The following is a 105,556-nucleotide window of genomic DNA, read 5'->3' as shown; positions in this document are numbered from 1 at the left end:
CGTTTAGTCCTCTGGATGCGGTAGTTGCGCGTGCAACTACCGCATCCAGAGGACTAAACGCGCGGCGGGGAGAACTCGAAGCCGCCTGGACGGCCGTTCCGGTCGGCGAGCAGACCGGCGAGGGTCGCGATGGCGATCTCGGGCGGCGTACGCGAGCCGATGTTCAGGCCGACCGGGCGATGCACACGCGCGATCCGGTCTTCCGGCACGTCCAGCGCCTTGAGGGCGGACACATGCGGACCGGCGTGGCGCGGATTGCCCAGCACCCCGACCCAGCGGGCCGGGCGGTCGAGGACGGCCTTGAGCACCTCGCCGAGTTCGGGCCGGTCATGGTCGGTGACGACCACGTCGGTATCCGCGCCGAGTTCCGGCACCGCCGAGACGGCTTCGAAGCCGTTCTCGACGTCGGTCGCCCGCGCGCCGTCCGGCTCCAGCAACACCGTCGTGTACCCGAGATCCTTGGCGTAGCGCAGGAGGAACGACGCCACCGGCGTCGCGAACACCGCCACCAGTACCCGCTGTTCGTCAGTCACGCGCCCATCCTCCCGCATTTCGTCCTCTGGATGCGGTAGTTGCACACGCAAGTACCGCATCCAGAGGACGAAATGCGGGAGGGGTCAGAGGTCGGGTTCGGCGATTTCGAAGTATTCCGGGAGCCGGGCGGTGCCGGCGAGGCCGAAGTACCGGACCTTGCGGCGCCGCCGCAGATGCAGCGTGTCCCGGACGGCGTCGTTGTGCACCCGTCGCGCGATGACGACGCGGTGCTCGGCGTCGGTCAGTTCCTCGGCCAGCGGCGGCGGCAACGTCGTCCGGTCGACGTCCCCCAGCCGCAGCGTCAGTTCGCTTTCCTCGGCTTCGCGTTCCGAGCGGTCGGCGTGCTCGGCCCGTTCGGCCAGGGCGCGCAGTTCCTCGTCGCCCAGGATCACGGCGGCCGCCCTAGCGACGACGGCGCGCCGCGCGAGGGCCGCGTCGAGCGCCGCCCAACCCGCGTCCGTCCGGACATGCAGCCGGTCCAGCCGGTTCGCCGTCGCGAGCAGGAACAACCCGCCGAGCACCACGATCACGGCCACCAGACCGCCGATCCACAACCACGTCGTCACCGGCTGAACTCGCGTTCGCCCGCGCCGACCCGCCGGGGATCGGCGGCGATCGCCGTCTCGTACACCCGCAGGACCTGCGTGGTGACCACGGACCAGTCGAACATCGCGACCCGCTCCCCCGCGGCCGCCGCCAGCGACGCCCGTCGCGCCGGGTCCCCGAGCAGCTCACGCAACCCGTCGGCCAGCGCGGCCGCGTCACCGGTTTCGGTCAGCATCCCGGCCTTGCCGTCATCGAGTACCCGGCGGAACGAGTCCAGCCCGCTCGCCAGCACCGGCGTCCCCGCCGCCATCGCCTCGGTGAGGATCATCCCGAAACTCTCCCCACCCGTGTTCGGCGCGCAGTAGACGTCGACGCTGCGCAGCGCCCGCGCCTTCGTCTCGTCGTCGACCTGGCCCAGCAGGTCGATATGCGACGCGAGTTCCGGACCGGCCTCGCGCCGGAGCTGCTCCTCGTCGCCACGGCCGACCACCAGCATCCGCAGGTCCTCGAACTCCGGCAGCAGCATGCGCAACGCCTCCAGCAGCACACTCATCCCCTTGCGAGGTTCGGTGTACCGCCCGACGAAGCCGACCGTGCCGCCCGCCCGCGGGTAACCGTCCAGCGGGAGCGCGCGGGAGAAGAAGTCGACATCGACGCCGTTGGGCACCTCGACCGCGTCGCCACCGGCGTGCTCGACCTGGACCCGGCGGGCCAGCGCCGACACCGCGATCCGCGCGGTGATCTTCTCCAGCAGCGGTCGCAGCACCGGCTGGAACGCGGCCAGGGTGCGCGACCGGGTCGTCGCGGTGTGGAAGGTCGCCACGATCGGGCCGTCCGCGACCTTCAGCGCCAGCAGGGACAGACTCGGCGCGGCGGGTTCGTGCAGATGCAGGACGTCGAACTCGCCATCTCGGATCCATCGCCGCACCCTGGCGTAGGACACCGGGCCGAACTGCAGCCGCGCGACCGAGCCGTTGTACGGGATGCCGAGCGCCTTTCCCGCGGGGACGACGAAATCCGGGACGTCGGAGTCCTCGTCCGCCGGCGCGAGCACCGAGACCTCGTGCCCGCGCGCGAGAAGCGCCTTCGCGAGATCGATGACATGGCCCTGCACCCCACCCGGAACGTCGAACGAGTAGGGGCAGACGATCCCGATCTTCAAGACCCGCGGCTGAGCCATCGGCTCAGCTCGCTTCGCCGAGGTCGGCCTGTTCGCCGGCTTCGAAATCGGAGAGCCAGAACTTCTGCATCATGTGCCAGTCGGCGGGATGCGCGGCGATGTCCCCGGCGAAGATGTCCGCCAGCGCCTGGGTGGCCGCCGGGACCTCGGAGCGGTTGGTGACCCGGATCCTCGGGTGCAGCCGGATCTGCCAGCCGTCCTCGGTGAACCAGCAACCCGCCGGGATCAGCGCGGCGCCGGTGGTCGCGGCCAGCCTGGCCGGCCCGCCGGGCATCCGGGTCTGCTCGCCGAAGAACTTGACCGGCACCCCCGAATTCGTCAGGTCCCTGTCCCCCACCAGGCAGATCGCTTTGTTCTCCCGAAGCCGTTTGAGCAGCACGCGCATCGCGGAACTATCGCCGGTCAGCGGCACGATCTCGAAACCGAGCGATTCACGATAAGACACGAACCGCTGGTACAGCGACTCGGGTTTCAGCCGCTCCGCGACCGTGGTGAAGCCGCCGAGGTAGTCCGCGAGCCAGACGCCCGCCGCGTCCCAGTTCCCGCTGTGCGGCAGTGCCATCACCGCGCCGTTGCCCTCGGCCAGCGCGGCGTCGAGGTTCTCGACCCCGGTGATCGACTGGGCGACCTTGCGGCTGACCTCCTTGTGGTCCATCGAGGGCAGCCGGAACATCTCGTGCCAGTAGCGCGCGTAGGACCGCATCGCGCGGCGGGTCAGTTCGTCGAGTTCGACCTCGTCGGCCTGCGGCACGACCCTGGCGAGGTTGCTCCGCAGCTGGCGCACCCCGCCGCCGTCCCGCCGGACGGCGAGATCCGCGCCCAGCCCGAAGGTCACCGCGCCGACCTGCTCGGGCAGCCAGCGCGCGAGCCGCCAGCCCGCCGCGTAGCCGAAGTCGCCCAGACGCTGGGAGAACCCGCTCATGACCCGCCTTCCGTGGCGGGTGGCCCTGCCGCCTTGGCGGCCCTCGCCGCCTTGGCCACCGCGGCCGTCCGCTGCAGCAGGGTGATCACCGAAAGCACCGCGAGCAGCCAGAGGGTGATGTCCACGGTGTACGGAACGCCCAGACCGTGCAGTCCGGTTCCCACGAGGGCGATGATCAGCCGTTCCGCGCGTTCGACGAGCCCGCCGTCCGCTTCCAGTCCGGAGGCCTCGGCGCGGGCCTTGACGTAGGAGATGACCTGCGCGAGCACGAGGCAGATCAACGCGGCGGCCGCGGCCGGGCGGTTGTCGTCGTGGACGAAGCACCACCACGCGATCGCGGCGAACAAGGCGCCGTCGACCAGCCTGTCGCAGGTCGCGTCGAGAACGGCCCCGAACGCCGTGCCGTACCCGCGGGCGCGGGCCATCGCGCCGTCGAGCAGGTCCAGCATCGCGAAGCCCCACACGGTGAAGGTGCCCCACAGCAGCATGTCGTTGGGGAAGAACGCGAGCGCGCACAGGACCGCGCCGGCCGTGCCGATGACGGTCATCGCGTTCGGGGTCAGACCGGCGCGGACGAGCACCTTCCCCATCGGGTCGGTGACGCGGGAAACGGAGGCGCGCGCGAAAATGTTGAGCATCGGTTCTTCAGGTGCACCTAAGCAGCAGGGTCGGATGGGCGTCCGAAGCCTATCCACCCGCACCGACGCCCGCCGTCGTGCCCGCCCCGGACCGGCTTCCGCTCAGTCCGCTTTGGCCAGTTCGGGTACCTCGCGGACGTCGCCGGAGGCCACACCGGACTCTTCCCGCAGGGCCAGTTCCGCCTCGGCGGCGGCGCATTTCGGCGTCAGCCGACCCAGCACGGCGGCGCTGATCTCCCCGAGCGCCTTCACCTGTTCCGGGGTCAGCGGATCGAAAAGACTCTCGCGGACGGCCTCGACGTGCCCGGGCGCGGCCTTCTCCAGCGCGGCGAAACCCTCGGCGGTGAGCACCGCCCAGGAACCGCGTTTGTCGGTGGGACACGACTCACGGCGCACCCAGCCGTTCGCCTCGAGCCGCGCGACAGCGTGCGAAAGCCTGCTGCGCGACGCCTTGCGCGCGTCGGCGAGCTCGCTCATCCGCAGCTGACGGCCCGGCGCCTCGGACAGGGCGACGAGCACTTCGTAGTAGGTGTGGGGCATGCCCGCCTCATGCTGGAGCTGGCCCTCCAGGTGCGCCTGCAGCATCCGCGTCGCCGCGGAGAAGTCGCGCCAGATCTTCTGCTCCTCGTCGGAGAGCCATCGGGGTTCGGACATGTGGCTCATTCTACCCCTGGTTGAGCGCTCAACCAAACTGCGCTACAGTATTTGTTGAGCGCTCAACAAGCTGAGGGCTCCCCTGGACAGACCACAGACTTTTGGAGATCGACTTCATGACCACCACCGAAATCCCGGGCTACGTCACGGGCAAGTGGACGATCGACACCGCTCACTCCGACATCGCCTACACCGTGAAGCACCTCGGCCTGGCGAAGTCCCGGGGCAACTTCACCGCCTTCACCGGCGAGGTCGTGACCGCCGACAACATCCTCGACTCCTCGGTCACCGTCGAGATCGACGCCTCGTCGGTCGCCAGCGGTGTCGACGGGCGTGACACGCACCTCAAGTCCGAGGACTTCTTCCACGTCGACGAGCACCCGGTCATCACCTTCCGCTCGACCGGCATCCGCGAGGACGGTGGCGACTACGTCATCGACGGCGAGCTCACCTGGCGCGGCAAGACCGTCCCGGTCTCGCTCGAGGCGGAGTTCAACGGCATCGGCACCAACCCGGCCAACGACAACGCCACCACGCTCGGCGTCTCGGCCACCGCCACGGTGAACCGCCGCGACTTCGGCATCGGCCCGGAGGGCAACGCCTTCCTGTCCGAGAAGGTCAAGATCGACATCGAGCTGCAGGCCGCGCTCAACTCCTGAGGCTTGGCTTCACGTGTTCCCCGGTCGTCGTCGACAGGTCGGTGAATTCGGCCGTTCGGCAGACACGCCTGCCCGTTTCATGATTGATTGTGCGCGCACGCGTTTCACAAGAGAACTGGGGCTCTACAAGTGAAGAAGAAGATCGCGGCAGCGGCCGCCGTCATGGGCGCGCTGGCGTCAACGGTCGCGTTCGCGCAGCCTGCCAGCGCGGGCGTCGACACGAGGTACTACTACGAGTCCAGCTGGTCGTCGGAGGGCGACTGCCAGATCAACGGCTACTTCGGCCAGCAGAACGGCCGGTGGTCGGCCTACTTCTGCTCCGCGTCGACCTGGTCCTGGGACCTCTACATCAAGCGGTAGTCACTCACCTCAGCCCGAAGTCCGCGAAGGCCTCTTTCCCTGCTCTCAGGGCAGGGAAAGAGGCCTTCGCGGACTTGAGAACATGGGCACCGCCGACGTAAGCAGGCGGCAGGCCTACCAGGCGTCGGCCAGCAGCTGCCGGGTCTCCCCCAGCAGCTGCGGCAGCACCTTCGTATGCCCGATCACCGGCATGAAGTTCGCGTCGCCACCCCACCGCGGCACGACGTGCTGGTGCAGATGCGCGGCGATGCCCGCGCCCGCGATCACGCCCTGGTTCATCCCGATGTTGAACCCGTGCGCCGACGACACCTCGCGGATGACCCGCATCGCGCGCTGGGTGAACTCCGCGACCTCGACCGTCTCCTCCGCCGTCAGGTCCGTGTAGTCCGCGACATGGCGGTACGGCACGGCCATCAGGTGCCCGGGGTTGTACGGGTACAGGTTCAGCACCGCGTACACCGTCTTCCCGCGCGCGAGGATCAGCGCGTCCTCGTCGCTCTTCTCAGGAAGATGACAGAACGGGCAGCCCTCGTCGGGCCGCTTCGCCCCCTGCACGTAGGCGAGCCGGTGCGGGGTCCACAGGCGCTGCAACGCGTCCGGAACCCCCACACCGTCCTGTCCGACGACTTCAGGGCCATCGGGGCCCGTCACCGGAGGACCGCCTCCAAGCCCGCCACCGTCGGCGAGGAGTTCTCGCGCCGCTGGACCCAGCCGGCGATCGCCTCGACCGCGTCGGCCACCGGGACCCCGTTGATCTGGCCGCCGTCACGGAACCGGAACGAGACCGCGCCCGCCTCGACGTCCTTCGCGCCCGCCAGGAGCATGAACGGGACCTTCTGCGTGGTGTGGGTGCGGATCTTCTTCTGCATCCGGTCGTCGCTCGCGTCGACGTTGGCCCGGATCCCCTTGGCCCGCAGCGCCTTCTCGACCCCGCGCAGGTGCTCGACCTGGTCCTCGGTGATCGGGATGCCGACCACCTGGACCGGCGACAGCCACGCCGGGAACGCGCCCGCGTAGTGCTCGGTCAGCACGCCGAAGAACCGCTCGATCGAGCCGAACAGCGCGCGGTGGATCATCACCGGACGCTGACGGCTGCCGTCACCGGCGGTGTACTCCAGTTCGAACTTCTCCGGCAGCATGAAGTCCAGCTGGATGGTCGACATCTGCCAGGTGCGGCCCAGCGCGTCCTTGGCCTGCACGGAGATCTTCGGCCCGTAGAACGCCGCGCCGCCCGGGTCCGGCACCAGTTCGAGGCCGGATTCGACGGCCGCGGTGCGCAGCACCTCGGTCGCCTCGGCCCAGACCTCTTCGGAGCCGATGTACTTCTCTTCGTTCCGAGTGGACAGTTCGAGGTAGAAATCGTCGAGACCGTAGTCGCGCAAAAGGTTCAGCACGAAGTCCAAAAGGGACTTCAGCTCACCGGGGACCTGCTCCAGGGTGCAGAAGATGTGCGCGTCGTCCTGCGTCATGCCCCGGACGCGGGTGAGGCCGTGGATCACGCCGGACTTCTCGTAGCGGTACACCGAACCGAACTCGAACATCCGCAGCGGCAGTTCCCGGTAGGAACGCCCGCGCGAGCGGAAGATCAGGTCGTGGAACGGGCAGTTCATCGGCTTGAGGTAGTAGTCCTGGCCGGGCTTGCGGACCGAACCGTCCTCGTTGTGCTCGGCGTCGAGATGCATCGCCGGGTACATGCCGTCGCGGTACCAGTCGAGGTGCCCGGAGGTCTCGAACAGCGCGCCCTTGGTGATGTGCGGCGAATACACGAAGTCGTAGCCCGCCTCCACATGCCGCTGGCGCGAGTAGTTCTCCATCTCCTGCCGGATGATCCCGCCCTTGGGATGGAACACAGGCAGGCCCGAGCCGATCTCGTCCGGGAACGAGAACAAGTCCAGCTCGACACCCAGCTTGCGGTGGTCGCGGCGTTCCGCCTCGGCCAGCCGCTCCAGGTAGACCTCCTGCGCCTCGGCGGATTCCCAAGCGGTGCCGTAGATCCGCTGCAGCTGCGGGTTCTTGTCGTCACCGCGCCAGTACGCGGCGGCGACGCGGGTGAGCTTGAACGCCGGGATGAACTTGGTGGTCGGCACGTGCGGGCCGCGGCAGAGGTCGCTCCACACGCGCTCTTTGGTGCGCGGGTCGAGGTTGTCGTAGATCGTCAGCTCGCCGCCGCCGACCTCCATCACCTCGGAGGTGTCCACAGTGGAGTCTTCGGACTTGAGGTCGACCAGTTCGAGCTTGAACGGCTCGTCGGCCAGTTCCTTCTTGGCCTCGTCCACCGAATCGAAGACACGGCGGGAGAACTGCTGCGCGCCCTTCACGATCTGCTTCATGCGCTTTTCCAGCGCCTGCAGGTCTTCCGGGGTGAACGGGGTGTCGACGGCGAAGTCGTAGTAGAAGCCGTCCTTGACCGGCGGGCCGATGCCGAGCTTGGCCTGCGGGAACTGCTGCTGCACCGCCTGGGCGAGCACGTGGGCGGCCGAGTGGCGGATGACGCTGCGGCCGTCCTCGGTGTTCGCGGCGACGGCCTCGACCTCGACCTCGGACTCGGGCGCCCAGGCGAGATCGCGGAGGTTCCCCTCGACGTCGCGCACGACGACGATGGTGTCCGGTCCCTTGGTCGGCAGCCCGGCTTCGCGGACCGCGGAGCCCGCCGTAGTGCCCGCCGGTACCACCACGCGCGGGGCGGTTGCGGCTGCTACTGACGACGGCTGGGACACGATGGACTCCTCGCGGTTAAAGCGGATGGTTCCCGTGATGTTAGTCGTCAGGTGCGGCGCCGCTCACGCGCATTACCCCTAACACCGCGAAGGCCTCCTTCCCGTTGGAAGAAGGCCTTCGCGTATTGAGGGACGAGGTCAGACGGTCTCGACGACCTCGTCGAAGTCCAGCCGCGGCAGGCGGTCGAACCAGGGGTTCTCGCCCGGCTTGCCGACGTTGATCACGACGAGGGACTTCCACGGCTTGTCCGCGAAGAACTCCTTGTCGATGCCTTCGCCGTCGAAGCCGGTCATCGGGCCGGCGGCCAGCCCGGCGGCCCGGACGCCGATGATGAAGTAACCGACCTGCAGCAGCGCGTTGAGCTTGGCGGTCTCGACGCGGGCCGTCTCGTCGGCGAACAGGTCCTTGGCACCCGGGAAGTGCGGGAAGGTGCGCGGCAGGTTCTCGTGGAACTCGGTGTCGGCGGCCAGCACGACGGTCACCGGCGCGGCCTCGGTCTTGGCGCGGTTGCCCTCGGACATCAGCGGCGCGAGGCGCTTCTTGCCCTCTTCGGTGCGGATGACCAGCGCGCGCAGCGGCTGGTTGTTCATCGACGTCGGAGCCCATTTGACCAGCTCGTAGATCGCGCGGATCTGCTCGTCGGTCACCGGCTCGTCGCTGAAGTTGTTCGCGGTACGAGCCTCGCGGAACAACAGGTCCTGAACGTCCCGCGGGAGGCTCAAGGCTTCGGTCGGCTCAACGCTGGTGGTCATGGGTGGTTCTTCCTTCCGTACGCGTCCTGTACCCGTCCCAACCTAGTTGAGCGCTGAACTATTTCTCGTTCAACTACCCCTGCGTGTGTGCTCGATCACAAGAACGGCCGCCGTCCCCGGAGGAACGGCGGCCGGTGAGGCGAGGCGAAGCCGGGTCAGTAAGCCCCGCGTCCCTGAACCACGGCACGGAAGGTCTTCCAGAGGATCACCAGATCGAGGGCGAGGGACCAGTCCTCGACGTAGCGCAGGTCGAGACGGATGCTCTCGGCCCAGCTGAGGTCGCTGCGGCCACTGACCTGCCAGAGCCCGGTCAGCCCCGGCTTCACCAGCAGACGGCGGCGCGCGTCGGGGGCGTACTTCGCGGTCTCCTCCGGCAACGGCGGGCGCGGGCCGACGAGGGACATACGCCCGCTCACGACGTTGAACAACTGCGGCAGCTCGTCGAGCGAGTACCGGCGAAGCAGTGCGCCGACCCGCGTGACCCGCGGGTCCTTGCGCATCTTGAACAGCGGCCCCGCGCCTTCGTTCTCCGCCTGGAGATCCTGCTTGAGCTTGTCGGCGTCGGTGACCATCGTGCGGAACTTCAGCATGGTGAAGGTGTGCCCGTCGCGGCCGACCCGGCGCTGCCGGTAGATGACCGGGCCGCGGTCGTCGACCTTGATCGCGATCGCGATCGCCAGCAGCAGCGGGGAAACGAGGGTGAGGAGCACGGTCGAACCGAACCGGTCGAGGACTTCCTTGACCAGACGGCGGCCGCCGGTGAACGCCGGCGCACTGACCCGCAGGAGCGGCATGCCGAGCACCCCGGAGACGTTCAGCCGGGGACCGGCCACCTCCATCAGCATCGGGGCGACCACCATCTCGGCGGAGGTCCCTTCCAGGTCCCAGGCCAGCCGCTGCAGCCTTTTCGGGTTCCAGTGCTGATCCGCGGTCACGGCGACCACGCGGTAGCCGCCACGGCGGACGTGGCCCGCGAGTTCGTCGAGCTTCCCGACGACCGGGACGCCTTCGACCTCACCACTCCCCCGCTCCGCGCCGGCGCCGGTGTAGGTGCAGACGGCCTCGACCCGCCAGCCGACATGGGGATCGGCCTTCGTGCGGGCGATGAGATCGGCGACCGTGTCGGGGCTCCCCGCGGCGAGGACCGGCAGCAGGCATTCACCGAGCCGTCTGCGCCGGTGCAGCACCTGTCTCAGCGCGTACCGCTGCAGGAACATGAAGACCGAGATCATCGGGACGACGATGAAGACCCACGGCTGCACGGCGAGCGCGCCGAAGAGCAGGCCGCCCAGCGCGACGAGGACCGCGGTGGCCACCAGGCCCCGGCCGAGCGTGCGGTACTCCTCCGCGCCTTCCCCCAGCACACGGGGGCTCCAGGCGCGGCAGACCGACAATCCGAACAGGAAGGCCGCGGCGGTCCCGACCGCGTGCATGTCGTGCGGATCGGAGCGATCGATCAAGAAGGCGCTCATCATGATGAGCACGAAGGCGGTGAAAACGTCACTACCGATGACCCAGGCGCGGTAGCGCGATTCCCAAGCCGCGTACGGCGGCCGCGCCGACGTGTTGTCGACCGCGGCGGCGACGCCCGCACCCCTTTGCGGGGGAAGCGGGATCGACTGAAGGTCGATGTGCTGCGGCGTCCCTTTGACGGTGGACGACGGCCGCACCGACTCTTCCATCAGACCTCCCGGAGTGGGAATTCCCGAACGCCGGATCAACACGCTGAGTCAATGAGAGCGATTTCGAAGAGTGATCGATTCTCAAGATCCTTCAGCGGCCGATGGGGCGACACACGCCAAGGTATCGGCCACTCTCCGACCATCGTTACAAGGATTTCCAGCCACATCCTGCGCGGGCTTCCGGCAAATGAATGCCGTGTTGATAACAAGATGATGACGATGCGTAATAGACCGTATCCCCCGAACAACTACGCAAAGTAGTCACCAATTCCCGCTTTCCCGGCCACTTGGAGCACCGCGCGCCCGAACGGCCGAACAGCCCGGAAAACTCCACAGTGGACGGTCCGGCTGAATCGATCTCCGGCCGGTCCACTGTGGATTTCACGCCCCCGGAGCCCCACGGCCCGCGCCCCGCGCCGACGGCTGGGCGACCTACCTTGTCAATCGGTCACCGGGGTGGCGTTTCGTCACATCACGTCAGCATCACGGCGACCCCGGCTCCGGAGCCGTGCGGGTGAGGCGCTACTCCGTGCCCCGCATCACTTCCGCCGTGGTCTGAACCTCTCAAGAGGGCCCACAGTGCCGAGGATCACAATGTCGTCTCGATGACTGCCTTTTGCTACTTGTTCGACACGCGAAACAAGGTTTCCGGCGAATGTCCACACCGGCCGAACCGGGACCCGACGGCGATCTTCGAACCGGCGGACTCCCGGCCATCGCCGTCGCAGCGGCGAAGTGGGCCCCGCTCCCGGCCCATTCCGCGACGGCAGAAGTACCGACCCCGGATAACCCGCGTCCGACCTGGGGATCGAATGCGTCCAGACGGCCGCCGGTCGACACCGTCCGAGAATGAATCAAGGCCCCGGACCGACGGTCCAGGGCCTTCATCCGGTGGGCGATACTGGGATCGAACCAGTGACCTCTTCGGTGTGAACGAAGCGCTCTCCCGCTGAGCTAATCGCCCGCTCGCGGTGTCCGGCAGACTCTACCTCACGACTTTAGGGCGCCTGCAAACGGGTGGTTCACAACGACCACACTCCGCTCACCAGCAAATACGGAGCGAACAACCGCGAGCTAGCCGGGGTTGTCGGGGCCGGGGGCCGCCCGCGACGCGTTTCGACATTCGTGCGACGGTGCTATCGCGTGACGACTAAACCGCGCAGTATGTACATGTGGACTGCCTGCAGGGCGCATGGATGGCTGCGCGTCGCGCGGGTGATGATGGGGTGACGGAGCATGGACCCGGGGTCCGATGACCCCGTCCGGGTGATCTGCGGCAAAACCGCGTTCCGATCGGCCGGCCGAAACGTCACATCATCGCCACTCGGTTCGACCGGGCCGGGAAGGAGACGAAGGGTAGGACGATGCGCAACGATCACGTGACGCTCCGCTCGACGGCGGTGTTCGACCTCCTGGCGCCGCGGACACCCGCGGTCCCCGTGAAGGTGGAACTGCGATACGACACACGCGACCCCTATGCGGTCGTCGCCGCCTTCCGCACCGGCCGCGCCGGCTGGGTCGAGTGGGTCTACGCGCGCGACCTCCTCGCGGACGGCCTCCTCGCCGACGCGGGCGACGGCGACGTACGCATCCGCCCGTCCGTGGAAGACCCCGAGTCCGTCCTCATCGAACTGAACTCGCCGTCCGGGCACGCCATGTTCGAGGCGTCCGCTCAGGAGCTGGCCGACTTCCTCGACCGGACCTACGACGTCGTGCTGCCCGGCAACGAGCATCTGTGGGTCGACGTCGACGACGCCCTGACCCACCTCATTCCCAACGATATGGCCTGATGACGGGCTTGCGAACAGCAAGTGGCACCCCGGTTGCAAGGCCGTTTTCGGGGTCCGATAGTGTTCACACACACCACGGCGACGGGGTGAGGGACAGAACCGCGAGGTACTGACCTCCCATCCCGACCGAGGATGTGCGGATGTAGCGCAGCTGGTAGCGCATCACCTTGCCAAGGTGAGGGTCGCGGGTTCGAATCCCGTCATCCGCTCGGAAGGCCCTCTCGGGCCTGACACGGTGGAGTGGCCGAGAGGCGAGGCAACGGCCTGCAAAGCCGTGTACACGGGTTCGAATCCCGTCTCCACCTCGCGCGATTAGCTCAGCGGGAGAGCGCTTCCCTGACACGGAAGAGGTCACTGGTTCAATCCCAGTATCGCGCACCATCTGTTTTCGCAGGTCAGAAGCCCTGCTCCTCCTCGGAGGGGCGGGGCTTCAGTCGTAAAAAGGCGATGAAAAGGCGATGGCCTTCGGGGCCGTCTCCAACTGCCCGTCACGGAATGTGGCGTGCAGGTGCGGGAACCACTCTCCCAGCTTCGTGCGCTCACTCGGGGTGAGCGCGACCAACGAGCCGATCCACCGGGTCTCCAGCGCTTGCAAGATCTGACGACGCATCAGCGGAGTCACATGGTCGTAGACCCTCGCGATCCCCTTCATCTTCTGACCCAGCCGCGCCCGACGGGCAACCTCGGGGATACCGTCCTCGGCCAGCCAGGTGCTGTGACTGTGCCGCCCCTCGTGGAAGGTGAAGGTCGGCAGAATCGGCTGCACCACTTCCGCCGACCGCGTGTGTTCAGCGTCACTGCCGTCCCAAACCGGGCGCCAGTACCGGTTGCGGAAGTTGGACCGCCGCAGCGGCGCGCCTTCGGCGCTGCAGAGCACGAACGGGAAGCTGTGGCTGTCCATCAGTTCCTCATAGAAGACCGCGATACTCGGCGGCAGCTCAACGCTTCGCGTACCAGCCGGGGTCTTGGTCCGGCCCTTCTTCGTGCGGCCGCCCTGTCGTCGCGGTGTCACCGGGCGAGTCGGCCGCGGCCCGAGATCGGCCAGCCGTGAGGTGTCGACCCGGCGGCCACCCTTGAACAGACGTCCGCCGATCTCCTTCAACGGCTCACGGACCTGAATCGCCCGCGCTTCGTTGTCGTACTCGTGCCGCTGCTGACCGACCAACTCTCCCCAGCGGGACCCGGTGTAAAAGTCGAGCAGCCCGAGCACGAAGCCGGCGAGCCCGAGCCCGCTCTCGTAGAGGCGCATCGACGCCCGCAGCGCCTGCACCGGCGTGGCGACAAGGTTCTCTATCTCGAACTCACCCGAGGTGACCCGGATCCCAGCGCATGGGTTCGCCGGGATCTTCCTCGCCTTGACCGCGGCACCGAGGATGGTGGAGAACAGCGAGAAGATCGACGCCACCGATGAGTCGGCGTAGTCCTCGTGCAGTTCCGAGAGCCACTTCTCGATTTCGACGTAGCTGTTGAAGATTCCGGCCAGCGGCCATGACGACCACTGTGGGAGCAGGTGGTTGTCCAGAAAGGACCGGTACTTGGCCGATGTCGTCGGCTCCAGCCGCGGACCGACCGCATCCATGAACTCCTCGGCGAACACACCGAACAACATCTCCGCCTCACGCGGGTCCAACCACAGGTTGCGCCGGATCAGCGCCTCCTGCTCCACACCCCACGCCTCAGCGGCCTTCTCTGAGTTGAACCCGGCTCGGCTCCCCCACGTCCCATCAGGACGTTTGAACCGAGCACGCCACCCTGGCGTACTACCGCCAGTCGGTTGCGCATAGGCCATGTCGAACACACTCTCTTCCTAGGGTGACTCCCGAATCAGCCGGGACTGAACAGAACGGCCGACGCTCACGCCGCACGCCAACCACCGCGGTACGGACGCACCTCGCTCTTCGTCAACTGCACGATCTCCGCGACGTCCTCCCGGCTGAACCGGTAGTGCTTGCCGAACCGGCGATGCGGGAACAGCCCGGCCGCGGCCCGGTCCTTCAATGTCCTCGGAGACAAGCCGAGCAACGCACCAACGTCCTCTGCCGTCAGCAGTGCAGCGGGATCGCGCGGCGTGTGCTCCGCCAACGCGCGAACCGCGCTGGCGAGCTCCCGGATCGACGCCGCCAGTGCCGCAGCACCATCGACGGAATCCCGTGCGGAAGTGCTCGCGTGCGGACTGTCGTCTGTCACAACAGTTCACCTCCTCCAGTGACATGGACAGCACGGTTCCGCCCTGCCAGGTCGCGGCACCGGATGGGTCTGACGGCCGCGGACGTGAAGGGCTCGTGCAACGGATCAGCTGATGAGACGCGGTAGCGTCGGCCAGTCGCCAGCTGTACCAGCTGAAACAGCTGGCGCACAAGGCAATCCTGAGCGGATCGGACGACCTGCCCGATCGCGTGAACTACCGGTCCGCTCGGATCTCCCACCGCGTCCGCCGGATCCCGTCGACACCGCGCGACTCGCGCGGTCGCGACACAGTGGACCAACCCGGCCGCGGCCGGAGATCGGCGACCGGACGGAAACCGGCCGCGCGCAGACTCGCGCCGCTCTCACCGTCCTGCGTGTAGGTGATCAGTCGCCGAAAGCCGAGTGTTCGAGCGACGCGCCACGAGACTCCGTACAGCTTGGAGTTGGCGTTCCGGGCCCCGGTCGTGCAGGTGCGAGTCACCTCGACGCTCACCCCGTCATCGAGGTGACGGGCAACCGGGCGCCCGACGATCGCCACACCGACGAGCTCGGTCTCGTGAGCGACACCCACGGCGAACTTCATCCCGCGCGGCGGCCGATGATGCCGGTGATGCGCAGCGATGAAATCGCACGCCTGGCGAAAGGTGACCGGAACGATACTCAAACCCACTGCGGCACCTCCGATCCGTCGCGGCCGACAGAACTAGACGGATCACAGTGGACGGAGCAGGCACCGTCTCGGCCGGGTCCGAGTCCGGCCTCACCGCGGCTGGACATGTCCCCAGTGGACGATCTCTCGCTCCGATACTTGGAAGAGCCACCGAGCATCATGAGCACCCCTACGCCGCGTTCGACAGAACACGTGCCTTATCACCCAGCCGCGCCAGCCCACGGCGAGCGAGTAGTGGCGGAACTGGAAGCGCAGTCACTCGGCTCCCGGCTTCAGGATCGGCGCGAAACACCAGTGCGGTGTGGTGCGCGGGCACTGCGATGGGGTGACCGAGAGCGCGTTCCGCGTGAGCCACGGCGCGGCGCTCGGCAGCCGTGGCGTGCGTGCGGACCCGGTGCTGGCGAACGTCAGCGGTCAGCACAACACTGCGCGCCACCGGTGCGAGCCCGACGGCGGCGCCGATGGCCGCGATCTGGCTGGGAACGTCGAGCAGTTCGTGCCCGGCCGGATGCCGCTCGGGTGCACAAGTGACGACGACATACCCGCCTGGGCGCACCAGGTGCCGGTACTGCGTCAGCAGGGTGTGCAGCCGCTCAAGCGCCGCCTTGAGATCGCCGGCCGGGCCGCGGCGCAGGGTGGTCAGCAGGAGGTCGATGCGGCCACTCAGTCCCGCCGTTGCCGCGGCGGTAGCCGTGCCGGGGCGTCTGTCGAGGACGAGAACCATCCCGTCGACGAACACGCCGCGAGCCTTTGTGGCGGTCACGTTCGCGCGGGCCAGGCGCCAGCATCGGCGTTGTCCGGTGAGCCCGATCGCGTGCCGCCCGCAACGCAGTGCTTCGACGATGGTCGTCCCGGATCCGCAGTCCGGATCGAGCACCACCCCACCGGGCGGGGTGAAGACTTCGATGGCGTGCCGGGCGATGTCCGGGGCCATCAACGCGGTGTCAGTACCGGTGGCGTCGTGGTAGCCGCCCTCGTCCAGTTGGGTCGCCACACTGGCCGTCCCGGTCGGCCAGACCGACGTCAGAACCGGGCTGCCTGGCTGGTCAAACATTCGCAACCTCCGTCCGGTCGGCCGTGTCCGCCAGTCGTCCAAAGAGCACGAGGTCGTGGTGGGCTCTGCGCGACGGCAGCACACCGCGGACCGGCTTGGCGACGGTGGCGGCTTCCGGAGTGACCGGTGCGGTGAGCACGGCGATAGCGTCGAGACAACGCAACCCGCGCTTACCCAGCGTGTCCACGATTTGCGACTGAGGATCCAGCAGGCGCCCGCCACGAGTTTCACTGTGTGTGATGACGGCGGCCAGCCCTCGCGGAGCGAGGAGCACGCCCAAATCGGTGTGACCGAGCCATTCGGTGGAGAGCGGATCGACGGCGGTGATGATGAGGTCGAATCGACCCCGCGGTCGGTGCACGGTCCGCCGGCGCAGGCGCGGCGAGTCGGTGTCCGGTTCGGTGACCGGGCCGAGCTCCGGCCGCCTGAGTCCGGGTCGCGACTCGGACTCCGTTCGGTCAGACGGGGCCGGACCATTGTCATCGCCGAGGTGCCCGTGTTCCGGCGCGGCGGTCGCGGTGTCGACACCGCGACCGAGCCGGGTGACAGTCCAGACCGCTTCGTCGAGTCCGGCGTAGACGGTGGTGCCGCGGCCCCGGTCGGAGACGAACCGCGATGCGCGCATCGCGGCCGGCGGAGTCTGAAGGAGCACGCGGTCGCCGGGACGGGTGTAGGTCCTGACGAGAGTGAGGATCGTGCGCCCAAGCCAGCCGGCGAGCAGCGCGGTTCCGGGCAACTGCTCGGCGCCGGCGAAGGGCCAGACAGTGGTCAGACGCGTCGCGCGACCGCGTCCGACAGCGGGCGGACGGAGGCGAACCCTGCGCCGATGGCTTCTGCCGTGCACCGGTGTCGGCGTTCGCCGTTGGGGCGGTCGGTGCCAACCTCGCCTCGGCTCATCGTGAGGTGTCGATGCCATGGGTTACCCCTCCTCGTGGCGTGGTCTGCCAGGTCACTCCAAGAGGCGGGTTTCGAGCCCGTTTTTCGACACCGAAATCGACACTCCTTCAAAACTAGTAGACAGCATTCCAGCTGAACCAATCGACCAATCCAGCTCCAGGGTTTCTCAGATCTGCCGAACCAGAAGTTGTTTACATCCCCGGCCAGAAGTGCGCCTGCGATCAAACTAAGAAGAACTTAAAATCCCAGGTCAACAACCACGTAGGCATTACGAATGTGGTACTCCGCCAGCGCTCGTGCTCGCCAGCCTGAATCCTTTCAGCAGCGATCTTTTAGTAGCTTTTCTTGTTCTTTTCTTGTCGCCACTCCGGCTTCCTGACGGGGCAATTCCGCTACCGGACAGGAGCAGGCGATGACAAGAGAATGGTTGCCCTTGGACACGGCACGCGATGCCTTCGGTTGGCTGGTGACCGGGCCGGAACCGATGGCGCTGCACGGCTCGAAGTTCGCCGGGCTGCCGCGGCGGCCGGTGCCGTTGGACGAGCTGCGGGACCGGGTGATGAGCAAGCAGTGCCCGCCCCGCACCCGCGACGACGTCTGGGCGCATCTGGTGCTGCAGTCGCGTGCCCGAGGCGGCGCGTGGACGGTGGCGTGCGTCGGGATGGCACTACCGTCACTGGCCTCGAGCGCACGTTGGCTGGCGGCGCGGTATCGCGGTGATCGCGCGGACGTGCACGCGGCAGTTCTCGCCGGGTTCATCCAAGCGCTTACGACGGTGGATCTGACCGATCCGGGCATCGCGGTCCGGCTGCATTTCGCGGCCCGCCGCGCCGGGCAGGCGGCGTTGGAAGAGTCTCTCGACGCTCCGCTGCCCGCTGGCTCGGGCTATCGCTCCACCGCGCCGCGTCCGCCCTACGGGCACCCGGACTTGGTGCTCGCGCGGGCAGTCGGTGAAGGGATTCTCACCCCCGCCGAAGCGGAGCTGATCTCAGCAACGCGGCTCGGCGAAGACTCGATGACCGAGTGGGCACAGCGCCGCGGGACAGCGCTCAAGACCGCGTTCAAGGCCCGCGACCGGGCCGAGGACCGACTCGTCGCGTGGCTGCGCGATCAGGTGACGGCCCCCAACTCCGAGGACCCGGTCGCGGACGCGGCGCTGACCGCATTGGCCTCCGATGTCTGCGGTGTTCTGGTTGATGCCCCAGCACAGGCATCACGCACTGTGAGCGGACGTCTGCGCAACGGCAGGCAGCCGTCCCGGAAGAAAACTTCACGCTCGGTGTCGAAAAACGACCCGAAATCCGGCCTCTTGGGGCGCGGGGAGACCACACCCGGCTCTCCGCGTACCGCCGAACACGAGCCGACTTCGGAGGTGCGCCGATGCGCATGACACCCCCGCCACCCTTCCACCACACACCACGTTCGAGCACGCGCCCGGTGGCGCTGCCGATGATCCGCGGCGCGCTCGTGACAGTGAGCGCGGTCCTGCTGTGTGGCGCAACCGTGGATCCAGCGCAGGCCGCCACACACGTTGTCGCGCTCGCGACCACCGTCGATCAGGTCTTCACCAACATCCGCAACTGGTTGATCGGGATCTTGGCGGGCCTGGCGACGGTGTTCCTGACCGTCGGCGGTGTCCGGTACTTGCTGGCCGGTGGCGACCCGGGTGAAACGGAGAAGGCGAAGTCGGCTTTCCGGAACGCTGCGTGGGGCTACGGCCTGGCGGCGCTGGCACCGCTTGCCGTGGAGATCCTGCGCGGGATTGTCGGGGCCTGAGGTCATGACCAAGTCCCGGCGCGCCCCCGCGCTCGCACCCGACCACGGCGAGGCCGACACGCGCGTGACGGTCCGCGGACGCATCCTGCTCAGCCCGTCCGGCTCGGACGGGACCGGCCGTCCGCGACGTCGCCTGCTGCGGCTGCTTCCGCTCGGCGTGGCCGTGGTGCTCGGCTGTCTTCTCGCGGTCGGCGCGTGGGCCTCGCCGGAGCCTTCGTCGCCTCCTGGCGGGTCGCAGGCCGCGGTGGCGCAGCAGCAACCCGAGCTTCCCCTGCCTCTCCCGACCGTCGCACCGGGCGACACGTGTGCGCCGGGTTCGCCTGACCCGACATGTCATTTCCCGACCGGGTCGCCACGGCCGTCGGTCCCCGCGACTCCGCTGCCGCCGATCACCGAACTGCCGGCACCGGAGAGCTGTTTCCCCGGCCAGATCGGCTGCGCACCCGGCGAACCGGGCCCGGCTCCGACCACCAGCTCCGGTAGTCCCTGTGTCGGTGAAGGGTGCATCCCGCAACCCAGCTCCCCCGCGCCGTCCACGCCTCCGGGGCCGACCGGGCCGGGCGCCGACGGTGACGACCCGGACTGCGGGATCACCAACATCGAAGGCTGCATCAACAAGGCCATCAACGCGGTGTTCCGCGAGCTGGTCAAGTCCGCGCTCGACCCTCTGCTGAAACTGCTGGGCGACACCGCGTTCAGCACGCCGACGCTGGATTCGCTGCCCGGCGTGACGAACCTGTGGAACAACTCCTGGCTGATCGTGCTGGCCTGCTACAGCGGGCTGATCATGATCGGCGGGATCATCGTGATGTCGCACGAGTCGGTCCAGAGCCGCTATTCGATCAAGGAGATCGCGCCCCGTCTCGTCATCTCCTTCATCGCCTCGATGCTGTCGCTGTTCGTCATCGACAAGGCGATCCGGCTCGCGAACGCATTGTCGACCGCGGTCCTGTCCGGCGGGGCCGATCCGCCCAAGCTCGGCGACAACCTCACCCAGTCGATCAACGGCACGTACTCCGCAATGGCCTCCGGCGGGCTGTTCGTCATCCTGCTGCAAGTCGTCCTGGTCATCGCCGTCATCGCGCTGCTGCTGGTCTACGTGGTGCGGGTGATCATCACGCTGCTGCTGACCGTGTCCGCCCCGCTGTGGGTCGCCTGCCACGCCCTGCCCCATACCGACAGCATCGCCCGCTGGGGCTGGCGGGCGACCGGAGCGACGCTTGGTATCCAGGTTGCCCAATCGCTCACGCTGATCGTCGCGGTCAACACCTTCCTCAACGGCAGCACGAAGTTGTTCAGCTCGGTCGGTGGCGGTCTGATGATGCTCTTCGCCGTCCTCGGACTGCTCTACATCCTGATCAAGATCCCGTCCTGGTTCCTCTCCGCCACGAAGCTCGGCGGAGGCGGCCGCTCGTTCCTCGGCGGCTTGGTCAAAGCCGTGATCGCCGCGAAAACCTTCGGCGCCATCGCCGGACGCTCCGGCGGATTTGGCGGGTCCCGCGCAGCCGGCGTCGCCACGACATCTTCCAGCCGCGGCGGGACTGGGCGTGCCCGTGTCGCCGACCCGCCCTGGCCGCCGCAACCGCGGCTGGCCCCGACTCCGGAAGCGGTGAACAAGCGCATGCAACAGCACTACGACGCCGAGCGGCTGCACGCCGCCCAGCAGCCGCGCGTCCCCTCGCAAGAACCGAAGTTCCTGCAACCAGGGCCGCAGACCACGACGCGCGACCCCGCCGTCCATCCCGCTCCGTCAGGACCTCCGCCGAAGCCGGAGTTCAGTTCGGCGCCCCGGCCCGCCGTTCCCCTCCCGCCGTCCCGCGGTGGTGGGCGGCGCGTGGCGAACCCGCGATTCCAGACGGCGAATCCGTCACGCCGCCCAGGGAACGGGCAGGCGCCCGCGCGGCCGGTCGGTGTCGCGGCGGTCCCGCCGCACTTGCGTTTCAAGCCCGCAGCGCCGGAACCGCGCCACCTCTCGCGCCCAGTCACGCCCGCGACCGCGACGCCGTCGGCACCGGTGTTCCGGACCCCGCACCCCGAACCGCGCCCCGCAGACGCCCGGCCGCGCACTCCGGCCGCTCCCCCGGTCGCGTTCCGTGCACCGACTCCGCCACCGCTTGCGCCCGCGCCGAAGCCCTCGTCCCGTGGAGGTACGAAGTCATGACCCAGCCCGTACGCATACCGTCCGACGTCGACCGCGAGGACCGCGTCCTCGCCAATCTCACTGCGCGGCAGCTGGCGATCCTCGCGGTGACCGGGGTCGTTCTCTACGGCGGATGGTCCCTGGCCCGCGGCGCGGTGCCGCTGCCGTTGTACCTGATCATCGCGGTCCCGGCCGGAGTCGCGGCCGCTGTGCTGGCGCTGGGTCAGCGCGATGGCATGAGCCTCGACCGGCTCCTGTTCGCGGCCATCCGCCAGCGCATGCAACCCCGGCATCGGGTCGCCGCGCCCGAAGGAGTCCGTCCCGCGCCCGACTGGCTGACCAGCCACGTCGCGGCGAGCGATGCCACCGGCGCGGCGGACGGTGCCCAGGTGTCTCCGGCCGCGCTGCGACTGCCCGCGGAAGGCGTCACCGAAGCCGGTGTCATCGACCTCGGGTCCGACGGCGTGGCCATGGTCGCGGTTGCCAGCACCGTGAACTTCGCGCTCCGCACCCCAGGCGAACAGGAAGCTTTGGTCGCGTCGTTCGGCCGGTACCTGCACTCGATCTCCGCGCCCGTGCAGATCCTCGTCCGCGCCGAGCGGCTCGACCTGAGCCACCAGATCGACGACTTGCGAGAGGCCGCTCCCGGGCTGCCGCATCCGATGCTCGAAGCGGCCGCGCGAGAGCACGCGACCTACCTCGACCAACTCTGCCGCTCGACCGATCTGCTGCGCCGTCAAGTGCTGATCGTCCTGCGTGAACCGGTGCGCGCGGCCGGTCCGACCGACGGGCTCGGCGGCGCGTCACCGCTGGCTGTCCTGCGGGCACGCCGCCACGCCAACCGCAGCGACACGGTCACCGAGAGCGCGCTGCGGTCCGCGGAAACCCGGCTCGTGCGGCGCCTGGGCGAAGCCATCGAACTGCTCTTCCCCGCCGGGATCACGATCACCCCGCTGGACGCCGGGCAGGCCACCGCCGTCCTCGCCACCGCCTGCAATCCCGACACCCTCATCCCGCCTTCGGCCGGGCTCGCCGGCGCAGACGAGGTGATCACCACCGCCGCCGAACCCGAGGACGAACCACCCCTCCGAACCCCAAGGAGCCTCGGGGAGCCCACCCGCCGCGCGGCACCGGAGGCAACAGCACTCGACGACTGGGAGGGCGACGACCTATGAACAGGAAAACCAGCCACACTCGAGGACGCGCCCGGCGAACCGCGGCGACACCGGCGGGCGGGGCGAGCGCGTTCACTCCGGACTCGCTCTCGGTCGCGCCGCGGCATCTGGAGATCGGCGGCGAGTGGGTGTCGTCGTTCGCGATCTCCGGCTACCCGCGCGAAGTGCACGCGGGATGGCTTCAACCGCTGCTGTCCTATCCCGGACGGGTCGTTGTCTCGCTGCACATCGAGCCGATCGACCCGGTCACCGCCGCCAACCGGCTCAAGCGCCAGCTGTCCAAACTGGAATCCGGGCGACGGCACAACAACGAAAAGGGGCGGCTGCTGGACCCTATGGTCGAGGCCGCCACCGAAGACGCCTACGACCTGTCCGCCCGCGTCGCCCGCGGCGAAGGAAAACTCTACCGGTTCGGCCTGTATCTGACCGTGCACGCCACCAGCGAACCCGATCTCGCCGAGCACGTCGCCGCCGTCCGGTCCCTCGCAGCATCTCTGCTGATGAACGCCCAGCCCACCACCTACCGGTCACTGCAAGGCTGGGTCTCAACCCTGCCGCTCGCACTGGACCTCATCGGCATGCGCCGCACCTTCGACACCAGCGCGCTGGCCGCCGCGTTCCCGTTCACCTCACCGGACCTTCCGCCCGCCGACCCGACCAGCGTCGCCGCACCGGACGGCGTGCTCTACGGGTTCAACATCGGCAGCCAGGGCCTGGTGCACTGGAACAGGTTCGCCGCGGACAACTACAACAGCGTCGTCCTCGGCCGGTCCGGCGCAGGGAAAAGCTACCTCGTCAAACTCGAAGCGCTCCGCTCGCTCTACCGGGGAATCGAAGTCGCGATCATCGACCCGGAAGACGAATACCGCCGGCTGTGCGATGCGATCGGCGGCACCTACATCCGCCTCGGCGACCCGGGAGTCCGCATCAACCCCTTCGACCTGCCGATCGCGACCCGCCCCGACGGACGCCGCACCGCACCGAAGGACGCGCTGACACTACGCATCCTGTTCCTGCACACCGTGATCGGCGTCCTGCTCGGTACAGAACTGTCCGCGCACCAGCGCGCCGTGCTCGACCGCGCGATCCTGGCCACCTACCAGCAAGCCGGGATCAGCAGCGATCCCCGGACCTGGGGCCGACAGGCACCGCTGCTGGCCGACATGTCCGCGACCCTGACCGGCACCGGTGATCCGGTCGCGGCCGATCTCGCGTCCCGGCTCCATCCGTTCGTCGACGGCGCATCCTCTGCGATGTTCGCCGGACACACCACCACCAGGCCCGAGGGCCACCTGACCGTCTTCAGCCTCCGCGACCTGCCGGACGAACTGCGTGCGATCGGGACCCTGCTCACCTTGGACACGATCTGGCGGCGGGTCTCCAACCCGGCCATCCGGCGACCGCGGCTGATCACTGTCGAGGAAGCGTGGCTGCTGATGCAGGACCCCGCGGGGGCGCGTTTCCTGCACCGCATGGCCAAAGCCGCCCGGAAACACTGGGCAGGCCTGACCATCGCCACACAGGATGTCGGCGACGTCCTCGGCACCGAGCTGGGCAAGGCGATCATCGCCAACGCCGCCACGCAGATTCTGCTCCGCCAAGCCACCCAAGCGATCGACGAGATCGTGGCGACGTTCAACCTGTCCGACGGGGAGAAACAATTCCTCGTCTCCGCCGACAAAGGACAAGGCCTGCTCAGCACCGGGACACAGCGAGTCGCGTTCCAAGCCCTGGCCTCGCCCCAGGAGAACGCGCTTGTCACCACCGATCCGGCCGAGCTTGCTGCGTATGCCGAATCCGGTGTCGAGGCCGGCGACAGCGTGTTCGTTGACCTTGACGGCATCGATACCGAGCCGGCGTTCGACGAGGACGCCGATCGTCACATCGACCTCGATCCCGCCGCCTGACGCTAGGGCCTCCTTAGCCGCTTCCTTTTCCTTGCTCTGCCCGTCTTTGTGTGAGGTGCCGTATGTCTTTACCCATCACGAAACCCGCTAGTACCAGCCGGCCCGCGCGGCTGCTGACGCAGAACCGGGCGATGCGCGCCATCGGCGTCTGGAACTGGACACTGCCCGCGCTCGCGGCTCGGCTGCCCGACGGACGAACACAGGTGACGTGTCCCGCGGCCTCGGCATGCGCGCAGATCTGCTACGCCCGCTCTGCGCGGGAATTGCCGGGGCGCCGCACTCCCGGTATCGGAGAATTACTTCCGTATCAAATACGCGCGATTTGACTTCCGAGCGGGCTGCAGTCAGCCTAGAGAAATAGGTGACCATCGCCACACGTCGGAGCTGCCGTACTCTGCAATTAGTAGTAACGAAGCTGAACGACCATGTCGATCAATATGACACTAAGCAGTGGCACACATTGACACTTCGGTCACTGTTGTTAGAAACTGACCATCAGCTTCTTCCAGTGGTTGACATTCGCAGTCTTTCGCAAGCAGGTCATCCGTAGTAAATTGCGGGTCGTAGGACGGATCGCCCGATCTGGTTCCGGGAAGCTTTCATATCTGGGCCCGAATCTGCAGGAGAATGGGGTCTCCGATGACACATGAAGCCCGAGAGCGCCTGTACCTGGCTCCCCACGATCATGAACGAGTGATCGTTGTACTGTCCGACAAGGCCCGCTCGTCGGCTTTCATGCTGACCTCGTCAGACTCGGCTGTGCTCTCACCCGACGCCGCCGACATCCTCTATCGCGAATTCATGATCGAGGAGGACGCTGCGAACGCCGGTGGCGGCGCATGGCGCGACCGATATGACAGCGACTGGGGACAGGCCGTCGTTGACGAGCAGGTCCTGCGCAATGTCGACGCACAACCGGAGCGCGGGCATGTCAGCGTCTCGGAGGTGGGCCCGGGCCAGATAATAGCTCCGAACCCGACCGAAGGGGCAGACGACATCACCGTCGAGGTGGCCGGCACCGTTACCCGACGGCTGATCAACCGCACCGAACTGTACTGGTTCGAAGCTGACACCGACTTGGCCGCGACCTACGGCTATGCCGTACCACGGCAGGCAGCTGGCGCGATCGCCCGTGGGGACATGTTCAACACAAAGCTGATGGCCCGCCGGGTGGGGGGTGGTCTTGGCGTCAGCTGCGCCGGGTGCGCAGTATGCGCAGTGTGCGGCGGTTGCGCTGGCTGCGCGATCTGCGGCCCAAGCCCGGCTGCCGCCCTAGGGCTGGTCGGAGTAGACACAACACTCGGCATCGTCGGCGTCGCCGGCAGTTCCCTTGCGGCTGAAGCACTCAGAGATCATTGAGGGGTTCCCTGTGTCGACCGACGGCAAATATCCCGTCCCGCAGCCCGGCTACGAGCTCCATCTGACAAATGGCGAATGCACCCTTATGCACATCATCCGTGCCTCAGGCCTGCCACGGTCCCGGCTCGGGATGGCGGCATACGATCAATGGCAGCTCCCAACCTTATCCGCGCGGGTCCTGTCACTCTGCGACGGTACGAGAACACTCGCCGAGGTCACAACTGCCACGGGCCTGCCTTCCTTGGCCATCATGAGTAGGATCACCGACGATCTCGCAGCCATCGGCGCGATTGCCCTGGAGGATTACCCCGACAGGACAACGCCAACATTCGTTACCGGCAACTTGTCGTCCCAGGCACCGATGCACATGAGCGTGGAGATCACCGATCATTGCAACTTCACCTGCGACCACTGTTACGTGTCCGCGTCTCCGCAGCGGAAGGCACGGCGCGCCCAGGACGACCTGATCAGTCTGTTCGACACGATGTGGGCCAACGGCGTGAAGGTCGTCGAGCTCACCGGCGGCGAGTGCACCACGCACCCGCAGTTCTGCGAGATTCTTAGATATGCCGCCGAGACCTTCCACCTCGTCGCGATCGTCAGCAACGGCTACCTGTTGGGCAAGCGACCGAGCCTGTGCGCGCACGTAGCGTCCCTCGAAAACGTCTCCGTGCAAATCAGCATCGACGGAGACCGCGAGTTCCACGATACCTTCCGCAAGAAGAAGGGTGCTCACGACGCCGCGTGGACAGCGATCCGCGCCCTCAAACAGGCAGGAGTGATTGTTCGGGTCGGCATGAGCGTGACCGCCGACAACGTGCAGTACATCAGTAGCGTTTTCGACGCTGCCAAAGCAGCTGGTGTGGACTCGCTGGCCGTGACTCCTGTCGCTGCGTTCGGCCGGGCCGGGGAACTCGGCCTGTGCTCGTCGGGCTCGGACGAGCAGGTCCAACTCGGCATCGCCGAAGCGCTGGCGGGCCATGCGGACGACCCGATCTTCGACGCAGGCCGGATCGGCTCGGAGATGATGGCAGAGCGGGGGCACACGAACTGTGGCGCGGGCTGGCGCTCTTTCGGCATCAACGGGGCCACCGGTGAAGTTCGATCGTGCCTCTATCTGACAGACAGTAAGAAGTTTGGCAGTGTAGACGAGGTGGACTACGCTACCTTGTTCGCAAGCCCTGAGATGTCGATGTTCCGAGACGCGCCCTCACCATCACCCCACCTTGAGACCTGTCATGGTTGCGCCTACATTGGCGAGTGCGTCGGGTGCTTCGCGAAAGCGTTCCGGGTATCAGAGTCAGAGTACCCGGAGTGTCCGTGGCGTGCGAAATATTTTCCCGGAATGAAGCTCGACATGCCCGGGCACGCTGCCAACCACAGCACGTTCATCCCGTTGACCGCTCTTCGGTCCAGCCTCTCGTCGGCAAACTGACTACTCGTCCCGCGGATCGAGGGGCCCGCCTTTGAGCCTCGGTTCTGACCAGGAATCTCGACGTCGGTTCTCCGGCAACGGCGACGGCTTTCATGCCGAGCGACCCGTGCTCGCGAACGCCGACGTCACTGCTGTCACGAGCCTCAGTTGCCGGGTCCACTCATCCTAGCTCTTCCTCCGATTACGAAGCTGCTGCTCCAGATGGAGGGCCCGCAGCACAGTGAGGACGAACGGCCTAGCCTAAGACCGAGCAGCGGCGACAATCGGCGCTCAGACGGGCCAGGTGCCGTCAGCATTCGCAGACATAGCCAGGGGGCGTCTGACGCGCTAAGTGACGCAGAGTCACTCTGCCCTGGCCTGGGCTCGAAGGTCCGCTCACTCCCATTGGCCGCCACGGACGACACCAACTCACCACGCGAAATCTAACTAACGCTGCCACCGTCATGAACCCGCCGAACCACCACCACGACGCAATGCCCTAGAACTCCGCAAGTTCTGACATCCGGGGTTGCCAGTACAACGGAACCTATCGCTTTCCTGCCGTGAAAGCCCGCCACCAAGCCAATCTCGCCTTCGTCCTTGACGATCTTCCCGGCTGGGAATCGACCATGATCCGCGAACTCTCAGCCCCACGATTCACCGGGAAATTCATCCGCGTCCACGACGCCGGAGACTTCTTCGACGACCCCTACACCCTGGCATGGTGCCGTGTCATGCACGCCTGCCCGGACGTAACTTTTTACGCCTATACCAAGGAAGTCCTTCGGTTCAAGCGGCTGATCGAGCCGGATCCGCCCGGCAACTTCCTGTGGGTCTACAGCTACGGCGGCAAGGAAGACGCCCACATCGACCCCAGCCGGGACCGGATCGCCGACGTGTTCCCCGACACCGACGCCATCACCGCGGCCGGATGGTCCTCGCAGGAAGCATCCGACCTGTTGGCCGTACTCGGCCCTCGGCTCGTCGGAGTTCCTGCGAACAACATCCCGCACTTTCTCAAGCGGATGGACGGGCGGCGGCCGTCGGAATGGCAGGCCGAAATCGACGCGAACCGTGCCCGCAAACGACGTCGACACCTCCGGCTCGTACCCGGCACAGGCCCGGCAGCGCCGTCGCCGCAGAGCCGTCCGCGCCCGACGAACGCCGATCGCCACGCAGCCTGAGTCCCTCTGATTTACCCAGTGCAGAACGGAGTTCTGATGCCTACTGCCCTATCCGTGGCCGCTTATGCGGAGGCGTTTACCTCGCCGTTGCAGGACTACCTCCGTGATCCCGGTGGCGCGGTGCACGCGGTATTCCCCGCGTTGCGAGACGTCGTCGTGTCGTGGGGACCGGTCGCCGGTCCCGTGCTAGCTCTGGCCTGGACCGGCGCCGTCTTCGGGCGCCGGTGGTGGATGCGACGGTGCCATGACCGGATTGCCGCTGGAGCCAGGCTGGTCACGGTGCTGGCTCCGCCCACCGTGGACCCGGACGGTGCCGAGGCGCTGTTCTCCAACCTGGTTGGGCTCTTGCGTCCCGGCTGGAAACGCCGGTTCCACGGCCAGCCGCACATCGTGTGGGAGTACGTGTTCTCCCGTGCCGGTGTCGCCGTGCGCGTGTGGCTGCCGGGGATCGTCCCGCCCGGCATGGCCGAACGGGCGATCGAGGCGGCATGGCCTGGAGCCCACACCCGGACCACCCCGGCCAAACCACCGATCCCGGAATCCGCACCTGCGGGGAAAGTCGTTGAGGCTGTCGGTGGGGAGATACGCCTGGCTCGCAGCGAAGCGCTGCCGATCCGCTCCGACTTCCCCGCCGATCCGGTCCGCGCCCTGCTCGGCGCACCGGCAGGGCTGGGCGCCCATGAACGCGCGGTCGTCCAGATCCTCGCGCGACCGGTCACCGGTGCGCGTGTCCGCAAGGCCCGCCGAGCCGCCCGCCACGTCCGCACCGGAAGCTCCGCGAAACTGGCCGGTCGCCTCCTGGACCTGATCACCCCGCACACGAAGGGACGCAAACCCCGAACCAGCGCAACGAAGCCGGTCACCGATCGCCAGACCGTCCTGGAGACCTCGTCCCTAGACCGGGTCATCGTGGCCAAACAGCGCGGACCCCAGTACGAAACCTGCGTCCGCTACGCCGTCGCCACCCTCGTCGGCAAAGATCTGACTGGCACTGACCATTCGCCGGTGCGGGAGCACCTGGCCGGACGCGGCCACGCCATCGCCAGCGCGTTCGCGGCTTTCAGCGAGCACAACTACTACCGCCGCGTCCGACTCGCCCGTCCGATCCAGGCCGTCGCTGAGCGCCGCCTCGCCGACGGCGACCTGCTCTCCATCACCGAGCTGGCCGCGCTCGCGCACCTCCCGACAGACGACGCCATACCCGGCCTGCAGCGTGCCGGAGCACGAGCGGTCCCGCCGCCACCGGGCATCGCCACCGGTGGCATGGGAGTGAAACCGATCGGGGTCAGCGACTCCGGACATTCCCGGCCGGTCGGACTGCGCATCGCGGACGCGCGCCATCACCTGCACCTGCTCGGGGCCACCGGCAGCGGTAAGAGCGAGCTGATGGCGCGGATGATTCTCGACGATGCCGACGCCGGCCGCGGCCTAGTGGTCATTGACCCGAAGGGCGACCTCATAACCGACGTTCTGATGCGGCTTCCATTGCGCCTCGGAGAGAGAGTCGTGCTCTTCGACGCCGACAGCCGGTGGCGGCCTCCGGTGATCAACCCGCTCGAGGGCGCCGATACCGCCCGGACAGTGGATGACTTGGTGTCGATCTTCTCCCACGTGTACTCCTCCAGCTGGGGACCGCGCACCGAGGACATCCTGCGATCCGGACTACTAACTCTGCGAGAGCTCCCCAAGACTCCGGTGTTGACGGACCTGCCGAAACTGCTGACGGTGCCGAGTTTCCGGCATCGCGCCCTCGAAAAGGTCACCGATGACGTCCTGCAAGGATTCTGGAGCTGGTACGACGACTTGTCCGACGCCAGCAAGGCCCAAGTCGTCGCGCCGTTGATGAACAAGCTCCGCGGCCTGCTTCTGCGCCCGTTCGTCCGGGCCTCCCTGGCAGGCGGCGCATCCACCTTCCACATGGACACAGTCCTCGACGGCGGGATCTGCCTGGTCCGGCTGAGCAAAAACTCGCTCGGGATCGACACTGCGCGGCTGATCGGCTCGATCGTGGTCGCCCGAACCTGGCAAGCCGCCACTCGACGAGTGCGAATTCCCCAGCACGAGAGGCTCGACAGCTCGCTCTACATCGACGAATGCCACAACTTCCTGTCCCTCGCATACCCCATCGAAGACATGCTCGCAGAATCCCGCGGCTACCGGATGTCGATCATCCTGGCACACCAGTACCTGCGCCAGCTCACCCCTGAGCTGCAGGAAGGCATCAGCGCCAACGCCCGCTCGAAGGCCATCTTCTCAGCGTCGCCCGAAGACGCACGCATCCTCGCCCGGCACACTGCCCCGCAGCTCTCCGAGCACGACCTCGCCAACTTGGGCCGCTACCACATCGCCGCGCGACTGGTACTCAATAGCGAGGAAGCACCCTCCTTCACCGCAGTCACCGAGAAGCTCCCGCCGGCCATTCCCGGACGCGCTAAGGAGATCCGCAAACTCGCACGGACCAACGCTAAGGCTCCGAGCACACCGCGCCCTGCCGAACATGCACGCCCCGCGGAGTTCGATCCCCGGCGTGCCGCCTGACTCCGGCGCTCGCCATCCCCTCATTGGAACCAAGGCCGCGCGTTGGCGCGTTTGGAGGTCACCAGATGAAGATCAGCAACCCCACCCCGCAACGGCAACTGCGAGCACACCGGCCGGAACGTCCCGCGCCACGGGTGCTGAACAGCGCCGAGCACCATGCCTGGCTCGCCCGGCATCTCACCGACCGCGACCGCTGGCTGTGCCGGATGTTGTTCGAGCACCACGTCCTTACCAGCACGCAGATCGTAGACATCGCCTTCCCCGGACGTCGTGCCGCGAACCTGCGCCTGCACAACCTCTATCGGTGGGGCGTCGTGCACCGATTCCAGCCACACCGGTCCCTTGGCTCGTACCCGATGCACTACGTCCTCGATACCGCCGGAGCCGTCGCGCTCGCCCACGAAGACGGCCTTCAGATCAAAGACCTCGGCTACAGCCGCGAACGCGAGGTGGGCCGCGCTTTCTCCCTCCAACTCGCCCACACCGTTGGCTGTAACGCGCTCTTCACCACCCTGATCCGCGCGGCCCGCCAACCCGAGGCCGCCGGAAAGCTCACCACCTGGTGGTCGGCGGCCCGGTGCGGACGACATTGGGGCGACATCGTCACCCCGGATGGCTACGGCAGGTGGCGTGAAGCCGGACGGGAGATCGAATGGTTCGTCGAGTTCGACTTCGGGACAGAGACCCTGCCCCGTCTGGCGAGCAAGTTGGTCCGCTACGAGCGCCTCGCCGACGCCACGGGTATCGCCACACCCGTTCTGGTCTGGGTTCCCACCGCCGCCAGAGAAGCCAACGCGCGCCGCGTACTGGCCGAAGTCCTGCGAGGTCTCGATAGCCCCGCGCGAGTGCCAGTGGCGACGACGAGCGGCGAGTCCTCCGCTGATCCACTCGACATGACCGCATCCCGGTGGCTCCGGGTCGATGACTCCGGTGCCCTTGGACGGGTGGCTCTGGCCGAGCTTCCGAAGCTTTGGCCGCATTCATCTGTATCCCCGCCGTCGAGCGGTGGGCGCAACCTCGATGCCGCGCGACCGGGACTGGAGCCTCCCACGCCGATGCCGCCAGCCGTTTCCTCACGCCTTAACAGCTAAGGGGGTTCCTTAAGCGATGGCTAAGCTCGCTCTAGCCGGCATCGCGTTCTTCGTCGTGCTGCTCCTTCTCATCGGCGGAAGTGCGATCGCCGTCGTCCAAGCAGTGTTCGGCAGCTCCGCACAACGCACGAGTTGTATCCCCGTCGGCGCAACCGGCACACCGACAGCCGGATACGGCTCCGAAGAAATAGGCCACGCGGCGACGATCGTCGCCGTCGGCAAGCAGATGAACGTTCCCGAAAAGGGCTGGGTGATCGCGATCACGACCGCGATCACCGAGTCCCGACTGCGCAACCTCACCTACGGCGACCGCGACAGCGTCGGACTCTTCCAGCAACGCCCCTCGCAAGGCTGGGGCTCCGTCGACCAAATCATGAACCCCAACTACAGCAGCGAGCAGTTCTACTGGCACCTCCTAGCGCTACCGAACTGGCAGAGCATGACCGTCGCCGAAGCAGCACAAACCGTACAGCGGTCCGGCTTTTCCGATCGCTACGCGCAGTTCGAACCAGTCGCTCGCCAGATCGTCGCAGCAGTCCACGGCGCTGCCTGCACAACCAGCGGAACAGGCGACTGCGACGCAATCCAGGCGCCCACCCCCGCCGCGACGGCCGCGATCACCTACGCATGCAGTCAACGTGGTCTTCCCTACGTCTGGGGCGGCGATGGTCCGGACGGCGGGCATGACGGTTTCGACTGCTCCGGACTTACCAAGGCCGCCTACGGGGCAGCAGGAGTACCGCTTCCTCGCACCGCACACACTCAGTACAAAGCTGGCCCCCAGGTCCCGCTCAACGAGCCACTGCTACCCGGCGATCTCGTTTTCTACGGGACGCCAGCTAGAATTCACCACGTCGGCCTCTACATCGGAAACGGCAAGATGATCAATGCCCCCACGTTCGGCCATCCGGTTCAGATAGACGACTACCGCTCACCAGGGGACGACTACGCGGGAGCGACTCGCCCAAGCTTTTCAGAATAATTGTAGTTTTCGGCGGAAACATGACATGTTCCGCGCCTAAATGATACGTTTCTGGTCTTCTGATCAGATGCCATGGAAAGTTTTCCAGGCCACCTCGCTGCAGTGCGTGTTCCAGTACGCCGTGTAGTCGAAGGGTCGTGCCCGTTGTCTGCGTTTCAGCCGAAGTCTCCGGAAGTCAAGGAGGTGGTAGTGGAGTCGGTTCGGTCGAGCGATGTAGTGAATCTGTTGCCGTGGCGTAGTTTCCGGTCGTAGACGCCTACCCTTAGAGGCTCGTTAACGCGTCTTCATATTAGCCCACCACGCCTCAGTCGCCGCCGCTCCAAGGACTGCTTCATGCAGGCTGCAATAATGGAGGTTAGGGCAATAATAGAAGCCATCAGGGCGACCCGATCTGAAGGTTCTGGAACTAGAACCAAGTAAATCAAGGGAACTCCAGCCGTAAGGCTCGCCATCGCGGCGTCGCCCCACTGCCCTCGGCTATAGAAAGCCAATATCTCAGGGTCCATTTCCCGATGTGATTTAGGTAGAATCCTGAGCCCGAGGAGTATCGCAGCTGTGGCTGCCGCGCCAAATGAGGAGAAGCTAATTAGCCACCACCGTATCGAGTCGTGCGCATTAGTCCTTATGAGGGACGCGAACAGTCCGCATTGCGCGAGAAAGGAGGCGATCAACGCCGCGGCGTGCACGAAGTCGATCTCGTTGGGTATCACCTTCGAACCGGTCAACGTGGATAAATACACGAGCACTACAGCAAAGACTCCAGTTGTCCAAAATAGCCAAATGCTGATTAGAAGATCTCCTGATGCGGGAGTCGACATTAGAGTTGGTAACGCAGATGCGGCGGCACCCAACGCGACGCCAGTAAGAATAGTGAGAAGTAGGCGAAAACCGGCGATATTGTCTTGAGTTTCACTTCGGATTGGTCCGTCTTCGGCCATCGATGCCAAGACTGACGACATCTCACGGATATTTTCTGCGCGTTTATTTCGGCGTTCTCGCTGACCGACCAATGCTGCCGCCACCAGAAGTGAGGCGATAAAGAGCTTCAAGGTTAGACTATGGTCATGCTTTCGAACGCGCGCCATGCTTTTCTCCACGAACCCTAGCGAGCCGACATCGTGACCTATAACGCGCGGACGTCTAAGATCGTTACACAGATAAGTCCTTGCTCTGGATTTGATTGTCCTTGCTCACCCATTTGGTTCAATCTTCGAGGTGTCGACCTATAGGGCCGAGATGGATTTAAGGCTGCAGTCATGCCGGCTGGTCTCGACGTCAAACCGACAATCCATGAGAAGACACGTGCAGAGGGCCACGGGCGCAGGCTCGCCCGCGAGCACAGCCGTTACAGCCAGCGCGACACGCACTCCTCCATGTGTCCGAACGGTCGCGTCTGCGCGCGGCGATCGATCAAGTGGTGCAGACGCTAGCTGCCTACGGAGCGGTCACGTTGCACGGAAACACCAGGCCATACGATCAAATTTGGTCGTGTTGCACGGTATGTACAATAATAGAAAATTTACTTTCCGTATCTAAATTTCGAAACTCGAACCGCTCGATTCTGCCCGCCGATGCGGCTCCGAACACGGACCGTGCATCCAGTTACCAGGGACATCCGCTACAGTTTACACAGGCCAGACCAGGGCGACCCGGCCTGATACCCAATGCTCCGAATGCGTGGCGAGGCGATGTATGAACTGAGCAGGGCTCGACTGTTCCAGGTTGGCCCCCGTGGCGCGTGGTTTGACGACGTCACTGTCGACTTCAGGGACGGCGCCGCCACGTCTGATTCGGCCCGAGCCCCGGCCCCGGCGGTAGTGCTAGTCGGCGAGACCGGTGCGGGCAAAACCGTCCTACTCAATCTTGTAGAATCGGTCCTCACACCTCAAGACCCCAGAGCTTCCCGCGATCAACTCTCCTTCGCGCGCCCAGGCCGTTTATCGCACGTGATCGTGGAGTACCAGAGTCGAGCGGGAAGTCAGGTGGTGGTCGGCATGGTCATGACCGCCGAAGTGGAGTCGCCGCATATTCCGGACTCGGTACGTCGGAGCTGGTATGCTTTCGCACCCACCGAACAGCTGAGCCTGGACGCGCCCCCAGTCAACGCCGCGGACATGTCGTTCGACGATGTCGCCAGTCGAGTACGCGCAACGCCGGTCGAGGAGTCCGGGCCGAACTGGTTTTCGTCTCATGACGACCTCCACACGCACTTGTACGACTTAGGCTTTCCCATCGACCTCTATAACTCTCGCGGGGGAACCAGAAACCTGTGGCGCTGCGCAGAAAGAGGCTTTGGCCGCATTGACCGAGAGCTCCTCCGCGAGGTGATACCAGCCGGAATAGTTGATCGACTCGCCCGCCGCGTAGAAGCGTGTCACAACGTACCCTCAGATGCGCTGGATGCCTTGCGGGCCGACCTGTTCGCAGTGGCCCAAGAGGTGCTTTCCGCCTTTCAAACCGTTGGGCAACTGGCTGCATTTTCAAGCTCCAACACCGACGGTCCGATCGTCGAAATCCACATCGACTCCGTCTCGATCAGTCACCCGCCTGACGCTCTCGTCGACCATTTGACCCGCCTCGGCGGCCATTTGACCTCCAGTGCGCGTTACCCGCATGATGTCGAGGACCTCGTGCTCGATGCCCTAGAGCAGATGTTCGGTGGCGATATCGAGTTCGGCCTCTCCCGCCACTCCACTACTTACAGATCTTCCTCCGTCAGGATGCTCTCCGGCCATGAATCATTCTTGGCCACCTGGGCCTATTTCCTCGTTATGGCATTGATCAAGAGCGGGCAGCCAGCGCAACGAGACGGCGACGTTGTCGGCACACTCTTTCTGGACGAGCACATTTGGCCGCACGATGATCCAATATGGCTATCCCGAGCATTCAACATTAGTCGCGCCATGGGCTTTCAGGTGGTACTGACGGCCTCTGACCTCAATCTGGGATTGGCCGCCGTCGATGTAGTTATCGGTGTTAGGACAGAATCCGCCAACCAGGTTCGGAAGGCCGCGGTCGCCACGCACACTCGCACTGGGATTTGGGGCAGTCACCCCCAAATTGGGAATGATCCCGGCGAAGAAGTCATGGAGCACGTCCCACTTACCGATGTGTTCAGGTTCGTATCACCGAACGACCATCCAATCGGAGAATCCGCGCTTGGCGTAGGCGACATCGCGCTATCGACGTTCGTCACTCCCTTAGCGTTCGGACCAGTCGTCCGGGAAGACCGGATTATGACCGACGCTCTCGTCGTCCTTCGCCCCGTCCGCGAGTTAGACCAACGCGAGAGACTATTCTATCGCCGCTACTTCAACAGCGAAGCTTTCACTGCACGCTTCGTCGGCTCTGACGGGATCGCCTGGCTGCGACCGTGGAACCTCAGCGGCCTGCGCATCCCGCGTCCGGACAAGGCCACCTTGCACGCGCTGTCCGAACTCACCAGCGCCGCGCGGCAATTCTCGCTGTGGAGTCACGAAGCGGAGCACGCTGTACACAGCTACTTCAAGTGGGACAACGTGGCGGTCGCACGCTCTCACATGATCGACGCCGGCCGGCTCACCAGGCAGCGCAGGGAAGCTGGCAGCCTAATCGACGCACGCGATTCACGCCTACGAACTACGCTGCCTTTCCCCCTCGCCACCAGGTGGCGTGCTGTCCAGGCCGCCCCGTACGACCATAGCGCGTACACCCTCGTCCTGGAGTGCGCGGAGGCCGTGCTTGCCTACTGCGCAGTGCTCGGCCTAGTGCTGGCCCGCGCAGACGGTCTCCCCCTCGGACCACTGCGTCAACAGGCCAACCGATTCGCGAAGGGCGGCAGCGGACCCACGTTCGGCACCTGGGGAACCATCGTCAGCTACTTCGCCACGGCAAAGCCGTTCCGCGGACTACCAGCTGATTCGCCACTGGTGCACTTCGCCGGACTAGCAAGACCAGAGGTCAGCGAAGCAATTGCCGCGAACAAGCGCCGCCGCGACCACAATGCGCATCGCAGGCGCCCTAGTCCGCACGAGACGCGGTCCGCAGTCGAGGACGCCAAGAACGACCTGTTGATCCTGCTGGAGGCAGTCGAATGGCTCGTGGACTTCCCGCTGCGTCATATCGAGCGCTCCCGCTGGGACACCTTTGAGAAGCTGTCACACTTGTCCTTCCGCGAGCTTATGGGGGACCACAACGTGGTCCCCCTCCACGATGGCACCGTCGACCACATCATCGAGGCCGACAGTCCGTACGCGGTCGACCAGTTCGGCCGGTATCACCTTCTCCGACCGTTCTTTGTGTCTCTGCCTTGTGACAAGTGTGGCCAGCTGACCGTATTCGTCATCGACGCGTGGGACCCGACCACGGAAACGGCCACCTACTTGGCGCTGGACCACGCTCACACGATCGAATTGGCCAACCAGCGTGGCACACTAGAACAAGTCGGCCTGCTACCGCCCCCGACTGTGCCCTGATGCGGTATCGATCGTTGCTCTCTGGAGTCGACTGCTCAAGATCGGGTCCAGCGGCGGATGCGCGGATCCCAGGTTGCGGTGTTGTAGAGACGGTTGAGGTCGGGAAGGCTGGGATCCGCTTCTTGCATCCAGCCGAACTCGATACATTCAAGCATCCCGGACATCAGGCCTGTCCACACGTCCTGGGGACAACGGCAAGACGGGCCATGACCATTGCGCTGTAGACCGGTGGTCAAGCAGCGGGCGACCTCGCAGCGGCATACGTGCACTTGTCCGATCTCGACGTGACACGCGGGGCACGTCTCTTCCGGAGGGATGGAAGCTGGGTCGAGGCTGGTGGATCGTGCAGTCATGGGCTTCTCCAAGTTCCTTGTTGCGGGTTCGAACGGCCCGCACTCCGTCCGCTTGCTCTCACGGGACGGCGAAGCGACATAGGGCAAGGACTTCAAGGGGGCCGAGGGCCTCCGTAAATGGCAGCCGGCGCTGTCGGTAAGGAAGGGGCCAGGTTTGGTGGAACGACTGTGCTGCCGATGGTCTGCGAGGGCATGAGGTCGGCGCGGGGTCGCCTCATCGCGTTCCCGCGCCGACCGTCACCAACCGAAGTCCCAGGTTCAGCTCGTCGTTCTCTCCTTGAGGCTCTTCAGCACGGAGCGAAGTGAAGCCGCAGGGAACTTGCTCGCGCCGTACTTCTCCGCCGCCCAGTCGAAGGCCCGTTGGACTACCGCGAGTGCCTCTAGCGGAGGGTGCGGCACGACGATGCTCCCGGTGCCGAAATGCCAGCCGTCCAGCAGGGCCGTGGGAACGGCGTGGCGTATGGCGTCCTGTTGGCGCGCCGTTACCGGTACGAGCGGCATCGTTCCTGTGATAGGTACTTCGCGTGGCTCCACCCGGATCCCGACGTCTCGCGCCCAGCAGTCGCTGGGGCGGCCGTTCGTGTCCCAGCGGACGTGAACCTCGGCCAGCTCCCGGTGCGGCTCGCGGCGATCTGGCCGGACGACGTGGAGGAATACAGCGCCACGCCCGTACGGGCCTGCGACCTTCACCGGCGAACCTGTTTCCAGTTCCTGTCCAGTGACTCGGTGAACGGCGACGTAGATGGTTCTCGTCTTCTGCTGCATGGGCCTTCCTCCTGAGTTGCTAGTCCTCGATGAGCACGGTGACGCTGGTGTTCGGCGGGCCGGTGACCTGGGCTGAGCGGTCCGGCCGGACGGTCACCACGATGGGGAGGTAGTTGAGGGCGAAGTCTCCGGCGCAGGATTCGTGGAAGCCGTAGAGCTCGTCCTCGTTCGGACGCCGCGCAAGCACTGCCTGCTGCTGCCGATTGAAGGCGTTGCTGCACCAGCGGCAGCGGTAGACACCGGCGTTCGTGGCGTCCTCGACCCCGTGGACGACCATGGGGCCGAGTTTCGCCGAGCACTAAGGGCGCCTTAGGTGTACTTAGCTGGCCACAGGGAGCGCTTAGCGGCCGCTAAGCGTCGTTCCCCATCTCAAGCAACGGCCAGTTGGTCCATAGTGGACAGTCATGCGCGCAGGACAGCACGGCGGCCAGCAAGCCGCCCCGCGGCCAGTGGCTGGCGGGGCGGAAGAATACTTCGGATGTCGGGAAGCCCTGGGATGCGAACGCAACCATCGCGCCCAACGTCACCGCCGAATCCAAACAGACGGAAGCCGACCACCCACCCGACAGACTGTTCAGATGCCTGCTGGCACCGAAGTTGGGAGGCACAGAGGAAAGGGGGCCGACGTACCTGTGCTGCGACAAGCACGTTCCCTGCCCCTTCCGCTCTAGCCGGTCCCCGGAGAGGAAGGCGGAAAGGAAGCTGGAGAAGTAGGCGGACAAGCTCTTGCCACCTTGATGGAGCGCCGACTTCTCACTGGGGAGTACTGCTGCCAAGTGAGACAGCGGCCCGCTCCCCCGGAGCCTCACCCAGCATCGCCCCGGGTCCCAGGCGAAGCCACGTGAGCACGTCATCCTGGTAGCGCCGCAGTACGTCCGCGAAGCTCGAACGTAGCTGGTCGCATGTCTTGCCTCGGCCGGGTTGTCGATCGCCGGCTCCGAGATCTCCTCGGACGGTGTGCTGGCATTGATTCCCAGCTGTGCGTTGACCCACCGGATGAACTCAAGTGGGGTTCCCGGCGTCGAGTAGTTGCCCTTCGAGCGCAGTGCGCCCGGCGATGATGGTCGCACCGAAGTTGGACGCGCGCGGGACGGCGACAGCTCGCTCAGTCGTGTCAGCTAGCTTGCCTGTCCGGGAAGGCGTTCCTCGGTTGCTGAAGTGCGGCGGCGAGGGTGACGGTGTCTCGGGCAGGATGCTCTCCGAGTTCGGAGAGCATCGTGGCGAGGAGCCGCAGCGTGCGCGGGACGCTGTCGTACTGGCCGAGACGGGCTTGGGTGCGCATGAGGTCCCGGTAGATCGCTTCGTTGTAGGGATCGAGCTGCCAGGCTTGTTCCAGCAGGGCGAGAGAGTGTTCGGGCGCGTCGCGACGAGTTGCGCGGATCAGGGTGCTGAACGCATCGAGGACGTCGCGGCGGAGCGCTTCGCGGGGTCCGTCGATCCAGTCGGCGGTGATGCCTTCGGCGAGGTCTCCGCGGTAGAGCGCGATCGCGGCGTTCAGCGCCTCGGTGGCCTCAGCCGGTGTGCTGGTTCGGCTGGCGGTGAGCGCATCGTGCAGCTGCCAGAGGTCGACGGTCACGAGCTGTTCGTTGAGGGCGTAGTGGCCGTCCTGGGTGGTGATGATGTCGAGGGCGTCATTCTCCGTGGCGCGGCGGAGGCTTCGGCGGAGCTGGGACAGCGTTGCGTGGAAGGTGTTGTAGGGGCGATCGGCCGGTGCGTCAGGCCAGAGCGCGGCGCTGAGGGTTTCGCGGCGGCAGCCTTCGCGGTGCAATGCCAGGTAGACGAGGATCTCCCGTTGTCGCGGCGCGAGCGCTTCGACAAGGTCGTACGGTTCGGGGCCGGTGCGGTTCAGGCGGAGACGGCCGACTACCTGCAACCGCAGCGACCGATCCGGGGATCGGTCCGCGGTGCGGGTCTCTACCGGCCCAATGTCCCGTTGCGTAGTTGGCGGAGCCGCTTCAGGCTCGTGTTCGGGACTGGCTTTACTGAATTCGTAGTCGGAGGTGGTCATGGCCACGCTATCGACGCATGCGGAGCGCTGTGACGGTTCGGCGCGGTCGGGCTCGGCGGCGTGGAGCAGTGCGAGCAGGTCGCGGGCGTCGGCGTCTGGGAGCGTGAAGAGCCGCGCGCCGGCGAGGTTGCCGGTGAGTGCCGGGGAAGCCGTGTCGACGATGCCGTCACCGGTCACGCGCACGGTGCCGCCGGGACGCCATGGGCCGAGGAGCAACCCTGTGAGGCCGAGGTGGGCTCCGGTCTCGAGGATGGCGTGCAGGCGCCGGTCTGCGTCCGCGCTGGGCGCGGCCACGATGAGAAAGGGCCCGGGGCGACTCGACGGGCGAGGTGTCTGGGTATCCGGGTCATTCCCGGCGAGGCTCTGGCCGTGCGTGCGGGCGAGCAGTTCGGCTTCCAGAGCGTCGAGAGCCGCGGGCAGGTCGTCGACGATTCTCAGCCGTTGCGGTACGTGGTCCGGGATGGTGTCCCCGAACAGGGAGCGGGCGACTGGGCGTGGGATGACGATCGTGGCGTCGAGTCCGTCGCTGGCGGCTTGCGCGAGCAGGGTGACGATGAGGGCCAGCGTGGAGGATCGGGCGCCGGGCCCGACGAGCCCGAGGCCTTGTGCCTGGGCGAGGTCGAGCGCGATGGTGTGTCCGTCCCGGATGCCGACCGTGGTCCCGGGTGTCTTCGGGTGTGCGGCGCGGACGACGGCCTTAGCTCGGTCGCGGGTGTCCAGCTCGACCTGCCGGGTGTGTCGGGAGTTCGTCGGTTCGGTCGCCGGAGTCTCCTGGTCGGCCGGAGGTTGCGTGGCGACGTCGTGAGCGATGCGCAGAGCGCGCACGACCGGCGATCCCGCAGGATCGCCGTCGGTTCGGACACCAGGCCGGTACCAGCGGCGACGTCGCATTCGGACCGTGACCGTCGCCAAGGTGATCAGAGCGGCCAGTCCGAGGCCGACGAACGCCCCGCCCGGCAGCGACACACCGCCGTCTCCGGACGCGGCGGGCTTCTGCAGTTCGTACCCGGGTGTGGGCGGGGGTGTTTGGCCGGTGGGGGATGGATCGTCCGGGAGTTCGGATGCAGGCACGCTCGGCGGTGGTTCCTGCGTTTCTGCCGGTGGTGCGGTTGGCGCGATGGCGGGTAGGGCGAGCGTCCAGCCGGGTAGGAGCTGGTCGGGGTGGCGCAGGGCACGGCCATCGGGCTGGGGCCGCCCGGCGTTGAGGGCGAAGAGCACGCGCCAGGCGTCCGGGTCGCCGAGGTGGCGCTCGGCGATGCCGGTGAGGGTGTCCGCGGGCTGCACGGTGACGGTCCGTCCGGTCTGCGAGGTGGTGGCGTGGCGCGGGGGAAGACCGGCGGCGTCTGGCGGGAGCAGCAGGGTCCAGGCGGGTACGAGGTCGTCCGGGTTGCCGGCGAGCAGGCCGGGGTTGAGCCGCACGATCTCGTGGTACCGCCTGCCGTCGCCAAGATGGCGTTCGGCGAGGTCCCACAGGGTGTCGCCGTGCACCACCGTGTACGGGATCGCGCCGTGCGTGGTTGTCGTCGCCGTGCCCGCGGCGGAATCGCGGGTCGCGCTGGCCGGGTTCGGGTGAGGCCGTGGTGGCGCGGTGGCCGCGGTCGGCGTGGCGGGGAGTCCGGACGCTGCCGCGGTGCCCGCGGACGTGGCGATCAGGACGGCGGCGACGAGCCCGGCGATCCACCGGCCGGTCGGGATCCGCCGCAGCGGGCTGCGGGCGGCTCGGCCGGTCTGGCGGATCACTTCGACGATCACGGATACGGTGAGGGCCAGCCAGCCCGTCCATGCCACGGCGACGATCAGCCAGATCACCAGGTCGCCGGTGATCCACGCCCAGCGCAGCGTGGCCCAGATCTGCTCGGGCCACTGGGTGATCTGTACCGGGTCTGGCCAGCGGTCGGGAATCAGGCGGGCGGGATCGGCGCCAAGGGCCAGCAGCCCGCTCGGGATACCGGCGACGAAGGCGAGCAGAGCCAGCGCGGCGAGCGTGCCGCGGACGCGCTGTACCGCCGGGGAGGTCATGGCAGTCCGCCGTCGCGGGTCCCGACACCGAGTTCGGCCACCGCGGTACCGGTGGCCTGCACACTACGGCCGAGCAGTCCGATGGGCGCGGGCTCGGTGACCGTGACCGTCACCCGGACCGTGCGGGTACCGGTAATGCTGACCTGGCCGGGGTGCCCGGTACGAGCGAGGTAGTCGCCCGCAGTCCGGGCGGCCGTGGCGGTGTCGATGCCGACCTGCGCGCTGCGGGTGTCCACGGCCGTGTTGGCGGCGCGGGCGGCTTCGGTGGCCAGGGCGTCGGCGCGGGCGATGGTCCGCAGCCGGGCGGAGCCGTCGACGACCAAGGCGAGCACGAACAGCAACGCGGGCACCAGGACCGCGATCATCACGCTGAGCGACCCGGCATCCCGTGGCCGTGCCACGGTGATCATGGCCGTCCCCGGTACGGATCGGCAGGGCTGGTAAACGAACTGGTGATCAGGCGAGTACCGCCGGGAACGGGGAGGGCGAGGTCGCTGAGCGCGACACGGCACGTCACACTGGCCCTCACCAAGCCTGCGCGGCCGACGGCGATCTGGCTGGCGTCGACCGACACACTGGTCTCCTGGCAGGTAATGCCCTCACGCCCGAGACGCTCACGAGCCACAGCCGCTCCGGCCTGCTGTGCCGAGTGAGGGCTGCGGGCGATCGACGCGGCGCGTGCAGCCGCTGTGGCGGCGTTGTCGACGGCTTGCTCCGCGGAGCTGACACGGGCACCCGCGATGATCAGCAGCCCGACGATGATCACGGCGGGCACGAGCACCGCGGCTTCGACGCTGACGGAACCCGTATCTGTCCGCAACCGACCGAGACGAAGCGCACGTGCATGGCGAGTCACGAGCCGCCCCCGGTCATCGACGTGGTGAAGCGCTCCTTGACCGCTCGCGCGCTCACTTCGACCCCGATATCAAGGCCGGGGATCGGCAGCAGCCGGACCGTCGTGCCGGACACCGCGACCTGGACAGTGTCGGCGGTCATGGTGGCACGAACCTCGGGTGAGGTCAGGACACCGGGGCCTGCGCGGTCGGCGAACGACCGTGCGGCGGCGGCCGCGACGGGTTGCGTGGCGCCGACAGGACGCCCGACATCCACACCGGCCTGTGCCGCGTGAGCGGCCACGGAGTGCGCGTGCCACCACAAGCCGCCTTGCACCACAGCGAGAATCAGCAGCAACACCAACGGAAACAGCACGGCCAAGCCGACGGACTCCACTCCCCTGTCGTCGTGAAGCCGTGCCCGCACGAATACCCGACACCGTGTCCATAGTGGCCGGTCGTCGTGACGGAGAGGGAATGTTGATGTCGTCACGACGCTACCGCCGGGAGAGGAACGGTGCCGCTGCGCGCGAGTGGAATGTCCTGCGCGGCGGCGACGTTGGTGTGCGCTGGCTGGGGTGAAGCGGCCGGCTTCCGGGCTTGGGTGGTCTTCGCAGGATTCGTTCCGGTGGACTTCTTCCGCTTGGCGCGTCCGGGTTTGGCGTTGTTAAGCCAGCGGGCGAGCTCGGTTGCGGGGACGTCGGTAAAGGCGGCCAGCTCGTCGATCTCGATCACGTCGCCGGACTCGGCCAGCACCTCACCCAGCTCGCGTTCGATGCCGCCGAGTTGCTCGGCCAGCTCGGCGTGGCGATCTGCCAAGTCACCGACGCGCCGTGCCGCGGCGGACCTCCTCTCACTCCGAGCAGTGTCTGCTATTTCGACACGTCGTTCGATCTCCTCAGCGGTCGGCATTGTGTGGTCTCCTTTGCAGTTAAGGGCTTCCTGGCACATACAGGTTCACTTGATCTGGCCTTGGTAAGTCTGGACAGCGGCACGGATGGCGAAGCCAAGCCCGATGGCCACGGCGAGGCCGATCGCGACGAGGACCGCCTTTTCCACGGACTCGGATCCGCGGTCTCCCGATGCACGGGCCCGCGTCCACTGGTCTTCTGCAGTGACGACGAAGCTGAGCACCCACACGGTGAGGAACAGCCCGAGCCGGGCGCCGCGTCGCCGGACTGTGGTCGCGCAGCGCTTGAGATGGTTAAGCATGAGTCTCGTTCTCCTTTCACGATTAAGTCGTTGGCCTATAAGGCTTACTAGTCGAATACTTGGACACGGCTGCCTCCTCGCGGTTAGCCATGTTGCTGATTCGCCCGACCGGAAGGCAACCTGCGCCGGGCCACTCGGACGGAGGTTGCTCCCACGGGAATGCCCCGGAATGCGTGATATCTCGTGCCGCGGTGACGTGAGCGAACACGTTTCGCGGCAACGCGTCGGAGTCCCGCGACAACCTGGTGAGGTGGTCTCGCCCCGGGATGGTGGCCAGCGTGTGACTGACGCGGGCAGCGAGATCGCGTCGCCGGAGTTTCTGTTCCCATGCACGACAGAGCACGACGCACCCTCGCACATGCCGCGCTACCTCCCGCAGGCTCGAATCGACGTCGTCGACCGCTCGCCGCGTCGCGGCGACCAGGTCATCGGTCGTGTCGAGCTCGGCAGCGACCTCCTGAGCAAGAGCACGGGCCTCGCGGCTGTGGTCGAGACAGCACAAAGTCCGCCACACCACTGTGTGGATCTCACCCGGCAATGCGGGATCGAGCCAGGCGAGCGCCGGGCTCCGGTACAGCTCCTTTACTCCCGAAAGCAACTCGGCTACCAGTTGGCGGGAATCTGCACCCAGGTCATCGAAATCGCGGCGCCGGTGGAACTCCCCTCGCCGAAGCCGGAGCCGCGGCACTCCTTCATACTCGAACGAGTTCTCTGTGGCTGGGCGGCTAAAGACACGCATGACACCGAGCACCAGTATTAGGGCCACCAAGCCGATGCCGAATTTCTCGCCGAAGCCGTGACCGGCGCTGGATACCTGTATGGCCAGCCCCGCGGCGAGAAGTCCTTTGAGGATGGTCAGAGGCCGGACGAGACCGAGGGCTTGCCTGCGCCGCCACTGCCACCTGGTGATCGCAGGATTGAGCAGCACGGTGGCATAGCCGTCGGGGAGCACGCAGTCAAGCACCGGCGGCACCTTTGCAGGCGATTCCTGGTGGCGCATCGTGCTTCTCCTTCAGCCGGGGTCGATTCGTTCTCTGGAAGGGGAAAGTGGAGGTAGCGACGACAGGGTGTCGTCGCTGGTTTCGGCTAGCCACCGCCTGCGGCAAGCCGGATCATGGCGGGGTACATGACCAGGAGCAGGAACGCGACCAGCAACAGGGCTACGGGGAGCGCGAGGCGTTGGGAGCGGGCGTTGGCGTCGGTTTTGTCGGCGGCCAGCGCGGCGGCGCGCAGCGAGTTCGATTTGGCGATCAGGGTGGTGTAGATGGCGGCGCCGTCGGCTGCGGTGGCGAGGATGTCGGCCAGGTCGCTGAGTTCGACGACTCCCATGCGTTTCCCCAGCCGGGCGAGGGCTTCCCATGGGGTATGACCGGTTCGTGTCGCGCGGCCGAGTGTGCGGCTGATCCGAGCGAAGACCCACGAGTCCCCGACTGCGGCGGCTTCGCTCAGCGCCTGGCTGGGTGCTCGGCCGGTGGCGCGTTCCTGTGCGACGAGGTCGAGGTAGGCGGCGGTGGCGCGACGGAATTCCTCCCGCGCCCGGGCGGCGTCCTCCTGCACAGCCAGGACCGGCACCATCGATCCGGCCGCCGCGCCGGCGATCACGGCCAGGACCACCACCGTGGTGGACAAACCGATTCCGCCGAACCAGCCCAGCCCGGCCACCGCGAGCACGGTTCCGGCAGCGCCCACGGCCCACCCCAGACGGCGGGCAAGGTAGCGGTCGGCGGTCTGATCGAGCACGTCGAGGTCGGTAGCGGGGATGCCCCACCAGCGGTTCGACGACCGTCCGGAGACCCCGGCCACGCGCTCGATCGGGGTGGACCAGCGGCTGCGTGGCGGTGCCCCGTCAGCACGGCGGGCGGCACGGTCGTCCAGCTCGGCGACCGCGGCGGCGACGTTGACCGGTGCCGGGCGCAGCAGCGCCAGCAATACGCAGACCAGCGCCAGTCCGCCCAGCGCGCCGAGCAACGCAGCGGTGATTCCGGGGTTCATCGTGGCACCTCTGCCTCGAGGCGGGCGGCAGTACTGGGTGTGCGCCTCGGTTTCGGTGTCCCGGGCGGGATCCTCGAGGTGACGCCGAGCAGGCGGGCGGGGCGGCGGGTTCGGGTGAGCAGGTGCATCCACCACCCGGCCGCAGCCAGCAGGCCGCCGATTCCGGCCATCACGAGCTGACCGAGCAGGCCGGTGAACGGCGACAGGAACTCGCCCGCGAACAGGACCAGCCCGGTGAGCAGGAGCGCGGTGATGCCGAGGATGGCGCGGACATCGGTGCGGGGTTTCGCGCGGTCGGCTTCGATGTCGCGGCGGGCGACGACCTCGCGTTCCAGGGCGGTGGCCTTGCTGTCGAGAATGTCGACCAGTCCGCGGCCGCCCGCGCGGGCGCGCAGGATCAGCGCGAGCACGACTTCGTCGGTGGCTTCGTCGCCCACGTCTTCGGCGAAGGCGCGGAGCGCTGCCTCCAGACCGCGGGTCCGCAGTCGGACCGCGAGGGTTTCGATCTCGCCGGCCAGTGCTTCGGGTGCGGTGCGGGCGGAGGTGGTGATCGCTTGCTCCAGTCCGCCGGCTCCGGAGGCCAGGACATCGGCGAGACGCCGGACCCAGCTCGCGAGGGCGTCCAACCGCGCGATCACCCGGCGGGCGTCGTGTCCGTGGGCCAGAGTCGGCACGTTCAGCACCGCGGCGACGGTCACGATGATGGCGACCGGCCAGCCGGTGCCCCACCACACGACCCCGCCCGCGGCCACCGCGACGACCACCCGCCGCCGCGGTATCCGCGCCGTGAACGTCCTCCAGCTCGCGTCACGCGCCTTACCCGGTGTTATCGACCGCGCGGCGGGTGGGTGGAAGGCGGCGACAGCGCAGGCGATCGCCGCCACCGCGGCGACGCCGAGCACGCCCGCCCACACGCCCGTCATCGCCTGCCTCCGCCCGGCAGCTCAGTGGTAGACCAGCTGTCGGTACCGGCGGTGTCGAACAGGGTGCGATCGAACCCGTGCCGGGCCAGGCGCTCCAGCAGGTCACGGGTCGGCGGGTAGGCCGGGGCAGCGCGGCCGTCGGCTGGCCGCGGGGCGAAGATTCTGGTGGTGTCCGGTCGGCCGGAATCCCCGACCGGACCGACCTCGATGATCTCGGTGACGAACCGCTCCCTGCGCCGCCCACCAGGTGTGTCGTGGTCGGCGCGCGCGACGTGCACGACGAGGTCGATCGCCGAAGCGGTCCACTGGTGAGCCGCCTCGATCGCCAGCGGTGGATCGGCGAGCTGCCCGAGCGCACCGATCCGGTCGAACACCGCCGAAGCGCTCGTGGCGTGCAACGTGCACATGCCTCCGGTGGCGCCGTTCCCGAGAGCGCGCAGCATTGCGGTGACTTCCCCTGCCCGAACTTCCCCGACGATCACCCGGCTCGGCGAGTGCCGCAGCGTCTGCTTCAGCAGATCGTCCAAGGAGATCTCCCCGACCCCCTCCGAGTTCGCCGGACGGGCCTCCAAGGGTGTGACCAAGGGACGGGCGCCGATGTGCAACCCGAGTTCGTACTCCTCCTCGACCGTGACAACGTGCTCGTAGTCCGGGATCTCCGCGCACAACGCGCGCAGCAACGTCGTCTTGCCCGCCGCCGGGCCGCCGGACACGATCATGTTGCAGCCCGCGCGCACCGCCGAGCGCAGGAACGCCGCGAGCAGCGGATCGAGCGTGCCGTTGGCCACGAGATCGTTCAGGCCGACGGCGACCAGGCGGTGGCGGCGAATCGCCACCCGCGGCCGGTCGGAGACCTCCATCACCGCGGCCACCCGAGCGCCCAGCGGGCCGCCCGCGCGGATCCGGAGGTTTCCCAGCGGGCGACCGGCGTTGAACTCCCGGGAGGTCTGGCCTTGGCGGGCGAACATCGCTGCCAACATCTCCACCAGCTCGGCGTCAGTGTCGGCGATCGGGTGCGGCCACTGCTCGACCGTGCCGTCCGCCAGCTCCAGCAGGATCCGGTCACAACCGTGCACGTGAATGTTCTCCACATCGTCGCGCTCCAACAGCTCCTCCAAGGCACCCAGCCCGGACAATGCGGCGACGACCGCGCGGGCCAGCCGGCGTTCTTCGGTAGCCGGTAAGGGTGCGTGTCCGGCGGTTGCGCGACGTTGCACCCAGCCGGCGACCTCGTCGGCCACGTAGGCACGCATCCGCGCCTGCTGCTCCCCGCCCGTGAGCGGTGTGTCCACATGGGACTCACCCACCGCCACGCGTTCCAACCGGGCAGCGACCACTTCCCGGATCTCCCGGACGACCGCGGAATCGACATACCCGGCCTCCACAGTGTTCCGCGGCTGGACCGGAATGCGCGGGAGCGCTGTCGCCGATCCCGCCGGGCTACTGCGCGGAGGCCGCGACATCGCCAGTTGCTGCGGGAACACCGAATCACCTGAGGGACGAAACCCGTTACGCGGCAACGTCATCGCGCACCTCCGGAAAGCAAGTGGGCCGAAGTCGACACAGCCGGAATGCGCGGTCCGCTCGGCGCGTAGGTGTGATAGGTGCCGTGCAGGCGACGCGCGACGCGGCGTGCGCTGCGCAGCAGCGGCGACCGGTGAGGAAGGGCTCCTCCGTCGATGCCGTCGGAGAACACCGCCGCCGTCCGCGCGGCCATCGGGATTTCCGCCGCGGCCTCCCGCCCCAGCGCCACGCGGACTTCGCGGGTGCCTGCGGGCGTAGTCGCGCAGACGGCCAGCGCGAGCCGCTGCGGCAGAATCCGCTCGGCGAGCTCGGCCAGGACGGGGCGCGCGGCCAGCACATGCCGCTGCGTGGGGCGCACCGCGACCAGGACGAGATCCGCCGCGAGCAGCACCGGCCACGGCGTCGCCGAGCTGAAACGTCCCAGGTCGACCAGCGCGTCGGCCGGATGCCCGGCCGTGGTCTTGAACGCGGCCAACGCCACGATCAGGCGGGTCCATCCGGCCGTGCCGATCGCGGTGTGCTGGCTCTGTGTGCTCAGCCCGGCCAGCAGGCCGACGTGCCGTGCCGGAGGCACCGCCTGCACATGCGCATTTAGCGTCGCCGGGTCTCCTGCGGTCGCGTGCCGGGTCGCGATGGCATGCGACAACAGGCCTCGATCGGTCCGAAGGAATCCGTTCACGACCCAATGCCCCAGCCAGCCCGGCGCCAGGTCGCCCCCGGCGGGGTCGCAGTCGGCCAGCAGCACCGGCGCTGGCCAGGCCGCCGCCAGTGCGGCCAGCGTCGTGGTCCCGCCGGGTGATCCCTTGCCCGACACGATCGTGATCATCGCCATTTCCCTCACCACTCCCTTCCACAGCCGGTCTCTTTCACGCGCCCGGTCCGAGCTGGACCAGGACGACCTGCCCAGCTGATGCGCTGGTCGCGGCGGCCGCGTCGTCAGCGCCGACGACGACATCGACCGTCACCGCGCCGGCGGAATCCGGCGGGCCGACCCCGAGCACCCGCGCACGAAACGGACCCGACATGTTCACCGGGGCCTGCCCGACGTCGGGCCCGTTCCCGGCAGCGACCTGGGTGACCTGCACCAGATCCCCAGCCGACAAGCCGCGGGCAGGCAGGTGACCCGGCCTAACGGGCAGCCCCACTAGCCGCTCCCCTGGCCCCGGAATCGGCTGTCCGGCCAGCTGGCCGGGCGCCAGCACCGTCCCCGCGGGAAGGACCGATCGCGCGACCTGGCCCACGACCCTGTCCCTGTCACCGGCCGGGATGAAGGCCAGCGGCTGGTCCGGGACGGCCTTGACCACACCGAGGTCGCTCGCCTCGATCCTTTGCCCCCAGTCCACGTCGCGGGTGAGCGTGAGGACATCGACACGGTTGTCCTGACCTGTGATCAGGGCGTAGTTGCCAAGCGCGACGACCGCAGCCAGCACCACCGCGACCCCCAGCAGCCACCAGCGCCGTCGCCGCGGCACCCGTGGTGCCTCGTCGTCCTCGGGTTCGGTGTAGGGCGAGTCGCTGCCGTGAGCTTTCGGTTGCCGGGAAAAAGACAAAGCGGTACCCATAGCGGTATTCCTCCACGATTCCGAATTACGGCTTCGGTGCGCCTAAGAATGTGTTAATTGCACTTTCGGCAGAGTGTGGTGCTAGTTCGCGCGCAGGGCCTGCACTTCGGCGACGGCGAACGTCGCTCTCGCCCGCGACTGCATCAGCGGGAAATCGCCGCCGACGGAGCCGGTACCGTCCGAGCCGATCCAGCTCACCGACCACTGGATCGCCCACTCCGCGGTGGTCTGATCGTTCGGCTGCCCTACCGAACTGCGGGTGTACACGAAACCGCAATCAGGGCTGTCGGCGTGCAGCCCATGGGACCGGTCGTACGGTGTTCCCGGCCCCGAACAGGACGTCGACCCGCCGGAGCCCGAGTTGAACGTCATCCCGGTCGGTGTCGCGGTCACCTCGGCCCACACCGGACCGGCCTGTACCCGCTCGACCGCCGGTTTCCACACACTGCGATCGGTCCAGATCCAGGTGTTCTCCCCGACGATCGTGGCGGCCCGGCCGTCGGGCAACCGCACGTCCGGCGAATGCCGGGGCACCGGCAACGGTAACCGCAGCTGCTCGAACGCGCGCGCGGCAAGCTCCGCCGGCGTCGGCAGCGGCGGAGCTGCCGGTCCACCTGAAGCCGCGAGTTCGTCGACAGCCGGTGAAGGAAGGCAGCGGATCCCGAACGCACTGCCGCCCGGCCGACCTACGCCAGGTGAGCCACCAACACCGAAACCGCCGAGCGAACAGCCGGCAGGAAGCCCGTCCGACGGCTCCAGTGCTCCGTTGCCAGTTGCCGCCCGCCGATCCTGACTCGAGGACTTCCTTCCCGGTCCGCCTGGCCGGACAGGAGCCTGCCCCCGCTGCCGCAGCGCCTCCATGTCGACCGTCGGAGGAGCGACCAACCCCGACGAATCCCCCGGCACCACGATGACCTGACCATCATCGGCGGTCGGTGGCACCGTAGCGTGCGCCTGGGGCGTGACGAGGACGACCGCTCCTCCGATCAGGCAGACGAGGCCGATCGAAGTAGCCCGCATGCTGGGTGGCCGGAACATCAGCATGTCCCACCGGGGAACGCGACCTTGGCGACTCGCCACCGACCGTCCGTGCTGTCCCGCCTGAGGTCAGCGCTCACCGGGTTCCTCGACACCCCGACAGTTTTCGGATCACCGGTCGCCGCATCCGCCTGTCCCGTGCGCGACGCGTCCTGGCAATCACTCACCATGGCGGATGCGCCGTCGATCCGAACGGACTGAATCCGCGCGGTGACGTCGCCGTAGACGTTGATCCCCGCTTGCTTCTGCCTACGCATCGCGTTCAGCGTCGTGGTGAGCTGGGGATCGACCGCCACCGCCGCCATCGCGGCACGCCACGTCTCCTCCGGCTCGTCGTCGGTCCGAAGTGTCCGCGACCAGAACGCGGAGTAAGCCGATTCGACCGCTGCCCGTTCATCCTGGCCTGAAGAACTCGCTGACTGTGGTGGCGCGGATGGCGCGGACAGATTCGGTGACGACGGCGAAACCTGCCCCGTGTCCGCACTGCAGCTCACCATCAGCAGCACCACTGTCGATCCGGCCAGGACAGCCGGCAGCGCCCGCCGAGTACTGACTTTGTTCATGATTCCTCCCCAATGCTGACCCCGGTCCGTGCCCAACCACGCCGTCCCGCGCTCAACGATCTGTCTATGCCACGACGACGCTCGCCAACGCTCCGCCGAGCAGTGACGGGCCGGCAGCGAAAGTGGCATGTTTGCTCTTGGACGACACCGCGACCACGAGGGCGATCACCGCGGTAAGTCCGCTGGCGAATAGCAGGCCACGCAGTAAGCCATCCCATCCGAACCAACCGAGAAACAACGCGAGTGCGCCGTACAGCGCCGTATCGCCTCCTCCGGTGTGGTTCGGCGCGCAGATCTGAACCAGAGACACGAGACCGAAAATGACCACGGCAGCCGCGCAGGCGAAGCCGAACCTCGACCAGGCCCTGTCCATGAGTGCGATGTCGAAGAAAAGAATGGCGCAACCGCCCGCCAGCGCCGTCACCATTGGAAACGGAAGCCGTCGGCATCGGAGATCCGTGAGCGCGAGACCAATTCCCAACGCGCAGGCCCAGCACCACACCGGCCAGCTCGGCGTCGTGCCCAGCCGAAGCCAGCCGATCCAGCTCGCCGCCACCGTCGCGGCCGACATCGTGGCCGCGACCGCGACCTGTGCCCACAGTCCAGTCACCAGCGCCGTGCCCGTCGTGCGCTTCGCGGCCGCGAGCAGTGCAGGGCCCGCGACAAGGCTTCCCGTGCCCACCGCGACCACCATGGTCGAAACCACTAAAACCTCCCAACCGAACAGGACAGCGAAGTCGGTAGTCACTTCGTTCCAGCACGTGTCCTCCCACGTTCTCACTGCTTATGCCGGCGTTCACGGCACCGGCCCCAGGGCCTACCGGAGCGAGGACGTCCCTGTGAGGACGATGCTGATGAACGGCGGCCAACTGAATGAGCGAGCCCGAAAACGCGTTGCTCCCGCTGGCTCGCCACACCCAGTCGACCGACCGCGCTCCCCTTGCGTCACCAGGCAGTCCATTTCCTGGCTGAGATCAACCCGTACACCCACGGGCCCGACTGAGTGCAAGGTAAGTACCCGGGTGAGTGTGGGCTCAGTGGGCCACCTTTCACCCGTTTGGGGTAGGTGACCGACCGAGCCGAGGTTTCCCGCATGCCGTGCCGCCGAGTCGTGTTAGCTGACGGTATGGGTGGGGAGAACGTCTCGTATCAGCAGAGGGTGAATGATGCCGTCTCGATTCTCCGCGGGCAGTGGACGATCTCCGTCCTCGCCGCGCTCGCGCTAGGGGAGCTGCCGTACAAGGAACTGTTGACGGCGGTCAACACAGCCGAACATCGTCCCGGTGGACGTGCCCCGCTGTCAGATCGCGTATTCACCGACACGTTGAAGCGAGCACAGGGACACAGCTTGATCGATAAACGCACGGACCCGCAGCGCTCCGGCGTCTCTGTCTACGAGCTGACGCCCAAGGGTCGAGCCCTCCTTCGGGCAGTTCGTCCGCTCGTCGAGTGGGCTCAGGAGTACGAGGATCAGGACGACCACGACGCCGTCCGGGTCGATTGACGTCAGCGGCGGTCAGCCTGAGGAACCCGCGGTTGTGCCGGTGCGCCCTTGACCACGCAAACGCGGTCGCGCCCCGACTGCTTGGCGGCGAACATCGCGTTGTCCGCGGCGAGAAGTAACTCTTCGAGGTCCTGTCCAACGCCGGGATACTGTGCGGCGCCGATCGACACACTGACTCGAAGTTCGGCAAGCTGCTCGCCTTCTTCGCCGAAGCGGAGCGCTCGAACGGCCGCGCAGATCCGCTCGGCAACGCTGACGGCGTCGTCGACCGCTGCGTCTGGCAGGAGAATGACGAACTCTTCGCCGCCGAAGCGTCCGGTCAGGTCGTACGCGCGGACCTGACGCCGAACGGTGTCAGCAACGGTTTGGAGCACCCGGTCGCCGACAAGGTGACCGTGGGTGTCGTTGATGCGTTTGAAGTTGTCGAGGTCGAGCATCAGGAGCGCTACGGACGTTCGGTAGCGCTTGGCTTTGCCGAACGCACGTTCAGAGAGGCTTCGCCAACTGGTCGCGTTGAGGAGGCCGGTCTTCCGATCCGTGGTCGCTGCTTGCTCGAGGTGCTTGACGAGGACGCTGCGGTGCAGCACGTAGACGGTGGGCAACACGAACGCGATCAGCCATGGCCGCCAGATCATCAACGCCGCAGTCAGAACGCCGATGCACAGTGTGACGATTTCTAAGGCGTTGTCGCTCCAGCTCCCCAGCAGCCGCGCGCAGGATCGTTCGCCGTCCTCGAGCGCGATCACCGCCCCGACGAGCACGGAGTTCATCGCCCAGAATGTCGCGATGACCAGCACCGGCCCGATCAGGTCCTGGGGCCCGACGATGTCCAGGATTTGGCCATGTGGAACCGCGTGAACGACGATCCACGCCGCATAGACCGACAAGATCATCACACTGGCGTTGAACACCGCTCGGTAGATCGGGACGCCGGAAGTCCAGCGCCACGTCCTCCACCACAAATGCAGGTATAGGAGGACAACTGTCGCCGCGCCGAGAGCCGGACCGGCCAACATGGTCACGGCCAAGATCGAAACCGAGCTCATGTTGACATGCGGCGTATCCGATAGCTGTCTGCGGATGCGTTCGATGTACCGCGTCGCTTCCGCGACGGCCAGCCCCGCGCCGAGCAGTACCGCGAATTCGATCCAGCCTGTCGCGCTGACCGAGCTGTTCACCGCCACCACGACCGTTGTGACAGTCGCAGCTGTCACGACGCCAACGACGAAAGCGACCACGCGCGGGCGCAAGGCGAAGAGCCTCCCCCTCGTCGCTCTTCGGTTGCGCCTGAATACGCTGCGCGTCCGGCCGCTCGTCCTGTGATCCTCACCCTTCATACTGGCTGCGCTTGCGTCCCCGGACGGTCCAGCCGCGGTTGGCGTTGCTCCCGCCTCCGCCGGCGAGCCGTCCGTGCAGTCCGTTTCCTGGGAGGAGGTGCTCGTCGTGGCCGGAAAGGAATGGTGAGGTGAATCCGCAACGCGTTCGGACCGGTTCCCGCGCCTTCGCCGGGAGCCGGTCCAGTTCCAGATACCGAGGAGCGCCAACGCCAGAACAGCAGCGATCAGCCCTGCACCCGCGACCGCACGGAACGAGCCGAACGATTCAGCAGCAAGCCCACCGAGAACCACGGCGACACCTTGCGAGCAGTACATACAGGTGGCCATCCGGCCCATCACCCGACCGAGGTGCCGGTCAGGAACGATCCGGACGACCATCGTCTGCGTCTGAATGAGATACGCGGTGGAAAGGGCGCCGGAGAGTCCCCAGAGCGCTACGGATATCGGCAGCCCGGGACCGAGACCGCAGACCACGAGGACGAGTCCGGCCGCGGCCGCGAGCACGAGAGCGGCAAGCGGTGAAGTCGGAATCCGTATGCGAGTCGTGAGCCACGCACCGATCGCGCTTCCAGCAGGATCGGCCGCTAGGAGAAGACCCACACTCCAAGCGGCGACACCCAGCTCGTCGGCATACGGCACAGCAAGCCCCTCCGGCACGATGTACAGGCCAAGGAGGCACGCCAACCCAAAAAGGACGGCGAGCTGGCCACGGTGACCAAGGTCGCCGACACGATGTTCATGGGCTACCGATTGACATCGAGCGGCCGGTCGCGCACGAACTCCGGCAAGAATCAGGACCGCGCTGCACAGGAAGGTCGCCGAGTTCACCAGCATGCCGACGTGGGGTTCAACGACGACTAGCAGCAACCCGCCGCCAGCGAAACCAGCGAGCTGAGCAGCCTGGGCGGTGAACTGCCGAAGGGCGACACCCACTGCGTATTCGTCATCGCGCTCGAGGATCTGCGGGATCAGCGACATGTGAGCGGCTTTGAAGGGGCCCGCCACGACGCTCAGCAACCCCACGCATACCCACAACGCGGGCAGCGGCATAGCTGGAATCGCCATCATCGAAGCCAGGACCGCGCGCACGATATCTGCGATAACGATCACTGTCCGCCGCGGAAAACGATCGGCCAGACCGGAGAGGAGAAACCCGCCCAGCACCGAAGGCACAAAAGTCAGGCCGTACGTCAGCGCGGTCAGAACCGCGGACGACGTCTGAGCGAACACCACCAGCGACAGCGCCACACGAGCGACCTGGTCACCGGCGATCGAGACCAGTTCGGCCATCCACAGCGAGCGAAACTCGCGCACGCGTAGCGGCACTGAAAAGCCAGCCTTGCCCTGCTCAGCCATTCCCTCCCCCGCACCCTCACAGCAGCGGCCCCCATACCGCCACCACAGCGAGCATCCCGACAGCTACGGTAGGTGGGAACCGGAAAGAGGTCGCTCTTCGCAGGTCAGGTTCACTCAGAAGTATCAGACTGACTACAGATGGTTACGTAGGCGATCGCAGGCCGCTAGCCAACATTTCTAGTTCCAGGCGCCCGCTGCCAGCTGCAGACCCGGAAGCTCATCAAGCGATCACACAGTGCACCGCAATCATCATGGAATGCAGCTAGGGTCGGAGGGTTTACGTACACCTCGCGAGTGGCGTCACGACTGGCGGCGTGGTGCTGGTCGTCATAGCGAGCCATTCAGCCACGAAGAGCCAGGTGCGCCCCTGGATGATCACCTGGCTGCGTTCGGGGTTCATCAGCTTGACGTGCAGCGACGCGGGCGCGTCCGGGCCGGTGAGCGCAAGCAGATGCGGCTGGCTCTCGAACATCTTTCTTGAACCGTTCGAAGGCCTCCCCAGTTGCTGCGGCGCCCCGCAGCACCCCTCTGGCTCGTCGACCCTTCTGCGGACGCTCGTCCTGGACCTATGCCATCACCCATGTCGATGACTGGAGTCGCATCGGTAGCTGCTCCACCTACGCGACACTCGACCGGCGAGCTGATGACCACGCTCCAACTAGGTCATGCTTGCCAATTCTTGACTTGGGGAGTTGCCGTGGAAGTCGTCGGCAGGCCAGACTTTTCCATGTGCGACATGATCCCGAACGCCGAGCACTGGCGGGTTTCCGTGCACGAGGCACAGGAACTGCAGCACGCGATCATGGGGTATCTGCCGGGTTACGCGACGCCGCGGATCGTCTGCGACGTCCCCTACGTCGGGAAGCGCTGGGTGCACCAGCTCGCCGAATACGACCGCGAACTCGGGATCTCCTACTGGACCAAGAACTACCTGACCAGCGTAGACAGGGAAAACGTGGCCAACGCCGACGAGGCGCTGCAGCAGCGCTACCCCTACTACGACCCGATCTCCACCCTGCCCGAAGCCGGCCAGCGCTGGTGGCGCGACCAGCCCCCGCAGCCCTAACCGGCCAACCCGCCAGGTAGGTCCCCGAGGGGGCGTTCAGGCTCATGTCCGAGCTTTGAACGCCCCCTCCGCCGTGCGGGCTGTTTGTGCTGATCAGGACCGGTTGCTACCGGTTGCGACCGGACCGCAAAAGGCCCAGAAAAGGCCCAGCAGATCCACAATGGACAGTCAGGCGGCCTGGAGGTCGCACCAGGTTGAGTCACTCGACGGCATGCCGCCCAGGCATATCCGACCCGTTTCTCGGCGCGTTCATCACCCGAGGCCATAAGGCGCATCGAAGGGTTTCCGCGACTCGGCGCCACGAATTCTGCTCATGAAGGAAAGTGTGTGGTTCTAATGCGGATATTGCATTGACCGCCATATTCGCTTTATCGAGGAAAAGTGTATGGTGCTAATGTGGTTCTCGCGTCGACAGCCGCACTTACCGTCGATTACTGACAGTAGTGTCATGCTGGGCTGGCAGGGCCATGGACCTGCAGTGAGAGTCCCGTCGCCGGCGCGCACTGGCAGGGCGGCGTGGGTGATACCGGCGGGTATCCCCCACATTTTGTGGTGACCGCGAATCGGATCGTCAGTGCGCTGCGCTCGCAGATGTGAAACAGGGGTTCGTGCGGTCGATGAAACCGGGTTAATGGCATTCTGGAGTGGTGTCCAGGTCTTCGCGTTCCGAGATGGAACTTCGCCCGTCGATGCTGCGTCGGTACTCCGACAAGACGCTCAGCTGCTACCGCGCGCGCCTCGCGCACTACCAGCACTGGTGCCACCTTCGCGGCTACCAGACCGGCACGAACGCGATCACGGCCGCCAAGGTCCTCGAGTACGTCGACGACCAGATCGCCCGCTGGGACGACACGACCGACCAGGACACCGACACATACCCCAAGTACCGGCCCGACACCATCCGCCAGACCATCAACGCGCTGGTCTACTGGGCCGAACGCAGCACGGGCCAGGCGCCCGACGATCGCGCCGCCAAACAAGCCCTCCGCGGCTTCGCCGACACCTTCAACCGAACCCACCCGCCGGCCTGGCGCGTCACCGGACGACGATCACCACGACCACGCCGCGCCACGATCCCGCGCCCACACGACGTCGGCAGCGAGCGGCCATGACCACACGCGAACAGGATCTCGCACTTGCCCAGCGAGTTCAGCGCCTCGCGGCCGATCCACGCGTGACGGGTGCACTTTTCGGCACCGGCGCGGCGATCGCCACGATCCTCGACGGCGGCATGCACGACCAAGTGACACTGGGAGCCATCCAGGACCTGGCGCTCGGACCACAGCGCACGTCAGGCGGCCCGGTGACAGCGCCTGGAAGGAGCGACCAGGACTTGACCGCCTGGTACGCCGAGCGACGCCTCGACCCGATCCGGGAGCTACTACGCAAGGACATCCGCCGCTACCAACCCCCAGCCGCCAAGCGAGTCTGCCAGGCGCCGATGCCCCGGAAAGGACGATGCGATCGCAGCTCAAGCCGAAGCACCCTGCTCACCGACTGGACAACCGGCCAACGGCAGTGGTGCGAGGCCTGCACACGTCACACCGACTGGTGGACGACATACATTGCGGAACACGCGCGCGGCAGACCCGAGATCGTGCCCCAGCCCTACGCGAACACCGGCGGCGCACTCGCCCGCCACTTCCCCGAGATCGACTGGCCCCGGCTCTGGCATGAACTCGACCCCCACTGGGAGCCCAGGCCCGAACGCGAACCTGCCGAAAGCAGCCCGCCGACCCTGCAAGTCATCACCAGCGAACCTGCCCCGCCATCGAAACACTCCCACACCCGACAGCCATCATCACGCAGCAGAGCGCGCCTGATCCTCGTCCTCGACCTCTCCGAGCCGTGACGAGCGCAGAACTCGGCGGCACGAACGCCGAGGCCGCGCATCCGCATGTGCGAGAGCCGGAGCCGACTCGACGAAGACCTGCACGCGATCGTGTCGAATCAGCCGTCGGCGCGGCCGCACCGGGCGATCGCCGAACTGCGGGCCCATGACTCGATCAAGATCGCCACTCAGAAGACATTTTCCTGAACGTGCATGAAGCCGTAGCTGCGCGCCATCGCCACCAACACCGACCGGATCAGGCGACGCCGCGAATCCGGATTCAGCCCCGGCGCCGAGGGCACCGAGACGAACAGCTCGGTCAACTGGTCACGGCGATCACTGTGCCCCAAAGGGTCCAGGTCGAGGACGTCGGCCAGCAGCAGTTGCCGACCAGGCTCGTGGCTATGCGGCGACTCGGCGCTGATCGACAGTTCCATCCGCGGGACCCCGCCCCAGAAGCTTGGAGTCATCAGCTCGGGTCCAACAGCTTCGATCAGCTGGGGCAGCATCTCGGCCGCAGTGACCCAGGCCGCCCCCATGAACTCGACGAGCTCGTCCACCGACCAGCGCAGATCCGTCACCGGATCATTCAAGGCCTTGGACCAAGCATCGAAGTTCTCGACGCGGACCTCGGCGCACGTGATGACCGCGGATCCGTGCGACTCCAGCGGCAGCGTCATCATCACTTCGGCGGACAACGCGGGCTCCCCGTCCGGGGCAGTGATCGAGCTGATCTGGCTCAGCCGGTCGCTGGCGTTGCCGTGGGCACCCGGGACCCATGCGCTCGGGGCCAAGTTCCCGCCGCGGCGGGACGACAGCATCGTGGTGAACCTCCCCAGTGCGCTGGACGGCATCAGCGGCAGCGTCTCGTCCAGGGCGCTCGGGGTGAGCTTGGCGTCGCCAGCGTCGGCGAAGGGCAGGATCGCCAGTACCCGCGCCCGCAGCTGCGGCGGATTCAGCGAACCGGTCCAGGAACGCGTCGCAGCCGACGTCATCGCGCTGGGCGTCGGGTGAGGTTCCCACCGCCAGTCACGCCCACGTGGGTCGGGCCAGCGCAGCAGCCGACCGCGGCCCCAGCGACCGCCGGACAACCGCACCGTCTGAGCATCCCGACCCACGATGCGCACGAACGCCGAAACTCCTGACGGAAACCCGAGCGCACCCAGCGCGTCGCTGTCCGGAGCACCGCTTCCCTGCTCACGCAACGCCTGCCAGATCTCCTCGGCGACCGCAACCGGCCGGTACCGGGGTTGAGCGCACAAAACCCAACCGGCTTGCTGTCCTGGCTCTCGGAAGTGCTGCGCCACGCCCGGGCCGATCGAGTCGGCATCGGAGATGGGATCGCCCAGCACAAAACGCATCTCGGCGAGGTCGCTGACGGCCTTCCGGAGCACTCCGCTCCAGCGGGGGTCGGTGCCACCGACTACGTACTTCGGCTGCTCGTCGCGCGGAGCTTGGATGGCCGCGAGAAGGGCTGCCAGCTTGTCGTCCCCGTCGCCGGAATTGGCGTAGCCCAGACCGATGAAGTGCCGGATTTCGTGCGGTCGCAGCCAGCGAGTCCCGTCGCCGTCCCGCACCGGGACGGCGACGGCGATCTTGCCCACCTCAGCCGTTCCCGCCGGAGCGGGAACGGCGAACAGCTGGCTCGAGCGCGGCTGGGCCGGAATGTCGATGACCAGAACACCGGCGTCGTTGCCGCAGTCAATCCACTCGACCGTCACATCACGCAGGGCGGGCAGCACACGAGCGGCGATGACCTGGCGGTACTGATCGAAATTGACGAGCCTGCGAGGAACCGGGTTGAGAACCTCGATGATCTCCTCGCCGTGTTCCTTTCGGGCGGCGAAGCCCACCACCAGCAGGCCGCCATGCGGGGTATTCGCGAATGCCGTCACGTCCTTGGCCAGCTCGTCGGCCCCTTTGGGCTGGTCCAGACGGTAGACACCGTCCTTCACATCGAGCCACGCACATTCCCGCTCGCCGAGCAAAGCATCGACGTCACCCCGACGCAGAGCCTGCCGTGCCCGTTCCAGGCCGGAAACCGTCATGCCCCATCTTCCCGTGTGGCGGGAGACGGCCGGGACGTTGGGTGCCCACCACCGTGTCGGCCGAGGTAGAGCGTCTGCCGTGCCGGCAGCCGACCGCCGCAGATCGGGCAGAGCGTTTGAGCATCGGCTTTGCAGACGATCAGCGACACTGGTGCCGTGCCCAAGGGAACGATGGTGAGGTGCGGACACGCTGGAATCAGTCAAGGGAAGTCGGGCAAAGGGGCATCGCGGTCGCACTCCACGGAGTCGCTGTCCAGAGGCTTGTCGTCACTGCGGACGCCGAGACGGGCGCCACGACCGGATCGTGGCTTCGGGGCTGACGGAGCGTTCACCCGATTCGAGCGCCTGGCGACAGGATCTCTTGGAACTGCTGCGTGCCGTAACTGCGGTCGCGATCTCGCAGCAGGGCCAGTAGATGCGCCCGCAACTGTGGTCTCTGCTCGGACCGACTCAACGCCCGCAATGGTGCGCGTGCCTCCGCGTAGTTCCACTCCGCAGCGGCCTCGGTGATCACCTCGGCGACGGTCTCATCGAGCCGTTCGCACAACTGGACGAGAGTGCGCACATCTCTGGGAGCTCCCAAAGCGCATAAATGCAGCAGAGCGTTGCGCAGCCCGCGTCGCCATAGCTCTTTTTGGATGCCGAAGAAGGTGCCCCCGGCCAACTCCTTGAAGTAGTCGAGCAGGCGCCGCCGGGCGAGGTCCGGTTCGCGCACAGCGAGCCGTGCCAGGTAGTCGCAGATGATCGCGAAGTTGGGGCCGTCGACGTGCACTCCGGGCTGGTCGAGCTGATGGAGCCCAAGAGTGCGGATCACAGGCCAGTGCTCGGCCCACGGCGACTCACTCCGGATGAGCAGGTGGACCATCGCCGTTGCAGCGGCTCCCGCGACGGCGGTGTCCACGTCGCCACTGCGCGGCTTAACCACCGGTGTCTCAGCACCTGGTCTGACCTCGACGAATCGACTGAGCCAGTCGAGCCGATCGGTGACATCCCCGATCGGAGTCTGGTGCCACAACGAGGTGATGAGCTCGGCGAGCAACACGGGCTCGTGCACCTGGTCGAGAATGCCGCGTAGCTCGGGCCACGGTGTGCCGAAGTCGATGTACAGCATGAGATCGGCGAGGAACCGTACACCTACGGCCTGTTGTTCATCGCTGCCGGCCATGAACGTGCGGAAGTGCCGTAGCAGTTCGGAGGTGTGGCGGCGGACCTGTTCCTTGTGTCGCCCGTACGATCGCACCGTCTTCGTTACGTCTTCGATCCGGCCGGACGCGAGCGCGATGGTGAAGACCGCGTCAAAGACGGCGTCGGTCTTCACCATGTGCACGGCACGCGTGGAGAAGAACGTGTCAAGTTCCTCGGCCGACAGTGTCCGCTCTCCCCTGCGTATCTGTTCAACAAACCGTTGCGCCGTTGGATGGCCGTGGTCAGCGGCGAGCGGCGCGAGGCGTAGCAGCAGGTCGTGGCTGTCCCAGGCGGGGACGCGCAACGGCAGCACGTCGTACAACAGTCCGCGAGGCAGGTCCGCTTGAGCGAGCGCGTCGAGTAGGAGTTTCGTGCGGGTATGGCCGCCGTCGAACTCCCTGAGCTGTTTGAGGGACGTTCTGGCCGCTGTCACAAGGACGTCCGAGGCGCGCGAGCTCGAGCGCAGGATGTTGGGCAACACGGTCGTTCCTACGAACTCACGCAGTTCGTCACCTGGCCAGTCGAGCAGGCAGTCGACAGCGACACTCGCACGCTCGTCGTCAAGCTGAAGGGTGAAACGCTCGATGGCCCTCAGGTGCAGGGTGCGGCTGCCGATCTCCTTCTGGGGGTCATTCACGCGGATCCTGTGGAGAAAGGCCGCCCAGTTCTCGCTGTCGTTCCAGGAATCGTTGCGCTGCCACTCGGCGGCGTTCAGCTGGGCGAAGGCCGGTTGTGCGCGGCGGACATCTCCCCCAGCGCCAACGAAAGCATCGATGATGCGCTTCAACAGCCCCGGCTCGCCGAGGATCGACCAGTTGTCCGCGAAGAAGGTCAGCTCGTGCGGAACGGGCTCACTGGACTGCTCGAGCATCAGCAGAGCGGTGGACCGCAACAACTTGGCGGTGTGCGGTGTCGTCGTGAGCAGGACATCGAGAACGGCCGAACGCAGCTCGGCCGAGTCGGAGTCCCGTACGGCCTGGTCAAGGTCGAGGTCGTGCAGAGCCTCGCTCACTTGCTCTGGCGTACGGAGCGCGAGTCTGGTAAGAGACCGCAGCACGGCGGTGCGGTTGTCCGGTTGTTCGTTGGCCTGCCAGCAAATCATCAACTGGTCGACGATGTCGGCGGACTTCTTGCCGGCGATAGAGGGCATTTTGGCGATCGCTCGTTGCAACGCCGATGGACCGGCCTTGCGCAAAGCGGCCACGGGATCTCCGAGCAGCTCGGGGTGATGTGCCCAGGCAACAGCTCCGATCGCCTGCACCGCCTGGCTGTCCGCCTGCAGTAGGGTGTGCACCGCTTGGCGAGCAGCAGCGTGCAGCAGCGGCTGGGAGCCGCAGAGCACCAGCACCTGTTCGAGCACGGCCCCGACGAACAGATCGCCTCCGTGCCTGGAGGTGCGCTCGGCGAGCACGCCGAGGTCCGCCGGGTCGTGGCGGTCCAGCAGACCCTGCGCCGCCGCGAACTCGAACATCGTCTGGTGGAAGAACCCGACGCCCGCTCCACTTTGGACGAGCACTCCGCGCTCGGTGAGAACTTCGAGCGCCTCCTGCAGTACGGCGTGACCAACGTTTCGACCGGCCGTCAACGCTGCTGTGCGCACCAGTTCTTCTTCTGAGGTCTCAGGCAGACCGAGTGCCAGCAAGCCGATCCCCGTGCGCCCGGCCACCTCGGTCAGGTTGTTCTCGGCGAGCGGTCGCATCGTCGTGTCACGTTCCATACGCGCGTCCCTGGCCACCCTGCGCTTCCAGTAGTCGCGGTACAGGCTGGTGACGTCGAGGTCGTCGAACTCCGGAAGCCCCGACGTGGAGAGTTCGAACAGCAAGCGCAGCAACAATGGGCTTCTGCAGACGTCCGCAGCCGGCAGTTCTCTCGCGGTAGCGTCGCGGACCTTCGCGATGGCCTCGGCGACAGGCACCTCAAGGCCGTAGTGCGCGACGAGCGCGGTGACGGCACGTGCGAGCTCGGGGTCGTCGTAACGTTTGAGGTCCCACCGCCTCATCCGGTCGTGGGTGAGAACGGCCGCTTCCTGGGGCCGGGTGGAGTACACGCCGACGTGCCCCGCCGCGTGAACGGCGTTGAGCAACTGGTGCAGCAGGTCCTTCCCAGCTTGGTCGTGCAGCATCAAGTCCGCGGTGTCGAGCAGCAGCAGCGGTTTGTGCCCGCTCCTGGCCAGGTCACGGAACGGACCGATGATCATGTCCGCGCTGCCCGCACTGATCAGAGATGTCGCGGGCACCAGGATGGGGTCGACGCCTGCTACGCCGGACAGGCGCCGGTGCAACGCGTGAAGCAGCGTTGTCTTGCCCGAGCCGGCCTCTCCGACGAGCGCTAACGGCGAGGCGTTGCGGGAGTTCCTCACGGCGTCGAAGAGCTCGGACTCAAGGGTGCGTTCGATCTGCAGATCAGCATCGATGCGCACATCCCGCGCGTAGGCGGCGGACTTGTCCAAGAGCTCGCGGACGTCGTAAGGCCCGATCGGGCGTGACATCTGAGGGGTGACTACGACCGCCGACGTGCGCCCGGTGTCACCGATGCGCCGGCGGACCCGCGCCTCCCAGCCGGCGACCTCACCGGTGCGGTCCAGTACCTCGAGCGCGTGGACGCCGAGGGGCAGGAACTCCTTGGCCGGGTAGCGCTCCACCAAATCGGAGGCCTCGGCGAACGCCCGCGGGGCGTCGCCACGATCGATCATCAGCTGAAGCCGCTCCCGTTGGCAGGCGATGAGTTCTTCCCTCATCGCGAGCCGCCGCGCGACTGCCCAATGACCTTCGTCGTGACTCAGGTCGGCGAGCGGTTCCCCCGACCACAGGCCTGCCGCTTTGTCGAACAGGTCGAGATCGCGCAACCGGCTCGCTTCGTCGGCAAGCGTGCGGAATCGGTGGTAGTCGACCGCTTCAGGATCGATGTTCAGCCGCACGCTCTTCGAACCACGCGAGCGCACGAGGCTCTTGGGGTCACCGCCCGCCTTCACGATGCCACCACGAACGTGTTGTACGTACTTACCGAGGGTGTCTGGCGAACCTGGCGAATCGGCCGTCCAGACAGTGCCCATGAGGCTGTCGAAGGTGAGTGCACGGTTGGGGTTCAACGCGAGCGCGGCCAGCAAACACCGCTCCGCTTGCCTCTCCAGCCGAATCGTCCGGCCATGACCGACGATCTCGACGTTGCCGAGCAGCCGAACCTTCACCTACGTCCTCCAGCAGACGGCGACACCCGAGTATCTCAGCCCCGTTGCGCAATTCGGGTGGTGAGGGCGGTCCGGATGCCGGAGAACGCGGTCCTGTTGTCAAAACTCGAACTCATGACGGACTTCGGCGAGGTGCACAACGAGGTCGACGCCGTCATCGGGCGGGTGGTGCAGGCAGACTCGATCGGTCGGGTCGTGATGCCCGCCCCGGCGACGCCACCGGTCCCGCAGCAGCTTCCCGCCCGTGTGCGGGACTTCGCGGGACGTCGGCAGGAGACCGCCGCACTGAGGCGGCATCTACCGGAGCCTGGTGACGGTGCGGGAACCGGGACCGTGCTGGTGCTGCACGGAACGCCCGGCGTCGGCAAGTCCACGCTGGCGGTCTGGTGGGCGCACGAGGTCAAGTACGAGTTCCCCGACGGCGTGCTCTTCGCCGACCTGCGTGGCTTCGGGCCCGGCTCGCCCGCCACGCCGGGCACCGTGCTGTCCGGGTTCCTGGCCGCCATGGGTGTGCCGAACGCGGACGTCCCCGCCGACATCGACGCCCAGACCGGGCTGTTCAGATCGCTGCTGGCGGACCGCAGGACGCTGGTGCTGCTGGACAACGCCGCTAGCGCTGAGCAGGTCCGGCCGTTGCTGCCGGCCGCGCCTGAGTGCCTCGTCCTGATCACCAGCCGCAAGACGTTGCGCGGGCTGTCGGTGGGAAACGGCGCCGTGGACATCCCGATCGGGCTGTTCGATACCGACGAGGCGTTCGAGCTCGTCGCGGGCATCATCGGCACGGAGCACGCGGCACGGGAGCGCACGTCCGTCGAGGAACTGGTGGAGATCTGCGCACGGCTGCCGCTGGCGTTGCGCATCGCGGCTACGCACGTAGCGTCGAACCGGTTCGTCGAGGTGACGGACGTGGTGCGTGAGATCAGGGTCGGCCTGGGCGCGCTCGACCGGTCCGGCGATGAACGCAGTGCGATCACACAAGTGTTCGGCTGGTCCTACCGGCAACTGTCCCCGCCACAGGCGAGGGTGTTCCGGCTGCTCGGCTCGCAGCCGGCGGTGGAGTTCGGGCCGCACGCCGCCGCGGCGCTCGACGGCGGCGGTCTCGACAAGGTGGCCGGCCTGCTGGAGAAGCTCGCCGACGAGCACCTCCTCGATCAGGTCGGGCGGCAGCGCTACCGCCTGCATGACCTCCTGCACGCGTACGCGGCCTCCCGCACAGCCGACGAGCACGACGGTCCTGAGGCGTTGACGCGCTTGCTGACCTGGTACGCGTGGGCCGCGAACAAGGCTGACGAGATCGTCTTCCCGGGACAGGCGCGGCTGGCGATCTCGGTCGGGCGGGTCGCCGCCCCGTTGCCGTTCACCACGCGCGCGGACGCGCTGGAATGGTTGACCGTCGAGCACGCCAGTTTGGTGGCGGTCCGGCGGCTGGCGGTCGAACAGGAGCTGCCAGCGGTCGTCGTGCTTCTTGCCGGCGCGGCTCGGCACCTGCCGTTGCGGGGGCGGTCGCTGTGGCGGGATCGGCTCGACGCCGAGCACGACGGGCTGCGCGCGGCACGATCAGCGGGTGATGCGGCGGCGGAGGCGTTCTTGCAGGTCCGCAGGGGCAATACCTACCGGATCGTAGGCGAGTACCTGGCCGCGAACGCCGACTTCCGGTCGGTGCTGGAGCTCACCGAAGACCCGGAGCGGCGGTACGAGGCGTTGTGCGGGCTCGGTTCCGACGGCAGAGACCGCGGCCGCCCCGCCGACGCTTTGCCGTTCTACGAGGCGGCCCTGCCGGTCGCCCGGCAGACCGGGGACCTACTGGCCGAGGCGACGGTCGTGTGCAACCTCGGTCAGCTCCACGCTGCCCTGGGCCGGTTCGACCTGGCGATGACGTTCTCGCAGCAGGAACTGGCGTTGCGCGCAAAGGCCGACGACGACATCGGCGTGGCGTACGCGCAGGTCAACGTCGCCGTAGCGCATCAGGGCCTCGGCAACGACACCGTCGCGATCGAGTTGTGCGAACGTGCTCTGACCGTCGAGGGTGCCTCGATGGCGGACCGCGCGACCGCTCTGAAGGTCATGGCGTTCTCGCAGGCACGCACCGGACGCACATCGGCCGCCTCGCGCTGTCTGCGCGAAGCGGCCGAGTTGCTGACCCTCCTCGGCGACGAACGAGCCGCCGAACTCGCGGAGCGGGCGTACGAGCTAGAGACAGGCAGGGCAGCTGGCTGACGGGGCCGGGAGGATCTCGCTGCGCCAGTTCACCAGGTTCAGCCGGTACTCCCGGTTGTGCGGCAACGACGGTACGCCGGTCAGCAGCCTCATGGCCAGGTGCGCGACGGCGAACCCCGCGGAGGCGGAGGTCACCGGGCTCGCGGCCTGGAAGGGGGGCACCTCGCCCGGCCACTCGGTGATCTCCACCTCGTCCGGTGCGGCCTTGGTGCACCGGTAACAGGGCCCGGAACCGGGACGGTAGGCGCCGGCCATCAGCATCGGCCCGTGGTAGCCGCCGTACACCCAGGGTGTGCCGGTGGCGAGACACGCGCCGTTGGCCCAGTCGCGGATCTGCTTTGGCGCGTCCGCTGCCATGACGAGCAGGTCGTAGTCGTTCACGAGGCGCCGCAACTGCTCCGGTCCTTCGATGGCGGCCTGTTCGGCGGTGATCTCGACGTCCTCGTTGTGCGCCCGAAGGTGCCGTGTGGCTGCCACGACCTTCGGGGCCTTGATGTCCCGGTAGGTGTACAGGCACTGCCGGGCGAGGTTCGAGAGCTCGACGACGTCCGGGTCCATCAGGTGCAGGCTGCCGATCCCCGACAGGGTCAGGGCCAGCGCCGATCCGCAGCCGACGCCGCCGACGCCGATCTGGAGGACGGCGGCCTCGCGCAACACGTCCTGAACCTCCCAGAACCCACGCCTGGGAGTGCGGTCCATCCACCGCCACGCCGACTGCGACCGCGAGTAGTACTCACGCTGGCGCGGGTCGAGTCTGGGCTCGGGCGCGCCGGCGTCGTACAGGTGACCCTCGCGGTAGAGAGTGCGGAGGGCGGTGCGCACGTCCGCCGCCTCATACGCGGGGAACCGGTGGACCATGGCCGCAACGACCTGGTCCACCGTGCGCTTCCCGTCAAGCAGCAGCAGCAACGCCCACCACCAGCCATCCGGGTCCTTGATCGCACCCGCGATATCCAGCACGGTGCCGCCGATCTGCACCTTGTCCTCGCCGATGCGGAACGGGAGGTGTTCGGGCTTGACGCAAGGACGTCGCACGGCTCTGCTCCTCCCGCTCAGCTGTTCGGGTCGTTCTTGTGGCAGCGGACCACCAGATCGCGCTCCTCGCGGAGGATCTCGATGATCATCTGCGCCCGCCTGCCCTTCGGCTGGAACGCGGAGAGAGATGCCCGCGGGTGCAGGTCCTCCTCCTCAGCGAGCGGCGCGTGCAGTCCGAGCCTGTTCATGCGGTGTCTCCCCATCCCTGTGTGGTGCTGACGGGGACGACGATCCGGATCAACCCGGACAAAATCTGGGACGGCGAATCGGACAGAAACCCGGACAGGCCGCAGGACAGCGCAGGTCAGACCGCGGTTCAAGCTTTTTCAACTTCCTGCGGACCTACAGGAACAGGCACGGGGTCTCACCGGTACGACTCATGCGGACTGACATAATCGGATATCGGTCCCACGCCGCAGGAGGACTTGATGGAGGTACGGCTGCTCGGCAAGGTGGGCGTCTACCTCCACGACGGAGAGCGCCCCCTGCCCTCATCTGGCCCGCGTTGCGTGCTCGCGGCTCTCGCTTTGAACCCCGGCAAGCCGGTGCCTGCGGACAGGCTCGTGAACTGCGTCTGGTTGCCCAGCAAGCAGACGGACAGTTCGCTGGAGACGTTGGCCAGGTACGCAGGCCACGTTGACAAGGCGATCCGAGAGGCAGGTGGAGACCCCAAGTCGCTCGAGTACGACAGTCGAGACCGCACCTACACCCTGAACGTCGCCCCTTCGGAGGTCGACTACCACCAGTTCGGCGAGCTTTACGCCGAGGCGCGGCAGCGACAGATCCCCGAGCTCTTCGACCGAGCCGCAGCGCTGTGGAAAGGCGAGCCGCTGGCCGACGTCGAGGGCTCGTGGGCCGGGAACCGCCGACTCGACCTCCAGAACGAGTTCCGCAGGTTCCAGCACGAACGCTTCCAGGCGCTGATCAAGGCAGGCCAGGCGGATCGCGTGTTCCGGGAGATCGTGGAACTGGTGGAGCACGCTCCCGAGGACGCGTTCCTCACCGACGGCGCGCTGGCCCTGGCCGAGCTCGACCGGCGCGCCGAGATCCCACCGTGGATCGAGAGGTTCACTCGGCTCTGCAATCAGATCAAGGAAGCACCGCCGCATCCTGAAGCAGTGGCCGAGGCTCGGCGTCTCAGCTCGTCGGTCCGCGGACTCGGCGGCAGCGATGGCGAGTTCAGCCAGGCTCTCATGCCCTACCGGCATGCCCGAACCGCACCGGAAGACGCTCCGGCCGCTGACAAAAGCACCTCGGCGTGGCACCTCGATCCCGCATTCCGGCGACACTGGGAACCCCGCAGCCGCGGCGTTGAGCGCGCATCACACGGCGGCTGGTACTTCACCGGGCGCAGTTCGGCGTTGCGCGAGCTCGTGGGTTCGCTGTCGATCTCAGCTTATCCTGCGTCACCTGTCGTCACCGTGGTAACAGGGTCACCGGGGTCCGGTAAGTCGGCTGTGTTGGCCCGCCTGGTCGTGACGACCTACGAGCACTACCGCGCCCAGATCCCCGCGAGCGTCCTCGACCAGGCACAACCCGGTACTGTCGCCGCGGTCGGCCAGGTCGCCGCCGCCGTTCACGCGGCGGGCAAGACTACCGCGCAGGTCGCCGCACAGATCGGCACATTTCTGGGTCTGCCGGACATCGGCGACCAGGACGACCTGATCGACGCGTTGCACGACCACACGTGGCCAGGCGCGGTGGTGCTCGACGCACTCGACGAGGCCGTGCACCCGCGGGAGCTGGCCAGGGAACTCCTCGCCCCTCTGATCCGAAACGGGCAAGGAACGGGGCTCCGAATGATCATCGGAACGCGCCGGGAGCTTCGCGCCCACCTTCGCACCGCGCAGCAGGAGATCGACCTCGACAAGGCCGAATACTTCTCCGCCACTGATGTCAGCGACTACATCGCCGCCTATCTGCTCGCGGACAGCGACCCTACGTTCACGACTCCCTACCGAGGCCGTCCAGAGTTGGCGACCACGATCGCACAAGAGGCTGCGGCGAAAGCCGGTAAGAGTTTCCTGATCGCGCAACTGGTCGCGCTGGATCTGGTACAGCGACCGACCGTCGTGGGCGCGGACACCGTGGCGTTCCCCAGCACCGTGTCGGACGCCATGGAGCGCTACCTGGCATCGGCAGGTGAAGCGATGCACCGGCGCGGGATTCTGTCCTTCACTCCGGAGGCGTGCACGAGCTGGGTGCGCGATCTGCTGCGCCCGTTGGCGTTCAGCCACGGCGACGGTTTACCGAATGACGACGTCTGGGCCGAACTGGCCACCCGCTTGGGGGTGGGCACGTACTCGGCACAGGACGTGCGGAAGCTGCGGGACGACACCCCGGCCGCCGCGCTGCTGCGCGCTGTCGAAGCGGCTGGCCTGACCTCGTGGTCGCTCTTCCACGAGGCCCTCGCCGAGTATCTCCGGCACGACGCGATTCGGCTGGTGGGCAACGAGAGTGACATTCACAGATCCTTTGTGGACATTCTGCTGAGCAATGTCGACTCCATGCCGACAGGGCAGCGCGACTGGAGCACCAGCGACAGCTACACCCGCACAAACCTCGCGGAGCACGCGACACGCGCACGACGACTCGACGAACTGGTCGTGGACCCCGGCTTCCTGCTCGCCACCGACAGGGACCGCATCCTCCCGTTGTTGACCGAGGTCGCAACGGAGAAGGCGCTTGCGGCAGCCCACGTCTACGAGTTGGCAGGACGTGAAGCCTCGGACGGCACGGCCGTCGACTCCGCCACGATGCTCACGCTCACCGCGCGACTGCACGGAGTCGACTGGCTGGCGGACGCCGTGCGTGAACTTCAGGCGGTGAAGTGGGACGTCCCATGGACCCAATGGCTGCCACCCGGCAGACACCGTCGTCTGCCGGACCACAGCAGTGCGACGACCGCTGTCACCATGGGTGCCTTCGCAGGCATCACCGTCGTCGTCACGGGTGCCGCGGACGGCACGATCCGACTATGGGAACTCGGCACCAGCGAGATGGTCGGCGATCCGCTGGTCGGCCATACCAAGTCGGTGACCTCGCTCGTGTGCGGACAACTCGACGATCGCGCGGTCGTGATCAGCGCGTCCCTCGACGGCAGCGTTCGAATCTGGGACGCCATGACAGGCCAGCAAATCGGCGACCCGCTCACCGAGCACACCGGTCCCGTGCACGCCGTCGCGCTCGGCGTCATCAACGGCCAGCAGGTAGCGGTCAGCGGCGGAGCCGACGGTGACCTTCGAGTCTGGGACATTACCGCGGGCGCGCCGCTGGGCGAACCTCTTCCAGGCCACGCCGGCGGGGTGAACGCGGTCATCTTCACCGAATTGAACAGCCGCGCGGTCGCGATCAGCGGCGGAGCCGACGGAGCCGTCCGGCTCTGGGACCTGTGTGACCGCACGGCTCTCGGCGAGCCGCTAGAAGACCACACGGGCACTGTCAACGCGGTGGCCGTGGCAAGGCACCTCGGCGATGTCGTGGTGATCAGCGGCGCGACGGACCACAAAATCCGGCTGTGGCGACTCGGCTCCGCGCAGGTCAAGGCCGAGGTACTTACCGGTCACGATGGCTGGATCAACGCATTCGCGGTGACTACGCTCGACTCCGTTCCCGTCGTGGTCTCCGTCAGCAACGACCGCACCGTCCGCGTCTGGGACGTCCTCACCGGTGCGGCACTGTCTACGCCGCGAACCGGTCACCGGCTCAAGGCCACCGGCGTGACCACCACCGTGCTCAACGGCAGAGCGACCGCGATCACCACCAGCACCGACAGGTCAGTACGCCTGTGGGACCTGACAGCGCGAACGACCAAGCGTAGCTACCGCACCGTGCATACCGGTGGCATCAACGCGATTGCCACCGACGGCTCGAACATGGCCATCACGGTCAGCAACGACCGCACGGCGCAAGTGTGGCATCTGACGACCGGCGCGCCCTTCGGCACAGCGATAAAGAGCCATGGTTCCTTCCAGTCGGTGGCCGTGGCCACACGAACACTCGGCGCCCTCCTGGTCACCGGCAACCGGGACGGCGCCGTTGAGACCTGGGACCTGACCAGCAGGACCGCGCTCGTGAAGGTTCCGGCCGCGCACGTGGGAAAAGTGAACGGAGTCGCTGTGATCGAGATCAGTGGGACTGAGTGCATCGCCTCCGGCGGTGACGACAAAGCACTGCGGATCTGGCGAACGTCGGACGGCAAACAGGTCGGCGAATATCTGAAGATCCACAAGGGCGCGATCAACGCCCTGGCGACGGCGACGGTGGCGGGCATCCCCTTGGCCGTGACCGCCAGCAACGATCGGACCGTCAGAGCCTGGGACCTGCGCACAGGCGACCAGTTCGGCCACGACCTGACAGACCATGGTGACTGGATCCGCGCCGTGGGCGTGGCCGAGGTCAATGGCCGAATTCTCATCGTGAGCGGTTGCAACGACCGCATTGTGAGGGTCTGGGACCTCACGACCGGCGCACTGCGCCACCGCTTGGAAGGCCACACCGGCTCCATCACCTCAGTGGCAACCGGAGTCGTGCACGGACACGCCACCCTCGCGACGGTGGCGAACGACGGCACATTGCGTCTCTGGGACCAGCTGTGGCGCACTGGCGGCGTCCCGATCGTCATCGACGTGGGCAGCCCCATCCAGAGCGTCGCCATCACCTCCACAGGCGCGGTCGTCATCGCCGGTCCCGCCGGGGTTGCTTGCCTGGCACCGGACAGTATTAGGAAATGACCCAGGCGACCGTTTTGCGCAGTCCGATTGCTTGTTGCCTGTCATTGACGCCGACGCGGCAAGCAGGACCGGTCACGCCCCACGCGGCAAGCCAGAGACCTCTCCGCAAATAGCCGGAGGTTCGGCGTACAGCACCGGCGCTGCCACCCGTCACTGAGATCGGGACGGCGGCCGTGACAATAGGAGTGGCGAGCGCCAACCATCCGCGAGCTCAATCGTCGAGGCGCTAACTCTGCTGACGCTTGCCAGCAAGTCGGCCCTCTACATGACTGCCGATCATCGAGTCGACCTTTCCGCGCCTACCTCGATGTGGTTCGCACTATCTGCGGCAACGAGCTGTCGTACCTCCTGGTGGCGCGTAAGCAGAGGAGCCATACTCGCGAATCGCGTGGCGTAGTCGGCGTCGCCGACCAGTGCTTCCTGTGCACCGCGCCAAGCACTCATCGCGCTCGTGAACCGTTCCCGAACTGGCTCCGATACACCCGGCAGGTACCTGTCGATAAGCAGCTGATGTAGCGGCTGCGGCAGGCTGTTCTGGCGCACAGGTGGCATAAGTCCGGGAATGGCATCGCGGCGGGCCTCCACTTTGCGGCGTAACAGGTCGAGCGGGCTTGGCCCAAGCCGCGAACGCTCGGCTTTGCGGCGTTCGTGCTCGATCCGCACCTCGCCGACCTCAGCGAGCAGGCTCGGTTCGACGCCGTCGCACAGGGTGTCGACCGGTAGCTCGATACACTGGGTCGCGGCGATCGCCGATGGGCGGATGGCCAAAGAGATCGAACCGGGTGACTCGAAAACGTTGAGATATCGGACGACGTCGGCGCCGCCGAGGTCGTCTTGGCTCAGGCTCGCCGCGTTCTCGGTGTTCTCGTCTCGCCAACCCCGCTCCACCGCCAGGTCTCTGGCTCGGAGTGCGACGCGGTACAGGAAGAACTGGGCGCCGCCGTCGTCCTGGTCATCCATCCGGCGCAGCATCGACTCGATCGCCGCTTCGTACGTGCCAACATGCAGTGCCTGATTCTCATGACGGGCACGGGCGCCCGCCCCCGCTCCCGCCGGCATGTGTTCCCGGTACGCCTCGAGGGTCGCGGCCGGCATCGTGCGGCTCCCAAAGGGCCAGTCGGAATACGTGCTGGTGTGATACCAGGCAACGACGGTGAGGTAGCCGTCGTCGAGGACCGGGTCGTCGGCGTTGCGCAGCGTCATCACGGCTCGCCCGAAGTGGATGTCGGCGCCACATCCGCGGCACGCGATGTGCGCCTGGTTGACTTCCTGGTGGTAGTCGGTGCTGGTGAGCGGGGTGATCGCCGGGCAGGCCGAGCACGCCATGTTGAAGTCGTAGTTAAACGTCACCGGTCTCTCAGCGAGGTCGCGCATGGCTCATTCTGCCTGTTGCGCGGTTTGCACGGCGGAGGTGGCATGGACGTGGGCAGGTCGGTGCTACTTGATCTCATCGGTGCATCTCGTTGACCAGCGATCGCCACGTCGGAACCGCCGACGTCCTGCCCGAACACCCAGACAGCACCGACCTGATCATCGGCGAACCCGAATCACAGGTTCATGGCTCACCGCCCCACGAAGTCCTCGATCACCTCGCCCGGCACAGGATCCCCGTGACCGCCTAACATCTGGCCCGAAACACGGGGAGCAGCGGTCCGTCCGGCGTGTCAGACGACTGCTTCTGCCGCCGCGGCGGCGGCGTAGATGGTGTGATCGGCAGATGGCATCGTCGGATACGTCACTGGAGACCGAGTTCGCGCCGGTCGGCACCCACCAGGATTGGTGGCCTCACGAGGCGATGAAGTCGATCACTCCCTATCCCACGCAGTGGGTGAAGATCGCCGAGTTGACACCCGGCCCGGCGTCAGACGTGCGTCAGTGTGCCCTGATCCCTCTGGCGGATGTGCCCGACGAGCTGGCGCGTACGCACTCACGAGTCTTCCTCGTCGGACAGGTGGAGATTTCCGAAAGCCGCGGCTTCCACAGCGGGCTGCTCGACCTGTTCGGCGGCCGCGCCGAGTTCTTCTGCCACCTGCGCTGGGTGGCCTCCGTGACGGAGCCGTCCGTCGAGTGGGCGTGGCCGTTCCTCTGGTACTGGCGCGCAGTCCGCCGAGGTAACAGCTGGATCTACCTTGACTCCGCCGGACGTGACGTCGAGCTGGCCCGTGTGCGCGTCCAAGGCCAGGACGACTACTGCGTCGAGGTCCAAGCGATGGCACTGCGCAACTACCTTCACACCCGCGGCATGGCCATGCTCCTCGCCATTCAGATCAATCAGGACCACCCCGAAGCACCATCGGTCACCACCGAAGAACACACCATGCGGTGTGACTGGGCCTCCATGGAGTTCCAGACCTACGACTACGACGGCGATCGCGCCCACGGCAAGCTCGTCGCGGCCAGCTCCCTGCACGGCCAATACGTGATCCTTCCCGCGCAGAACGCGCCCGGGCCCGCGTGGTGCAGCGACGAGGAACCCGCCGACTACCCAGCCTTCACCTACGACACCGATGCCTCCACCGGAGGCCCGCTCACCGTGGAGCCCACCCCCGCCAACGTCGGAATCGACGGCAGCCCCGGCCCGCACTTCGGGACACGGGTGTACTTCCAACCCCAGGTCCTCGACCGCTACCTCAGCGAACCACGCCGCTACACCGTCACCGCAAGCCGGATCAACTGCCTCAACGTGTGGGGCCTCTCGATCGGGCGAAGCTCCGACGGACTCGTCGAAGTTGACCTCTACGACCTTTCACGAATGCCCACGCCGGAGTGGAGCCATTGGAAGAGCCACAACGTCCCGCCCTCCGGTGGCGAACCCGACTCCGGAAAGCGCGAACGAGAGCGCCTCAACAGAATCGCGTCGAGCCCTGACACCGTCCGAGATCTGCGAACCGCGGTCGCTCGTGCCAACGACGCCGCTCAACGCCACCAGAACTGGCCACTATGGCGGCCACTCGCTGAACCCACAGCCACCGAATGGCAAACCCTGCACGCACCAGTCGTCGACGACATGAGCGCGCTTCTGAGCCCGCTGCTGACCTTGTCGAAGGTGCTGGTCGACAGTCTCGACGAGGTCCGGATCAAAGGTGCGCTGTCCACACCACCGAAAAATCCTTCGACACGGACCCTGGGCCTGCTCCAGCTCTACCTCACCGAGCACGGCGGCACGCCAGACGCCGTCAAGCCTCTGAGGGACCTCCAGCGGCTTCGATCGAAGGGCGGCTTCGCCCACTACGGAGGCGGAGCCGTCCAACTCGAGATCTCGACGATAGCGCCGGGACTGCACACACCCGCCGAGATCTTCGACTACCTCTGTCACAACATCATTCAAGCGCTCGCCTCGATCACCGAAACACTCACGGCAGCGGGACCATAGGACCGGACCGAATACCAGCACGTCTGCGTGCCGCGACCGGCCACTACACAGCGACCGGTGACAGCTGGACAACGGTCACCGCGACGGCGTAACGCGAAGCCCTTCGGTCGCCGACCGAGTGGGGGCGCAACTTGTCGTCATCAGGCGCAGCAGGAGGTCAGCATGCGGCTCACACTGAACGGCGACCACTTCGACCTCGACCAAGCCACCGTGGAAGCCCGCCTTCGAGGACAGACGCCGGAGCCGGTCCAGGTTCACTGGGTCGAGATCTAAGAAACCCGCTTCCCCGTCAAGCAAGCCCTCGAAACCGTGCTCGGGATCAGCCGCGCCACCTTCACCTCACACACCGCCCGCTACCAGTTCGACAGGCTCGGATTCCCCACCAGCACAGCAAACACCGTTGGCAGGCCGCCACGACCACCAGCAAGAAACGAACCCACCACGACGGAACATCGACCGACGGTCGAGGAGGCAGGAGCCGCGTTCGCAACCCTGGTCGCGTTCCTCCGCACGGGCCCGCTCACCACCGGCATCAGCACACTCGAACACAACCTGCTCAACGCCGACCGCACCACCGCGGCCGACATCACCGCGGCCGCCGGCCTGACCGAAGAACTGCTACACGCTGCACTGACCGTCCGCCGCGACGTCGGCAGGGTCAGCGACGTCATCCACGCCACCGTCATCACCCTCGCCCTGCCCCACATCCTCGAGGACGATGAAATCGTCTCCAACCGGCCCTCCCTCGGCCCAGGCAACGACCAGTCACGCCCGTTCGACCTCGAGACCAACAAACGAGTCGCGGAGTTCAAAGTCGCCGTCTGGTCCGGCGGCAACATGATGCGCAAACGCGGCCTTACCAAGGATCTCGTCCACCTCGCCCTAAATGATGACGAACGCCGCCCTGAACTCTGGGTCGCAGGAACCGAGCCGATCAAATTCCTGCGCACCAGCAGCAGCTCAGTCAGTGGTCTGCTCTCACGATCTTCACGCCACCAACGCGCTCGCTTCGAAGCCCGCTACGGAACCACGGACATCCCGCTCCGCGACTTCGTCACCGAACACGCTTCCCACGTCCAACTCTGCAACATCGCGGACGCGCTTCCTGCTCTCGCCGAGGCATTCCTCTGACATGCGCCCCCGGGATCTCACGTTTCACACTTCGCGTAGCGGCCGGCGCCGACGAACAGGTGAAGCCGGACCGGAAGGTGCTGCGGTGGCTGGGTCTAACAGTCGGGTGCCACGTCGATGTCCTAGTCGCGCGACAGCTGCTCTCTGAGGCCGCAGCCGCGCTGGGCCGGACCCCCTGGGAACTCGACCACGCCATCTGGAAAGCACCTGAACCGACGAAACGAACCTTGAACGTTCTCGGAGGTTGGTCCCACTCAACCCGGTGTAGCGCGACTGCGCCGCCGCCGACGCCGCACACGACCAGCTCCCCGGCGTAACACGCCGAGTCCACGGCCAGTGGGCATGTGTCACGGTCTGCACCGAGGTGTACGCGGATCTGCCGAACGACACATTCCTTGCGCCGCAGCGCTACTGTGCTCGTCATGCAGAAGCGCACCCTCGCTTGGCTGGCGGCGGCGCGCTGGTTGCCTTCACGTGGCGGAACCTGACCCGTTCTCGTGGTCGGCGCCACTGCCGGGAATGCGGCGGACGCGGGGCGACCGTCGTCGAGGCGACTCACGCCGACGTCCTGGACGTTCACCTGTGCAGAGCCTGCGATGTGCTTGACACCGGTCGGGTCGGTCAACAGGTCGATCGTTCTCCGAACCTTCGATGAGCCTGGCGAGGCAACATGCCCGTAGCCAGGTCACCGAAAGACCAGGCCGCGATGAGGGCACTCTCGCTACAGTCGGTTTCGTGACGACTACTCCAGCTGCGCCCGGCCCGAACGACCGTGAGAGCGACCGTGAGGTCGCGGATGCGCTGGCCAGGTTCGTCAGCCACGAGGCCGATGAGCTGGAAAACCATGCCACTGCCGACGAGATGGCCGCGTGGCCACGTTCCGAGAAGATCGCCAGCGCTCAACTCATGGCACTCCAGGCGATCCACAGCGAGTTGCGCCACGGTCACGACCAGGCCGCCCTGCAGCTCGAGGCACTGACCAAACACACCAAGGCGCTCGCCGAGCACAACCAAGATGCTCGCCGAGCACGCCGACGCGATGGATAGCTTGCGCGCCGCCTTGGACGGCCATGCCGATGCCGTCAGCCGGATGCCTCGCGGCTGAGCGGATGCTGAAGCGGGGACCTCGGCACCCCGCTTCGTTTCCCTCGCCGTGGGCGATTCACCGCGTCCGGGGCGGCCGGTGTCAAGCAGGGCTGGTGCTGTCCAGTTTTTGTCATGTACTGCCGGGCCGCGTTCGCCGACGATGATCAGCATGACCACCTCGACGGCAGGCCGGTACGCGGTGTGGGCAATCGCGATGGACGCGTGGTGCTGCCGCCTGCAAGTTCCCTTGGATCCCTACGACGAGGTATGCGGGAAGCTGGAAACCGCCGCGCGCATACGGGATATGCCGATCACGGCCGCGGTGCGGGGCAGCGCCGGCGACGTCACCGAAATCATGTTGTTACGGGATCCGAGCGCGCTGTTCGGGACGCCGGACGTGTCCCGCTACGAGGATCTGGTGGACCTGCTCACGGCGGCGACCGGCTGGCGCCGCCGCCCGCCAAACCGATGCCGGGGCTTGTGATCCCGCTCGGCCTGCGCCGCGGCTACCACCCCGACGCGCCGGTGCACCCGGCACGTCCCACCCGCCTCCGGCTCGTCGACGACGTCCCCGGGACCCGCGCCTGGCCGGTCCGGTTGTGCTCGGTGCGGATCCTGCGCGACAGCGACGCCCGGTGGCATCACGAGCCGGGCCTGCTCGTCCACGCCAAAGCCGCCGACCGGATCCCCGGCGTGGCCAAGCTCGCCGCCGACCTGGGCCTGGAAAGGTTCGTCGTCACCGGCAACGACATGACCGCGGCGTGCCAGGTCCGCGCCCCCGCAGGGACTGCGGCATAGTCCCCAGGCGACACGGGTCTTAGCAGCCGGGCTCCGGTCGGCCGAGCAATCCGGCACGCGTCCGCGGTGCGGCAATGGGGCGCCCCGCGAGGACGGCGGTCAGGCTGAACCGTCGTGGCCGTCCGGCGGGGCGGTGAAGCTCGCGGCGATCTCGCCCACGGGTCATCGCCGCTACTCAACCCCTCAGGCATCGTCGGCTTGGTCAAGGGCTTCGCCGATCGCGGTCAGCACGGCACGGTAGGCGGGTTTCTCGAACCCGTCCGGCAGGAGCTTGAAGCTGTGGAGGTGGGCGTCGCTCGGGCCGCTGTACCCCTGGATCTTGCCATCGGCGTATCTGCTGGGGTCCGGCCGGACGTCCAGCAGGCCGAGGCGGTTGAGCATGATGTGCGCCTCGTAGGCGTCGCGGCCCAGGCCATAGCGCAGGAGGCGCTCGCGGCCCTCGATCTTCACCTCGTCGGTGAGGGCACCGAGCGAGGCGATCATCAGGACGAACGCGAGCTCGGTGTCCTCGAGGCAGTGGACCCAGCCCTGGGTGAAGAACGAGACCGGGAGCCCGAAGGCTGCCTTGTCATCGGCCTTCGGCAGCCGGTAGACGTCGTTGGGTCCCTGGTCGCGTCGGCCCCCTTCATCCATCAGCTCGAAGGCCTCGTACTTGTTCGAACCGGCGTCGATGTTGGGCAGCGCGACCAGTTCCTCCTGGTGGAGACGGTCGAGTGTCGCGTGGAGCTGGCGGCGCTTCTTCGCGGCAACGGTCATGTAGACGTTGCCGCTGGTGTCCTGCGAGGGCGAGGCGAGCAGGTCATCCCACCCGGTGTCGTCGTGGGTTCCCCGTAGTGGGCGTTTGCTGACCGGGTGCGAGTCGGCCCTGGCCGCTGAGGTCTGGGCCTCGAACAGCGCGGTCAGGTAGAACCGCAGTGCGGCACCCCGCGGGCTCATGATCCGGGTGGACGGGGGCCGAAGGGACGGGGGCGGAAGCGAGCGGTCCGAGAATTCCCCCGGGGCGGGCTCACTCCGGCGGACGAACCGTCGTCGGATGAGCACGGTGGTCAGCTTTGGCTTCCTCGCCCCGAGGCTTGCCATGTTGTCGGTGGCCTGAGCGATCGACTTGCGCATGGTCTGAAGCCGGATCAGTCGACGTCCGAGCTGGACACGTTCCGCTGCATTCGGACTACGAGGTGTGAGAAGGAAAAAATCTTCCAAGATCTTTCTCCTTGCTGAAATGAACGTCTTGACCCGCCAGAAAGCCCGCTGTTCGTATGGTCATCGGCTACCTGGCTCACTGGCGGATCAAGACGTATCCCCACTCTACACCCACCTGCCCGCGAACCTGTGCAAGATGATGTCGAAGGCCAGCGCAGAGCAGGTTTTCGAGGAAATGGGCGGCCCCCGGCTGGTACCCGGAGGCCGCCCGGAGAACTCCACGACCCGCAACAGGAAGTAGGGCTCATGACCACAGTACGGCCTTCGGGCAGCTCGCAGACCCCGTCGGGCGGAGATGCCCCCAACCGGCGGCTGCCGCTGCGCTGGCTGGTGATCGGCGTCATCTCCGCCCTCGCGGCCGCCTCGGCGTACGCGGCGTCCGGCCAGTCCGCTGCCATCCTCGTCGCGGTCGGCGTCGCCGCCGCACTGCACAAGATGATCGACTAACTCACCAGCCGCAGGGAAGCGAGGCGCCGGCGTGGGCACTCGCCTCCCTGCGGCCCCGGTCGTCCTGGCCGCCCGCGCCTTGCTGCGGAGGCTGAGGCCGTCGACGGACTCGCGGTCGTTCCACGCGCGCCTCTGTCATGCCGCCGTCGAGCATGAGGGAGTTGCGCAGCGACTTCTCGACCACCTCGGCCGGGATTTCCAAGATCGCATCGGCGTCGCGGATTCTGGCACCAAGGAGGCCCGCTACCCGGCCGGGTGCCTGCTCAACGAACCAGCCAAGCGCGTGGCCGGTCTGGGGCATGAGGCTGATCTGGCCGTTCGTGGAGGTCGTGCGCTGATAGCGCTGCAACTCCCACAGCACGCCCTGCTCGATCATCCAGGCCAGGTCATAGACGGGGATGGCGGCGTCGGCGTTGACAGTCGCGACCCAGCCGAGTTGTTGGGCCAGGTCCTTCGCCGCGGGCTCGTTTCGGAAGGGCCGGGCCCAGCGTCGACGGCCGGCGGGCTGTTCCCACAGCTCTCGCAGCAGCATGCCGGTGAGCCTGTCCCACAGGTTCCGCAGCGCCGGGGAGAGCGGCCGTGGCGCTGCCGGGGTCGCGGCGGCGTTGTTCGAGCCAGTCGGTGACGACGGGACGGGGCCAGCGTTTGCGGCCGCCATCGCTGGCCTGGGGCGCGGGGATGGCGGCTTCGTCGCGGGCGATGTAGGCGCGCAGGGTCGAGGCGGCGATCCCGGCCTCGGCCGCGAACTCGTCCACCTCGAGCAGCCCGGTCTCGGCCAGCTCGGGCGCGTTTAGCGTCACCACGCTCTGCTCCAGCGCCAGGGCGCCGGGTCGGTCGGCGCGGTGCAACGCGGTGACCGAGCAGGGGCAGCCCGCCGACTGGTTCACCAAGGCGGTTGACTAGTTCGACCGATCCGGGGGCTCGGGTGATAGAACAGCACGATGTCAGGACCATCTTCGGCGACCAATTGGCTTGATCGTGACCCACCCTGGCCGACTTGCCAGGCGCGAAATGGCTCCGACGTATCATGTCCTGGGGTGAAAGTCTCTGGGTTTGAGCAGTGCCTGGCACACCTTCATCGCGATCAACTCCAGGAGTTTCTAAGCACTCTTGGGCCGGGTGCGGATCTCGACGCACGTGGCACCACGTTCAACGAAGACCTGCTTGCACAAATTGCCCAAGTTTTCGCCGCGCCTTCTCCCGACGCGCCAGCGGGCGGCATACGATTCGGCTCTCTAGACTGCGCCCGCGCACATTTTGTCGAGAAAGTTTGGCTTCCCGACGTAACCTTTACTGGATCAGTCAATTTTGCTTCCGCACGTTTCGACAAGGATGTGCGGATTGTTAACGCACAATTCGATGGGCAGGTAAGTTTCTGCAACGCCACATTCGATGGATTAACTGATATTCAATTCGCGTATTTTAGTAGACTCCCAGACTTCGACGACACCCGCTTCAATGGCGAAGCCAGGTTTGATCACACGAACTTTGTTAGTGGTGCCACCTTTCAGCACGCCCGATTCGGCGGGGACACAACGTTCACTGGCGCTCGAACTGAGGACGGGGACATAGACTTCGAGGACGTCTGGTTTGGTGGAAATAGCACGTTTCGAGACGTCCGATTCCTCGGTGGTGCAATCTTTTCAGATGTGTGGTTTAGTGGACTTGCTTTGTTTGAAGGCTCCCAATTCGAAAAATATACAGGCTTTATTGGTGCACGTTTTGACCATGCCGCCGAGTTTAGAAACGCGCAGTTCGGTAGCGGAGTCCGATTCGACCACGCCAAGTTCAATGGATACCTCGATTTTGCCCAGGTACACGTTGCGAGGAAGGCTACATTTACCGGTGGTAGGTTTGAGGTCGCCTCCAAGCTAGGTCCGTTAAGTGCGGGAGAGCTTGTTCTCGACGATGTGATACTTTCTCGATCCGCCGTCGTGGAGGTCGATGCTGACTGGGTCTCTTGCGATGGCGCCCGGTTCGAAGACGGGGTGGCATTGCGCCTGCGTCATGCAGTCGTCAGTCTCCAGCGCGTGTTTTTCGGGGGGCCGTCGTCCTTGCAGGGGCAAGTGCACTCCTTCCCCCAGGTTAACCGTCCGACCATCCCGCAAGCCGAGAACGCGCCCACATCGCAGAAGGGTGGCACCATCTATCGAGAGGCGCCGCGAAGTGGCGTGGGTTTCCAACTAGTCGGTCAATGGGAGCCTAGCCTGGTGTCCTTGCAGGCGACCGACGTATCCGAACTGATATTGACCGATGTCGACCTGCGGTGGTGCAGATTCGCCGGTGCCCACCACCTCGACAAACTCCGTATCGAGGGACAGAGCCATTTCCACCGTCCGCCATCTGGCTGGCAAACGGGGTGGGCGTGGCCATCGGTTTGGCGATGGACCCGCCGCGACGTTCTCGCTGAGGAGCATGATTGGCGTTGCAAGAAGCCCGGCGCCAAGGCCAAGACGGTCGGCTGGCAGCCGCATCCACTCAGCGATGACGATAGCCATCTCGACATCGGTTCGCAACGGCTGGCCGCAGTTTATCGATCGCTGCGAAAAGCCTTGGAGGATGGCAAAGATGAGGCTGGAGCCGGCGACTTCTACTATGGCGAGATGGAAGCCCGTCGGCACGGCGGTCCTTTCCGTGACAGAGTCGTACTTACGGCTTATTGGCTGGTTTCTGGATACGGGCAGCGAGCATTCCGCGCCGTCACCGCACTCGCCGTCCTCGTTGCAACCATCACCATCCTGTTAATGAGCTTCGGGCTACCCGCAGTAAACTCTTCCCAGCAAATCACCGGCGTTCTGCCGCAGGGTGCCGCAGCCTCACCTCAAACTGTCACCTTGCAAGTCAACGAGTCCCCACTTGCGTTGCCCGCAATTGGCCAGCGATGGACCTGGGATCGGGCAGGTAAGGCAGTGCAGACCGCCATCGGCTCAGTGGTCTTTCGGGACGCCGGTCAGAAGCTCACTTCCACCGGGACCTGGACCGTGATGATGGGACGCTTCCTCGGCCCTCTGCTTATCGCGCTCGCGCTTCTCGCCATCCGCGCCAGGGTCAAACGCTGACAACTGGGTCGACGACGCTGGCCGACCGCCGACGCCCGCCTCGTCGATCTCGATGCCAGCGTCACCGAGATCGCTGAGCTGTCCGAGCTGACCCCGGCCGACGTCCCGTCGTCTCCGCAAGCTCGCCAACGACTCCCGACAGGCGTGCTCGCCAGCCGGATCGTTAACCTCGACACTGGTGCGATGACACGGGAACGCGGTGACGAGCAGGTCGCCTTCGCGGTCGTTGAGCGCGTCTTGGGTGCAAGAGTCGAGCCCTATGACCTGGGTGGTCGGCAGAACGTCGTCGACGGGCTGCTGCACTATCCCGACGGGCGCGAAGGCGTTCTGGAGATCTCCTCCATTGGCCCGCAGGCCGAGGCGGCGATCACAGCGGTCCTGGCCGATAGGACGAAGACGCGTTACACGGTGGACGGCTTACGCAGCACCTGGATCGTCACCGTGCCGCGAAACTTCCCGCCGAAAGATCTCAAAGGCATCGACGCGCTGCTGCTGATGTGCGAGAGGCACGACGTGCCCTCGCTGGATCAGCTGTACGGGGCCGCCCTGCTTGGGCAGATCAGCTCCGCAGTGACTGACGCCGTCGATGCCGGAGTCTCGGCCAATGTCGCCCGCAGCAGCACCGGGCGGCCACCGGAGGTCTGGGTTCTGGTCGATGGCGTCGGTGGGCTCGCCGATGGTGGCGAACGGCTCCTGCCAGGCGAACTCGCGATCCACCTGGAGTCGCCGACGATGCAGTCGAAGCTGACCAAGCTCGGCAAGGACGGCCACAATGACCGGCACCTGTTCTTGTGGGTGCGGATGTCGGCGTTCAGCTACGCGGTGACCGACAACCTCTACTTCGGTGGCCCGCTCCCGAGCGAAGCACCGGATCTCCCCGGCGGATTGACCCAACTATGGCTGGCCGGCGGCTACAGCGCCGGAGGTGTCGTGCGGGCTATCCACGGCGATCGCTGGGTTCGCGAGCATCCGTACAACAACTCGCCCGGCACCAGCGGCGACAGCTGACCAACCCGGCGCGATCAACCGGGGCGGCATTCGAGTACCCCGGAACGGGCCACTCGTCTGAGTGTCCCTTGGTTAGGGGTGTAGTGCTCGGTTGCCCCGCCCCGTAGGCATGACTGGCAATATTCGCATGGGTTCTCGCAGACCACCGCGCCACCAGCGACGTTGACGGATCTCTCTATTGCTGCTGAATGCTGAATGCCTTCGACACCGTCGGGCACCTTGCACTGGTAGAGCGGCTCCGACGCTTCGCCGAGGCGGCAGCGCGGCCGTGGACCTGCTCTGCACCGCGCTGGCCGCCGAGTGCCGGGCGCATGGTTCGCTGCTGAGTTGAGAGTCCCTTGAGGCCGGATGACTTCTTCGTCGACCGAACCGAACCGCTCTGGCCGGATGTTCTGGGATCCCGGCGCGTCGACGAGGACTGCTGGACCTGCGTCGAGGGGGGGTCCGCTCGACGACCACGACGATGTCGATGCGGCGGTCGGCCTTGCCCGTCTCGTCCACGACGCGTTGGAGAGGTTCGGCACAGGCGGCGGAGTAGAGCTGGACGAGCAGGAGATCCGGGTTGCGCTGATCGTGCTCAACGCGGCGATCCGCCGCTTCGGAATCACGACCTTCGAGCTGCCCCTTCCGCGACTTCGAAACCTCTAAGGGGCTTTGGAAACGGCGACTGATCTTGTCAACAGTTTGGCCGCGGTGACTAGGGTCTGCGCACGGGGCGAGCAGTTGCTCGGATTCGAGACAACGGAATTCGGGCCTGCGGCGTTGAAGTGTTATGTCTGAGGTCCTGTACAAGCCGGCGGTCAACCCTCCCGAGCGAGTGCTCCATCATGCGCTCCTCTATCGCGACGGTATTGCGACGCTCGCGCCGGACGATGATCCCCTCGCGCATCTCGATACACGGGTGCGGTGCGCGCACGAGGCAGGCCTGTACCGGCCGTTGCCCACGGGCAGCCTCTGGCGGAACCCCAGAGTTCTCGATGCCCTGCAGGAGAAGTCGTACCACGCGGTCGTCCAGGATGAAGTTCGCGAACTCGTGCTGCGAGGCAAGTTCGAGCCGCGATGGGGGCAGACTTACGACTGCTGGATGGGCAAGGACCGCCTCGTGGCGGGGGACATCCGAGCGCGCGATGCCAGGGATCAGGCCGCAGCCCTCGTCGACAGCGCCACGGTCCGTATCGGTGTCGTTCAAGCCGCCTGGACCGGTGGGTGTTACGTGAGCGGATGGGACTTTTACCCGGTCATGTGTTCAGGTTCGAGACCCTTGACTAGCGTCGACCGCGAGGTGATGGTGCGTACCGCTAACATCCTCTCGGAGCTTGAGAACGAGAGCGGCACAGCGCCGATGTTCGTAGCGTGCTTCGGCCCTGAGTTGGTAGACGTAGACCGATGGATCGGTAGCGAGGGCCGCAACGACGTCCTGCTAAATGTCGACGTCGGCAGGATCCTCCCCGACCCGCGCCCCGGTATCGACACCGCGGCGCTGATCAGGTTCCGGCAGAAGTACGACGACGAGCGCCGACGCCTGATCGTGGCCGTCGAACGTCTCGTAGAGCAGTTGACGCAGACGTATTCGGAACCGAGACACGTCGAGCGCGCTGTTCGGCGCGAGATCTCCGACGCCCTGGCCGACATGTGTTCGGCGGGCCGATCGGTGCTGCGCGGATGGTCCAAGAGACTGGTCTCCGTCGTCATCGCGACCGGGAGCACCGCTACGGCCATGGTGGCGTCCGGCACATCTCCTGTGCTCACGGTGTTGGGCTCGGTCGGTGCCGGCATTGCCGTCAACAAGGCAAGCGAACCGATCCAGAACTACCTGCGCAACCCGAGGAGCGATACCTACCGCTATCTGCACCGGATCGGCGCGGCCCAGGCCTAACCCGGCTATGGCGTACTACTGACGCGAAGAAACGCCCGTACTCGCGAACGAGGGTGATCGCGGATGGGGATGAACGCCCGGGAGGCAGCTCGCCGAAAGCCCCGCCAGCTTGGACGGCGCGCGAGCCACCTGGCGCTGCCTCGTCCGCTAGCTTGCCCACGAACGCGATGGCAGCGAGGAAGACCTGATCCGTGACCCGGGACTACCTCCGGCTGCTCGACGACGAGATCGCCCGGCGGGTCGAAGCGGCGCGCGCTGGCCCCCGGTGCCGGGCGACGATGTAGAGCAACTTCAGGACTGTCCGGTCTGCGACCGGTCAGCGCTCGTCCCGGTGGGCGGCGGCGGCGACTAGGGCGTCGGCATCGCCGCGGGCACCTGTTTCGTCTGCGGATACCACCGCAGCTTTGCGCAGGCGGACCGCGAAGCCAGGACGATCACACTGAACTACATGAGGACTGGGGTCCAGGGCCTCGCCTCGGGGCGGCCGTGGGGTCACTCAGATGTTGGGCCTTGCCGGCGCCGGATCCGCACATCGAGCGGCTCTTTGGGTTCTTCCCGATACCAGCCGGAATGGTCAGACCACTGCCAGAAAGCCAGTTGGTACTGCGCGAACGGCTGCGCGACTGAGTTGTCGGCGTACGCGAGGGTTTGAAGCTCTTCCTGATCGCCTTGCTCGGCGAAGTACTCGGCGAGCCGTTGCCCCGCGTAGGCGTCACCGTCGTCGGTCTTCGCCCGCAGGTTGTCCACATCGCCGTTCTCGGCCAGCACGTCGACGACCAGCTCCGAAAGCACCATCGCATCTTCGGGGCCTTCGGGATCAAGCCACGCTTCCAGGGACTCGGCGCCGTACTCGCGGGCGAGGGTGTTGATCATCAAGGTCGCCAGCCGCGAATGAGGTGTGGCCTTCAGGACGGACACACCGGCGCCTTCCGCCGCCGGAGGGCTCACCGGTGCTTCATCGGCCGCGACCGCCTCTTGCAGGAGGCGGCTGAACCGGTCACATTCCTCCTCCACGAAGGCGGCGTTCGAGTCCCGGACGTTTCGGGCGAGAGCATCGACGATCATGAGAAGGTTCTCCGCGGGCGGAATTCGTGGAGCGCTGAACGCGCGCCGCACGGTCTCGGCCGAGATCTCGTGGTGATTCGACTCTTCGTTCTTGATCGCCTTCGCGATTCTGCTCAGGCTCAAGTGATGCGCCTTGCCGTGCAGCTCGTGGAGGGCATCGTTCAGGCGCTTCAGGGGTCCTTCACCGAGGACCGGTTGCGCTAGCCGTGGCATCGACTCCTCCTCCGATCGCCCCAGATCACCTCATCACTCTCCTCACCTTGCCTCATACCGCCCCGAACCTCACCACGGTCCGGGCACCGGGTGAAGGCTGAACGAGCACACCACCGCGGACCTCGCCCCTCCCCCGGAGGCGAGTCCCCCGGCCGAACGGAGATTCGTATGCCACTGCCCACCCCCGTCCTGATCGCGGCCGTCATCGCCCTCGGGATCCTGATCGCCTACGGGATGAAACTGAGCTTCCTCTTCCTGCTGCACCGCCGAGACGACACGGTCGGTCTTCGCGTCCAGACTGGTCTGTCAGGTGGAGCTCACCCCGGACACCGCCGCCCGCAGGACACCGGCTGCGCGTGCGGTGGCCGGGAATCGGGGTGGCGATAGGTGAAGCCCCCACGGGACGAGCGGACCGCGCCTGGTCCGCCCGCCCCGCAAGGGCAGTTCGCCTTTGTCAGAGGATCACGCCGGCACGCATCGCCAGCGCCACCATCTCAGCCCGGTCACCCGTGCCGAGCTTGCGCCCGATGCGGGAGAGGTGAGACTTCACCGTGAGAGCGGAGAGGCTGAGTTCCTCACCGATCTCCTTGTAGCTCTGGCCGTCGGCGACGAGCTGCAGCACCTCGACCTCGCGCGCGGAAAGCTCGCGCGGGGTGTTGTCGGTGCCGGCGACCCGGGTGCCGGTGGCCAGGACCGGTGCGAGGCTCGGGTCCGCGTAGGCGCCGCCCTCCAGTTCGGCGAGGTTGATAGCTACCTGGCCGGGCCCAAGGCTGACGCCCTCGCGTAGCGCGACAGACGTGTTCACTCGCACTGAATCGGTGCCCGTTTCCGCGCCCAGCGTCTGTACGCTTGATCCAGAGCGCGTCGCACGGCCGGACACCGCAGTCGCAGCAATGTTTGCATCGGTTGCCTCTGCGCTGGTCTCTCGAAAGCCATAGCCGTCGGCTCGCAGGCGTTCAAGCCCGCGCCCGACATCGAATTCGGCTTCGTAGCTCTCCGGCAACCGGGCGAGCCTGGCGTCCAGATCCTCGTCATTCATGCGAGCTCTCCCCCTTCCTGCGCGTTGACCGAGATAAGAACGCTTCGAGGGCTTGATGAGCACGCGACAGGTGGAAGCGGACGGTGTTCTTGTTGATTTCTAAGGCTTCGGCGATCTGGACCTCCGACATGCCCCTGAAGTACTTCATGCGCACGACCGCCCGCTGGCGGGGCGGAAGAGCTTCCAGGGCCACCGGGAGCATGTCGAGATCATCTCGCCGGGCGTGTTGATCGAGAACCCGGTCGAAGGCATCGCTGCTCGTTTCATCCACTTCCTCCATCCCCGCTTCAGGATGCGGCCGGTCGTTCCGGTCCGAGCTGTTCAGCCACCTCACCCACCGGTTGTGCACCACCGTGATGATGTACGTCCGTGGATGGGCGACGGACCCGTTGTTGCGCAGGCACTTCCCGATCGCCAGGAACGCCTCGTGGACAAGGTCCTCGGCCGTGAGCGCGTCAACACCCCGGACACGGAGGTAGTTGTAGCCCGCCCCTGCGTGCTCGGCGAACCAGTCCTCCAGCAAGGCTGCCGCCGGAGCGTCGAGCCGAGCTGCGACGTCCGGATCGGACCGGCGAGCCGACGCCGCCTGCGGATCATCGCTCGAGCGTCCCATTGCCCTGTTCCAACTGAAGCAGGTGCCCAGCCTGGTCGACCTGGGCCTGAACACTGTCCGGCTGACCATCGACGGGTCTGACGATCATCCTGAACCGGTCGGATTCCCGGTCGATCCACACGCCACCTCCGGTACCAAGTTGACGCAGGACCACTTCCGCCGTTGCCCGGTCCTCCTTCTCCCGCGCGAGGCGGTAGCGTCCCTTGATCCACTCATGGAGCGCGCCACAGCCATTCCTAAGACCCCGGAAAAGGCTCCCTATCGTGATCACACCGTTCTCCCAGATGTCCAGCCGCCGGGCGTTGTACCCCGCTGCCCTGTTAGAGCAAGGCGGGCCCATTTCTGTTTGGTTGACCGGAAAATACCTGGTCAGGGCGGGCGACGACATGAAGCCGGAAGCCGCGAGCGTACCTCTAGGCCTTGGTTGTGGCTCCGGCGAACCGGCGCGGATCGCTGTAGCGGCCAGACCTGCTCGGCGACCTGCCGGTGGGCGCCGCCGAGGTGCTGGGGCTCCCGGTGGTGGTGAGGTCGGTGGCGGCGACGGCCTGGTCGAGGACGCCGGCGACGTCGCGGTAGGACCTGACGTCGTAGCCGTTCTGCGGCTCGTCGCCGTCGCGGCCGTGGTGCCGCAGAGCGCGGGCGAGCGCGGGCAGCCCGGCCGCCGCCGGAGTACCAACAAGGGGGGTCATGATGGTTCCGCGTCCGGGCCTGCTCCGGTGAGGGATGGCAGTCCGCCGGCGATGAGCGCGCGAATGGTTTCGGCGAGCGGGGCGTAGACAGGGTCGGCGCCGTCGCAGCGGTCCAGCAGCGCGCTCAGGGTCGCGGCGATTTCGGCCACGACCGTGGCGGGGAGGCTGTCCCCGGTGTCGGCGATGCGGTGCAGTGCGGTCACGTGGCTGTGCGCGGTGATCGCCGCGCGGGTCACCGCGGCGGCACCGGACTGCACGGCGCCGCCGAGGGTGCCGCTGCCGGGCATGTGGATCTCGGCGCCGTAGGCGGCGGCGAGTTTGTGCGCGGCGGATTGGCCGGGCTGAAGACCGTCGTGGACGTAGATCTGGGTGGTGGTGATGCTGCGGTGCCGCAGCATCCGTCGAACTCGGTCGAGGGTGATGCCCAGCTCGTTGAGGGCACCGGAGGCCGCGGTGTGGCGCAAAGCGTGCAGGTTCAGGTCATCGGCGTTCGGGAGCCCTGCACGTCGGGCGAGACCGGCCAGCGCCATCGTCGCGCCCTGCTTGGTCCAGTGCTTCCCGGAGCTGGTAGCGAGCAGCGGCTCTTCCGGCGGCAGGGCGGCGAGGGTCTGCCGGGCGGCCCGGCAGTCGAGGTAGGCGTCGAGGACGATGGCGACCTGGGGCGGGATCGGGTCGGAGACGTCCCGGCTGTGGCCTTTGAGGTGATAGCGCAGGCGCCGGTGGCCGCCGTTGTGGTGGAGGCCGCCCGCGGCGGCGGCGAACACAGCGCCGCTGCGGATGCCGGTGGCCGCGAGCAGCCAGACCAGTGCGGCCAGCCGGAGCGCGAGTTCCCGTTTCGCGAGGTTGTCGCCGGCGGCCTCGACTTCCCGCATCGCCTGCCGGAGCAGCGTGCCGATCTCGGCGATGGTCAGGAACGGCGTGTCCGACTCGTCGGTCTTGGTCTGGGCTGGGCGCTGGGCGTCAGTGACCGGATCGGTGATCTCAACGCGACCGCGGCGCAGGTAGGTGTACCAGCCTCGGATGGCGGCCATCCGCTGGTTGATCACCGACGCCGAGGCGCCATCGAGCTTGAGTCCCAGCGTCCAGCTGTCAACGTCCGGAGTGCGCGCCCGCAGCGGATTCACCGAGGTGAGCTGGCAGTAGTCCAGCCAGCTGAGCAGGCCCCGGTAATAGGCCTCCGCCGTGTTCGGGGAATCGTCGTAGTGCCGGGCGAGCCAGAGAAGCGATAGGCCGCGCGGAGAATGCTCCTCCCCCGGCTGCGGCATCGGCAGCGTGGCTCGCAGTGCTTGCAGCAAGGGGTGCGGCAGCGCGGCGAACGCCTCGGCGGTGCTCGCCCTGGAACGCCTGGGCGACGCCCATCCGGAACTGCGGCAGACCGTCGCGGACCTGCTATGCGCGTACCTGCGGATGCCGTTCGACCATCAGCAGAGCGAGCCCTCCCAGTGCGAGACCGTGCCACACCAGGCCGCAGCCACCGCCGACCACGAACGCCAAGTGCGCCTGGCCGTGCAGAACATCCTGCATGCGCATCTCTCCACCAGAACGGGACCACGTGCCCCCGGAAAGCGGAACTGGGGACCCCTGTCACTCAACCTCGATGGCGCAACCCTCATCAACTTCACCCTGGGGGAATGCTCGGTCGGCGCCGTGAGATTTGCTGGTGCGACGTTTCTCGGCTCGACCTACTTCAACTTCACCGCCTTCACGAGCGGCGCCTTCTTTCACCGGGCGACCTTCACCGCGGACGTCAGCTTTTACTCGGCGACCTTCGACGACGCTGCCAGCTTCGGCGGCACCTCGTTCGGCGGCACCGCACATTTCAGCGAAGCGGCCTTCCGGAGCATCGCCGGTTTCGACGAGGCCACCTTCAAATCTTCCGTACTTTTCCAGGCCGCACGCTTCGCCACCGACATCGACTACCGCTACCCAGGTGTCCATTTTCAGAGGACCACGTTCGCCGAAAGGCTGGACCTGGATAGAGCGATCGCGGCTGCGCCGATCATCTTCACCAAAGCCGACATCCCCGAGCTGCGTCTCGACTACTCCGCACTCCATGGCCTCATCGGACTCGCCCGGCCCGAGAACTCCAGTCGATTCTCCGCCGCCCACGCCACCAATCACGGGCGAACGATGCTCCTCGAGGAGCAGTTCGATCTGCCCTGGTCGCCGAACTTCGACGAGGAGCAGCCGCCCCGGGGACGACGGCCTGATGCACCAGCGGGGCCCTCGGCGAGGCCTCACGTGGAGGCCGGACAATCGGCGGGCCTGCCACGGTGGCCCCCGACGCAGCTCGTGCACCTGATGGCGACAGCCTGGCGGAAGGGTAAACCGCTCAATCGAGTCTGAGCCCACTGCCAGGCCTTGTGCACGGGCGGGGGGCGTTGAGCGGGTGGTGGGCCTGCGCTGCGCAATGCCGCTTCGCGGGGCCCGTGACGGTTACGGTGGGTCGATGACCAGTGCAGAGGCGGCAGGACAGACTGACGAGGTGCCCGACGGCGACCTTGCTGGGCAGTTGCAGCGGCTACGGGCCGAGATCGCCGACGTTCGTGAGCGGCGCGTCGCGGTGGAGCGAGCCACTGCGACACGGCGGAGTGTGGAACTCGCAATCGACGCGGCGGTGCGTGACCGGGATGCGGGAATCTCACCCCGATCGGCGGAGCTGCGCCGTCACGGGCTCGACCTGTCGCAGCGGCTGCGGAAGATCTGGACCGACGCGGACTGGCTGCGTAACGCGGTTGCCCGGCTCTGCCGGGTGTCTCACTCTGTCGGTCAGCACAAGCACTGCTACGGCGCAGCAGTACGCTGATCTCACAATCGCACACGATCGGCGAGAGTCGGCCGGGATACCGAGGGAGGTGCTTGCGCGGATGTCCTCCGCAGCTGATGACGTTCCTGTCGTTGTCACACGTAAGGGTAAGCTCGGCGCGCCTGCCGAGGCGCCGTGCCGGACGTGCCCGTATCGGCGTGATGTGCCCTCCGGTGTTTGGGACATCACCGAGTACGAGAAACTCGCCCGCTACGACCAGGACACCGGGGACCAACCCGCTGCCGTGTTCCAGTGCCACCTCACCGATGAGGACAACCATCCCACCAAGCGTCGCCGTTCCGGCGAGACGGAGGGCGGGCTCGCCCGGATCTGCGCCGGCTGGGCCGGATGCCACGATAGTGACAACCTGCTCAGCCTTCGCGTAGCCGTACGTAGTGGCGTTATCAGTCTCGAGACCGCCGAACGCACCCGCGACTACGACTCGCCGGTCCCGTTGTGGGAGTCCGGGGCCGCGGCGGCCGCGCACGGTGTCAGCGCGATTCTTGACCCACCTGCGGATACCCGCCGGGTCATCGACAAACTCGTCCGCGTGTACGGCAAGAACAGCCGTCACGACACCGTGGCCGATGCCGCCACTCCCGCACAGGATCGCCCGCCCCGCGAAGGATCCGTGTCCCCCGTCGAGCCTGACACAGCCACACCTGTACGCAGGCTTCGGGCAGCAAGGGCGATCCACGGCTTTCTCATCGACAGTGCCGGGTTCGACGCCGGCCCGCCCATGATCGAGCAAGCCGCCGAACTCGCCGACCTCCTAGCTAACGCTGGCCTGCTCTCACACGACGTCACCGGACAACAGGTCGTGGACACAACCGCGGTGATCCGGGCGTACATCGTCGACAGCAGCGGCGAGGACCTCGGCCCGCTCACCACCCACCAAGCCGAACAACTGCGGGACACTCTCGCCTCCGCCGGCCTCTTCGGCGACGGAACGTTCACCCCGCTCCCCTGACCGCCCCACACGACGACAGACCACGATCGTCGTAGCGCCGAAACTCGACCTACCCGTGTCGCACCACCCCATCGCGCGGAGCGGGGGCACGATCTCGCTCGTAGACGGTAGACCTGGCGTGCTGGGTTCGTGGTCACGGCGATCGGGAGCAGCCCGCCGAGAAACGCCGGTCCCCAACGAGCCCGGACGGATGCCGTGGCACTGCCACAGGCTGTTGCGGCGACGGACTAGGGCAGCGTGTCCGGAGTGAGGTGAAGTCCGCGCAGGCCTCGGACGACGGCGTGTCCGGGCGCTTTGATCGCGAGTCGCCACTGGCGTTCGTGTGCTTGTCCGGCGTTGATACTCGTCGCACCGGATGGGGTGTCGAGTATGCAGCTTTCACCGATGTCGGCGAGTCGATAGCCCCGGTGGCGGTACCACCGCATCACCGGCATATCCCCAGCGTCGACTTTCGCGACGAACACCCGCACACCCTGATCACCGAGATACCGCTCGGCATGATCGAGCAACGCGGTTCCCGCTCCGCTGCCACGGAAGCCCTCCTCGACGGCCAGGATCTCGATCTCGGCGACAGACCGGGCAAGCCAGGCCCTCTGCTCACCGTGATGCGACAAGACGAAATCCACCGGCGTGCACACGTACACCACGCCCACCAGGCGATCGCCGGCATGCGCCCCGAAACACCAGCCCGCACAGCCGGGCAGGCCAGGGAACTCGATCCGGCCTCCGGACAGATCGAGAGCCGCCTGCAGCGCCCCGCCTTCCACGAGCCCAGGGACCGCCGCCCCGGCCGCGATCGCCACCGCGGCGGCTCCCTCACCCGCGCGAAGCAACCGCACGCGCACGGTCGTCCGCTGCACATCGACGTCGAGCGACGTGCTCTGCGGGCGCGGATCACGAAGGTGAGGGGACATAAGGAAGCTCCGTTCGTTCACCACGAGGCTAACGTGTCACCTGCCCAACCAAAACGACGTCGGCCCCGGCACACGCCAGTGCACGCGCCCCACACGAACACCGCCCATCCGGACGGGTCGCCGCCGTGCGAAGACCGGCGACCGTCGGGCAGTACCCTGGCCCGCATGGTGGCCGCTGACCAACCTAACGATCCCGCAGGCGAACTGAAACATCTGCTGGCGGTCCGGGCAGAACGCTTCGCGACAGAGCAGGCCGTCCACCTCCTGCGTCAGGCGATCAAACTCGGAGACACCGCCCGGATCGCCGCCGGTGTGACGGCCGCGATCGACGCGGTACATCACCTCGCCACCCTGGTCATCGCACCCCCAGGCGACACGACCTCCACGCAACTGCGGACACAGCTGCACAACTGCCAGACCTCCTTCCACAAGGCGCACCAGCAGGGCGACACCGACGGCGTCATCGGCCGCGGCGAACTGATGGGCGACGCGGTCATGAACTACGCGATCTTCCTGACCAACCTCTAGCCGCAGCCCGCGGCGAACACCTGGCACACGCGCCACGCTCGGACTGGACGCAACGATTCGGTGCCCGCCCCCAACGTCTGGTTCGCCACGACGATGGGCGGCCCGTCCCCTCTTGTTCTAGCCCACCTGCCTGGGAGAGCGCTGATGCCTGACGACGAGCTTCAGCTTCACGACTCCGCAGAACCGTCGGACGACCTCGGCATCCCGGTCATTGTTGAGGTCGTCGCCTTGGCCACCCACCTGATCAAACGTGGCGTCGCGTTGACCACCCACGGACCAGCTCGCGGTCGCCCTGTACCGGGTGCCCGGCGACGACATGCCCGTCCTGCTCAACGCCCTGCACCGGCACCGCCTCATCACCGACCACACGCTGAGCGGCTTCGTCGGGCTCGCCTGGTCACACGCCGAACGACCCGACCTCGCACTCAGCCGCGGCCGCTGGCGGACGCTGGTCACCGCCGCCGGCCACCGCGCCTAGCCGCGGAGGTTGTCGATGACGAATTCCGCGATCTTCTTGACCGCACCACAAGGATCGTTCTGCCAGGGTCCCGCTTCCGGCTTTCCCCGGGTGTTGGTCTTGATGTGCACCAGCGTGGTGTCATCGACGCCGAGAACCAGTCGGCACGCCAGGGGTCCCTCGTCCCGTTTCGTCGAGATGTTCTCCTCGACATCCACGATCACCGCGGGGTAGCCGTTGATCGTCAGCTCTTCCCAGTGGTTGCCGGCATCGTGGCCTTGGGCGCGGCCGCTGTACAACGTGGCGATGCTCTCCCGCAGCGGCGGGAACCATGACGTGGTGACGTCGACCGACCGGCCGAGGACGATCAGACATTGGCCCTGCCGGGTCTGTTCATGCCTGCCCTCACCGAATCCGATGCTCCGCAGCTGCTCCACGGTGATCGCCGAACACGGATCGGCGATGAACTTGTTGCCGTTCAGCTGTGCGGGGATCGGCGGGACCGACACCGACGGCCCCGGCGGCGGAGACGGCGGGACCGTTCGGCAGCCGGCCAGCACCACCAGTCCGCCGGCAATCAGCAGGGCGAGCTCTCGAGCGAGACGTCGTATCACGAAGGATCGGCTCCCGGTTTGATCCGCCAGCGGCGGGGTTCTCCGACTACCTCGACGCTCGTGCCGATATCCGGGATCTTGGGGAAGGTGGTTTCGATGACCGTCAGCTCGAGGCCGCTCCCCACCAGCGCTCCGATGTTGGTGATCATGCTGCCCAGGAGCGTGTTGCAGTCACGCCAGAACTTCTCGAACGCTGAGTTGATCGCGTCCACGAAGTCTTTGGCTGACAGCGCAGCCAGCGGCGGGACCAGCAGAGATCCCATCACGATCGCGAACTTCCCGCTCAGCTGCGCCAGGTTCGCCGCACAGTTCCCGAGCGCGAGCAGCAGGTTCTTGTACGTGTCGATCACTGTTGTCGCGACCGTGCTCATCGTTTTGGTCAGGGTTGCGATCGAGATCTGTCCCTTGTTCAGGCTGTCGACAGCCATCCCGGAATACAGGGAGTACTGGTCGAACGCGTCACCGCGCCATGCGGCAGTCAGCGACAGCTTGGTGTCATTGACGATCTCGGCCGCGTCCTTCAACTTGCTCTCCCGGGCGAACACCTCGGCCAGCCTCAGCGCCTTCTCCAGGTCGCCGGCGACGAACACGCGGAGCTTGTCGAGCAGTCCGATGATCCCGTGGGCGCCGATCAGGTCCGCGTACTCCCGGATCTTCGCGTCCGCGGACTCGGGGTAGGTCATGGTGGCGAGTTCCGCGGCAGCCTGGCCCGGGTTCGGGGTGGTCACTTGATCTCACCCTCCAGCTTCTTCATCCGCTCATACGCTTCCTGATCGAGCTGCTCGTAATGGTTCGCGGCCTTGCCCAAGGCCGCGCTCAGCACAGCAAGCTGGGTCGAATTCTGGGCTGTGATCCGCTGAATCGCGTCGATGGCCGCGTTGTACCGGTCCACCGTCCCCAGACCGTTGAGACCGGGCATCATGTTCGTCGCCGTCCCCGGCAACCCAAGGTCATACGGACCGAGCGCGACATCCGCCAAGTCCTCCACCGCGAAGTTCTGCAGCAGGCCTGCTGCCTCCGCGATCGCGTCGGCCGCGGCCCGCAGCTTCTCCGGATAAACGTGGTAGCCCTGGCCGGGACCGGGGTCGAACGGATCCGGAAAGCTCATACCAGCCGCTCCTCATCCCGAACGGCGGCGATCGCCGCCTCATACCGCTGGGCCGCGGTCTCCTCGGCCCGCTGGATCCCCAGCAACAGCTGCCGCGACAGGCTCGCCGCGCTGTAGGCCTTCATCGCGGCCACGTCCACCGACACATCGACCAGCTCACCCGCACCGGTCACCGTCACCGACCCCAACTCCCCCGGCAACGTCCACGTGACACGATCCCGCGCCGCACCCGCCGCGGCCCGCTCGACCGCGGCCACCGTCGCGTCGATCTCCCGAGCCAGGTGATACAGCTCGTCCTGGTAACTCACCAGCGATCCCGCCCCTCGTCCTCGAGATCGTCGTCCAGGAAATCGAGCTGATCGAAACTCTCCTCCTCGACTTCCCCGCTATCGGGACGCGCTCCACGCGGCTCAGCCGCCGTCGCGGTTCGGGGAGCAGGTGATGGCGCGACGTCGTTCCCCTGGGTGGCCGCGGGCCCAGGGGCGGGTTCGGGCATCCACTCCTGGTCCTTGTCCACCACTGCGCGCACCTTGGCGACACCGACCTGAGCGGCCGCACGCCGGGCCGCCGACACCGCCTCCACCACCGCGGGCCCCAGCCGCTGTGGATGCGAACTCCGGATCACCTGATCCGCGATCGTCAGATCCACCAGCTTGCCCTGGCCAGTCACCACCGCCGACGCGACACCGTCAGCAGATCGCCCGATAAACCGGGCCCGCTCCAGCTCAGCATCAAGCTCACCAGCCTGCTGCCGCAACCTGACCACATTCAATGACACGCCGGCTCGCCCTCCCCGTCGCCCGACATCTCCCCTGCTGGCCGCCCTACCGGCCAGACCGCGCTATCTCGTGATCGACACACGAGCGTAACCGGCCGAGCGGCCAGCGTAGTCGAACCTCACACCAGTGTCTCGTCATTCCCCGAGCTCAGCCGGTAACGCGCAAGTCGGCACCACGACCGACAGCAGGAAAGCCCCGCTCCGGCAGGGCGGCGAGCGCGGCCCACCGGCGGACCGGGACCGCCTCCGACATCCGTGGGTCAACCTGGCGGCCGACGAGCGAAAAGCAGGCGTGCGGAGCGGTCTCGCCAGCTTCGCCGGAGGAAGCGGCGAAACACTGCACACGAGTACTCCCCCATTGGCATGTTGCCCGCTCCGACGCAACGTCGTGAGACCGCCCGCGTCACGTCCAGATCTTGATCATGACGGTATGCTTCCGACAAGCGACTACGGATGGTGTCCGACTCGTTGCTCCTTGCAGGAGACTGCAAGTCGTCGCTACATGCACTAGCTGGGGGTAGATGTGCCGGTTGAGACCGAGGACGACGCGACACGGACACCCCGGTCGGATTCGTTTCGCGCCTCCGATCTCGGCGCGCTCCTGGCCGGCGTAGTTTCTGGCTCCATAGGCGCTTACGCCTACTACAGCGACGTGCTGAGGCCCCTGGCGCACAGCTTCACCATCTGGATCGTGCTGGTCGTCGCAGTGACCGCCGGCGCACCTCGTCGACGCGCGACGATCCGGGCGGTTGGAGCGCTGATCGCGGCAGTTCTTGCCTTCTACTGGGGCAAGGCACTGGTCTATGACATCAAGTATGCGGGCATGCCGTACCAGATCGACGTGTCTACGACAGCGCTGTGGTGCGCGCTGGCGATCGCCGGCGGCCTGCTCGCCGGCTTCCTGTTGAATGCGATCGGCCGAACCGATATCCGCGGCACAGTGGCAACCGCCGCGGCAGTCGGACTGTTGGCCGCCGACGTCGTCCGGCAGTCCGGCCGCTCAGGCGTCGGCGTCCTGCTGCTCGCGACGGTGGTCGCGATTGGCTATGTGGGCTTTCGAGGGATTCGGTCGGCACGACAAGCCATCCAGGTTGCAGCCTACGCAATCCCGTTGGGAGGCCTCGGCTTCATAGTCGTGTCAGCACCGGACATCCTCGAGGAAATCCTGATCAGACTGGAGCATTAGCTCCTACCGCACCGGAAGCACACCGCGTCGACGCCGCCACGCCCGGCACGGGCCGCACGGACCCCACCTCTCGCCCCGATCCAACACCTGGGGTCCCAGCACCGCCGAGAAACCTTCGTCCAACAAGGTCAAGGCAGTGGAACTCGTAGCAAATCAGCTACCACACCTGTCATTCATAAGAATATGATAAGTAGTTTCCAGTGACCCTGATCACACTCGTTCGGTGGTGTTCGGCCATGTTGATCTAGTGGCAAGGTTAATTGATCGCAATTATTAGTGTGAAGCGGTTCTACTGGGGAGGGCTTCCAATGCAGGGCATGCCTATTTTCTGACCGTACCGCTGCTCATGCTCGCGCTCGTCTGTCAGCAACGAAATTGAGCCTGTCTGAACTGCCGCAATTACGGCGGTCTTCTCCTGTCTTGAAACGCCGATAGCCCCTGACTTCTGCCGTTTGCGCCATCTTCACCGTGTGTGCGGCGGACGCGAAATACATGTCACGGATGCGCTATGCGTTCGATTTCGAGGGTTGCATCCAATTGAGGTATGTCGAGAGGGTTGAAATGAATCGCGTATCGAAGATGTTCACCGTTGGCGTGGCGACGCTTGCACTCGCGTCACTGTGCGGCACCTCCGCCTCGGCGGCCACCGTGAGCGCTGACTCAGCAGGACGCTACTGCGCCTGGGTGGTCGGGCCGGCCGAGAACGGCGACGTGTCACCCGTCCTGGCGAAGTCGTGCTCCGAGGTATCACCGGCCGCGGCCACGGCCGGACTCGCATCCCAGGCTGACGAGCACGCCATCTCGGCGATCGCCGAGGCCACTCCCCTGATGTACTGGTACTCGAACGGAAACTACAACCGCAATGCCGCGGGCAGCATGACGACGATCTACGGAAACGCGGGACCGTGCGACTCAGCCGGCTACCGCGTCGAACCCGACTCGTACTGGAAGGCGAACATGTCGTCGATTCTCGGCGACAACAACTGCAGATACGCGCACGTCACCAACCGCGCACTGAACTCGGCACATGATTTCAACATCGACTTCGGAGCCGAAGGCGCCTACTTGGGCGGTTGGGACAACAACGTCGGACTGACCAAGGCGCACGCCTAAAATCCGTTGCGGCTGCCTCTGTCTGCCCTATTCCCAGGGCGGACAGAGGCAGTCTGCCGCGCAGTGAGTTCAACAGGGCGAGTCGACCTTAGGGCTCGCCGGGCGCTAGGAGTGCTGAATCGTCGATGCCGTCGGTACAGTTGCACGCTCAGCGCGAGCGCACTGGCTCGTCCGTGGCGGCTAGTTGGATTTCCCCGACGACGGCGAGGCAAGTCCCCCGCCGCCTGGTGAATCTCATGGTCAGTGCAGCGGTACCCTCCCCTGTCCGGAGATGTCCTGAGCCGGCCGGAAGCTGTCGCCTTGTGTGACAACAGTATGAACGTGATACACGAGCCGATCGATTGTGGCGGCGGCCAGGCATTCGGCATGATCTCGTCGAATCTGGACGGTGCACATTTGAGCTAACGGCCAGTTCATGCCGTTCGTCAGCGCTATTTCTCAGTAACCCCATCCTCTAAGCCGGGCGGCAAGCACGGCCATCTAATCTCGTGACGCGCCCGCCGGTGAGCTGCACGCTCGCTCGGACTGCCGTCGGAGAACACGCCCGACGGGCTAGGTGAGGCGAATACGAGCACGGATGATCCGCAGAGCCTCGGCGAGCCCTGATTGTGTGTCGAGCCCGAGCACGATCGCTTCATGCTCTGCGTAGACGATGTCCCGGACAATGGAATCGATGTCGGGTGGCGACGGAGCCGGAGACCCGATCGGGCGCGGCGGATCGTCGCGCAGGACCCGCCTCCAGGCCTGCACGATCTGCTCCACCCGCTGGGGCACCAGGGGCCGAGCGATGACTTTCCGAACCAGCACTGTGAACAGGACGCGGACGGTCTCTTCGTCGGTGGGTACGATGATGCGTTTCATCGCATCGTGCAAGGTGCTGCGGGGTGTTGGATGTGCGGGGTCGAGTTGTTTAGTGTGCCGGGCGATCTGCTCGTAAGACAACGATGCTTGGCACTTCAGGGCGCGAAGATAACCCATGAATTCATGGCGGGTCTTGATCGTGTCGAGCTTGGCGTCCCAGGCGGGGTCGAGACGTGTTCTCGGCGGCGTCGCAGGAGCATGGCGGTAATAGAGCTCCCGTGTCTGCATTCGTTCCGGGTGCGGAGCCGGGGGGCATGGTGTCCCATCGCGGGCGGCCTCCACTGTCCGGTACTGCCACACGATGCGCTGCAGTTGCCGACCTTCGACACCGCAAGCCCGAGCAATTCCGAGATAGACCGTCAAGTCGAGCAGTTCAGTCGCGTCCGGATCCCAGGCTGTTTCCAGGACCGCCAGGGGCATCTCCGGTAGCTCGCTCCGGATCCGCCACAAACGATGGCGGACTGGAAGCCCTCGCATGTCGTGGTGCAGCGCCCGCAACGCGGCCGTGGCCGCGTCTGGCGCGTCGTTCATGCCTGGCAGGAGACGACATAGGAGGCCGGACCGTGCATGTGCAAGGCCCCGACTGCCCGAACGGATCCCGCGAGCACTCCGACCGCGGCCGCAGCCGCGGTCGCGATGTCATGGCCATGCTGGAGCAGAGCGAGGGCGAACGCCATCGTGCACACCACGAGCAGCGCGGCCGTTCCACAGGTACGGCGCACCCGGACTGGGTACAGAGAAGCCGACATCTTCCAATTCACTTTCTGTGTCGCGGATTTCCGCGGTCCTTATTGATACGGGCAACTAGAACCGGGTCCGTTCCTGTGATCACCAGAGCGGGCTTCAACCCGTCGAGATTCAGGGTGCACAGTTCGGTGCGGCTGGAGAACGATCCAACACCAATGCTGAGCAAGCGCACAAGCCAACCGGTAGTCGTGCCCATCCGACCCCATCCGGACTACGGCGGTCAGGCCTTCCGGATGGACCCGGATGGCTGTTAACGAAAGCTCACCGACTCTCGCTACTTGTCAACGACAGGTCGGCATGGATGACTCGCTCTGCGGCAACGCTGGCCTGTGAATGCCCCGGGCGAGGGAGGTGCGACGCACGGCATAAGTTCGGCAGCACGGATCGTCACACCTTTGTCGGCGTGGCGCTTCCCTTTGTGACGCAGCGGTCTTGCTCTGCTCTTGACCTGCGGTTTTTTCGTTCGATCGGAGATGCAAGTACGAAGCCGAGCGGCCGCCCCTGGAACGGTGCCCTACGGCCAAGTCCCCAGGGCGCGTCCTCCGGCTCCCCCGGGGATGATGACGAGTGACCGCATGCCCGCTGAGTGTTCAGTCGCCAACATCAGCCGGTCGACCACACAAAGTCTCACCGCAGATCGCGCAATCACTCGTTCGAGAACGAGTAAACCCAAACGCGTGAAGCTTACGCACAAAAGCAGTACTTTTTGTGCATTCACAGTTAGCTCGAAGGATGGACCTTTTGACGTGAGACGCGCGACTCGTTCATTGGCCCGGAGGGTCACGATTCACAATCAGGCAGTACTTACGTGACAGTCATGCGCACGATACGATGGCCCACCCTTGTTCCGCAGTCGCCCTGCAGGCGTGGCTTAAGCCGCTTGGGCAGGTCACGTATCTCCGCCACAACCACCGGACCACTGCGGCTGTCGTGGCCCCAGGTCAAACTCTGGGCCCGCGCCGATCGCAAAATCGCAGCTCAACTCAACTGATCACCTCGGCTGGACCAGCTTCCCGAGAAGGTCGGGAAGCCGTTCCAGCTCGCTGAGATCGCCCTCGGCGAGCGGCACCACGACGAACGCAGCTCCGTGTCAGCTTTTCTTGCGGCGGCTCTGGTTTCGGCGGAGGAGCCGGTAGCCGTACAGACCCAGGCCGCCGGCGACGAGCCCGGAGAGGATCTTCACGGCGTGCGGTACGAGCAGGATCACGCAGGCCAGCGCCAGGGCGATGAGGGTAACCAGGAGCATGGCCAGAGCGAGAAGGCAGTCCCGGCCGATTGTCGGGTCGCGGACCCATCGGCCGATCCAACGCCAGGCCGAGGGCGGTGTGGCGGGGTCGGGTGTGCTGGGGGTGGTCTGTGTGGACATCTCGGTCCTCGGTGTGCTCGGGGCAGCATCGGGTTGATACCGCGCGGATATGTTGCGCTTACCGGGAAATACGAGATCGAGACCGTTGATGTCACGGCCGGAAGATGAATCGGTCCCGGCGACTGCCATTCGCCGGGACCGATTCATCTGCTCTGTATCTCCGCCCTGGTCGAATAGACGGCACATATTCGTGCGGGGGCGAAGTAACTACGACTGTGACGGCGCAGTCGAGCTGCTACTCACCAGTGACAGCGGTTCCGCCGACGGAGACGTCCAAGTTCCTCTCGCCTCGTGGGGTCACCGCTGCACCGTGTCGACCGCGCTGCACGGTCACTGCAGTCGTCTGGACAGGAAGCGATCCGCTCTGAAAGCATGAAGTAGCGCTACGGTCGTCATGTTCTTTTCCTTCTCAAGGTTGTTGCGTGCACGGGAATGAGCAGGCCGCCGCGACTATGTGATGGACCCCCTCGGAACATCACATGTGCGCCATGGTGGGCATGTTAGCGACCAGTCGATCACTTTCTGGTCCGACACAGCAAGCCCTCCTCGATGGCTTGTGTCGGACTTCTTCATCTCCGGCCGATGCCGGTCAGTCGGCCTCGACCAGACGGCAGCGAGCGGGCACTCGCTGCTTGGCGATCCTTCTCCCCTTTGTGGTGTTACTGACCGAGGATCTCTCGGACGTAGTCCTCGGCGTCTGGGTCACCCAGCTTGGCGGCGAGACGCCACCAGGTGGCCGCGGTGTTCATGTCGTCGAGCAACTCGTGGAGTTCCGCCGCTCGGCGAGCGCTCGCTGCATCACCTCCTCTCGCTTGTTCTTGCAGTTGGTCCAGTTCTTTCTTCTGATCGAGCGTCACGCGATTGCCCGGTACGGGGGCGACAGTGGTGTCGCTCCTGGCTGGGGCTGCGAGGTAAGGCGGGACGCCGGCCGGGATCGAGTCACGCGCAGTGGTGATC

The 105,556-nt window shown here is 66.5% G+C and carries 97 protein-coding genes, 4 tRNA genes and 3 pseudogenes (1 of these 104 running past the window's edge); 46 read left to right on the top strand and 58 right to left on the bottom strand.

All coding sequences use genetic code 11. The annotated features are described in order from the left end of the window. Window positions 1–53: 53 nt before the first annotated feature. From L324_RS13965 to L324_RS13940, 6 genes are all read right to left on the bottom strand, one after another. Window positions 54–551 (bottom strand): XdhC family protein, encoded by a 498-nt coding sequence (locus L324_RS13965; RefSeq protein WP_037307089.1) that lies wholly within the window; start codon window positions 549–551, stop codon window positions 54–56. Between the two features lie 66 nt (window positions 552–617). Continuing rightward, window positions 618–1,100, bottom strand: a complete 483-nt coding sequence (locus L324_RS13960) for a hypothetical protein (protein WP_037307087.1) — start codon at window positions 1,098–1,100, stop codon at window positions 618–620. Then, window positions 1,097–2,242 carry a glycosyltransferase family 4 protein gene (locus L324_RS13955; RefSeq protein ID WP_037307157.1) on the bottom strand — a complete coding sequence of 382 codons (1,146 nt, stop codon included), beginning with the start codon at window positions 2,240–2,242 and terminating at the stop codon, window positions 1,097–1,099. The genes L324_RS13960 and L324_RS13955 overlap by 4 nt, the downstream gene beginning before the upstream one ends. 22 nt (window positions 2,243–2,264) lie before the next feature. Beyond that, window positions 2,265–3,182: a phosphatidylinositol mannoside acyltransferase gene (locus tag L324_RS13950; RefSeq protein WP_037307086.1), complete on the bottom strand. Its 918-nt coding sequence runs from the start codon at window positions 3,180–3,182 to the stop codon at window positions 2,265–2,267. After that, entirely contained in the window at window positions 3,179–3,820 is a 642-nt protein-coding gene (gene pgsA, locus L324_RS13945; RefSeq protein WP_037307085.1) for a phosphatidylinositol phosphate synthase, read from the bottom strand. The genes L324_RS13950 and pgsA overlap by 4 nt, the downstream gene beginning before the upstream one ends. A 102-nt stretch (window positions 3,821–3,922) precedes the next feature. Then, complete coding sequence (locus L324_RS13940; RefSeq protein ID WP_037307084.1) at window positions 3,923–4,474, bottom strand: MarR family winged helix-turn-helix transcriptional regulator; 552 nt, start codon at window positions 4,472–4,474, stop codon at window positions 3,923–3,925. A gap of 116 nt (window positions 4,475–4,590) precedes the next feature. Between L324_RS13940 and L324_RS13935 the strand changes: the two genes are divergently transcribed. Together L324_RS13935 and L324_RS13930 are read left to right on the top strand one after the other, a co-directional pair. Next, window positions 4,591–5,133: a YceI family protein gene (locus L324_RS13935; RefSeq protein WP_037307155.1), complete on the top strand. Its 543-nt coding sequence runs from the start codon at window positions 4,591–4,593 to the stop codon at window positions 5,131–5,133. Window positions 5,134–5,262: 129 nt separating this feature from the next. Further along, window positions 5,263–5,493 (top strand): hypothetical protein, encoded by a 231-nt coding sequence (locus L324_RS13930; protein WP_037307083.1) that lies wholly within the window; start codon window positions 5,263–5,265, stop codon window positions 5,491–5,493. A gap of 114 nt (window positions 5,494–5,607) precedes the next feature. On the opposite strand, the gene L324_RS13925 is transcribed toward L324_RS13930, so the two are convergent. From L324_RS13925 to L324_RS13905, 5 genes are all read right to left on the bottom strand, one after another. Next, window positions 5,608–6,144: an HIT family protein gene (locus L324_RS13925; protein WP_037307082.1), complete on the bottom strand. Its 537-nt coding sequence runs from the start codon at window positions 6,142–6,144 to the stop codon at window positions 5,608–5,610. After that, entirely contained in the window at window positions 6,141–8,210 is a 2,070-nt protein-coding gene (thrS, locus tag L324_RS13920; RefSeq protein ID WP_037307081.1) for a threonine--tRNA ligase, read from the bottom strand. Before thrS ends, L324_RS13925 begins: the two co-directional genes overlap by 4 nt. A 138-nt stretch (window positions 8,211–8,348) precedes the next feature. Next, the gene (locus L324_RS13915) at window positions 8,349–8,963 is read right to left on the bottom strand and encodes a malonic semialdehyde reductase (protein WP_037307080.1); all 615 of its coding nucleotides are present in this window, start codon (window positions 8,961–8,963) and stop codon (window positions 8,349–8,351) included. 155 nt (window positions 8,964–9,118) lie between these two features. Continuing rightward, complete coding sequence (locus tag L324_RS13910) at window positions 9,119–10,645, bottom strand: sugar transferase (RefSeq protein WP_037307079.1); 1,527 nt, start codon at window positions 10,643–10,645, stop codon at window positions 9,119–9,121. A gap of 892 nt (window positions 10,646–11,537) precedes the next feature. Then, a tRNA-Val gene (locus tag L324_RS13905) sits at window positions 11,538–11,609 on the bottom strand. A gap of 400 nt (window positions 11,610–12,009) precedes the next feature. On the opposite strand from L324_RS13905, the gene L324_RS13900 reads away from it, so the two are divergent. The 4 genes from L324_RS13900 (at window position 12,010) to L324_RS13885 (ending at window position 12,816) form a co-directional block, all read left to right on the top strand. Beyond that, entirely contained in the window at window positions 12,010–12,435 is a 426-nt protein-coding gene (locus L324_RS13900; RefSeq protein ID WP_037307077.1) for an SsgA family sporulation/cell division regulator, read from the top strand. A 136-nt stretch (window positions 12,436–12,571) separates the two neighbouring features. Further along, window positions 12,572–12,644, top strand: a tRNA-Gly gene (locus tag L324_RS13895). A gap of 25 nt (window positions 12,645–12,669) precedes the next feature. Further along, window positions 12,670–12,740, top strand: a tRNA-Cys gene (locus L324_RS13890). Window position 12,741: 1 nt separating this feature from the next. Continuing rightward, window positions 12,742–12,816: transfer RNA gene (locus L324_RS13885), tRNA-Val, on the top strand. A 49-nt stretch (window positions 12,817–12,865) separates the two neighbouring features. Here the strand turns inward: L324_RS13885 and L324_RS13880 are convergent. From L324_RS13880 to L324_RS13860, 5 genes are all read right to left on the bottom strand, one after another. Continuing rightward, window positions 12,866–14,101: a tyrosine-type recombinase/integrase gene (locus tag L324_RS13880; protein ID WP_051173897.1), complete on the bottom strand. Its 1,236-nt coding sequence runs from the start codon at window positions 14,099–14,101 to the stop codon at window positions 12,866–12,868. 188 nt (window positions 14,102–14,289) lie between these two features. Next, complete coding sequence (locus L324_RS13875) at window positions 14,290–14,622, bottom strand: helix-turn-helix domain-containing protein (RefSeq protein WP_037307075.1); 333 nt, start codon at window positions 14,620–14,622, stop codon at window positions 14,290–14,292. 214 nt (window positions 14,623–14,836) lie between these two features. Continuing rightward, window positions 14,837–15,292, bottom strand: a complete 456-nt coding sequence (locus tag L324_RS13870; RefSeq protein WP_037307073.1) for an XF1762 family protein — start codon at window positions 15,290–15,292, stop codon at window positions 14,837–14,839. Window positions 15,293–15,461: 169 nt separating this feature from the next. Next, window positions 15,462–16,346 (bottom strand): DNA methyltransferase, encoded by an 885-nt coding sequence (locus L324_RS13865; RefSeq protein ID WP_037307071.1) that lies wholly within the window; start codon window positions 16,344–16,346, stop codon window positions 15,462–15,464. Continuing rightward, a complete protein-coding gene (locus L324_RS13860) occupies window positions 16,339–17,082 on the bottom strand; it encodes a hypothetical protein (protein ID WP_037307069.1) in 744 nt (247 codons plus the stop codon). Before L324_RS13860 ends, L324_RS13865 begins: the two co-directional genes overlap by 8 nt. 573 nt (window positions 17,083–17,655) lie before the next feature. On the opposite strand from L324_RS13860, the gene L324_RS13855 reads away from it, so the two are divergent. From L324_RS13855 to L324_RS13805, 12 genes and pseudogenes are all read left to right on the top strand, one after another. Continuing rightward, window positions 17,656–18,633 (top strand): hypothetical protein, encoded by a 978-nt coding sequence (locus L324_RS13855; protein WP_037307067.1) that lies wholly within the window; start codon window positions 17,656–17,658, stop codon window positions 18,631–18,633. A 59-nt stretch (window positions 18,634–18,692) separates the two neighbouring features. Then, window positions 18,693–19,019, top strand: coding sequence for a pilin (locus L324_RS13850; RefSeq protein ID WP_037307151.1), 327 nt, complete (start codon window positions 18,693–18,695; stop codon window positions 19,017–19,019). Window positions 19,020–19,023: 4 nt separating this feature from the next. Continuing rightward, window positions 19,024–21,180 carry a TrbL/VirB6 family protein gene (locus L324_RS13845; protein ID WP_037307065.1) on the top strand — a complete coding sequence of 719 codons (2,157 nt, stop codon included), beginning with the start codon at window positions 19,024–19,026 and terminating at the stop codon, window positions 21,178–21,180. Then, window positions 21,177–22,334, top strand: a complete 1,158-nt coding sequence (locus tag L324_RS13840; protein WP_037307063.1) for a PrgI family protein — start codon at window positions 21,177–21,179, stop codon at window positions 22,332–22,334. The genes L324_RS13845 and L324_RS13840 overlap by 4 nt, the downstream gene beginning before the upstream one ends. Next, window positions 22,331–24,241: a VirB4 family type IV secretion system protein gene (locus L324_RS13835; protein WP_037307061.1), complete on the top strand. Its 1,911-nt coding sequence runs from the start codon at window positions 22,331–22,333 to the stop codon at window positions 24,239–24,241. Before L324_RS13840 ends, L324_RS13835 begins: the two co-directional genes overlap by 4 nt. A gap of 62 nt (window positions 24,242–24,303) precedes the next feature. Next, window positions 24,304–24,507: pseudogene (locus tag L324_RS43580) on the top strand (GP88 family protein); the annotation flags it as partial. A 427-nt stretch (window positions 24,508–24,934) separates the two neighbouring features. Then, window positions 24,935–25,600 carry a hypothetical protein gene (locus L324_RS42985; protein WP_037307059.1) on the top strand — a complete coding sequence of 222 codons (666 nt, stop codon included), beginning with the start codon at window positions 24,935–24,937 and terminating at the stop codon, window positions 25,598–25,600. A 250-nt stretch (window positions 25,601–25,850) separates the two neighbouring features. After that, window positions 25,851–27,035 (top strand): radical SAM/SPASM domain-containing protein, encoded by a 1,185-nt coding sequence (locus L324_RS13825; RefSeq protein WP_161780857.1) that lies wholly within the window; start codon window positions 25,851–25,853, stop codon window positions 27,033–27,035. A 518-nt stretch (window positions 27,036–27,553) separates the two neighbouring features. Beyond that, window positions 27,554–28,198, top strand: a pseudogene (locus L324_RS13820) (GP88 family protein); the annotation flags it as partial. Between the two features lie 36 nt (window positions 28,199–28,234). Next, on the top strand, window positions 28,235–30,736 hold the full coding sequence (locus tag L324_RS13815) for a helicase HerA domain-containing protein (RefSeq protein WP_037307055.1): 2,502 nt from the start codon (window positions 28,235–28,237) through the stop codon (window positions 30,734–30,736). Between the two features lie 65 nt (window positions 30,737–30,801). Then, window positions 30,802–31,827 carry a replication-relaxation family protein gene (locus tag L324_RS13810; RefSeq protein WP_037307053.1) on the top strand — a complete coding sequence of 342 codons (1,026 nt, stop codon included), beginning with the start codon at window positions 30,802–30,804 and terminating at the stop codon, window positions 31,825–31,827. Between the two features lie 16 nt (window positions 31,828–31,843). After that, on the top strand, window positions 31,844–32,809 hold the full coding sequence (locus L324_RS13805) for a C40 family peptidase (RefSeq protein ID WP_037307052.1): 966 nt from the start codon (window positions 31,844–31,846) through the stop codon (window positions 32,807–32,809). Window positions 32,810–33,093: 284 nt separating this feature from the next. On the opposite strand, the gene L324_RS42350 is transcribed toward L324_RS13805, so the two are convergent. After that, window positions 33,094–33,906 (bottom strand): hypothetical protein, encoded by an 813-nt coding sequence (locus L324_RS42350; RefSeq protein WP_152546849.1) that lies wholly within the window; start codon window positions 33,904–33,906, stop codon window positions 33,094–33,096. An 849-nt stretch (window positions 33,907–34,755) separates the two neighbouring features. Between L324_RS42350 and L324_RS13800 the strand changes: the two genes are divergently transcribed. Continuing rightward, window positions 34,756–37,263, top strand: a complete 2,508-nt coding sequence (locus L324_RS13800; RefSeq protein WP_152546848.1) for a hypothetical protein — start codon at window positions 34,756–34,758, stop codon at window positions 37,261–37,263. A 611-nt stretch (window positions 37,264–37,874) separates the two neighbouring features. Here L324_RS13800 and L324_RS13795 read toward each other — a convergent pair. The 17 genes from L324_RS13795 to L324_RS13710 form a co-directional block, all read right to left on the bottom strand. Continuing rightward, complete coding sequence (locus L324_RS13795) at window positions 37,875–38,381, bottom strand: hypothetical protein (RefSeq protein ID WP_037307047.1); 507 nt, start codon at window positions 38,379–38,381, stop codon at window positions 37,875–37,877. Between the two features lie 19 nt (window positions 38,382–38,400). After that, the gene (locus tag L324_RS13790; protein ID WP_037307045.1) at window positions 38,401–38,658 is read right to left on the bottom strand and encodes a hypothetical protein; all 258 of its coding nucleotides are present in this window, start codon (window positions 38,656–38,658) and stop codon (window positions 38,401–38,403) included. 837 nt (window positions 38,659–39,495) lie between these two features. Next, window positions 39,496–42,408: a BTAD domain-containing putative transcriptional regulator gene (locus tag L324_RS13780; RefSeq protein ID WP_037307042.1), complete on the bottom strand. Its 2,913-nt coding sequence runs from the start codon at window positions 42,406–42,408 to the stop codon at window positions 39,496–39,498. Further along, entirely contained in the window at window positions 42,405–42,818 is a 414-nt protein-coding gene (locus L324_RS13775; protein ID WP_037307041.1) for a hypothetical protein, read from the bottom strand. Before L324_RS13775 ends, L324_RS13780 begins: the two co-directional genes overlap by 4 nt. Next, a complete protein-coding gene (locus L324_RS13770) occupies window positions 42,815–43,228 on the bottom strand; it encodes a TadE/TadG family type IV pilus assembly protein (protein ID WP_037307147.1) in 414 nt (137 codons plus the stop codon). Before L324_RS13770 ends, L324_RS13775 begins: the two co-directional genes overlap by 4 nt. 32 nt (window positions 43,229–43,260) lie before the next feature. Beyond that, window positions 43,261–43,617 (bottom strand): TadE/TadG family type IV pilus assembly protein, encoded by a 357-nt coding sequence (locus tag L324_RS13765; protein ID WP_235783530.1) that lies wholly within the window; start codon window positions 43,615–43,617, stop codon window positions 43,261–43,263. A gap of 113 nt (window positions 43,618–43,730) precedes the next feature. Further along, window positions 43,731–44,153: a hypothetical protein gene (locus L324_RS13760; RefSeq protein ID WP_037307036.1), complete on the bottom strand. Its 423-nt coding sequence runs from the start codon at window positions 44,151–44,153 to the stop codon at window positions 43,731–43,733. A gap of 45 nt (window positions 44,154–44,198) precedes the next feature. Further along, window positions 44,199–44,453: a hypothetical protein gene (locus L324_RS13755; RefSeq protein WP_037307034.1), complete on the bottom strand. Its 255-nt coding sequence runs from the start codon at window positions 44,451–44,453 to the stop codon at window positions 44,199–44,201. Window positions 44,454–44,475: 22 nt separating this feature from the next. After that, window positions 44,476–45,453, bottom strand: a complete 978-nt coding sequence (locus L324_RS13750) for a hypothetical protein (protein WP_037307032.1) — start codon at window positions 45,451–45,453, stop codon at window positions 44,476–44,478. A gap of 86 nt (window positions 45,454–45,539) precedes the next feature. After that, window positions 45,540–46,445 (bottom strand): type II secretion system F family protein, encoded by a 906-nt coding sequence (locus tag L324_RS13745; RefSeq protein ID WP_037307030.1) that lies wholly within the window; start codon window positions 46,443–46,445, stop codon window positions 45,540–45,542. Further along, window positions 46,442–47,368 (bottom strand): type II secretion system F family protein, encoded by a 927-nt coding sequence (locus L324_RS13740; RefSeq protein ID WP_037307028.1) that lies wholly within the window; start codon window positions 47,366–47,368, stop codon window positions 46,442–46,444. Before L324_RS13740 ends, L324_RS13745 begins: the two co-directional genes overlap by 4 nt. Then, entirely contained in the window at window positions 47,365–48,852 is a 1,488-nt protein-coding gene (locus tag L324_RS13735) for a TadA family conjugal transfer-associated ATPase (RefSeq protein WP_235783524.1), read from the bottom strand. Before L324_RS13735 ends, L324_RS13740 begins: the two co-directional genes overlap by 4 nt. Before the next feature lie 38 nt (window positions 48,853–48,890). Then, window positions 48,891–49,718, bottom strand: coding sequence for a CpaE/TadZ family protein (locus L324_RS13730; protein ID WP_037307145.1), 828 nt, complete (start codon window positions 49,716–49,718; stop codon window positions 48,891–48,893). A 40-nt stretch (window positions 49,719–49,758) separates the two neighbouring features. Further along, a complete protein-coding gene (locus L324_RS13725) occupies window positions 49,759–50,454 on the bottom strand; it encodes an SAF domain-containing protein (RefSeq protein WP_037307025.1) in 696 nt (231 codons plus the stop codon). An 81-nt stretch (window positions 50,455–50,535) separates the two neighbouring features. Beyond that, window positions 50,536–50,988, bottom strand: a complete 453-nt coding sequence (locus L324_RS13720) for a hypothetical protein (protein WP_235783523.1) — start codon at window positions 50,986–50,988, stop codon at window positions 50,536–50,538. A 503-nt stretch (window positions 50,989–51,491) separates the two neighbouring features. Continuing rightward, complete coding sequence (locus L324_RS42345; protein ID WP_152546847.1) at window positions 51,492–52,001, bottom strand: hypothetical protein; 510 nt, start codon at window positions 51,999–52,001, stop codon at window positions 51,492–51,494. A 118-nt stretch (window positions 52,002–52,119) separates the two neighbouring features. Further along, the gene (locus L324_RS13710) at window positions 52,120–52,803 is read right to left on the bottom strand and encodes an A24 family peptidase (protein WP_037307021.1); all 684 of its coding nucleotides are present in this window, start codon (window positions 52,801–52,803) and stop codon (window positions 52,120–52,122) included. A 378-nt stretch (window positions 52,804–53,181) separates the two neighbouring features. On the opposite strand from L324_RS13710, the gene L324_RS13705 reads away from it, so the two are divergent. After that, complete coding sequence (locus tag L324_RS13705; protein WP_037307019.1) at window positions 53,182–53,559, top strand: winged helix-turn-helix transcriptional regulator; 378 nt, start codon at window positions 53,182–53,184, stop codon at window positions 53,557–53,559. A 2-nt stretch (window positions 53,560–53,561) separates the two neighbouring features. Here the strand turns inward: L324_RS13705 and L324_RS13700 are convergent, their stop codons facing one another. Both L324_RS13700 and L324_RS42340 read right to left on the bottom strand, forming a co-directional pair. Further along, window positions 53,562–56,252: an MFS transporter gene (locus L324_RS13700; RefSeq protein ID WP_037307017.1), complete on the bottom strand. Its 2,691-nt coding sequence runs from the start codon at window positions 56,250–56,252 to the stop codon at window positions 53,562–53,564. 277 nt (window positions 56,253–56,529) lie between these two features. After that, window positions 56,530–56,724, bottom strand: a complete 195-nt coding sequence (locus L324_RS42340) for a hypothetical protein (protein ID WP_037307015.1) — start codon at window positions 56,722–56,724, stop codon at window positions 56,530–56,532. Between the two features lie 249 nt (window positions 56,725–56,973). On the opposite strand from L324_RS42340, the pseudogene L324_RS13690 reads away from it, so the two are divergent. The 4 genes and pseudogenes from L324_RS13690 to L324_RS42800 form a co-directional block, all read left to right on the top strand. After that, window positions 56,974–57,318, top strand: a pseudogene (locus L324_RS13690) (lysine 2,3-aminomutase); the annotation flags it as partial. A gap of 671 nt (window positions 57,319–57,989) precedes the next feature. Further along, a complete protein-coding gene (locus L324_RS13685) occupies window positions 57,990–58,430 on the top strand; it encodes a hypothetical protein (RefSeq protein ID WP_152546845.1) in 441 nt (146 codons plus the stop codon). Then, window positions 58,427–59,170: a hypothetical protein gene (locus tag L324_RS13680; protein ID WP_037307009.1), complete on the top strand. Its 744-nt coding sequence runs from the start codon at window positions 58,427–58,429 to the stop codon at window positions 59,168–59,170. The genes L324_RS13685 and L324_RS13680 overlap by 4 nt, the downstream gene beginning before the upstream one ends. Window positions 59,171–59,215: 45 nt before the next feature. After that, complete coding sequence (locus L324_RS42800; RefSeq protein WP_161780856.1) at window positions 59,216–59,356, top strand: hypothetical protein; 141 nt, start codon at window positions 59,216–59,218, stop codon at window positions 59,354–59,356. Here the strand turns inward: L324_RS42800 and L324_RS13675 are convergent. Further along, window positions 59,338–61,197: a hypothetical protein gene (locus L324_RS13675; RefSeq protein ID WP_037307007.1), complete on the bottom strand. Its 1,860-nt coding sequence runs from the start codon at window positions 61,195–61,197 to the stop codon at window positions 59,338–59,340. The genes L324_RS42800 and L324_RS13675 overlap by 19 nt on opposite strands. Before the next feature lie 328 nt (window positions 61,198–61,525). Next, a complete protein-coding gene (locus L324_RS13670) occupies window positions 61,526–65,569 on the bottom strand; it encodes a BTAD domain-containing putative transcriptional regulator (RefSeq protein WP_037307005.1) in 4,044 nt (1,347 codons plus the stop codon). A 75-nt stretch (window positions 65,570–65,644) separates the two neighbouring features. Between L324_RS13670 and L324_RS42335 the strand changes: the two genes are divergently transcribed. Next, a complete protein-coding gene (locus tag L324_RS42335) occupies window positions 65,645–67,786 on the top strand; it encodes an ATP-binding protein (protein ID WP_051173894.1) in 2,142 nt (713 codons plus the stop codon). Here L324_RS42335 and L324_RS13660 read toward each other — a convergent pair. Beyond that, window positions 67,760–68,821 carry a HesA/MoeB/ThiF family protein gene (locus tag L324_RS13660; protein ID WP_051173893.1) on the bottom strand — a complete coding sequence of 354 codons (1,062 nt, stop codon included), beginning with the start codon at window positions 68,819–68,821 and terminating at the stop codon, window positions 67,760–67,762. The two genes, L324_RS42335 and L324_RS13660, sit on opposite strands and share 27 nt — an antisense overlap. 17 nt (window positions 68,822–68,838) lie before the next feature. Further along, the gene (locus L324_RS42795; protein WP_161780855.1) at window positions 68,839–69,009 is read right to left on the bottom strand and encodes a hypothetical protein; all 171 of its coding nucleotides are present in this window, start codon (window positions 69,007–69,009) and stop codon (window positions 68,839–68,841) included. 240 nt (window positions 69,010–69,249) lie between these two features. Here L324_RS42795 and L324_RS13655 point away from each other — a divergent pair, with 240 nt between their 5' ends. Further along, on the top strand, window positions 69,250–73,554 hold the full coding sequence (locus tag L324_RS13655) for a BTAD domain-containing putative transcriptional regulator (RefSeq protein ID WP_037307003.1): 4,305 nt from the start codon (window positions 69,250–69,252) through the stop codon (window positions 73,552–73,554). A gap of 276 nt (window positions 73,555–73,830) precedes the next feature. Here L324_RS13655 and L324_RS40945 read toward each other — a convergent pair whose 3' ends face one another. Then, window positions 73,831–74,928 carry a hypothetical protein gene (locus L324_RS40945; protein ID WP_051173892.1) on the bottom strand — a complete coding sequence of 366 codons (1,098 nt, stop codon included), beginning with the start codon at window positions 74,926–74,928 and terminating at the stop codon, window positions 73,831–73,833. Window positions 74,929–75,271: 343 nt separating this feature from the next. On the opposite strand from L324_RS40945, the gene L324_RS13645 reads away from it, so the two are divergent. The 6 genes from L324_RS13645 (at window position 75,272) to L324_RS13625 (ending at window position 79,942) form a co-directional block, all read left to right on the top strand. Beyond that, window positions 75,272–76,927 carry a hypothetical protein gene (locus tag L324_RS13645; protein ID WP_037307001.1) on the top strand — a complete coding sequence of 552 codons (1,656 nt, stop codon included), beginning with the start codon at window positions 75,272–75,274 and terminating at the stop codon, window positions 76,925–76,927. 309 nt (window positions 76,928–77,236) lie between these two features. Next, window positions 77,237–78,058 carry a hypothetical protein gene (locus L324_RS13640; protein ID WP_051173891.1) on the top strand — a complete coding sequence of 274 codons (822 nt, stop codon included), beginning with the start codon at window positions 77,237–77,239 and terminating at the stop codon, window positions 78,056–78,058. Continuing rightward, complete coding sequence (locus tag L324_RS44440) at window positions 78,010–78,375, top strand: DUF8548 family protein (protein ID WP_499698310.1); 366 nt, start codon at window positions 78,010–78,012, stop codon at window positions 78,373–78,375. The genes L324_RS13640 and L324_RS44440 overlap by 49 nt, the downstream gene beginning before the upstream one ends. Window positions 78,376–78,793: 418 nt before the next feature. After that, window positions 78,794–79,105 (top strand): hypothetical protein, encoded by a 312-nt coding sequence (locus L324_RS42330; RefSeq protein ID WP_152546844.1) that lies wholly within the window; start codon window positions 78,794–78,796, stop codon window positions 79,103–79,105. Between the two features lie 208 nt (window positions 79,106–79,313). Next, window positions 79,314–79,628, top strand: a complete 315-nt coding sequence (locus L324_RS13630; RefSeq protein WP_152546843.1) for a hypothetical protein — start codon at window positions 79,314–79,316, stop codon at window positions 79,626–79,628. Further along, complete coding sequence (locus L324_RS13625; RefSeq protein WP_152546842.1) at window positions 79,613–79,942, top strand: hypothetical protein; 330 nt, start codon at window positions 79,613–79,615, stop codon at window positions 79,940–79,942. The genes L324_RS13630 and L324_RS13625 overlap by 16 nt, the downstream gene beginning before the upstream one ends. 183 nt (window positions 79,943–80,125) lie before the next feature. Here the strand turns inward: L324_RS13625 and L324_RS13620 are convergent, their stop codons facing one another. Next, window positions 80,126–80,878, bottom strand: a complete 753-nt coding sequence (locus L324_RS13620) for a hypothetical protein (RefSeq protein ID WP_152546841.1) — start codon at window positions 80,876–80,878, stop codon at window positions 80,126–80,128. Window positions 80,879–81,388: 510 nt separating this feature from the next. Between L324_RS13620 and L324_RS13615 the strand changes: the two genes are divergently transcribed. After that, window positions 81,389–81,589, top strand: a complete 201-nt coding sequence (locus tag L324_RS13615) for a hypothetical protein (RefSeq protein ID WP_037306992.1) — start codon at window positions 81,389–81,391, stop codon at window positions 81,587–81,589. Window position 81,590: 1 nt separating this feature from the next. Here L324_RS13615 and L324_RS13610 read toward each other — a convergent pair whose 3' ends face one another. After that, window positions 81,591–82,121, bottom strand: coding sequence for a hypothetical protein (locus L324_RS13610; RefSeq protein ID WP_037306990.1), 531 nt, complete (start codon window positions 82,119–82,121; stop codon window positions 81,591–81,593). 505 nt (window positions 82,122–82,626) lie between these two features. Here L324_RS13610 and L324_RS41625 point away from each other — a divergent pair. From L324_RS41625 to L324_RS13585, 4 genes are all read left to right on the top strand, one after another. Continuing rightward, complete coding sequence (locus tag L324_RS41625; protein WP_235783522.1) at window positions 82,627–84,648, top strand: pentapeptide repeat-containing protein; 2,022 nt, start codon at window positions 82,627–82,629, stop codon at window positions 84,646–84,648. 183 nt (window positions 84,649–84,831) lie between these two features. Beyond that, entirely contained in the window at window positions 84,832–85,656 is an 825-nt protein-coding gene (locus L324_RS13595; RefSeq protein ID WP_037306986.1) for a hypothetical protein, read from the top strand. 387 nt (window positions 85,657–86,043) lie between these two features. Next, complete coding sequence (locus L324_RS13590; protein WP_037306983.1) at window positions 86,044–86,304, top strand: hypothetical protein; 261 nt, start codon at window positions 86,044–86,046, stop codon at window positions 86,302–86,304. Between the two features lie 124 nt (window positions 86,305–86,428). Continuing rightward, window positions 86,429–87,532 carry a hypothetical protein gene (locus L324_RS13585; RefSeq protein ID WP_037306981.1) on the top strand — a complete coding sequence of 368 codons (1,104 nt, stop codon included), beginning with the start codon at window positions 86,429–86,431 and terminating at the stop codon, window positions 87,530–87,532. Between the two features lie 492 nt (window positions 87,533–88,024). Here L324_RS13585 and L324_RS13580 read toward each other — a convergent pair whose 3' ends face one another. Continuing rightward, window positions 88,025–88,810, bottom strand: coding sequence for a hypothetical protein (locus L324_RS13580; RefSeq protein ID WP_152546840.1), 786 nt, complete (start codon window positions 88,808–88,810; stop codon window positions 88,025–88,027). A gap of 168 nt (window positions 88,811–88,978) precedes the next feature. Between L324_RS13580 and L324_RS13575 the strand changes: the two genes are divergently transcribed. Then, a complete protein-coding gene (locus L324_RS13575; RefSeq protein ID WP_037306976.1) occupies window positions 88,979–89,197 on the top strand; it encodes a hypothetical protein in 219 nt (72 codons plus the stop codon). A gap of 67 nt (window positions 89,198–89,264) precedes the next feature. Here L324_RS13575 and L324_RS44280 read toward each other — a convergent pair whose 3' ends face one another. The 4 genes from L324_RS44280 to L324_RS13550 all read right to left on the bottom strand — a co-directional run bounded on the left by L324_RS44280 (window position 89,265) and on the right by L324_RS13550 (window position 92,416). Beyond that, complete coding sequence (locus L324_RS44280) at window positions 89,265–89,849, bottom strand: helix-turn-helix transcriptional regulator (protein ID WP_438938453.1); 585 nt, start codon at window positions 89,847–89,849, stop codon at window positions 89,265–89,267. Then, window positions 89,842–90,462, bottom strand: coding sequence for an RNA polymerase sigma factor (locus L324_RS13565; RefSeq protein WP_037306975.1), 621 nt, complete (start codon window positions 90,460–90,462; stop codon window positions 89,842–89,844). The genes L324_RS44280 and L324_RS13565 overlap by 8 nt, the downstream gene beginning before the upstream one ends. A gap of 413 nt (window positions 90,463–90,875) precedes the next feature. After that, entirely contained in the window at window positions 90,876–91,151 is a 276-nt protein-coding gene (locus tag L324_RS13555) for a hypothetical protein (RefSeq protein WP_037306972.1), read from the bottom strand. Further along, entirely contained in the window at window positions 91,148–92,416 is a 1,269-nt protein-coding gene (locus tag L324_RS13550; RefSeq protein ID WP_037306970.1) for a tyrosine-type recombinase/integrase, read from the bottom strand. The genes L324_RS13555 and L324_RS13550 overlap by 4 nt, the downstream gene beginning before the upstream one ends. 7 nt (window positions 92,417–92,423) lie before the next feature. Between L324_RS13550 and L324_RS40940 the strand changes: the two genes are divergently transcribed. The 3 genes from L324_RS40940 to L324_RS43250 all read left to right on the top strand — a co-directional run bounded on the left by L324_RS40940 (window position 92,424) and on the right by L324_RS43250 (window position 94,927). Further along, entirely contained in the window at window positions 92,424–93,497 is a 1,074-nt protein-coding gene (locus L324_RS40940) for a pentapeptide repeat-containing protein (RefSeq protein WP_152546839.1), read from the top strand. 103 nt (window positions 93,498–93,600) lie between these two features. After that, window positions 93,601–93,957 (top strand): hypothetical protein, encoded by a 357-nt coding sequence (locus tag L324_RS13540; RefSeq protein ID WP_152546838.1) that lies wholly within the window; start codon window positions 93,601–93,603, stop codon window positions 93,955–93,957. Window positions 93,958–94,018: 61 nt separating this feature from the next. After that, window positions 94,019–94,927 (top strand): DUF6283 family protein, encoded by a 909-nt coding sequence (locus tag L324_RS43250; protein WP_175583834.1) that lies wholly within the window; start codon window positions 94,019–94,021, stop codon window positions 94,925–94,927. A 227-nt stretch (window positions 94,928–95,154) separates the two neighbouring features. Here L324_RS43250 and L324_RS13530 read toward each other — a convergent pair whose 3' ends face one another. Then, window positions 95,155–95,841 (bottom strand): GNAT family N-acetyltransferase, encoded by a 687-nt coding sequence (locus tag L324_RS13530; protein WP_037306963.1) that lies wholly within the window; start codon window positions 95,839–95,841, stop codon window positions 95,155–95,157. A 165-nt stretch (window positions 95,842–96,006) separates the two neighbouring features. Between L324_RS13530 and L324_RS13525 the strand changes: the two genes are divergently transcribed. Both L324_RS13525 and L324_RS42790 read left to right on the top strand, forming a co-directional pair. Further along, entirely contained in the window at window positions 96,007–96,369 is a 363-nt protein-coding gene (locus tag L324_RS13525; RefSeq protein WP_037306961.1) for a hypothetical protein, read from the top strand. A 301-nt stretch (window positions 96,370–96,670) separates the two neighbouring features. After that, window positions 96,671–96,847, top strand: coding sequence for a hypothetical protein (locus tag L324_RS42790; protein WP_161780854.1), 177 nt, complete (start codon window positions 96,671–96,673; stop codon window positions 96,845–96,847). Here L324_RS42790 and L324_RS13515 read toward each other — a convergent pair. Genes L324_RS13515 through L324_RS13495 form a run of 5 tightly spaced genes read right to left on the bottom strand, consistent with a single transcriptional unit; the run spans window position 96,844 to window position 99,326 of the window. Then, window positions 96,844–97,440 (bottom strand): DUF3558 domain-containing protein, encoded by a 597-nt coding sequence (locus L324_RS13515; RefSeq protein ID WP_051173889.1) that lies wholly within the window; start codon window positions 97,438–97,440, stop codon window positions 96,844–96,846. The genes L324_RS42790 and L324_RS13515 overlap by 4 nt on opposite strands. Then, window positions 97,437–98,168 (bottom strand): hypothetical protein, encoded by a 732-nt coding sequence (locus L324_RS13510; protein WP_037306957.1) that lies wholly within the window; start codon window positions 98,166–98,168, stop codon window positions 97,437–97,439. Before L324_RS13510 ends, L324_RS13515 begins: the two co-directional genes overlap by 4 nt. Beyond that, entirely contained in the window at window positions 98,165–98,548 is a 384-nt protein-coding gene (locus L324_RS13505) for a hypothetical protein (protein ID WP_037306955.1), read from the bottom strand. The genes L324_RS13510 and L324_RS13505 overlap by 4 nt, the downstream gene beginning before the upstream one ends. Further along, window positions 98,545–98,856 carry a YbaB/EbfC family nucleoid-associated protein gene (locus L324_RS13500; protein WP_037306953.1) on the bottom strand — a complete coding sequence of 104 codons (312 nt, stop codon included), beginning with the start codon at window positions 98,854–98,856 and terminating at the stop codon, window positions 98,545–98,547. The genes L324_RS13505 and L324_RS13500 overlap by 4 nt, the downstream gene beginning before the upstream one ends. After that, the gene (locus L324_RS13495) at window positions 98,853–99,326 is read right to left on the bottom strand and encodes a YbaB/EbfC family nucleoid-associated protein (RefSeq protein ID WP_235783521.1); all 474 of its coding nucleotides are present in this window, start codon (window positions 99,324–99,326) and stop codon (window positions 98,853–98,855) included. Before L324_RS13495 ends, L324_RS13500 begins: the two co-directional genes overlap by 4 nt. Window positions 99,327–99,849: 523 nt before the next feature. Between L324_RS13495 and L324_RS13490 the strand changes: the two genes are divergently transcribed. Further along, on the top strand, window positions 99,850–100,512 hold the full coding sequence (locus L324_RS13490) for a hypothetical protein (RefSeq protein ID WP_037306949.1): 663 nt from the start codon (window positions 99,850–99,852) through the stop codon (window positions 100,510–100,512). Window positions 100,513–101,013: 501 nt separating this feature from the next. Then, window positions 101,014–101,625, top strand: a complete 612-nt coding sequence (locus tag L324_RS13485) for a hypothetical protein (protein ID WP_152546837.1) — start codon at window positions 101,014–101,016, stop codon at window positions 101,623–101,625. A gap of 552 nt (window positions 101,626–102,177) precedes the next feature. Here L324_RS13485 and L324_RS42325 read toward each other — a convergent pair. Beyond that, window positions 102,178–103,017: a hypothetical protein gene (locus L324_RS42325; protein WP_152546836.1), complete on the bottom strand. Its 840-nt coding sequence runs from the start codon at window positions 103,015–103,017 to the stop codon at window positions 102,178–102,180. Then, window positions 103,014–103,235 carry a hypothetical protein gene (locus L324_RS42320; protein ID WP_152546835.1) on the bottom strand — a complete coding sequence of 74 codons (222 nt, stop codon included), beginning with the start codon at window positions 103,233–103,235 and terminating at the stop codon, window positions 103,014–103,016. Before L324_RS42320 ends, L324_RS42325 begins: the two co-directional genes overlap by 4 nt. 815 nt (window positions 103,236–104,050) lie before the next feature. On the opposite strand from L324_RS42320, the gene L324_RS44435 reads away from it, so the two are divergent. After that, complete coding sequence (locus L324_RS44435) at window positions 104,051–104,224, top strand: hypothetical protein (protein ID WP_499698309.1); 174 nt, start codon at window positions 104,051–104,053, stop codon at window positions 104,222–104,224. Between the two features lie 99 nt (window positions 104,225–104,323). Here the strand turns inward: L324_RS44435 and L324_RS42785 are convergent, their stop codons facing one another. Further along, window positions 104,324–104,479: a hypothetical protein gene (locus tag L324_RS42785; RefSeq protein ID WP_161780853.1), complete on the bottom strand. Its 156-nt coding sequence runs from the start codon at window positions 104,477–104,479 to the stop codon at window positions 104,324–104,326. A 779-nt stretch (window positions 104,480–105,258) separates the two neighbouring features. Beyond that, on the bottom strand, window positions 105,259–105,556 hold the 3' portion of the coding sequence (locus tag L324_RS13475) for an SEL1-like repeat protein (RefSeq protein WP_037306943.1). The gene runs 86 nt beyond the window's last position; only the last 298 of its 384 coding nucleotides appear in the window; its start codon lies off the right edge, out of view; its stop codon occupies window positions 105,259–105,261.

The organism is Amycolatopsis orientalis DSM 40040 = KCTC 9412 (assembly GCF_000478275.1).
GTDB lineage: Bacteria > Actinomycetota > Actinomycetes > Mycobacteriales > Pseudonocardiaceae > Amycolatopsis > Amycolatopsis orientalis.
This window is presented reverse-complemented; position numbering and strand designations above follow the sequence as displayed.

What these genes read in the sequence shown, in the direction of transcription:
- L324_RS13965 (WP_037307089.1), bottom strand. Translation starts at nt 551, where the DNA reads ATGCGGGAGGATGGGCGCGTGACTGACGAACAGCGGGTACTGGTGGCG.
- L324_RS13950 (WP_037307086.1), bottom strand. Translation starts at nt 3,182, where the DNA reads ATGAGCGGGTTCTCCCAGCGTCTGGGCGACTTCGGCTACGCGGCGGGC.
- pgsA (WP_037307085.1), bottom strand. Translation starts at nt 3,820, where the DNA reads ATGCTCAACATTTTCGCGCGCGCCTCCGTTTCCCGCGTCACCGACCCG.
- L324_RS13940 (WP_037307084.1), bottom strand. Translation starts at nt 4,474, where the DNA reads ATGTCCGAACCCCGATGGCTCTCCGACGAGGAGCAGAAGATCTGGCGC.
- L324_RS13935 (WP_037307155.1), top strand. Translation starts at nt 4,591, where the DNA reads ATGACCACCACCGAAATCCCGGGCTACGTCACGGGCAAGTGGACGATC.
- L324_RS13915 (WP_037307080.1), bottom strand. Translation starts at nt 8,963, where the DNA reads ATGACCACCAGCGTTGAGCCGACCGAAGCCTTGAGCCTCCCGCGGGAC.
- L324_RS13910 (WP_037307079.1), bottom strand. Translation starts at nt 10,645, where the DNA reads ATGGAAGAGTCGGTGCGGCCGTCGTCCACCGTCAAAGGGACGCCGCAG.
- L324_RS13900 (WP_037307077.1), top strand. Translation starts at nt 12,010, where the DNA reads ATGCGCAACGATCACGTGACGCTCCGCTCGACGGCGGTGTTCGACCTC.
- L324_RS13865 (WP_037307071.1), bottom strand. Translation starts at nt 16,346, where the DNA reads ATGTTTGACCAGCCAGGCAGCCCGGTTCTGACGTCGGTCTGGCCGACC.
- L324_RS13855 (WP_037307067.1), top strand. Translation starts at nt 17,656, where the DNA reads ATGACAAGAGAATGGTTGCCCTTGGACACGGCACGCGATGCCTTCGGT.
- L324_RS13850 (WP_037307151.1), top strand. Translation starts at nt 18,693, where the DNA reads ATGATCCGCGGCGCGCTCGTGACAGTGAGCGCGGTCCTGCTGTGTGGC.
- L324_RS13845 (WP_037307065.1), top strand. Translation starts at nt 19,024, where the DNA reads ATGACCAAGTCCCGGCGCGCCCCCGCGCTCGCACCCGACCACGGCGAG.
- L324_RS13840 (WP_037307063.1), top strand. Translation starts at nt 21,177, where the DNA reads ATGACCCAGCCCGTACGCATACCGTCCGACGTCGACCGCGAGGACCGC.
- L324_RS13835 (WP_037307061.1), top strand. Translation starts at nt 22,331, where the DNA reads ATGAACAGGAAAACCAGCCACACTCGAGGACGCGCCCGGCGAACCGCG.
- L324_RS13825 (WP_161780857.1), top strand. Translation starts at nt 25,851, where the DNA reads ATGAGTAGGATCACCGACGATCTCGCAGCCATCGGCGCGATTGCCCTG.
- L324_RS13815 (WP_037307055.1), top strand. Translation starts at nt 28,235, where the DNA reads ATGCCTACTGCCCTATCCGTGGCCGCTTATGCGGAGGCGTTTACCTCG.
- L324_RS13810 (WP_037307053.1), top strand. Translation starts at nt 30,802, where the DNA reads ATGAAGATCAGCAACCCCACCCCGCAACGGCAACTGCGAGCACACCGG.
- L324_RS13805 (WP_037307052.1), top strand. Translation starts at nt 31,844, where the DNA reads ATGGCTAAGCTCGCTCTAGCCGGCATCGCGTTCTTCGTCGTGCTGCTC.
- L324_RS13795 (WP_037307047.1), bottom strand. Translation starts at nt 38,381, where the DNA reads ATGCAGCAGAAGACGAGAACCATCTACGTCGCCGTTCACCGAGTCACT.
- L324_RS13790 (WP_037307045.1), bottom strand. Translation starts at nt 38,658, where the DNA reads ATGGTCGTCCACGGGGTCGAGGACGCCACGAACGCCGGTGTCTACCGC.
- L324_RS13780 (WP_037307042.1), bottom strand. Translation starts at nt 42,408, where the DNA reads ATGACCTCCCCGGCGGTACAGCGCGTCCGCGGCACGCTCGCCGCGCTG.
- L324_RS13775 (WP_037307041.1), bottom strand. Translation starts at nt 42,818, where the DNA reads ATGATCACCGTGGCACGGCCACGGGATGCCGGGTCGCTCAGCGTGATG.
- L324_RS13760 (WP_037307036.1), bottom strand. Translation starts at nt 44,153, where the DNA reads ATGCCGACCGCTGAGGAGATCGAACGACGTGTCGAAATAGCAGACACT.
- L324_RS13755 (WP_037307034.1), bottom strand. Translation starts at nt 44,453, where the DNA reads ATGCTTAACCATCTCAAGCGCTGCGCGACCACAGTCCGGCGACGCGGC.
- L324_RS13750 (WP_037307032.1), bottom strand. Translation starts at nt 45,453, where the DNA reads ATGCGCCACCAGGAATCGCCTGCAAAGGTGCCGCCGGTGCTTGACTGC.
- L324_RS13745 (WP_037307030.1), bottom strand. Translation starts at nt 46,445, where the DNA reads ATGAACCCCGGAATCACCGCTGCGTTGCTCGGCGCGCTGGGCGGACTG.
- L324_RS13740 (WP_037307028.1), bottom strand. Translation starts at nt 47,368, where the DNA reads ATGACGGGCGTGTGGGCGGGCGTGCTCGGCGTCGCCGCGGTGGCGGCG.
- L324_RS13730 (WP_037307145.1), bottom strand. Translation starts at nt 49,718, where the DNA reads ATGATCACGATCGTGTCGGGCAAGGGATCACCCGGCGGGACCACGACG.
- L324_RS13725 (WP_037307025.1), bottom strand. Translation starts at nt 50,454, where the DNA reads ATGGGTACCGCTTTGTCTTTTTCCCGGCAACCGAAAGCTCACGGCAGC.
- L324_RS13705 (WP_037307019.1), top strand. Translation starts at nt 53,182, where the DNA reads ATGGGTGGGGAGAACGTCTCGTATCAGCAGAGGGTGAATGATGCCGTC.
- L324_RS13700 (WP_037307017.1), bottom strand. Translation starts at nt 56,252, where the DNA reads ATGGCTGAGCAGGGCAAGGCTGGCTTTTCAGTGCCGCTACGCGTGCGC.
- L324_RS42340 (WP_037307015.1), bottom strand. Translation starts at nt 56,724, where the DNA reads ATGTTCGAGAGCCAGCCGCATCTGCTTGCGCTCACCGGCCCGGACGCG.
- L324_RS13685 (WP_152546845.1), top strand. Translation starts at nt 57,990, where the DNA reads ATGGAACTTCGCCCGTCGATGCTGCGTCGGTACTCCGACAAGACGCTC.
- L324_RS13680 (WP_037307009.1), top strand. Translation starts at nt 58,427, where the DNA reads ATGACCACACGCGAACAGGATCTCGCACTTGCCCAGCGAGTTCAGCGC.
- L324_RS42800 (WP_161780856.1), top strand. Translation starts at nt 59,216, where the DNA reads ATGTGCGAGAGCCGGAGCCGACTCGACGAAGACCTGCACGCGATCGTG.
- L324_RS13675 (WP_037307007.1), bottom strand. Translation starts at nt 61,197, where the DNA reads ATGACGGTTTCCGGCCTGGAACGGGCACGGCAGGCTCTGCGTCGGGGT.
- L324_RS42335 (WP_051173894.1), top strand. Translation starts at nt 65,645, where the DNA reads ATGCCGGAGAACGCGGTCCTGTTGTCAAAACTCGAACTCATGACGGAC.
- L324_RS42795 (WP_161780855.1), bottom strand. Translation starts at nt 69,009, where the DNA reads ATGAACAGGCTCGGACTGCACGCGCCGCTCGCTGAGGAGGAGGACCTG.
- L324_RS13655 (WP_037307003.1), top strand. Translation starts at nt 69,250, where the DNA reads ATGGAGGTACGGCTGCTCGGCAAGGTGGGCGTCTACCTCCACGACGGA.
- L324_RS40945 (WP_051173892.1), bottom strand. Translation starts at nt 74,928, where the DNA reads ATGCGCGACCTCGCTGAGAGACCGGTGACGTTTAACTACGACTTCAAC.
- L324_RS13645 (WP_037307001.1), top strand. Translation starts at nt 75,272, where the DNA reads ATGGCATCGTCGGATACGTCACTGGAGACCGAGTTCGCGCCGGTCGGC.
- L324_RS13630 (WP_152546843.1), top strand. Translation starts at nt 79,314, where the DNA reads ATGACCACCTCGACGGCAGGCCGGTACGCGGTGTGGGCAATCGCGATG.
- L324_RS13625 (WP_152546842.1), top strand. Translation starts at nt 79,613, where the DNA reads ATGCCGGGGCTTGTGATCCCGCTCGGCCTGCGCCGCGGCTACCACCCC.
- L324_RS13620 (WP_152546841.1), bottom strand. Translation starts at nt 80,878, where the DNA reads ATGAGCCCGCGGGGTGCCGCACTGCGGTTCTACCTGACCGCGCTGTTC.
- L324_RS13615 (WP_037306992.1), top strand. Translation starts at nt 81,389, where the DNA reads ATGACCACAGTACGGCCTTCGGGCAGCTCGCAGACCCCGTCGGGCGGA.
- L324_RS13610 (WP_037306990.1), bottom strand. Translation starts at nt 82,121, where the DNA reads ATGCTGCTGCGAGAGCTGTGGGAACAGCCCGCCGGCCGTCGACGCTGG.
- L324_RS13595 (WP_037306986.1), top strand. Translation starts at nt 84,832, where the DNA reads ATGACACGGGAACGCGGTGACGAGCAGGTCGCCTTCGCGGTCGTTGAG.
- L324_RS13590 (WP_037306983.1), top strand. Translation starts at nt 86,044, where the DNA reads ATGTTCTGGGATCCCGGCGCGTCGACGAGGACTGCTGGACCTGCGTCG.
- L324_RS13585 (WP_037306981.1), top strand. Translation starts at nt 86,429, where the DNA reads ATGTCTGAGGTCCTGTACAAGCCGGCGGTCAACCCTCCCGAGCGAGTG.
- L324_RS13580 (WP_152546840.1), bottom strand. Translation starts at nt 88,810, where the DNA reads ATGCCACGGCTAGCGCAACCGGTCCTCGGTGAAGGACCCCTGAAGCGC.
- L324_RS13575 (WP_037306976.1), top strand. Translation starts at nt 88,979, where the DNA reads ATGCCACTGCCCACCCCCGTCCTGATCGCGGCCGTCATCGCCCTCGGG.
- L324_RS44280 (WP_438938453.1), bottom strand. Translation starts at nt 89,849, where the DNA reads ATGAATGACGAGGATCTGGACGCCAGGCTCGCCCGGTTGCCGGAGAGC.
- L324_RS13565 (WP_037306975.1), bottom strand. Translation starts at nt 90,462, where the DNA reads ATGGGACGCTCGAGCGATGATCCGCAGGCGGCGTCGGCTCGCCGGTCC.
- L324_RS13555 (WP_037306972.1), bottom strand. Translation starts at nt 91,151, where the DNA reads ATGACCCCCCTTGTTGGTACTCCGGCGGCGGCCGGGCTGCCCGCGCTC.
- L324_RS13550 (WP_037306970.1), bottom strand. Translation starts at nt 92,416, where the DNA reads ATGCCGCAGCCGGGGGAGGAGCATTCTCCGCGCGGCCTATCGCTTCTC.
- L324_RS13540 (WP_152546838.1), top strand. Translation starts at nt 93,601, where the DNA reads ATGACCAGTGCAGAGGCGGCAGGACAGACTGACGAGGTGCCCGACGGC.
- L324_RS43250 (WP_175583834.1), top strand. Translation starts at nt 94,019, where the DNA reads ATGTCCTCCGCAGCTGATGACGTTCCTGTCGTTGTCACACGTAAGGGT.
- L324_RS13530 (WP_037306963.1), bottom strand. Translation starts at nt 95,841, where the DNA reads ATGTCCCCTCACCTTCGTGATCCGCGCCCGCAGAGCACGTCGCTCGAC.
- L324_RS13525 (WP_037306961.1), top strand. Translation starts at nt 96,007, where the DNA reads ATGGTGGCCGCTGACCAACCTAACGATCCCGCAGGCGAACTGAAACAT.
- L324_RS13505 (WP_037306955.1), bottom strand. Translation starts at nt 98,548, where the DNA reads ATGAGCTTTCCGGATCCGTTCGACCCCGGTCCCGGCCAGGGCTACCAC.
- L324_RS13485 (WP_152546837.1), top strand. Translation starts at nt 101,014, where the DNA reads ATGCGCTATGCGTTCGATTTCGAGGGTTGCATCCAATTGAGGTATGTC.
- L324_RS42325 (WP_152546836.1), bottom strand. Translation starts at nt 103,017, where the DNA reads ATGAACGACGCGCCAGACGCGGCCACGGCCGCGTTGCGGGCGCTGCAC.
- L324_RS42320 (WP_152546835.1), bottom strand. Translation starts at nt 103,235, where the DNA reads ATGTCGGCTTCTCTGTACCCAGTCCGGGTGCGCCGTACCTGTGGAACG.
- L324_RS44435 (WP_499698309.1), top strand. Translation starts at nt 104,051, where the DNA reads ATGCGCACGATACGATGGCCCACCCTTGTTCCGCAGTCGCCCTGCAGG.
- L324_RS42785 (WP_161780853.1), bottom strand. Translation starts at nt 104,479, where the DNA reads ATGCTCCTGGTTACCCTCATCGCCCTGGCGCTGGCCTGCGTGATCCTG.